Raw genomic sequence first — 82,987 nt, forward strand, 5'->3', positions numbered from 1 at the left:
GCGCTCGGGAGGATTCGAACCTCCGACCGCCTGGTTCGTAGCCAGGTACTCTATCCAGCTGAGCTACGAGCGCGTTGGGGGGCGAACAATAGGGAAAGTGGACATTCGCGTCAAGGACTTAATGAGATTTCGGTTAAATTTTTTAGCGGGCAGGCTATTTCCTGAGCAGTGTGCAGGTCGCCATGCGGTCGATGCCGTCCAATTCCCGGTAGGCACGCCGGGCATGCTCGTCGCCATTGAGGAAGCAGCGCAGGAACAGGCAGATCGCCTGGCCGATGACGTGGCGAGCCCTTTCCGAGGTGACGGGGAAATCGATGAATCCACGGCCACAGGTGGTATCGTCTGGGGCACAGATGGAGAAGTGGTTGGCATCCTTGAGCAGGAGCAGGGTATTACTGCCGTCGCGGTCTGGCAGGGCTTCATCAAAGGTCTGCTTGAGGCGGGCGGTGGTGCTTGGGTTGTCGGAACCATAGCAATGCGCGCTGTGGGCGATACAGCCATCCTGCTCGCCGCCAATCAACAGTACAGGCGCGTCGCTGCCAATTGGCAGCACGGTCTCCGCCGGCCAGCCCAGCATGGTGGAGGCGCCGGAATGGGCACCATAGGAGAATACGGCTTTCAATGCCGGAAACCAGGAGGTGCGGGCATTGAGCAGCGCGGCGGTGCCACCGGCGCTGTGTCCGCCGAACGCCAGTCGCCCGAGATCCAGCTTGCCGGCCAGGGTACCTTGCGCGTTTACCCGTTCCAGCATGGACAGGATTGACGGTACCGCGATGGCCGAGAGGCGGCTGCCGAACTGCTCCGGTGTCAGCGCGTCAGCATCGATACCGGGGGTCGCCGTGATTACTCCCGGGCCTTCGCTGGTGATCAACTGATAGGTAACGGTGGCGATACCGAAAGGCGCGAGCAGTTCCGCCAGCCAGCGATAGCAGGACGGATCCGTATTCATGCCGGGCAGCAGGATCAGAACCGGGCAGGGGGCGAGTGTTTCGTCTACCGGGACTGCCCCGGTATTACGTTCCGCAGGGGTATCGCCAAATTGCCCGGGGTAGTAAATTCTTGCGATGCCCGTGTCGTAAGGCGGGTTGAGCGTGTCCACCTTGAAAGCATCGAAGATACAGCGTGTCATATACATGGAAATTCGCCTGGTACTTCTTTGGATTGAGGATAGGCGCGAGTCTTCACGTGAGGATTGATAATTGTCAATTCAGGCGAGCTTGAGTTGGGGTATCCATCATCCATCGTCGCCTTTAATCCGTATGGGTTAAGGCTGTGACAGAGCGATATAAAAATCTCCCCTTCAGCGAGGAAGCAAGAGTGAAAAAATTACAAGAGTTAGTGCGCTTTCCGCGCCTGATGGTGCTGGCGTTCGGCCTGCAGTCGACCGCAACCCTGGCCTATCCATTGTCCACCGACGAGGCGTTTTGCGCGCGAGTGCAGCAGTTTATCGCCGGTACCGATATGACCGTGGACAATGTGGTGTATGAAGAGGACACCTACTGGACCACCTTCAAGAAATCCAAGCCGCAGGCACAGCCGCTCACCACCCACCAGTATGTAGGCTACCAGTTGGCCAACGGCGAACGCGCGGATTACCCGGTGACTGTAGCGTGCAAAATGAAAACCGCTGAACGCATCCGCACCGCGAATGCGGATTCGGGGGAGATCACGGTTGCCGAGGAAGATCGCGCGTGCCAGACCTGGCAGGCGCTGATGCTGGATGATGTCTACAAGGCGCTGGAGCAGCAGGGTGATTCAGCGTTGATGTCCAGGGAGCGCATTGCGCTGGCCGAAGAAAACAACGTGTATATCGGGCCACTGTGGCTGCGTCCGGAGCTGTACCAGGTCGCCTATACCGAAGACGATACCCTGAAGTTGCGCAGCAAGGCGCTGCATGTGGAGTACCGGCGTTTTATGCCGGTGCCGGACAGCTTTATGGGCACGCACTACTGCACCATGATCGCGCCGGAATATCTGGCCAAACTCCTGCAGGGCGAAGCGGAAGCACCACCGCTGCAGGAATAGCAGTCATAGGAGGCCGGGATATTTTCCCGGCCTCCCGTTCCTTGATCCAGCCTCAGGCCTCAACCACGCGGCGCATCTGCTCTTCACCCATCCGCAGGGTCAGCATCTGCTTGACACCTTCCTCACCGAATACCTTGGTAGCCAGTTTGTTCATCGGATCGCGCTCGTAGCACAGGCGGCGCAGCTGGTGGTCGTCACGGCGCAGTGCGACACGCTCGCTCTCTGCCAGCGGCTGGGCTTCGTCGTACCAGCGCAGCCAGTGGGACAGCATGCTGCGGGCGTAATTCTCGAGAATATCGATGTTCTCGTCGTTCAGGTCACCCATCAGGCTCTGGGTGGACGGGTTGATCAGCGCGCGCATGTAGGGGCCGTGGCTCACGGACCACTGGAAGTTGCTGTGGCCGCGCAGTGCCAGGTACTCCTCGTTGATGGGGGCGTAGTACTTGTCGAGGTACTCGCTGTCCGTCAGCAGGTTGCGGCGCGGCATGAAGTCGAAATAGAAAAACAGTTTCGGAATGGTGCCGAAAACCATGACGAAATGCGGCACGTCGGTTTTCTGGCCGAGGTAGGCGGTGGCATTCATGTCGAGGATGCTGGCCTTGCGGTTGCCCAGCCAGGAGTTCACCAGCCACTCGCAGTCGCCGCCACTCCAGGCCTGGAACGAGCCTTCGAATTCGCCGTTGGGCGAGGTGTAGTACTCGCGGTCGGCACAGGCCGGTTCCAGCTCAAGGCCGGTAAAGCGGCTGGCGATGGTTTGCTTCACGTCGGTGAGGATGCCCCAGCAGCGCTCCCACGCTTTGCTCACGTCCACATTGGGGTTTTCTGACAGAAACTGGTCGATGGTTTTTGTATCGGAATGCATGGTTCGCCTCATTGATCACTTTGGTGGTGATTGCGTTGTTGTTCTCGAATGGTGTGCAGGCCTGTCAGGCCGGGGTGCTTTCCTGCAGGAATGCTGCGTTGGGATCGCCGTGGGCGACGCGGTAACCGGTAGCATAGATTTTCTCCGCCGAGATCCGGCGGTTGGGTGCCTTGATCTGGTTGAGGAACTCCAGCCGGGTCAGCCCCTCGGCGTCACAGATGGCATCGAATACGCGGGCGTTGGTGGCCGGCGTGCGCTCGTTGTCGCACACATTGAAGATGCCGCTGAGGCCGTGTTCGATGGCGTGGGCCACCGCGCTCACCACGTCTTCGAAGTGGATGGCGTAGAGCAGGGCGTCGGCGCCGAACAGTGCCTTGCCACCGAAATAGGAGTGCGCCAGCTTGACCCGCTCCGGGAAACTCAGGTCGCCCGGTGCGCCGTACATGTCGGGGAAGCGCAGTACGCAGCCGCCGGCGCGGGAGAGGATTTCCTGTTCTGCCTGCTGGTAGTACAGCGAGGAGGGTTCCTCGTGGTTGCTGGTTGGGGTTTCCTCGGTGATGGGGGTGCTGCCTTCGCCGCCGTCTCCATACACGGAGAACGACGAGAGGAAAATCAGCTTGTCGCAGCAGGCCGCGGCGCTCGCACAGGTTTCCACCAGGGTCTGCTTGTAATGCTGGTGGCGCTCTTCCGGCGTGCGGGTATTTTTCACGTTGGGGGCAACGGTTACCACGATCATGTCCACACCGGCGGCGGCCGCGGCAACTTTGTCGGATTCGTGGCCCTTGAGCACCACGACCTCGTCGGCAAAGCCTTTCAGGGTTTCGGTTTTTTCCGGGGTGGTGGTGGTGCCAATTACCCGATGCCCTTGCTCGCGCAGCCGGCTGCCGAGGGCCTTGCCCACGTGCCCCATACCCAGTATCAGTATTTTCATTATTTTCTCCCGCCGGGGGTCTGTTGAATATCGCACTGATACTAGGTGAGGCGGGGTGGGCCGCATTGACCATTGTCAATTCCGGCCCGGGGGATGGGGGATCAGATAGCGGGCTCTGTCGCTGGCTCCTGTGCGCTGGTCACGCCCTCGTGGGATTCGAAATACTGTACCTCTGCCAGTTCGTAGCGAGTCTGCATATACCCCTCCACCTCGGCGCGCAGCAGCAGGTAGTCGTCGTCGGCAGTACACCAGACGTTGTAGGGCGGATGCTCTTCCGGCAAATCCGCGGCGGTATCGGTTACCTGGAAGTGTCGCGCGCGGAAGGTGCCGGCCTCCACCGTGATTTCGGTTTCGCCCACATACACCAGAGAGAAGCCCATTTTGAACAGTAGAGGGCCGGTTGCGCCGCGGTGATCCGGTGAAGACAGCATCATGTGCGGGAAGTGCTGTTTGCCCGGCCCTTTGGACAGGTCGTAGAGTCGCATCAGAAGGCTATCGCCGGCGATCGGGTGGCACTGCATCCACTGTACCGGCGCGGCCAGTTCGATGCGCTGGCTGATGCGCCCATCGCGCTGGTTGAAGGTTTCGCACTCGGCGACTTTGTCGGTAAACCGGAACCAGCCGCTGCCCTCAAATTTATCCCCTACGGTCAGGCGCACCGAACAGTCCAGCGGTGCGGAATCGCTGTGGCGCAGTGCCTGTACGATATCCCGGGTGACGCTGGGGGCGTCGTCGATTTCGCAGTGTGCCTGCAGTACATCGGTGCCGTCGGCCTGCTGGCTGATGTTGAAGAACTCGCGGCCCCGTTCGTGGCCGAGACGCTCGGGTTTGCGGCTGGTGTAGCGGATGTGTCCTCGAATGCTGCGGTAGGGCATGGGCTTCTCTTGTTATTGGCTTGTCTTTGTTAATTATTTTTGAGTTGCGGTGATCGCTGTGGTCGTTCAGCGCTCGATCAGTTCAATCCGTTCGCCATCGTGACCGTGCAGGGTGCAGCTGCGGCGCCCGTGGTAGGGGGCGGCTTCGTGGCAATGTGTTTCAGCCTGCTCCGGAATCCGGTCGATATAAAAAGTGACCATGGCGATACCTCCGCCCAGGGTGTGGGTCTCGCCGGGGGCAATGGCGAGATTGTCCAGCTGGTCAATTTCAATCAGGGTGCTGCCGGCCAGTTGCAGCGTTGCCAGTGGGTGCTGTTGCTCCATGGGCAGGTTGCGCAACTGGTTGATGACAGTCACCTTGGTATCAAAGCTGAGACCGCTGAGCTGGGCCAGTGATTCGTAACGGGCCAGGGAGGCTGCGCGGTCTGTGCTCGCGAGCACTGGAATAAACAGATGGTCTACCGCGCAGCTGGCCTGGGGGAGCTGGAAGGGGGGCACTTCCCCGGAAATTTGCGTCAGATAAAGGAGTTCACCGGCGGGGCCCTGTACCTGCACCGCACGGATCTTGTCGCTGAGCTCCAGGTTGGCCACCGGACGCAGTACCCGGAAAGGCGAGTCCGCCAGGGAGGCCGCGAGTCCGTCCACATCATCCACGAGTATTTCCATCGCCATCCAGCCGGCGCAGGCAAGCGGCGTGGCCGGCGTTGCGGTCGGGTCTTCGACAATGCGCAGCCAGGGGCGGCCGAGAATGTTGCCGAGCAGCCAATACCGTGCGCCGGCCAGTTTCGGGCATCCCCACTGTGTGGCCATCGGCTGGGTAAGGGATTCGCTGGCGAGTACCTGGCAGTGCAGGTCGCTGCAATAGTCGTCCACCAGACGCGCGGCGTCGTCGCTTGCCAGGGTGGCGATGCTGCAGGGGCCGAGTGCCGGGCCGGGTTCAGTTGTGCTCATTGGGGAAATCCGCTGTTCTCAAAGTTCTAATGTTATAATAATATATCAAATATTGAGAAAAAAGATCTTATCTGACCCGAGGGTACAGGAGGGCAGGGAATATGGCGATATCGGGAGTGAGTACACTGTTCGACAAGCTGTGGTCGGCGCACACCGTTTGCGATCTCGACAGCGGGGAAACCCTGCTTTACATCGACCGCGTGTTTTTGCACGAGCGCACAGGATCCATTGCCCTGCAGAGTCTGCACAGTGCCGGGTACGGCGTGCGGGACGCGCGCAGGGTGTTCTGCACCATGGATCATATTGTCGACACCTTTCCGGGGCGCGGCGACAAAACACTGATGCCTTCCGGTTCGGAATTTATTGTGGCAACGCGCCATGAAACCCGCGCTGCCGACATTCGCCTGTTTGATGTGGATGATCCGGATCAGGGTATCGTGCATGTGATCTCCCCGGAGCAGGGTTTGGTTCTGCCGGGGCTTACACTCGTGTGTCCGGATAGTCACACCTGCACCCAGGGCGCAATCGGCGCGCTGGCCTGGGGCATCGGCTCCAGCGAAGCCGAACATGCACTGGCGACGGGTACCCTGCGGGTGCGCAAACCGAAAAACATGCGCGTCGTAGTCGATGGGACATTGTCCCCGGGCGTGACCGCCAAGGATCTGGTGTTGCACCTGATCGCACAGTTTGGTGCCAACGGCGGTGCTGGGTACGCGGTGGAGTTTTCCGGTTCCGCCATCCGGCAGCTGGACGTTGAGGCCCGGTTCACCCTGTGCAATATGGCGGTGGAGTTTTCCGCTTTTACCGCGGTGATTGCCCCTGACGAAAAAGTGGAAAGCTATCTGGAGGGGCGGGATTTTGCTCCCAAGGGTGAGCACTGGCAGGAAGCGGTTGAATACTGGCGCAGCCTGCACAGTGACGACGGGGCGGCGTTTGATCGCGAACTGCATGTGGATGCGGCGGCAGTCGGTACTGCCGTGACTTGGGGCACTAGTCCGGAGCAGGTGGCTGGAATTAACGGCCGAATCCCGGATCCGGCAAGTTTTGCAGAGCCCCACCGTCGCGAGGCGGCAGTGCGGGCGCTGGAATATCAGGGGCTGAAGGCCGGGGACTCTATTGCGGATATTGCGGTCGATGCGGCGTTTATCGGCTCGTGTACCAACAGTCGCCTCAGCGACCTGCGTGCTGCGGCGGCCGTGGTGAGGGGGCAGCGCATTGCCCCGGGGGTGCGCGGCGTTGTGGTGCCCGGCTCACGGCGGGTAAAAAAGGCGGCGGAGCGCGAAGGGCTCGACCGGATTTTTGTCGAGGCCGGGTTTGAATGGCGAGACTCCGGCTGTTCCATGTGCTTCTACGCCGGGGGGGAAACCTTCGGTGAATTCCAGCGCGTCATCTCCACCACCAACCGAAATTTCGAGGGGCGTCAGGGGCCGAATACGCGCACGCACCTTGCCAGCCCCACAACGGTAGCCGCCTCGGCGATTACCGGGTCAATCACCTCAGCGGAAATGCTGGCAGCGAGCGAGTCACTGATTGCATGAAACCGTTTATCTGTCATACCGGGATCGCGGCACCGCTGCTGCGCCGCAATATCGATACCGACGCAATCATTCCATCACGGGAAATGAAACGCGTATCCAAACGCGGGCTGGGAGAGGGCCTGTTTGCGGGCTGGCGCTATACCCTGCCGGGCAGTCGCGAGCCCAACCCGGCGTTTGTGCTGAACCGTCCCGAGTACCAGCACACTTCCATTCTGTTGGCCGGTGACAACTTCGGCTGCGGCTCATCCCGTGAACACGCGGTATGGGCCCTGGCAGAGTACGGTATCCGCGCGGTGATTGCCTCGGGCTTCGGTGCGATTTTCCACACCAACTGCATTCGCAATGGCGTATTGCCAGTTTGCCTTGGCGAGGACGCAATCAGCGCGCTGGCAGAGCGGGTACAGCAGGATCCGCAAAACAACACGGTGACGATCGATCTCCAGCAATGCCAGATCCGGTGCGGTGACTTTGCGTGCACCTTTGCCCTGGACGAGGGCGCGCGTGACATGTTGCTGAATGGGCTCGATCCCATTGCACTGACACTGAAGCAGCGAAAATTGATCGACAGTTTCGAACAGGCGCGTCGCACGGAACACGCCTGGGCGTTTGCCCCATTGGAAGATTGTGTGGAAGGAGTACTGCCGTAATGCAACCCGTAACGCTACTGCAGCAGCTGGTTCTCCTGCTGGACCGGGACATCGATGAGCCGACTCTGGCGCGCGCGCAACTGCACCTGCTCGACTGGCTGGGTTGTGCCGTTTACGGCGCGCAGGGTGAGCTGGCCGGAAAACTGAAAAACTATCTCACGCAGTGGGGCACCGCCGGAGAGCTCTGGAATCTCTCGGGCCGCACTAGTTGCTGGCAGGATGCGCTGCAGCTCCACGGTGCACTTGGCAGCGTCTCCGAGATGGACGACCTGCATCGCACTTCCACATTGCACCCGGGGCCGGTGATTATCCCGGCCGCGCTCGCCGTCGCCGAGTTGGTCGAGGCGGAGCCGCGGGCATTGCTCGAAGCCATTGTGGTCGGCTACGAGGCGATGATCCGGATCGGACGGGCGCTGGGGCGGGATCACTATGCGCTGTATCACAGCACCTCCACCTGCGGCAGTTTTGGTGCCGCGGCCGCCGCTGGGCGTTTGCTCGGACTCAATCATGACGAGATGGTCTGGGCGCTGGCCAATGCCGGCAGTCGCACCGGTGGTTTCTGGCAGATGCGGCACGAGGCGGTAGAAACCAAGCACCTGCACAATGCGGGAGCGGCCCACAGCGGCGTACAGGCGGCGCTGCTGGCGTCACAGCAATTGCGCGGTCCGGCCAGCCTGCTTGAAGGCACCCAGGGATTTTTTGCGGCGACGTCTTCCCAGGCGATGCCGCTGGCGGTCATCGATAACGCAGCCGACGGTTGGCTGCTGTACCAGTGCAGCTTCAAGCCCTGGCCGGCCTGTCGCCACACCCACCCGGCGATTGATGCGGTGCGCGCACTGGGGGAAATTTCCAGTGATGCCATCAGCGCGGTGCACATCAGCACCTATGCCGATGCGCTGATCTTCTGCGATCGGCCAGTGCCGGAATCGCCTGCGCAAGCGCGCTTCAGTCTGCAGCACTGTGCCGCGGTGGCGATTCTCTGCGGCGCACCCGAGATCCAGCATTTCGAACAGGATTTCCTGCAGCGTGACGATGTGGCGACACTGCGATCCAAGGTCACCCTGCATGTGGACGAAGAGCACCAGCGTGCGTATCCCGGCCGCTTCAGTGCAACCGTGCGCATCGTGTTGTGCGATGGCAGCGAGCGCGAAGCGGTGCTGCGGGATGCCTGGGGTGACCCCGAGTGGCCGCTTACCGGCGAGGATATTGTCCGCAAGGCGCGCACGCTTTTCGCCGCGGGCGGTGTCGCTGCCGAGCCGGCCGCAGACATACTGGAAGTCGTATTGAATCTGCGCGACCAGCAGGATCTCGGTGGTCTGTTTGCCGCACTGCGTGCTCTGGGAGGCCAGGGTGCATAGCTATGAACAGCGGCTGGTCAAGCACGTAGCTGAGACCCGGTTCGAGCAGCTCGACCGGGCCGCGGTGGACGCCTGCAAGACCTTCATTCTCGATTCGATCGGTGTGGGTATCAGCGGTTCACGCCTGCCCCTTGCTGCGGATCTGCTGGAGACGGCGATTGGCTGGGGCAGGGCGGAAGCGGGGCGGTCGGCGACGGTATGGGGTACCGGTAGACAGTTACCAACCGCACATGCGGCGATGGTCAATGCCTATCAGATTCACTGTCAGGAATTTGACTGCGTCCACGAGCAGGCGGTTGTTCACCCCATGGCGGTGATCCTTTCGGCACTGCTGGCGGAGGCGGAAGCGCTCCAGGCGGATGGTCGCGCTCTGCTGTTGGCGCTGGCGCTGGCGGTGGATGTTGCCACTGTGCTGGGTATGAGTGCCGACAAGCCAATGCGTTTTTTCCGCCCCGGTACCGCGGGCTGTATTGGTGCAGCGGCAGGGCTCGCGCGCCTGCGCGGCTATGCCCCTGAGCGCATCCAGCAGGCCATGTCTATCGCCTACAGCCAGACCGGCGGCACCATGCAGGCGCACACGGAAGGTGTGGCGGTACTGCCGATGCAGGTGGCGTTCAATGCGCGCAATGCGATTACCGCGGTGGACATGGCCGGCTTTGGCCTGGTGGGTCCGGATCAGTTTTTGAGTGGCGATTACGGCTATTTCGCCATCATGGAATCCGCTGGCAATGCGCCTGAGGCATTCGCTCTCCTTGGGGAGGAATGGCAGATCGGTCGCGTCAGCCACAAGCCGTTTCCCACTGGACGCGCGGCGCACGGCACGCTTGATGCGTTGATGCAGTTGCGCGCCGAACATGGATTCACAGCGCAGGAAATCGAATCTGTGCGCATCGAAGCGCCGCCGCTGGTACGGCGGCTGGTGGATCGCCCAGTCGTGCCAGGGATGAGCGTGAACTACGCGCGGCTGTGTATCGGATACGTGGCTGCCACCCTGCTGATTACCGGCGACGTGGGGGTGCATGATTTTGATCGCGGCGCTTTGAGCGATTCGGCGCGCCAGGATCTCGCCACACGCATTCGCATGTATCCGTCTGCCTGTGAGGATCCGAATGCGCTTGCGCCGCAGTCGGTAACCGTTTGCCTGAAGGACGGCACTGAGTATCGGCAGGATATGCGGGCGATCCTCGGGCACCCGGGAAATCCGCTGAGTCGCACGCGGCAGCTGGAAAAATTTTCCCGCTGCCTCGCATCGGCGCGTTACCCCATGGACGAGGAATATGCCGGCGAAATTATCGCGCAGATCGACCAGCTGGAGCAGCTGGCGAGTATTACCCAATTGACCGAGCTGCTGGCGCCCGAGCGGCAGCCCGAGCATGTCATTACCTGAAGAGAGTGTGGATTTTTCATGCCTTACCCAAGCTATTTCGAGAGTTTTGATGTACAGCAGGCGCTGGCGGACTACCCCCTCGGCGATGCCTTCCTGAAGCGTTATACGGGCATGTCCCGCGATGCACTGCGCGACCTGCAAAACCAGCGGTTTCTCAAGTTAATGGCGCGAGGCTGGGAAATTCCGTTCTACCAGCGCCTGTGGGGCGCGGCTGGCATTGAACCAGGTGACATCCGCAGCATCGATGACATCGAAAAACTGCCGGTATTCTCCAAGTCGGACATCATGCAGAGTGTCGAGCAGTTTCCGCCCATCGGTGATTTCAGCGGGCTGGAAGGATTGGCGCCGGAGCAGCGGCCGCCGGTTGTGTTCCACACCACCAGCGGTACCACGGGAAGACCGCAACCGATTATTTTCGGCCCGCGCGGGCGCGAGATTCAGGCCATGCTGGTGGCCCGGGCCTATCGCTTTATGGGGCTGAAACCCGGTGCCACAGTGCAGTCCACCTACGGACACGGCATGATCAACGGTGGCCACTACATTCGCGAGGCCGTTACCCGCTACACCAACGCACTGTTCCTTTCCGCCGGCACCGGGCTGGAAACCCGTTCTGCCCAGCAGGTACAGCTGATGCAGGATTTCGGTGTGAACGTGCTGGTTGGATTTGCGGATTACATCAAGAAGCTGGCCAGTGTGGCGGAAGAGCAGGGACTGAAACCGGGTGAAGACCTGCGTATCGACATGATCATTGGTCACCTGGGGCAGGAGACCCGTGCAGCGCTCAGCGAAGCCTGGGGTGGTGCCGCACTTTACGACTGGTACGGCGTCGCCGATACCGGTTGTATCGCCGCAGAAGGGCCGGATCAGAACGGGCTTTATGTGTGGGAGGATGCGCACTATCTGGAGTTGCTGGATGTGGACAGTGGTCAGGCGGTTGCCCCCGGTGATACCGGCAACATGGTTGTGACCTGTTTGTACAAAGACGATATCTACCCGGTGATCCGTTTCAATACCTGCGATATCACTTCGGAGATTCCCGGGGAAAATCCGTTCAGTTTGCCGTTCAAGCGCATCCGGGGTTTCCTTGGCCGCTCCGATAACATGGTCAAGCTGCGCGGTATCAATGTCTATCCCCACGGTATCGGTGGCATGCTGGCGGAGCTGGAAAGTTTTACCGGAGAATATGTGTGTATTGCCGAGCGGGACGATGCCGGCCGTGAGACGCTCACGGTGATGGTGGAAGTGAGCGAGCCGGTGGCGAAACACCCCGCGATCGCCGAGCAGTGCGGTGCCTTGTTGAAGCGCAAGCTGGGCCTGGAAGTCGGGGTGGAGCCGGTTGCGGCAGGTGCCACTGCCCAGTGGACGGAGATCGACCGCCGGCAGAAACCCCTGCGTTTGATCGATCGGCGATTCAGTTAACACTGTGCGCATTCTGCCCTGGAAAAAGCCCATGTCCCAGAATCTTCACCGCGGTATCAGTGACGAAACTCTTGCCAAGGATGCCACGGCGCTGGCGGCCCGCCTGGAGCGCGGGGAGCTCAGTAGCCAGGCGCTGACGGCGCGCACGCTGGCCGCTATCACACGTAGTCAGGACAGCATCAATGCCTTTGTGCACGTGGATCGCGAGGGCGCGATGCGCGCGGCACTCGAAGCGGATGTGCGCATGCGACAGGGGCAGCGCCTGTCTGCGTTCGATGGGCTGACCTGCGCAGTCAAAGACAATATCGACGTCGCCGGTATGCCGACCGCAAATGGTTTGGGTTATCGCGACAGCGCCCCGGTTGCAGTGGAGGATGCGCCGGTGGTGGCACGCTTGCGTGCGGCCGGGGTGATCGTGCTCGGCAAGCTGAACATGCACGAAATTGCCCTCGGTGCGACCAATGACAATCCCCACTGGGGACGCTGCGAAAACCCCCTGCGGGCTGGATTTACCCCGGGGGGATCCAGTGGTGGCTCGGGCGCAGCGGTGGCCGCGGGCCTGTGCGCATTTGCCCTCGGTACCGATACCATGGGCTCGGTGCGCATCCCCGCCAGTTACTGTGGTGTCGCCGGCCTGAAGCCCGGGCGGGATCAGATCAGCATGGCCGGCGTTACGCGCCTGTGTCGGCAGCTGGATACGGTAGGGCCGCTGGCGCGATCCGCCCGCGACCTGCGGGCACTGTGGCCACTGCTCAGTGAGGTGACGGCCACTGAGCTGCAGCCCCCGCAAGAAGTTGACCTGACGAGCGTGCGCTGGGCTGTGATGCGCGACTGCGCCGAGGCCGGTGTGGAAGGTGAAATCGCCGAGGCTTTCCAGAGCCTGAGCGAATCCCTGCCCGGAACCGAGCCGTTGTCGCGGTCTTTTGCCGCCATTGATTTTTCAGCCATTCGCCGCGCCGGTTTGTTGCTGTGCGAGGCGGAAGCCAACGTCACCTTCGCCGCTGAATTGCAGCAGCAACCGCACCTGTTTTCCGAGCAGTTGCAGGGGCTTTTGCAGTGGGGCGCACAGCGCTCCGCGCCGGATCTGGTGCGTGCGACGGATGTGGTGGAAGCGGCGGGCAGCTGGTTGCGCCGGCAGTTGCAGGGGGCTGACTTCCTGTTGACGCCCACCGCCCCGCAAACCGCTTTTGCCTTTGCAGATCGGGCGCCGGTGAATCAGGCAAACCTCACCAGCGTCGCGAACATGGCAGGCTTCGCGGCGGCGAGTATCCCACTCGGTATTTCCGCGGGAGGATTGCCGTTTGGTGTTCAGGTTATCGGTCGGCCCGGTGCAGAGTCCGCCCTGTTGAACGTCCTGGTGGCGCTGCAGGCGTGGCTGGCGGAACATAGGCTCGCAGTGACGGCATGAAGTTTTTGACGGACTTTTTTCTACGTGCGGCCCAGTGCCGGGGAATTGGAAAATGACTTTGGATACACCATGGCAAGAGGCGACGGATACCGGCGTTGCAAATCCGCGGATTGATTTCAGCGTCGACGGTGCACTCGCACGGATTACTATTGCCAATCCGGCCCAGCGCAATGCCATGACGGTGGCGATGTGGGAACAGTTGTCTGTGTTGCTCGATCGCGTGGCGGCTGACGACGGAATAAGAGCGGTGCTGCTCAGCGGAGTCGGGGAGCGGGCTTTCTGTTCGGGGGCCAATATTGATGAGCTGACCCAGGCAATGGGTGACCCGGCGGAGATGCGCCGACAGAATATCTTGATTCGCGACGTACAGCTCAAACTGCAGCAGCTGGCGCGCCCGACCATCGCGGTGATTCGCGGTGCCTGTTACGGCGGCGGTTGTGGCCTGGCGCTGGCGTGTGACATCCGCCTGGCGGACGCCTCGGCGAAATTCGCCATTACGCCAGCAAAGCTCGGCATTCTTTACAGCCTGGTCGACACGCGGAGACTGGTGCGGGCGGTGGGGGATGCGAATGCGAGGGATATGCTGCTTACCGGGCTGCCGGTGTCTGCCGCACGCGCGCAGCAAATTGGCCTGGTACAACACGTGGCGGAAAGCGATGCACTCGGGGATAAGACCCGTGAGCTGGTGGGAAGCCTGCTGAACAATTCCCAATACTCCCTGCGCTGGACCAAGGCGACCCTGGACTACCTCGCTGATGGGGCGCTTGTGGAGGACGGGGAGGGTGTGGAGGCGCAAAGTGCGCTGACACAGGCGTTCGATGCGGCGTTTGCCGGAGGGGATTTTGAAGAGGGCTGTGCTGCGTTCCTGTCCGGGCGCAAGCCGCAGTTTCGCTGGCCGCAAAACTAGCGGCGAAGAAGGATGCAGTGCACTTGCCGGAAAAGAGACCGGCGCACTGCATACCCGGGCTGGCCCTAGCTGTTGGCCAGTTCCTCGATCAGGTCGTCGAGCTCAGTGGTCGCGCTCACTTTCTCTTTGCGGGCCTGCTGGCGCGCCTCGCGATCTTCATCGAACTGTTCGATTTCCTGCTGTACCACGCGCAGTATCCGCGCAATAAAATCCTGGTGCCATAAGCCCCTTTCACGCGCAGCCGCGGAGTCCGGCGCGTAGCCTTCTATGGCTTCGCGCTCAAGCAGTCCCCGCGCGTCGAGCAGGCGCTCGAGGGTGTCGATGCGCTCGCGGGTCACTGCCAGCTCACCGCTCACCGCCATCAGGATCGACATCAGGCGATCGACATCCGAATCCTTGAAATACGTTGGGCGTTTGCCCCGGGCCTTGTTGCCCGCCATGGTGATTGGATCCAACGTCATGGCATCACTCCCGATAACTGGTTAATCGCATAAATGGTTACTTGCTCGCGATGTAGGCGTGCCAGGCCGGTTTGCGGCCATAGTCTTCACTGTCGCTGTCCGCTTTCGCGGCGCTGGGAAACAGTGTCTCGTCGACGACTGCATACAGGCCGAGGGTGGATATGTTTTCCCGCGTAAATCCGGCGTGCTCTATTGCTTCGAACAGGTCCAGGTCATGCAGGGTGCCCCAGAAGGGCTCATTGTTATTGCGGGTGTCCCAGTCGCGCATGAACTGCTCGTAAGGGGGCATCTCCGGCGTAAACTGGGGTTGTTCGATGTGCACCACCTTGCCGCCCTCTGCCAGCAGGCGGTGGGTTTCCGCCAGAATGCGCGGCAGTGCGCGGCTCGAGGTTTCATGCAGAAACATGCAGGTGATGATCAGGTCAAAGCTGCCGTCTTCTGCATCGATGGCTTCGGCGTTTTCCTGACGGAACGTAATGTTGTCGATACCCAGGGATTTGGCCCGCGCGTGGGCATAGCGCAGCACCGGTGGTGCAACGTCGATGGCGAGGATTTCCGTCTCCGGGAAGGCCTGGGCCAGCGGCACGATGTTGTGGCCGACGGTGCAGCCGATATCCAGAATCCGCTTCGGCCGGTAGCCGGCCTTGGCCTGTTCCCGTAGCCACTCCACCAGTGCCTGGCCGCCACCGTCGCTGTAGCGACCCAGCATCCCGGCGGTGGTGATAAAAATACCGCTGTCGTAGTTGGCACCTGCGGCGATGTCGTCTTCGCAGTATTCGGTGTGGTAGCCGCCGGGCATACAGTGAATGTCCACCGCGCTCACATAGCGCGGTACGTTCACAGCGGGGTTCAACTGCAGGGATTCGCTGCCCTCGTTAAACTGTTTGGCCCTGGCGACCAGATCAGGCAGCTGTCGAAATACCATGGCGCGGCTATTTTGCTGGCGCATTTCCATGGTGTTGCGGCGCAGGCAGCTCCACAACTGGTAGAGGGGCTCGCGCTTCAGGAGTTCGCCGACTTCGCGCCGGTTTGCTGGAGTGGCTCCGTCTTCAACGCGACGGTCGAAGGCCTTGCGGACACCGGGTAGCACCTGCGAAGCGAGGTGCATATTGAGATTGGTGAGAAAGTTGAACCGCGCTACTTCATCGTGGTTTGCATGCGGAAACACACCGTGTCTTCCTACCGCATTCCAGGCGGGCGGCGCCAGCCGATCTGCACTTGCCATGGGAAACTCCGCAATTTGCGAGGATTTTCCCGTAGTCTAGCGGCATGCAAAACAATGCCTATGACAATTGTCAACTAGAACAGATGGTGCGGATGTGGGTACCGGGAACACGGGTTGAACCCGCTGTTCCCGGTGCCGTCAGTGCACGCTGGCCAGCTCCTCAAGTACGCTGCGATCGAGTACACGAATGCGGTGGGCACTCACGATTTCAATCAACTGCATGGATTTGAGGCGTGCGAAGGCCCGGCTCACGGTTTCAATGGTAAGCCCGAGATAGTCGGCGATATCCTGCCGGCTCATGATCAATTCGATATCCGCATTCTGGGTGCCGCACTGGCGCCTTCCGATCTGCGCGAGCAGGAAGCACAGCCGCTCATGCGCTTTCTTCTGTCCAAGGGCGAACAGCTGATCCAGCGTTTGCGCCAGTACATTGCCGCCGATCTGGCGGGCGTTTGTTTTGAGAGCGGTTGATTTATCGACGAGGCTGAGAAAATCCCGGCGTAGGAAACACTGCAACTCGGTCTCGCGCAGTGCGACCACGCTGTATTCATAGTCGTCCGTGTTAGTGAAGCCGATGTAGTCGCCGGAGTAGGCGAAGGCAATAACCTGTCTGCGCCCGGAGCGGGACAGCCGTTCGATCATCAGCGTACCGGACACGATCACGTATACATTCTGTGCAGTGCTGTGCTGCTTGATCAGTTGTTCACCGGCGGAGATGCGCCGGCGCTGGCAGATAGCGGTCAGCTCTGCCAGCTCCTCATTACCAAGGCCGCGAAATAACCGTGAATGGAAAAACGTCTCTGGCGGTTTTAATGCGGGGTTGTTCACCGTCACCCTTCCTCATAATTATTATGCCCGCAGCCTAAACCCAATACGCATTTCTGTCCATGTCGCGCAGGGTCAGCTGGTAGGAACCAGCTGGTCAGCTCCCTTTAGCACCCCGTGTGCGACCAGCGCATCGATCTGCTCGTCGCTTAACCCCAGGGAGCGCGCCACTTCCAGGCTGTGCTCGCCGGCTGCCGGCAGATCCCGGCGGACACCGAGGCGTTGGCCGGCGAACTCGACGGGCAGGGCGGGCAGGCGGGTCTGCTGGCCGTTCTCCAGTGTGACCGACACCAGGCCGCCGGACGCATTCAGGTGCGGGTCGTCAAACAGATCCGCGGGCTTGTTGATCGGGGCAAAGGGGATACCGGCGCGGTCGAGTTTCGCCATCAGCTCTGTTTTCGGCAGGCTGGCAAAGAGGGCACTGATGCGGGGAATCAATTGCTCCCGTGCAGCCACGCGGCCGGCATTAGTGGCCAGGGCGGGATCTGCAGCCAGGTCGTCGAGTGCAAATTCTTTGCAGAAGGCGCGCCACAGCGTATCGCTCACCACACCGACAAACACCCGTTCATCGCCTGCGCTATGGAAAATATCGTAGATCGACCAGGCGCTGCGGCGCACCGACATCGGAGGGGGCTCTTCGCCGGTGACCGCCTGTTGTGCCATATGCTGGCCCACCAGATAGGCGGTGGTCTCGAACAGGGAACTGGTCACCTGCTGACCGCGGCCGGTGCTTTGGCGCTGCTGCAGGGCGGCGAGAATGGCGATGACCCCGAACATGCCGCCGGTAATGTCGACCACCGAGGTGCCGGCGCGCAGCGGACGATCCGGCAGGCCGGTCATATACGCGAGGCCACCCATCATCTGGGTCACTTCATCCAATGCCGTGCGGTGTTCGTATGGACCGCTGAGGAAGCCCTTGAGTGAGCAGTACACCAGGCGCGGATTGCGCGCGCTGAGGTCTGCGTAGCCGAACCCCAGTCGATCCATGGCGCCGTGGCGAAAATTCTCGATGACCACATCGGCCCCGTCTACGAGGCGCAGTGCGATGTCCTTGCCTTCGGGAGACTTGAGATCCAGGGCCAGACTGCGCTTGTTTCTGTTGTACATCGCGAAGTAGCCGGCTCCGGAACCCTGCAGCCGGCGGGTGTTGTCCCCCTGACAGGGTTCGACTTTGGTGACCTCGGCACCAAGATCCGCGAGGATGCCACCCGCAGCCGGGCCCATCACCATATGGGTAAACTCGACTACCTTGATGCCGGCGAGCGGCAAGTCTTCCCGTTGTGCCATGCGAGGCTCTCCAGTGTCATGCATTGTTTATATCGCTATTGCGGGGATATGTTATAATAATATAACAATATATCAAGAGCGGCATGTACAGAGTGCGGTCGCACAGGTTCAATCTATGGTTCGGGGGTGATGAAAGCATGAGCAGAGCAGATATCGAAATCAGTGAAGTCGGGCCGCGCGACGGCCTGCAGAGCATTGCCGCGATCATGGCGACGGAAGACAAGAAGCGCTGGATTGCCGCGCTAGCCGCTTCCGGGCTGCGCGAGATCGAAGTGGGCTCCTTTGTGCCGGCCAGTGTATTGCCGCAATTGGCGGATACCGCGGAAATCGTGCGCTATGCCAGAACAATCCCCGGGCTGACGGTGGCCGTACTGGTGCCCAACCTGCGGGGTGCGCAGGATGCGATCGCGGCCGGTGCCCACAAGCTCACCATACCGCTGTCCGTGAGCGAAACCCACAGCCTGAAAAACCTGCGCAGGACACACGAACAGGTGTTGCAGGAAGTGCGTGGAATTCGCGCGCTCCTGGACCAGCTGCCGCCGGAGCAGCGCCCGAGCTTTGAGGGCAGTCTCTCCACCTGCTTCGGGTGCACGCTGGAGGGCCCGGTTGCGGAGGATTCGGTGCTGCGGTTGGGTGAAGCGCTGCTGGCGTCCGGATGCGATGAAATCGGGTTATCGGATACGACCGGCTACGGAAATCCGGTGCAGGTGCGCAGGCTGATCCGCAAGGTCTGGTCGCATCTGGGCCGGGATTCCCTGCACGGTATCCACCTGCACAACACCCGCGGCCAGGGCCTGGCCAATGTGCTCGCGGCGGTGGAAGCGGGCATTACCACGGTGGATTCTTCCATGGGCGGGATTGGGGGTTGCCCCTTCGCCCCCGGTGCCAGCGGCAATATTGTTACCGAAGACCTGGTTTTCCTGCTGGAGGCCATGGGTTATTCAACCGGTGTCGACATTGACCGCCTGATGCAGGCCCGCGAGGTTCTCGCCGCCGCACTGCCGGATGAGCCGCTGTTCGGTTTTGTTCCGGATGCCGGCGTACCCAAGGGTTTTCAGTATGCCGGGAGTGAATCGCCAGTCCTCGCCTAATCAGAGCGGTTATTTCAAAAGGGGGGCAGATTTCTGTCCCCCTTTTTTTATATGTGTTTTGGGCGGCGTTTTACATGGTTCATGTATCGGCGGCACAAAAAAGCCGGCAGTCAGGCTGCCGGCAACAATGATGTACAACGTTGGGAATGGATTCAGGCGATGCGCGCGTACTGGCCGCGATGGAAAATCAGTGGGGCACGATCCTGGGTGTGCATGGCGTCTACCCGGCCCACCATGATCAGGTGGTCGCCGCCCTCATAGCGGGCGGTGAGGGTGCATTGCAGGCGCGCGCAGTATTCGTGCAGTAGCGGGACACCCCGATCATTCAGGTGGTAATCCAACCCTGAAAACTTGTCCACACCGCGGCGGGCAAACAGGCTCGACAGGTTGTCCTGCTGTTCGCTCAGCACGTGGATGGCGAAGTGCTCGCAGTGGTTGAAGGCGTCAAAGCACCCGGTTTTTTTATCGATACACCAGAGGATCAGCGGTGGCTCCAGCGAGACGGTGTTGAAACTGCTCACGGTCATGCCTACGGCTTCACCGGTGTCGCTGCCGGTGGTGACAATGGTCACGCCGGTGGCGAACTGTCCGAATACCTGTCGCAGCTGCATTGGCTCAAGCGCGTGTTTGCGTTCTGCGATGGTGGGGATGGCCGGGGCCAGAAGTTCTGCTTCACTCGACATGGTTTGCTCCCAGTTTCAGGTCACCCTGTTCCCAGCGCAGGACGCCGAAGGTGGTGTATTTTTCTTTCTGAGACTGCATAAACTGCCAGGCGCAGACGAAGGTGTAATCCTCATCCACCTGGGTTTCCCGCGACCACAGCTTGAACGCCTCGCCGTACACATGGCGCACCGAGTAGAGGTAGCGGCCATAGGACATGCCGTTGCCGTACATATCGGGGCCGTGGTACTGGTGGTGGTTGCCATTGCGGGTGCGCATGGCTTTCCAGCGGGCATTCACTACGCCGCTGACTTCGATCGTCTGCTCTGAATGCAGCAGGTTGAGCGGGTTGTGGTGAATGACCACGTCGTTGTGGCCGACCAGCTCCTGCTTATCGTTGTAGACCTCGAAGCGCCCGGTGAATTTCCCGGCGTGCTTCACCGGCAGGTTGAACGGGCGCTTGCCGTCGAGCTTTTCTTTTTCCAGAAATGCGTTGACGCGTTTCTGTGTAGCCGGGTTGGTTTCGTGGTCGTGTGTCACGACGTAGAGACCGTTAAACACGCCTACCAGGGTGTCGGCCTCGAACAGCTGCGAGGAATACACCTGAATGCCAAGTTCCGGCACCACGTGATTCATTGTGCGCAGGTTGACGTTCCAGCCCGGGGAGAAGTAATTGGAGTCGACCAGAAGCCCATAGGGGCGGCCGCTGCCAAAAAAGTCCGGGCCGGTATAAATGCGATCCTGATCCGAATCGATAACCCCGAAGCGGAAGGCGGAGCCGATTTCAAAGCGGTCGTTGAGGGGCCCGGTTGCGTCGAAACGGGTATTCATCCAGTAAGTCGTGCGCCCGTCTTCGAATTCGCTGGCCCGGCTTACCTTGTTGTAGCCAACGTGGGTGCCGTCGGCCTCGAACAGTGAGGGCAGGCCGTGCCATTCACCTTCAATGGCCTGTTGCCAGTTGCTGGGTTTGTTGTCGTTGCTCATAGTGCTGCTACCGGTTATGCGCGAAGTGTGTGCGCAATGTCTTTATTCGGTGGATCTTGTGCCATCCTAATCGACGGGCGGGGTTCCGCCTTGGCAAAAATCAATTCTGCATCATTGGTGGCGCCTGTTCGCTGAAGTCTGCGACTTGTTGGCAGGCGTCACCGACCAGGGCAAAACCGAGCAGTTGCCCGCTGGCATCGGTAAAGCGGGCGGCCACACCCTGGGTGTCGGCACGCTGAACCTGCCACTCGCCGTTCGCGCCCTGGGGGGGCGGGGATGCGATTACCGGGCACAGGGTGGTTTTGATATGTACCGGCATATTGTCGTAGTGCACTGGTGTGGGTGTGCCGGAGAGCGTGCGTGCCAGAGCGCGTGCACCGGCCAGCAGGGGGGCGACATAGCACAGGTTGTGGCCGTCCACTTCCGCGCAGTCGCCAAGGGCGTAGACGTGCTCGATTTGGGTGGCCAGCAGGCGGTCGGTCACAATCCCGCGATTGCAGGGGATGCCACTGTCCCGGGCCAGTTGGGTGCGCGGACGTACACCGATGGCGCTGATTACGCGATCGACCTGGATGCAGGTGCCGTTTTTCAGTACGGCCTGTACCCCGGCGCCGCTGTAGTCGAGGGAGTCTACGGTAGTGCCGAGGTGGAATTGAACCCCGGCCTCCCCGAGCGCTTTCTCGACCAGCGCGCTGGCGGTCGGTGGCAGCAGGTTGCCGAGAGCGCGTGGCTGCGGTTCGACCACGTGGACCTGGAAGCCGGACTGGATAAGGTCGTTGGCGTATTCGCAGCCGATCAGGCCGCCGCCAATCACCAGCGCAGATTTGGCCCCGCTGGCGGCGGTGTAAAACCGCTGGAAGTCCTGCAGGTCGTTGATGCGGTAGGCGCAGCCTGCCGCGTTGCCGCTCACCGCGACTTCGACCGGATCCGAGCCCAGCGCCAGTACCAGCTTGCCGTAGGGCAGCCGCTGGCTCTGCAGCCCGCTTTCCAGTGTCAGGGTGCGGGTATCGGTATCGATGGCGGATACCCGGGTAAAGGTGAGAATCTGGGCGTTGAGGGTCTCGGCCATTTCCCGGGCGCTTTGGCTGACGAGCTGCTCGGGGGAGCGGCGCTTGTGAAAGGCGGTGCTCAGCTGCGGCTTTGAATAGCTGCTGCCGTCGTCGGCGGAGATGAGTATCAGCGGCGTGCTCTGGTCGAGCTTGCGCAGCTCCCTGGCGAAGTGATAGCCGCCGAGCCCGGTACCAATGACCACGATGGGCGCGCGCTGGTAATCAATTGCGTCACGGCTGGCCTCGGCATTTTCTGTGGCTGGTGCCTGGGCGGGGGCCTCATTTTCACTTGCGGGTTGCCCGGCGGCGCTGATGGTGCGCACCTCGATCATTTCAAAATCGTCTTTGCCCACGCCGCACTCCGGGCATTGCCAATCGTCAGGCACGTCTTCCCAGCGGGTTTCCGGTGGGATGCCGTCTTCCGGCGCGCCTTTGGATTCATCGTATACCCAGCCGCAAACCAGGCATTCCCAGATTCGATACTCCTGCATGTGCTACTTCCCGATCATTTTTGTTGTATTCGGTCTGCCGGAGGATAAATCCTGTGGCAGGTATGCGCAGCATAAGGAGGTGTTTTTTGTCGGTGGATGACAATTGTCAAGCGACGGGAAAAATGCCCGCGCCGGTGTGCACGGGCCGGTGAGGTCGGGGTTCAGGCGAGATGTTTCCAGATGGAAGCACAGAAGGGTTCCTCGTGAACGGGGCCTTCGCTGCCGCGGGGATCCAGCTCGTGGCGGCGGTCACAGGTGGGTGAAAGCCGAACCCCGCGCGCGGTCAGGGTGCGGGTGGCGACGCCTTCGCGGTACAGCACCGTATGGCGCACCCGCTGGCCGGGGGCGGTCAGCATGATGAAATCCGGTTCCATATACACATTGCAGGCCGCATTCAGGGTTAACGCGTTGAAGGTCAGTATGCCAACCCCGCCGGAAACCCCGACATTTTCGTAGGCGCCGGGCCCCAGGGGGTCAAATACCAGGAGGTCGTCACGCAGCTGCCCGGTAAAGGTTTTCGCGGTCGGTTTGCGCCCACGAAAATGCACATTGGTAAGCTGCAGCCGCTGCCCGTCGAAATCCAGGTAGACGAGGTTGTCGAAAGGGCTGGGCCCCGGGGTGCCGCTGCCGGCTGCGGTGTCGTCTTCCAGTGGGCGGCCGTCCAGGTGAAACAGTTCGACCTGGTCGTGCCAGGTGCCCCGCATCAGCATCAGATTGTAGCCAACGGAGCCGATGGGGAAGGTTGGGTAGCTGGTGGCACTAGTGTTGTTTTGGTCGGGAAAGCGCTCTGACATTTTATAAGCATCTTGTATTAAACATAATAATGATATAACAATAACTCAAAATAATCGCGGCGGCCAGAGCTGTTGTCGGTGCGTCGAACCAGCCAAAACAACCAACACAGGAGCAGTGCCATGAAGACCGTGGTGATCACAGGGAGTACCCGTGGAATAGGGCGGGGACTGGCAGAAAACTTTCTGGCGAGCGGGTGCCGGGTCATCATCAGTGCCCGTTCCCAGCAGCAAGTGGATGAAACCGTGCAGGCGTTACAGGCTGCGCATGGAGAGGGCGCCGTGGCGGGGATTGCCTGTGACATCACGTCCGAGCAGGATCTCGCGGGTCTCTGGGCGTTTGCCAGTAAATTGGCGCCGGTGGATATCTGGATCAATAACGCCGGCATGAGCATTGTGCGCAAACCCCTGTGGGAGCAGTCGGCGGATGACCTGCGCCGAATCGTGGATACGAATTTGACCGGCCTGTTACTGGCCTGCAAGGTGGCGCTGGCGGGGATGCGCGAGCAGGGACACGGTCAGATCTGGAATATGGAAGGCTTTGGCAGTACCGGCCAGACCAACACCGGTATGGCGGCCTATGGGGCGACCAAGCGCGGCCTCAATTACCTCACTGCATCCCTGCAGAAAGAAGTGAAGGGCACAGGAGTACAGGTCAACACCCTCAGTCCTGGCATTGTGGTGACGGACCTTCTGGTTGGCGATTACGATTTTTCATCGGCGGAATGGCAGAAGACCCGCAAGATCCTGAATATCCTCGGTGACACCGTCGAGACGGTAACCCCATACCTGGTGCGCGGCATACTGGGTGCGCAGAAGTCTGGTACCCGGGTCGCCTGGCTTACCGGGCGCAAGGCGTTCTGGCGCTTCCTGACTGCGGGCTTTAACAAGCGCGACCTGTTTGCCGGCTACGATTCTCGCCCCGCCTGAGCCTCCTAATTTCTGGCTCTCCCATGCCGTTTCCGGCGGAGTAGGGGAGAGCCAGCAACTCCCTCTCGACTTCGCGCGCGTTTTTCTTTGTGGTGACAAGTGATGGGGTTGGCGAACGACCGTGATCACACCACCGGCGGTGTGCGATGACGTGCGCGCCATAGTTCCGCCTGGCGCTATCTTGCCTATTGTCGTCCGGCGACATTCACCGTATAAATTAAAAGCTTTAATGATATATAGACATAATGTTATGCAAATAATTCTATATGGAAAGTGGTAACCGTTGTGTAGTCCAGCTGGCAATAGAGTTTTTTTGTCCGTGCGTGCTGCCCATTGGGTATTGATTGGGATTTTATGCGCGTGAATGCCAGCGGGCTGAAAGTAGTTTGCGATGTCTCCACCCTCAAATAAAACTAAATTGGGAGAGAGCCATGAGGCTTGCCAGATTTGCACAAATTTTCGGGCTTGTTTCAGCCCTGTTTGCTTTTCATGCGGTTGTATTTGCGGATGCTCAGGCGGAAGTCGATGCGGCGATGACGTCGTCATCGTCGGTTAAGGTGTTCCAGAAGCGCGACTGGACCGGGGTCTCGCTGTTTTTCGGATTTGAACCTGCTCAACCCGTTTCCTCCAAAGGGTTCATCATCTACCCGGGCGGTTTTGTGGATCCGCGCGCTTATGCACCAATCGCCCGTCACTTTGCTGACCTTGGGTATCACGCGGCAGTGGTAACTTCGCCTTTTAACCTCGGGGTGCTCGGTACTCATTACGCGGATTATGTGAAACACCACTGGAGAAATGAGGTAAGCGGATGGGTGATCGGCGGCCACTCTCTGGGCGGTGTCGTCGCTGCTGACTATGTCAATCTCAACCGCGCATCGTGGGATAAGGTGGATGCGCTGTTCCTGCTTGCAGCCTATCCCAATGACCTGGCCTACCTGAACACGCTGGAAATTCCCGTGGTTTCCATCTGGGGGGCAGTCGATGGACTGACCACCGCACAGGATATTGAAGACAGCAAGGCGCGACTTCCTGCCCACACAAAATATGTGCGCATCGAAGGTGGTAACCACACGCAGTTTTATTACACCGACACGCTGCAGGATGGGGATAACCCGGCTCAGATTTCCCGGGCACAACAGCAGGCTATGGTTGAGCAGGAAATCGGATTGCTGTTGCATTGATTTGGTACCTGATACCTGAATGGCGCCGCGCCGGCCGCACTCGTGGTTGGCGCGGCGTTTTTATTTTCAGGATGCTATAAACGGGGTTTGCGGGCGAGGATGATCTAATGCTGAGTGTTGTGTTTTTTCTTCTGTTTTTCTCTCACCTGGCGCTGTTCGTCTGGACTCTCAGGTTGAGGCGCGCGGGCTTGCCGGTGTTGATTCTGCGCTGTCTGTTACTGGCACTGGCATTCGATAACCTGGTTATCGCCTTGGGGCCATTCCTGATGCCGTCGGGCTTATACGTCAGTCTCAGCATGCTGCGCTTCTGGGTGCATGCGATCCTGCTGCCGTTGTTGCTGGTGTTTGTCGCCGGTGTTGTGCAGGGCTTTTCCAACAGGTTGCGCCCCTGGTTATTCGGTATTGCCTGGGCGCTGGCCGGTCTGGCGATTGCCTACGGCTACCTGTTCGACCTGGCACCCCTGAAACTGGTGCCGGCGGACTATTACCCCCGTCTGGTGGCGGCCGATGGGCAGCCGCCATTCGCGACTATTGCCGTCAATCTTTGCGTTGTGCTGGCGGGTGTCTGGGTGTGGCGCTGTGGGCGCTGGCCGTGGCTGTTTCTCGGCGCCCTGCAGATATTCGTGATCAACGGTGCTGCAGCGGGGCGCGAGTGGGGGTTCATTTTCGGCAATATCGCCGAGCTGGTATTCGTGGTGAGTTTGCTGGCGACGCTAATACGGGTGCTGGCACTGCAGGATGGTCGCAGTGATTTGGGCGATGCCGGGCGAGGTTTGGCCGGGAAACTGTAGCCTGCGATTGCGCGGTTCTGAACTTGATGGTGATTGAAGGAAAAAAAGCCCGCGGTTGCGGGCTTTTTGGTTCGGGTGGTTTGCTCTGGTTGAGCTGGGTGGGCGAGGTTACGCGGAGGCGTCACCCGCCATGGCGACAGTGGGCGTCTTGCTCGAGGTGCGTAGTTCCAGTGCGATGGCCCACACCAGTACGAGCAGTGCAACCCCGCTGAAAAATACAAACGGTCCGGATTCGCGCCAGGTGTCAAACAGGTAGCCACCGGCAACGCTGGCTACCAGGATGCCGACGGCGCCGGAAAGCGTGAAGAACCCGATCACCGCGCCGCGATGGGATTCGGGGGCCTGTTGGGCAACCAGTACGCCGCTGGTAATGATGCAACCGATTTCGCCAAGGCCGATCATGACGGCACAGACGATCATGCCGGTGGAGAAGGGATCCGTGACGAAAATAGTGGATCCGTAGCCGATGGCGGACACCGCCAGGGCGATAATCAGGGCGCGCACCCGGGTGATCTTGTCGGCGAGGATGCCAAACAGCGGTGCACCGAGCAGTGCGCAACCCTGGGCGATACCAACAATCATGCCGGCGCTGGCGAGGGCGTCCGCGCGGCTCATTCCCAACTCCGCCGTACCGTAGTTTGTGACCCACAGTGTGAAAAACGTCCCCACAATCATCAGGTTGCCGCGCGCCACGAAAGACGCACCGTAGGCGAGTGCGATGCCGGGATCCTGTGCGGCGCGCAGGCCATTGCGCGTAATGCTGAGCAGGCTTTCGCTGTGTTCGCTCTTGGTGCGTGCACCGGGCTTGAGGCCGATCAGCATCAGTACGCCGGTTATGAAGGAAATGATGGCGACAAGGCTGTAGGTCTGGATGCCGGCTTCCTGGGCGGTTGCGCCTGAATTTTGCAGGATCGAGGGCAACTTGAGCAGCAGAAACACGCAGATCATGGCGCCAACGCCGTTCATCACGCCCTGCAGGCCGGTAGCGCGACCGCGACTCTGGTCTCGCACATAGTCCGCTACCAGTGCAACGATGGTGGTGGTGACTGCCGCCAGTCCGATCGAGTAGCCGAGTCGCACCAGCAGTAGTTCCGACACATCACGCGCGTGTGGGTAGAGCGCGATACCACCGGACATGACCAGAAAGCCAAACCCGGTAATCGGGCGGCGCCCGAAGCGGTCAGACAGTGGGCCAAAGATGGCCACTGCGATGATGATGGCGATTTCTGCCCAGAAGTTCAGCATCCCGCTGACCATGCCATGGCGCTCCGGGGGTATCCCCAGGAATTCCGTAAGCAGGAATGGTTGGCCCTGCGGGATGAAAGAGGCGAACATGATGGTCGCCAGGCAGGCGAAATAGAAGGTCAGTACATTGGTGCCGGATACTTCTTTCTCGAGTTCGAGACCGAGAAACCGGCGTTCCTGTAGTTGGGCCATAGTGACGTCTCTTTATTTTATTGTGAGCGAAGGAGTTGTTTTCGTTTACGTTCTGGTCACATGTTACGTTTTCTCATCTTATTTGGATTCACGCACAAAAGATATAATGTTAATGTTTTATAACAATTGGTAGTAACTGGTCGGTAAATACCCTGTTGCCGGCGTTACGGGCAAGCAGGCATTGGTAGAGGCAGGTCGCAAAATGAACAATAAAACTATTCGCGTCGCAGCGGCGCAGTTCCACGTGGGCACCGACGTAGACAAAAACCTGGGTACGGTGTTGCGTATGCTGGATCGGGCGGCAGAGGTGCACCCCGACCTCGTGGTGCTCCCGGAATTCTGTAACCACCTTTCCTGGTACGACGACCAGGCGCACTGCGCAGCGGTGTCGGTGACTCTGGACGGGCCTTTTTTGCAGGCGGTGGCGGAAAAGGCGCGCAGCTTGCAGATCCATGTTGTGATCAACTGCACCGTGCTGCGGGAGGACGGTACGGTAACCGGATCCAGCCTGCTGTACTCGCCAGAAGGTGAGCTGCTTGCCGACAATACCAAGCAGATCTATATCGGTCACGAAAACGATTTTCTCGAGCCCGCGCACGAGCCCGGGCCGGTGGTGGAAACGCCGCTGGGGCGGATCGGGCTTTACGCCTGCATGGATGGGGTGATCAATGAGCCTCCGCGCACACTTGCGCTGCGCGGCGCCCAGATTCTGTGTAACAGCTACAACTCCTTCGCCAGCGACGAGGGCTCCCTGCATGTGCCGGTCAGGGCGCCAGAAAACCATGTATTTATTGTTGCGGCCAACAAGGTTGGCCCGCTGGTACCGGAGGAAATACTGGTGCCGGTGAGCGAGGCAACCGGTATTCCACAGAAGTTCCTGCACGGGGCAGGTGAGAGCCAGATTGTTGCGCCAGATGGCGAAGTGCTGGTCTGCGCTTCGATGGATCAGGAAGAGGTGGTTTTTGCGGACATCGAGCCCGCACAGGCCGACAACAAGCTTCGCAGCGATGGCACTGATATTTTCGCCAGTCGTCGGCCGGAACTGTACGCGGCTATTGGCCAGGATCCGGCAGCGCAGCTGTACCCGAAGTGGTGCGGAGCGGAGTCTGTTGCAGCTGCAGTGGTCGACCCGAAGGTCGGCGGCCGCGACGGTCTGCGCGAGGCTGTGGCGCTGGTGCGGAAAGCGCTGGCGGGTGGTGCCCAACTGGTGGCCGTACCGCCGTTGTTGAATGCTGAGTCGATAGCTGCGGATCTGCCGGCGGCACTGGATTTTGCCGGCGAAGTGGTGGAGTCGTTGCGCCAGTGCTGCGATGACGGCGGCTATGTATCGACTGCGCTGCCCATGCGCTGTGACGACGGGCAGAGCCGCTACTGTGCAGTGGTGATTGGTGCCGGTGGCGTGGCGCTGAGTCAGGGGCAGGTTCACCGCAGTGCGCGGTTTGCGTGGTCGGCGCCGGCCGCGGGCTTTGTCAGCGTCGAGTTGCCGTTCGGGCGCGTTGCGGCGGTAACGTCTGATGACAGTATCTACCCCGAGAGTTTCCGCCTGCTGGCCATGGCCGGTGTGGACACTGCGGTAGTGCCGCTGGAGCCGCTGGAGGCCTGGGAGTTGCGCACCGGGTTGCTGGAGCGGTCGGCGGAAAATCGCATCAACCTGCTGGCGGCCGCGATCGATTCACCGCTGGGGCAGGGCTTTGCGACATCACTGCAGCGGGACTTTACCGTGCTCACGCCCTGGGAGGAGCGGCCATTTGATGGTCTCCTCAGCCAGCCAGAACTTCACCGCATGGAAAGTGGCCAGCAATATCTTGCGGTTACCCTGTTCCCTGCCGTGGCCGAAAACAAAGAAGTTTCCCGCAATACGGACCTGGTAACCAATCGCCCGTGGAAGCTGTGCGGCGCGATCACTGCAATCTGAACGGCGGTAAACATGGCGCAGCGTCTTATTGAGAATTATCAATGTGACGCTGTGTCGACTTGCCCAAAATCCCTCACTAACAAGCGATAAAAACCGGAGTCATTTATGAGTGCTGCTTCATTGCCAGAAGCGCTGGCCACGAAAACCCGCGACCGGGTCATCGAAACCCTGGGGCTTACTGAAGTACACGGCGATGACAAAGGTCCGTATATGACTTTGCAAAGCCACGCGCCGATGGCGCAGGGCAAGGTGGGTGAAGTGCGTGTCTACGAGGGTGGATCACTGCAGAAAATGGTCACCTGCGCGCTGGTCGTGCCGCAAATCGGCCTCGACTCTCACATGCTGTTCGCATTCACTCCTGGCGAGAGCGCGGTACCCCATTTCACCCTGGATTCTGTTGGTGCAGGCCCGCACTGCGCATTCCACCTCGACCTTGTTCCCCGCCTCGATCTGGGCGCAAACCTTGCCTACATGGATGAGGTGTATACCCCGTTGACGGAGGCCTGCAAGGCCGCGCGCGGGATGGAAGGATTGAGTGCGGCTCAGCTGGATATCCGGCAGCTGGCAGTGATGTCGCCCTGGATGCTGGTGCATCGCGCCACGCTGGAAGCATTTGCGGATATCGATGGCACCGTCGATGCGTATCTGGACCACTGGTTCGCCCTGCTGGAAAAGGGCGTGAGCGACAAGGCGCTGGAAGCTGTAGACAGCGCGATGCTGGCAGAGAGGGATCGTCGCAATCGCGAAATCATTTTCGATCCGGATGTCGACAAGGTTTGGAACCAGATAGGTGGGCTGATCGGTAAGGAGAGTAGCGAGGCGCTGCGGTCCCTGCTGAAAAACAACACCTGAAGATCGTATTCAGAAAGTCGATGCCCGGCGCGAGTGTCGCGGCGTTGTAGTGAGCGGAAAGAATAAGAAAGGTAGGGGATACCAATGAAGCTGACCGGTGAAATATTACTTGAAGATATGTGCGAGGCCGAGCGCGCCCGTGCGGAGGTTGTGGAGTCTGTGTTGCCTGCGGTGCGCGAAGCGGCCCGGGAGGTGGATGCCAGTGCACAGTTCCACATGCCCCATGTGCGCCACTTCAGTGAGGCCGGTCTGCTGGGGCTGATTATCCCCACCGAGTATGGCGGTCTTGGCGGCGGGCTCCGGGATCTGGCGGCAGCCTGCTTTGCCCTGGGTTCTGCCTGTCCTTCTACCGCGTTGGCGTTCTTTTTCCACTGCAGTGCGGCATCCCGCGGGCTGTTGGCGATGGAAGCACTGGAAGCCGGGCTGTTTAGTGAGGAAGAAGCTCCCCAGGTGCGCCAGTTCGCCGAACAGGTGCTTTACGGAATGGGGCGTGACGGTTTCTGGTTTGCGAACTTTGCCAGCGAGTCGGTGAAGTCCGAAAAGGCTGCGGTCACGATCAGTACCGAGGCCCGCAAGGTAGACGGCGGCTATATCCTCAACGGGGTCAAGTCTTTCGGTACCGGCACCGGTGTTGCCGACAAGTACCTGGTGACTGCGAGCCTCGAAGGTTTCGACACCGCAGAAGGGCTGTGTACCTTCTTTGTGGATCGTGACGGTGAGGGTGTGCGCCCGCGTGCCCCCTGGGATGCCATTGGCATGCGGGGTACCAGTTCCGGCGGCATTGTGCTGGAAAACTGTTTTGTCCCGGACGATAAGTCCCTCGCCATTCCCGGTGCCTTTACCCGCTGCATGCAGATGAGTCGGGGTAGCTTCGTGGGCAACCAGATGGCGGCGGTATGTGGTTATGCCGGTGCGGCCCACACGGCGTACCAGAACGTACTCAAGCACCTGACCGAGAAAAAATTCGCCGATACCGGCAAGCCCATTGGCACCGCACCGTATCAGCAGGAGCTGATTGGCAACATGATGGTGGACTTGCAGACATCCCTGCTGTGGCTGCGTCGCCAGCTGCAGCTCGAGTCCAGCGAACCGCCAATTGCCAGCAAGCACGAAGTGGTGAAACAGTGGCGGCTGTGCAAAGGGGTGGTTGCCGAGTCAGGTTTCCGCATTGCCGCCAATGCGCTGAAGGCCAGTGGTACTTCCGGCACCATGGGCGATCCGGCGCGCTTCCTGCGCGAGCTGACCATGGGCATTGTGCAGGCGTTTCCGGCCGAGCGCGGTCGCCTGATGGCTGCGCAGATGGAAGTGGAAGGTGCCGAGCAGAATCTGTTCGGTGTCGGCGACAAGCTTCCGGAGCAAAAAGCCGCGGAAGAAAAAGTAGCAGAGCAACAGGCCTGAGCGGAGTCACGATGCAAATTCAGGACATGCTGATAGGGGGAGAGGCGGTGGCCGCTGTCGGCGGCACTAGCTTCGCGGTGACGGCGCCGGCAACCGGTGAGGTTCTCGCACAGGTGCCTCGTGCCGGCGCCACGGATGTGGATCGCGCGGTAAAAGCTGCAGGGCGCGGGTTTGAGGCCTGGTTCCGCCTGCGCCCGGCCGAGCGCGAAGCGGCGCTATTACGGGCGGCCGAGCTTGTCGCAGCGGAAGGGCAGGCGCGCTTCCTCGATACACTGATCGACGAAAGTGGTTCCACCATTGCCAAGGCCCGTGGGGAAATTGCTTACACCGTTGATCTCCTGCGCACGGCTGCAGGTGAGGCCCGTCGTCTCTATGGCGAAACTTTTCCCAATGATGATCCGCGCCGCATGTCGCTGGTCATTCGCGAACCGCTGGGTGTGGTTGGCGTGGTATCTCCGTATAACGCGCCGCTTTCGTTGCTGACGAAGATGTGCGCTTTCCCGCTGGCGGCCGGTAATAGTCTGGTCATCAAGCCTTCGGAGGAAACCCCTTTAACCGCCATCGCCTTTGGACGCTTGCTCCTTGATGCGGGTGTGCCAGCGGAGGCGATCAGCGTGGTTACCGGATTTGGCAGTGAGTGTGGTGCCGAGCTGGTCAATCATCCCGGAGTGCGCTGCATAGCTTTGACCGGATCGACAAATACCGGCATTGCCGTGGGGCAGGCCGGCCTGAGCAAAATGCGTCGCATGCAGCTCGAGCTGGGAGGCAAAAGCGCGCTGCTGGTGCTGCGCGATGCGGATCCACAGCAGGCGGCGAAAATCGCTGCACAGGGTATCTTCACCCACAGCGGCCAGATCTGCATGGCGAACTCCCGCATTGTGGTTGCGCGGGAGATTTATCAGCCATTCATTGCCGCGCTCAAATCTGAAGCGGAAGCGCTGTATCTCGGCGACCTGCGCGATGAGCGCACAGCCTACGGCCCACTCATCAATGGCCGCGCGGTTGAGAAGGTGTTGGAGCATGTGCACGAGGCCGTTGCCGGTGGCGCAGAGGTATTGACTGGCGGCGAGATTTTGCATGGACTGGTGGTGAAGCCCACAGTGCTGTTGAATCCTCCCCGCACCAGTCGTGCCTGGCGCGAGGAAAGCTTCGGCCCGGTGGCCAGCGTAGTGGCGGCGGACGATCTGGAGCAGGCGATAGAGATTGCCAACGACAGTGATTACGGACTTTCTGCTGCTGTGCTGACCAACAATATTCAGTGGGGGCTGCACGCGGCGCGGCGCATTGCCTCCGGTGCCGTACACATCGGCATGCATGCGTTTCAGAGTAATGCGCTGGCACCGATTGGCGGCGTGGGTCTTTCCGGAATGGGGCGCAGCGGCGGTCATTACAGCACTGAGGAATTCACTGAAGTGAAATGGATCAGTGTCGATGTCGGGAGCTTGCCCCGTTGATGACAAACAGCGCTGACGTCATCCGTCGGGGATACCTCGATCACGCGGCCGGGCAGCTGCATTACCACTACTGTGGTCGCGCAGCATCACCATTACTGCTGCTGTTGCATCAGACCCCCAGTTCGTCGGCTATGTATTTGCGTTTGATGCCGCTGCTGTCGCAGCAGTTTTTTGTTGTCGCCGTCGATACACCGGGTTTTGGCAACAGTGACCGGTTGCCCGGTGCTGTTTCCATCGCTGCTTTTGCGGATGCGATCTATCAATCCGTCAGCGCGCATTTTGATCGTCCCGCCCTGGTGTTCGGTCACCACACCGGCGCGGCAATTGCGGTTCAGCTGGCATTTGACCACCCGGAATTTGTGCGCGCGCTGGCCCTGAGTGGGCCGACGCTGTTGACGGATGCACAGAAACAGGCGCTGCCGTCGGCGGCCGGGACCGTCCCGGTTGATCCCGAAGGTGCCCACTGGCAAGTCATGTGGCAGCGGCTGAGAGCCAAGGATCCGGAAGCGGAACTGGCGCTCAGCCAGCGCGAAACCCTGTTGGCGTTCGCCTGCGGCGAATATTACCAGGCGTCTTATCGCGCAGTAGTGGAGCAGGATGTCGCCACGCAGCTGGCGGCCATTGATTGTCCCGCACTGGTTTTTGCCGGGGGACGGGATCTGTTGCGCTCTGCGGTGGCGCCCACTGTACGCCTGCTGCAGCGGGGGATGGCTGCGGCATTGCCGGAAGAGGCCGGCACCTACGTGTGCGAACGTCAGCCGGCAGCTGTTGCCGACCTGTTGCGGCGTTTTTTTCTCGAAGTTGTGGAAACAGACTGACGGCCGATGCCGTTCGGTTATTCAACAACGTTCGGTTGCCCAACAACAAAAATAGAGGGTAAGCATACCGATGGATCTGCAAAGAAACAGTCTCGGGTTGGGTCGCCGACCAGCGCTATTGCTGGTGGACATGATTGTGGGATTTACCAGCAGTCGCTGTCCGCTGGGTACTGATTGCCCGGATGTGGTGGAAGCCAACCGGCAGTTGCTGGAGCGTTTTCGTGCACTGAGCCTGCCGGTGGTGTTCACCACCGTCGTGTACCACCACGACGGGGAAGCGCGGGTGTTTCGCGACCGCATTCCCCATCTCAATGTTTTGAAGCCTGACTCAGAATGGGTGCATGTGGATCCCAGACTGGCGCCACAGGCCGGGGAGCCGGTCATACCCAAGCAGTGGGCCAGCAGCTTTCACCGTACCGGCCTGGACGCGTGGTTGCGGGAGCAGGGCGCAGATTCGCTGGTGGTCACCGGCCTCACAACCAGTGGTTGTGTGCGCGCGACTGTCGTTGACGGTTTGCAGTACGACTACCCGGTGGTGGTGCCACAGGAGGCAGTAGGGGATCGCAACCCGGAGGCGCATCAGGCCAACCTGTTCGACATGCATGCCAAATATGCGGATGTGATGTCGCTTGCCGATGTTCTGGCGCAATTGCCTCTGCCGCAGACCGTTTAATTCCCCCGGCGCGCGCCGCCGCGGCGCGCACGGTCGAAAACAAAAAGTAAAATTGGCGAGTAGTTATGTTTTTAAATTCTCCCGTGATTATCGCCGGTGCCGGCCCCAGCGGCTGCGTGTTGGCATTGTCGCTGGCCAAACGGGGCATTCCCGTGCGGCTGCTGGAAAAATGCAAGCGTCTTCCCATTGATTTGCGTGCGTCCACATTCCATCCGCCATCCCTTGAGATGATCGCGGATCTGGACGAGGCGGTTATCGGCAAAATGCTGGAGCGCGGATTGCGTGCAGACCGCTATCAATACCGCGATCGCAGTACCGGGGAAGTGGCGACCTTCGATATGGCAATGATCGCTGACCAAACCCGCTTTCCTTTCCGCCTGCAGTTGGAACAGTACGAACTCACCCACTTCATCTGCGAAGCACTTGCCGACTACCCCTGCGCGGAAGTGCACTTCGGTTGTGAGCTGGTGGATTACAAGCAGGATGAGACCGGTGTGACCGCCGTGGTGCGCACCGCATCCGGGGAAGACAACCTGCGGGGTTCCTACCTCGTCGGTGCTGAAGGTGCGCGCAGCGTGGTGCGCAAGCGCTCTGAAATCGGCTTTATGGGCTTCACCTATGACGAAAAATTCCTGGTGGTCAGCACCAGTTTCCCCTTCGAGGATGTCTTTGAGGATTTCTCCTACGTCAATTACGTGTCGGATCCGGACGAGTGGTGTGTGATCCTGCGGACGGACAAACTCTGGCGCGTACTCGTGCCGGTGTTCCCGGCCAGCGAGGAAGAGGAAGCCTATTACCTGTCCGATGACTTTGTGCAGTCGCGGCTCAAGCGCCTGTATGACCGCGGTGAAGACTACGATGTCCACCATCGCAGTATTTATGCGGTCAATCAGCGGGTTGCTGAAACCTATCACCTGGGGCGTGCGCTGCTGGTCGGTGATGCCTGTCATATCAATAATCCCCTGGGTGGGATGGGTATGAACGGTGGCCTGCACGATGCCTTCAATCTCGCGGACAAATTACAGCGCGTCATTCTTGATGGCGCGGACGCCGAAGCCGCGTTCTCGCTTTACGATCGCCAGCGCCGTGAACTGGCCGTGCAGTTTGTCCAGCGCCATACCATCGAGAATAAAAAACTGATGGAGGCGCGTGACCCGGAAGTACAGCGCAAACGCCAGCAAATGCTGATGGAGACTGCGGCGGATCCGGAGCGGGCGAAGGCGTTCCTGCTGGAGCGGTCAATGATCAACTGCGTGCGTGACAGCCTGGCAGTGCAGTAAACAATCCGAACGAGCATGGCAATAACAGCTGCGCGGACGGAACTCCGCGCATGGAGAGAGCCCGAATGAATTTTCCAACCGAGATCGACCTGTCGAAGACCCGCGAGCGCTCACAGCTCACCAACGGACATCGCGATAACTACATCGGCCACCGCGCCAAGATCGGTGTAGTGATACCCTCCACCAACACATCCGTGGAGTACGACTGTCAGCGCCTGTTGCCGCGCGGGGTTACCTGGCACACCACGCGTTTTATGATCGATCACCCGGATCTCAGTGACGACGCAAACTTTATGCGTTTTCTCGAGCGTTTGCGCGAAACCATCGGCGACTCGATCGAGAGCCTGATGACCTGCAAGCCGGATCACGTGATGATGGGCATGTCCGCAGAGACTTTTTGGGGCGGCATCAAGGGCAACGACGGTTTTGTTGACCGGATCCAGCAGCTGGTCGGGGAGGATGTCGGACTCACTACTGGTGCCAATGCCGTGATCTCTGCGCTTGAGGCTTTGGGCGTGCCGGAGGGTTCCGGCAAGACGCTGTCAATCATCACCCCGTACCAGCCGGTGGGTGACAAGAACGTTCGCCTGTTTTTTGAGGATGCCGGCTACCGCATCAAGCACCTTGTGGGACTGCGCTGTGCCAATGCCCACGATGCCATCGCGCTGGTACCGGAGCATCAGGTGCTCGACATTGTGCGCGAAATCGACGGGGACGACGTGGATGCGATTGTGCAGGTGGGCACCAACCTTTCCACGCTCGGTGTCTTCCCGGCGATGGAGAAGATGCTGCAGAAGCCGGTGTTGCCGATCAATGTGGCCACCTGCTGGCACGCGCTGCGCAGCTGCGGCATCCATGATCGTTTTGACAATATGGGCTGGTTGCTGGAAGAGCACTGACCGCGCCACAGATCGCCCGGAGGCGAAGCGACCATGTATATCGCTGTATTTATTGTCCTGCTGGATATGATCGGCTTTGCCATTATGCTGCCGATTCTCGCTTACTACGCCCTGCAGCTCGGGGCCAGCCCCGGGGTGGCGACACTTTGCATGGCGCTGTATGTGATCGGGATGTTCTTTGCAACGCCGGTGTGGGGCCGGCTTAGCGACCGCTTTGGCCGCAAGCCGATCCTTCTGGTGAGCCTGGTTGGTGCGGTGTTGGGTTACATCCTGCTGGGCTTTGCCACGGCTGTGTGGATGGTCGCTTTGTCGCGGCTGTTCAGTGGGCTTATGGCCGGTAACCTGTCGGTTGCCCAGGCCTATGTCGCTGATGTCACCACTGATCAGGACCGCGCAAAAGCCATGGGCATGTTGGGGGCCGCGTTCGGGATCAGCTTCATCGTGGGGCCTGCGCTTGGCGGTTACCTCGCAGGTGACAGTTTTGCTGATGCGAATTTGCAGCTGCCGGCCATGGTCTCGGCTTGCCTGTCCCTGGCCGCTTTGCTCGTGGTGATTTTTTTCCTCAAGGAAAGCCTGCCCGACGCCCGAAATGAGAAGGTGGAGCGAACTTCCTTTGTGCAGTTGCTGGCCTGGGTCGGAGAGCGACGCAGCCTGTGTCTGCTGCTGGCATCGGTGGCGGTATATAACCTGGCCGCGGGTTTTGTCGAATCGGTATTTCCAATCTGGGCCGATGCTACCGATATTGCCCACGGCCCAAGGGATCTGGTGCCGGTGCTGATCGCTGCCGGCATTGCCATGGTGATCGTGCAGGGTGGGCTTATCGGTCCGCTTTCCCGGCGATTTGGCGAGCGCCGCCTGATGCGTGTCGGGGCGGTTCTGTTCGGTATATCCGCGCTCCTGGTTACCGTCGCCGGTGGGTTTGCCAGTGTGCCGGCGGTATCCGCAGCGCTGGTGGGGCAGGGGATAGGTGCGGCGTTCGTACTGACTTCCATGCAATCCCTGACATCCAAGGAATCCGGAGCCCATAACCGGGGCGCGGTGATGGGTCTCTACAATGCACTGGGTACACTCGGCCGCGGTACGGGCACGGCGATTACCGGCAGTGCATTTGCCGGAATCGGTGTACATGCCCCTTACTACATCGGAGCCGGACTGATGAGTCTGTTGCTCCTGCTTGCCCTGGCGCTGCGCGCGCCGCAAACCGCTGAACCAATGGCCGCAGAGGCGGTCGCTGGAAATTCTTGATAATTGTCATGCCGGCCCCCGCGGGTGGCCGGTATAACTCCATGTAAGTATTTCCTGGAGTTCCTATGGACAACTATCAAATCGCCCGCCGCGCACAGATCGGCGTAATCATTCCTTCCACCAACACCGGTGTCGAGTACGACCTGCAGCAGATCAGGCTGGATGGAGTCACCTGGCACCCGTCCCGGTTCTGGATCGAGTTGCGCAACTGGTCCGACGAAGTCTCCCGCAGCGGTGACGATGAAAACACCGTATTTGAGCGCTTTCTGGACATCATGCGCGGTGAGATTCCTACTTCCATCCGCAATGTATTGTCAGCCAAGGTTTCCCACATCATGCTGGGCATGTCTGCGGAAACCTTCTGGGGTGGCCTGGAAGGCAATATTGCGTTCGAGCGGGAGATCCGTGACCAGATCGGTGACCTTGGTCTGACCACCGGTGCCGGTGCCACTAAAGATGCGCTCAACTGTTTCGGAGCCAAACGGATCTCTGTGATCACCCCCTATCCGCAAGTGGGCGATGACAACGTGCGGCGGTTTTTCTCCGATATCGGTTTCGAGGTGGTGAAGGTCAAGGGAATGAACAGACCCTCGGCTACCGCCATCGCGGAAACGCCGATTCAGCAGGTCATTGATGCCGTGCGCGAGGTTGATGGTGACGATGTCGACGCAATCATCCAGTGCGGCACGAACCTCTCGACCCTGGATCTGTTTCCGATGCTGGAACACTGGCTGCAGAAGCCCCTGATACCGATCAACATGGCAACCGTCTGGCACGCGCTGCGCGCTTGCGGTATCGAGGATCGAATTACCGGGAAGGGGCGGCTGCTGGAGGAGTTTTAGTGCGCGCATGTGCCATTATGGTGAGCGTGCATGGGCCGGTGCTCAGCTTTGGGGCCTGTACGTTGATGGCTCTGGCGGGTGCGGTGAAATATATTTGTATAGCCTCAGAAAGTGCTTGAAAAGATATAAAAGTATAACATAATAACATTTGAGCGATCGCTCGTGGGCGATCGCTTTCCATGGCCAATCGGTAGCAGTAACAGATTCGCCAGGTAACTAGCGGTACAAAAATAACGAATAATCTGGAGGGGCTATGTTCAATAGAAACCAACTCTCTCTCGCTGTTGCCGCCTGCGTCGCTGTACAGGGCGCCGTGGCACAGACAGAGCACACTCGTGAGGTAAAAGCCGCGCGCGGAGATGACTTCGCCATTGAGGAAGTGGTTGTAACGGCGCGAAAGCGAGAAGAGTCGTTGCAAACGGTTCCGGTTGCCGTCGACGTACTGACCGGCGCGCAGATGCAGGAAAAGGGCATCTCCGCTCTGGACGATGTTGCACGCTACACCGCCGGCCTTGACTTCGAAACCGGGCTGCTTCCGAACGATACCCGAATCTCCCTGCGCGGACTTTCCAATACCCGCGGCCGCTCCAACGTGGCACTGCTGATCGACGGTGTCGACGTATCTTCCGAGTCTTTGACGACGGGTGGCAGTGGTAACGGTCCGAACCTGGATCTGTTCGACCTGGAACGGGTGGAAGTGGTCAAGGGGCCGCAGAGTGCCGTATACGGCCGTTCCGCGTTCTCCGGTGCGGTGAATTACATCACCAAGCGCCCGGGTGAAACAGCAGAGGCCCGCCTTGCACTGGATACCACCGAGTACGGCTATGGAAAAGTCCAGGCCAGCGGCAGCTTGCCGATCCTGCCCGGTGTGTTGGCGGCTTCGCTTAATGTGGCAAAGAGCGAATTCAACGGTTACTACGATAACCCCAATACCGGTGGTGATCTCGGTGCGATGGAATCCGACGGTATTGCTACTGCGCTTATGTGGACGCCAAGCGAAGAGTTTTCAGCATTCTGGCGTGCAGAGTACAGTGAAGCTGCGTACTCGCCTCGTCCCATCGTCCAGCGCCAGTCGGTTGTACATACGGGCTCTGCTCCGTCTGACTTCCTGCTCCTTGGCTCGGTCGGCCCCTATGCAGAAGTTCGTCCGGTTGCCGGCAGCGGCACCACCGACGCCGACTGTGCCACCACGTCTCCTTATGCATATCTCGCCTTTGGTGGACCTGCTTGCGGAACGGTAATCGTCGGTGAGCTGGCCAAAGCCAGAGAAAGTGAAATCGATCTGTCTCCCGACCCGCGCACCGGTCGCGACTTTGCCGGTACCACGGTACGTGGAGCGCGCTCCACTCTGGAACTGAAGATTGATACCGATACCTTCGAATTCGTTTCGTTGACCGGTGTTAACATCAATGACTCACGCACCCAGTCAGACTTCGACCGAACCAACTACACCCTGCAGTCTCTGGGCCCGGGTACCGGTATTTTCCTGGGGATGCCGGGGGATTACACCCAGTACGGCGTGAACTCCAACAGCGACACCAGCTTCGATGTTGAGCAGTTCAGCCAGGAAGTCCGCCTCTCTGGAAGCGCCGGCAAACTCGACTGGCAAACCAGCGCGCTGTACTGGTCTGAATCCATGGACACCGTGATGAACCAGGAATGGTGGTTGCGCGACGGTGTCGACAAGACATTCTGGGATGCGTACCTGGATCAGTGGATGGGTGGCTTTGGTTTGGTGAATCACCGGACTTCGCCGGAGCCGCTGCCGATTCCGATGAGTCGCGACACCGATCATATTTCGTTCGCTTTCTCGATGAACTACAACATCACGGACGACTTGCGCGTAACTGCGGAAGGGCGCTATCTCGAGGAAGATATCGATTACGCAAGCGTGCCGCTTAGCACACAGTTTAATGGCCTGATGGGTATTCCGGTTCTGGATCCGGTTACTTTCATGCCTGCGGATCCCGGTATTCAGACTTACTCCCGCACCGATACCGCTTTTGTTCCCCGTGTCAGCGTTGACTGGCAGCCAAAAGACAACTTGATGGTGTATGCCTCTTTCTCGGAAGGCTTCAAGCCGGGCGGTATGTCCACTGCCGATGGCGATGGCATCATCACCACCGGCGAGTACAAGCCGGAGGAGCTGTCGGTGTACGAGGCGGGCTTCAAGAGCAACGTGCTGGATAATCGCCTGCAGATCAACGGCGCTGTCTATCTTTACGACTACACCAATCAGCAGATTGCCCACTTTGTGTTTGATCCGATTACTGGAACCCAGAACTCTGTGGTAACCAATGCTGGTAAGAGTGAGCTGCGTGGACTCGAGCTGAGTGCTGTTTACCGTCCAACCGTAAACTGGACCTTCCTTGCCAGTTATGTGCTGAGCGATACAGAGGTGACGGATTACACCATTGCCGATGTAGGCCGGCCCGGTACATTGGACAAGCTCTGGACCAATACCGCGGAAGGTGACTACTCCGGTACCCAGTTCGTGAACTCGGCCAAGCATGCGTCGCTGCTGTCTGCCCGTTTCGATGGCGAGTTTGCCAACGGTACCGGCTACTTCACCGAGCTGATCGGCAACTATGAATCCGAGCGCTATCTGGATCGTGGCAACAACGCCTGGTTGCCAGAGTACTGGCTGGTGGACTTCCAGGGTGGCCTGAGCTTCGATAGCCTCGATGTTGTGTTCTACGTCGATAACCTGCTGGATGACGACAAGGTTAAAGTCGGACTCAACAATGTGGATTACGGACATCTTCCTGCAGCTTCCTTCACGCCCCAGGGTGTAGAGTTGCTGATGCCTGAGCCACGTACCACGGGCTTGCGTCTCAGTTATACTTTCTGAGACTGATGGGAGCACCCGCGGCCGCGTGTCGCGGGTGCCTCTCAGATTCACTACGCTGGATCGAATCAAAGACTTACAACAATAAATTTATCAGCGCCCTGGCCTGCACAGGCCTGAAGGGCAAAATGCAGTAATAACAAGAGGTAACTGCAATGACCGTATCCGCTATCGAAGCTCCCCCGATTGCCAAGTCTCGACTTTACAGTGCGCCCGTGCTGGGAGCGCTCGCCCTGGCATGGATTATTCTTGAGAAAATGGTCGCCCATATTTTTCTGGTGACACTTATCTATGCTGGTATCCCTTCGACCATTGCTTATGGAATTGCATTTGTGGTCGGCCTGCTGGGCATGGTACTGGTGTGGAAGGGACTGGAACAGAATGAGGTGCGGGGCACCTGGATGGGTTTTGTGGGGGGCTCGCTCATCTGGGTATTCTGGTTTGAGATGTACCTGCATTTTATTGGTGGTGAGAACAACTTTGCGCTGGCCATGACTGACTCGGGTTCGGCGTACCTTTTGAAGGATGACCTCGCGGCACTGTTTGCCGGTGATAAATCCATACCGCGCCCGTATTTTATGGGTGAGCACGTCTTTTTGCAGAGCAGCACACTGTTTTGCTTCATGCTGATGATTTACATGGGCCTGAATAAGGATATCCGGTGCCGGCTGATCCTGTGGGTTCGTAAAATCTTTGGGCTGCGCCCCGGCAAGCCTACCTCTGGCTATAAACCCCAGTATGCACGTGTCGCCGCCACAGAATTGTTTTTCGTCAACTGGTTTATGTACACGCTGATGCTGGCGGTTAACGATGAGCGTATTTTGGGCCTGCATCACCCGGTGAATTACGTGGCGTTCGCGCTGGTGGCTCTTTGGTCCATTATCATCATTTCGAAGCAGTTCAAGCAGAAAGAGGCCGGTCTGGCAATTCGCTACGCCATCGCGGTGGGCGGTGTTTTCTGGTATTTGCCGGAGCAGATGGTGCTGTGGGAAATGTTCCGTGAACCCTGGGTTTTCTATAACGAGTTCCCGGTAACAGCCACGGCGATCCTGCTTGGTTATATCGGGTTGATGTATTTCTTCTGGAAAACCCCGGTGAACCCGGAGACTGGTAAGTCGATTTAATAAGGGTGTTCTCCTCTCTTATTGCCTGCGACTGCATTGCGCTGTCGCAGGCTTTTTTGTTTGCGCGCGAGTAATCCTGAGACTGTCGCCGGGCTACCGCTGCTGCCCGAAAAGTATTAATATTATAACAATATAGTTTTTATTTGATGGAAGAGGCTTGGGAGTTGTTCTATGAGCAAGGCGTTGAATGGCATTCGTATACTCGATTTAACCCACATGCTTTCCGGACCCTACGGCGCGATGCTTCTCGCCGACCTGGGGGCGGACATGATCAAGGTGGAGCCTCTGGCGGGGGAGGGCACACGCAAGTTGCTGGCGAATGACCCCGAAAATTCCATCGACGGCTTTGGTGCCTACTATCTGACGCTCAACCGCAACAAGCGCAGCGTTGCGCTCAACCTCAAGAGCGATGGTGGACGCCAGGTATTTTATGACCTGGTCAAGCAGGCAGATGTGGTGATCAGTAATTTCGGCCCGGGTGTTCCCGAGCGTCTCGGTATCGATTACGACACCCTGAGTGCGATCAATCCCCGGGTCATCACCTGCTGCGTGTCCGGATTCGGATCCGATGGCCCCGGCGCGAAGCGCCCGGCGTTTGACCAGGTGGCACAGGCCTACGGTGGCGGCATGTCCATTACCGGCGAGGATCCCGCAAATCCTGTGCGCGCTGGCATCCCGATTGGTGACCTGGGCGGCGGTATGTTCGCGGTCATGGGCATTCTTGCCGCCATTGCGGAGCGCGCGACAAGTGGCCGCGGGCAGCATGTCGATATTTCCATGGTGGACTGCCAGATCTCCATGTTGAATTACATGGCGACCATGCATTTCCTCAGTGGCAAGAACCCTTATCCCATTGGCAATGCGCATTTTGTCCATGTGCCGTACAACAGCTACGCCACATCGGATGGTTTTATCATTATTGCGGTGATTACCGATAATTTCTGGCAGAACCTCAAGCCGGTGGTGAATGTGCCGGAGTTCGATGATCCCAAGTACGACGGCCAGCCCGGGCGCTTTGCCGACAAGGAGCTTATCGACGGAAAGCTTGCGGAGATATTTGCCACTGACACCACCGACGCCTGGCTGGAAAAACTGGAAGCGCAGCGAATTCCCTGTGCGCCGATCAATAATCTCGAGCAGGCGCTAAATGATCCGCAGGTGCTGCACCGCAACATGGTGGTGGAAATCGCGCACCCCAATGGCAAAAAGACCAAGGCGCCGGGAAACCCGATCAAACTTTCCCGCACCCATGAAGACAGCTTCTCTCCGGCGCCACATATTGGCCAGCACACCGATCAGATACTCAGTGAATTGTGCGGCTATACCCAGGCGGATATCGATGCGTTGAAAGACAGCGGCGACGCGGGCTGAGATTGGCAGGGAGCGAATCATGCGCGAAAAAGTATTGATCAATGACGTTGGGCCCCGCGACGGGTTGCAGAACCAGGCGACGATCCTGACTGTTGAACAGCGGATCCAGCTGATCCGCGGTTTGGTGCAGGCAGGCGTTCGCTCGGTAGAGGCGGGGGCATTTGTCTCGCCCAAGGCCGTGCCGGCGATGGCCCATACCGATCAGGTGCTGGCTGGAATTACGGCGGAATCTGCACTCGATCGCCAGGTACTGATACCCAATCTAAAGGGGTATGAACTGGCGCGAAGCGCCGGTGCCGATACCGTGGTACTGGTGATCTGTGCCAGTGAAACCATGAATCAGCGCAATGTGCGCATGTCGGTTGAGGCCTCCCTGGTGCAGGCGCGGGAGATCTGTCAGGTGGCGCGGGCGGACGGTGTACGCGTTGTGGGCTGTATCGCCGTTGCCTGGCAGTGCCCGTTTGAGGGCGCTACCAATCCCGGTAAAGTGCTGGATCTGGCCGGGCAGCTGTTCGAAATTGGCGCGGATGATGTCAATGTGGCCGATACCATCGGTGCGGCCAATCCCCTTGCGGTGGGCCACCTTATGGGTGCGCTCGCGAAAGAGTATGACGCGGCGCGGCTGGCGTGCCACTTTCACGATACCCGGGCACTGGCGCTGGGTAATATCTACGCCGCGCTGGAAGCCGGTATCCGCAAGTTTGACAGCTCCGTTGGCGGTATCGGCGGCTGTCCGTTCGCACCTGGTGCCACCGGTAACGCGGCGAGCGAGGATGTTGTTATGATGCTGGAGCAGATGGGGTTCGACACCGGGATCGACCTGGGCGCATTGATGGAAGTAGGCACCAGTGTGGGTGCAATGCTCGGGGTGGCCACTGGCGGAAGGGCAGATGCCTGGCGCCGGATACAGCTGGAAAAAGGTGCGCCACTCATCTGAACCGGATCGTGAACCGTATTAATAAAATGCACCGGCACCGTGCCAGTGCCTACGGAGAACTGACTGATGATCAATTCACTACTGCGCGGTTGTCACATTTTATTGCTTGCCTGTATGAGTGCCGGTGTTGTGGCCGGTGAGGGTTCAGCGGCGGTGAAACTTACGGTTTCCAACATTCAGAGTGACGTAGGTAAGCTCTATATTGCGGTGTATGACTCCAAAGACACCTTTCTCGGTGATACCAAGGTATACGAGCAGGTGGTTGGATTGGATAATTTGAAAGACGGGCAAGTTGACGTCGAGCTGACCTTGCCCTTCGGTGCCTATGCGATCAGTGTTCACCATGACAGCAATGCCAATGGGAAAATGGATCGCAACTTCATTGGTATTCCCAAAGAACCTGTGGGCCTTTCTAACGGACATGTGCCTAAATTTGGCCCGCCGAAATTTTCCAAGGCCCTCATAGAAATATCACAGCCGCAGCAGCAGGAGCTGATTGCCCTGATTAACTGAGGTGGCTTTATTGCGGCTTTCCTGTCAGTAGCTGCTGTAAAAGTGGGGCAGGGTGGGCGCCTTAGCGCCCGCCCAGCGGATCCTGCGGCGACACTCCGATTACCCGCGCACCGGTAAAGAACTCGATCGACTGCCCGTGCCCTTCTTCCCCCAGGCCTGACAGTCCCCAGGCGCCCCGTGGCGTACCCTCACCAATGCTGAGCAGGCTGTAGCCGTTTATTTTTACCCCACCGGTGCGCATCTTGCGTGCGAACGCAAAGGCCTTTTCTTCATCCCGGCTGTAGACATAACCCGCCAGTCCGAGATCCGTGCCATTGGCAAGCGCGAGCGCTTCACTGTCGTCACGGAAAGTGTGTACCGCGGCCACGGGGCCAAAGATTTCCTCTCGAGTGTCATCTGGTCGACAGCCGTCCACCAGTGTGGGGGCGATAAAATAGCCCTCCAGATCCGGCAGTGGCGTGGAAGACAGTGCGTGCCCGCCATTGCGCTTCAGGCGCTCGATGTCCGACAGCACCTGCTCGTATTGCGCGCGATGAACCAGTGGGCCCATATCACTGTCTTCGTCCAGCGAGTGGCCGAGGCGGATGGTGGACAGCAGGCTAAGCACCTTGTCGAGCAGGCGATCCTTGATGGATTCGTGCACCAGCAGGCGGCCGAGGGCGCGGCACCACTGTCCATTGAGATTGGTGAGGCCGTAAACAATACCGGTCGCGGCCTGGTCGAGATCGGCATCGGCAAATACCACCAGTTGATTGTTGCCGCCCAGCTCGAGTTGCGTCGGGATAAAGTCGTCGGCGCAGGCGCGGGCTATGGCGCGCCCGCCGGCAAGACCGCCGGTAAAGGATACGGCCTTGATCCGGGGATCCTCTACCATCTGTGCGCCAATACTGCGGTCGCCAAGGGTCAGCTGGAATGCGCCCCGGGGTACGCCTGCGCGGTGCGCGGCGCGTGCCATCATGATGGCGGAGTGGGGGGTGAATTCCGAAGGCTTGAGAATACAGGGTGCACCGGCAGCCAGCGCACTGGCCATCTTGTGGGAGCCGATCGCCGTGGGGCCATTCCAGGGTGCGATCAGCAGGGCCGGGCCCCATGGACGCCGGAGGTATTCCACCTGGCCGCAGGGGCCGGGCACCATTTGATCCAGATGGCCTTCGCGCAGATAGGCGGCCGCGCCGCGGAAAACGAACGGCAGCATCCTGGCCATCTTGCGCGTCGTGCGGATGATGGCGCCAGACGTCAGGCTGTCGGCGGTACTGATCGCTTCTGCGTATTGATCCCCGCTGATTTCGTCTGCCAGCCGCTCCAGAATCTCGGCGCGCTCCTGCGCGGGCGTGTCTTCCCAGGTGCCGGTGTGATAGGTGCGGTCAGCGGCCTGCAGGGCCGCCTGAATTTGCTCGCGGTTCGAGTTGCGGCGCTGCTGCAGCGGGGCGCCGGTGTTGGCATCGTGCAGGCTGAGACCGCGGTCGACGGCGGGCGCTGAAAACTCACCATCGATATAGTTTTGCAATTCCGGTAACTGATGTTCACGGCTCATAAAGGCTCACCGTTTTTATTCGTACTGATATTGTTTGCTCGCTGCGAGTAATTCGTCAGCGCCAAGCAATTCATTCACTATGGAAAGGTCGATCATCTGGTCGCGGAGTGCATTCAGGTGACCGCTCTGGCGAAGCTGGGTCAGCATGTTTTGTGCTGCGGGTATGAACAGGTGCAGCAGTGAAGCTGGGAACAGGGCGATGCGATAGTTCAGTGCCGCCAATTCCTGCGCGGACTGAACCGGAGACTGGCCGCCCTCAACCAGATTGTGGATCAGGGGGGTGCGTGATCCGAGGCGCTCGCCAATGATCTCCATTTGCTCAAGGTTTGCAGGTGCCTCGACAAAAATCGCGTCGGCACCGGCTTCCAGGTAGCGCTCCGCTCGCTCCAGGGCATCGTCAAACCCGTTGACTCCCAGTGCGTCGGTACGTGCGAAAATCAGGGTGTCATCGCTGCGCCGGGCATCCAGGGCCGCGTGAATTTTACCCACCATTTCGCCACTGCTGATGACTTGCTTGCCGCGCATATGGCCGCAGCGTTTCGGCATCAACTGATCTTCCATCTGCAAAGCAGAAGCGCCGGCGCGCTCGAATGTAGCGACGGTGCGCTGGACATTGAGCGCATTGCCGAACCCGGTATCTATATCCACGATCAGCGGCAGTGGCGTTCGCTCACGGATGACCGCCACGCTTTCCGCTACCTCGGCGGCACTGACAAGCCCCATGTCCGGTCGCCCGAAGCGGGCAAAGGACAGGCAGGCACCGGACAGGAACGCGGCCTCGAAGCCGGCGAGTTCCACCAGTCTTGCGCTGAGGCCGTCATAGATGCCAGGTACCGAGAGTATCCCGCTGGCTGACAGCCGTTGTTTCAAGGTATCTGGCATGATTGGACTCTCGCGCTTCCTGATTACTCGCTACGCTCTTCGGCACACAGGATGCGCACCAGTCGGTCGGCCATGGGCTTGCCTACCAGGCGTTCGGCAATTGGGTTGGCGGGATCCAGGTGCACGATGTTGCGGCGGATCAGCTGGTCGCGCTGTTTCAGCTGCGCGCGTACCTGCGGATCCTGTACCGGTTTGGCTTCGTGTACCAGCTTCAGCCAGTGATCCACATAGGCGAAAATTTTCGGCTCGACCTTCTCGCGATAGAAGTCCAGCGGCACCACACCCGCCAGCGCTACGGGGGAGAGCGAGGAGCGAATGAATGGCATCGCGGCATTGAACGGCTTGACGCCTGCCTCGAACAGCTCCTCCTGCAGGCTCATGTAAATGTCGTTCAGCGGCGCCAGGTATTTCTGGATATGCTCAGGGTAACTCAGCGGCTCGTAACGCGGCATTGGGTCGATATAGAAAAATGCGTCGGGCAAGGTGCCGAATGCCATACCGAGATGCGGAATCTCGACGCTGTCGTCCACGTAGATGGTCAGGTGGATATTGGTGAATGTGTTTTGGGGAACGCCAATATTGGAATGGATGATCCAGTCTATCGGTGAAGCGTCGCCGGTGAAGGTGCGCATGCGCCCGGCGTGTTCACCGTTGACGTCGTCGAAGGTGTGCAGGTCGGCACAGCGTGTGTCTTCTTTCAGAGACAGGCTGTTTTGAATTCGTTCCCAGATCCTGTCGCGGGTGGTCATCACCGCATCAAAGATTTCGCTGGTATCGATATGTGCGCCGCCAGCGAGGTGTGCGGCAAACTCTTTGGTCAGGTTTTGTGTGTTTTCCATATCAATAACTCGTTATTGGCTGGTTGCAATGTCAGATGCGGGCGACAGTTCTGTGGCCGCAGTTTTATGGGAGAGGTGTTTGCGCAGCCACAGGCTCCAGATGCAAACGGCAAAATTGAGCGCGCCGAAAAGCACAAATGGCGCGCTGGGTGAAACTTTTGCGAACAGTACGCCGCCCCCAGAGGTGCCGATCAAAATGCCAAAGGCACCGGCAACGCCGAAGAAACCGATAGTAGCGCCGCGGTAAGCTTCCGGTGCCTGCTGGCCCACCAGCGCCTGGCTGCTGACAAAGGCACTGATCTCGGCGATGCCCATGACGAAAAGCAGGGCGATGACCCAGTCGGCGGTAGGATCGGTGATCAGGAAGACGGCACTGTAAACGGCTGCCGCAAGTCCTGAGGCCATGGCCACCGCAGTGACTCGCGAGGTGCGGTCAGCTATGCGGCCCATGATCACGGAGCCAAGCAGGGCGCCGGCGACGGTGGCGAGCACGCGGGGCACTGCCAGCTGGAACATGGCCTCGCTGGCAGAAAGGCCCAGCTCCCGCGTTCCGTACTGCACCAGCCAGAGTGAAATGAATGCGCCGGTCACGGCGAGATCGCCCCGGGAAATAAAGGCGGCACCGTAAGACAGGGCGGTCTGCGGGTCACGAGCGGCCTTGATGCCGCCCGCCAGTGTGCTGGCCAGCGACTCCCGTGCGGCCGTGGCCGAGCGCTTGATGCCGGGAGCCAGTCCGGCGAATGCGATCACTGCCGCGGCCAGACCCAGGGCGCCCCCCACTGCAAAAGTCCACTGCTGCGCCGCCAGTTCATCCATGCCCTGACCATTAAACACTCTGGGCAGGCTGGCGAGTATGGGCGGAATAAAGGCGCCCAGAGTGGCCGCCATCGCCTGCATGCCATTGGCGCGTCCGCGGGATTTTTCTGCGGCGTAATCAGCGACTACGGTCACCATCATGCCAATCATCGCGGCGCTGCCGATGGCTACCAGCAGGCGGTAGGCAACCAGCTGGGAGATCGAGCTGGCGTGGGGGTAAAGCATAAAGCCGAACCCGGTCAGGGCAAGGCCGAACACATAGACCGGACGTCGCCCAATACGATCCGAGAGCGCGCCCGCGGTACCCAGCAGCAGGATGAAAACCAGCTCCTGCATGGCGCCGAGATAGCCGGTGAGCATGGCCTGCGTTTCTTGAGCAATACCCATGACGTGCAGCAGGCCTGGCTGCAACACCGACAGTGCTCCGGCGTAACCGGAAGAAATGAACACCGCAAACAGGTAAGTGGTGAAATTACCGCGGGATATGCCCGGTGCCAGTTGGGCGCCGAGCCAAGTCGTTGGGACCGGATTGCCTGCAGTCTGGTTGTCGATAGCCATCTCGCGCTGCCTCGCCGTTGCGGGATTTTTCCCGGTTATTGTTATGTGTTCTGTCAGAGTCCGTGTCGTGCAAACTGGTCTTCCCGTTTGCGCACCAGCCCCTTGAGCATTCTTGCGGCAATCTTGCCACCGGTAAGCCAGCGAATCTTTTCGCCGGTCTTGTTGAACTCGAGCATTTTCCGGGCCAGGTAGACGGCAACAGTGTCCACCTGGTCCACCAGGTTGTTCATGAACCTGCGTGACTGGGCGAACCTGTCCGGGTTCTGTTTGGCCTCGCGGATCACGGCCTCGGTAACGACCATGCCGGGGCGTATTTTTCCAACAAGTATACCGGTGCCCTTAAGCTCGCTGGAAAGGGCATTTGTCAAATAATCGAGCGATCGCTTGCTGCTGCCATAGATACCCATGCCCGGGAAGTATTCACCGTCGCTGCCGCCCCCCAGCATATTGAAGATCTTGCCGTGCCCCTGCTGTTTCATGCCGGCAGCGGCGACCCGGCAGCCATTGATGGTGCCGACGATGTTGGTGCGCACCATGGCTTCTATTTCCGCTTGCGGGATATCCAGGATCGACCAGCCGGTGCGCGCCAGCCCGGCGTTGTTGATCCAGATGTCGACACTGCCGAAGGTGTCCTGGGCAAACTGCCACAGGGCTTCCACCTGGGTGTGTTCGCTGGTATCGCAGGCGAGGCCACAACACTTGCAGGCGGGGGTTTGCAGTCGGTCGAGTGCGTCGCGTACCGTTTCTTCACTGCGGCCACTGATGACCACTTTGTGGCCGGAGTCGAGGAAAGCTTTTGCGAGGCCGAAGCCTATGCCTTTGGTACTTCCGGTAATGACGATGTTGGCCATGTGCGAGCCCCTGGTAGACAGTAATTGAAGATTGAGTGCAAAGGAGTGTAATAAAGATATAACATTAGTACAATTGATCCGATTGTGATTCTTGCCCACAACCATACATAGGAATACCAATGCCCAAGGTTGCCGCACTCCAGTTCGCCACCGGGACAGAGACCAATGAAAATCTGGCCACCTGTATCCGCATGATCGACGCCGCCGCGGCCAGGGGCGCGCGGCTGATGGTGTTGCCGGAGTTTTGCAACCGAATCTCCTGGTATCGCGACCGGGAGCAGGCCTGGGACTGCGCCCTGGACCTGCAGGGAACATTTCTGGCGGCGATCGCCGAGCGCGCCCGCTTGCATCGCTGCTACGTGTTGATCAATGTGTCCTTGCGTCGCCGGGAGCCGGATATCACGGTGACGTCACTGCTCTATGGCCCGACCGGGGCGCTGCTTGGCGAGGCCGACAAGCAGAGTCTTATGGGGCACGAGAACGATTTCTTTACTCCCGCAAGCCGGGCGGCCGGGCTGGTGGATACTGAGCTTGGAAGAATCGGCTTTATCGCCTGTCGCGACGGTATCAGTTTCGAGCCTTCGCGGCGCCTGGCGCTGGCGGGGGCCGACCTGCTGTGCAACTCGCTGAATTCATTCGCTTTCGATGAGGCCAGTCTGCATGTGCGCGCCCGCGCGGCGGAAAACCGGCTGTTTATGATTGCAGCCAACAAGGTGGGCCCCCTGGTGCCGGTGGCCGAGCTGGCTCAGGTCAGTGCCATGACTTCCATTCCCGAGGCGTTGCTCTACGGTGCCGGTGAGAGTCAGGTGGTTGCTCCGGACGGGCGGCCGCTGGTGGCGGGGCAGCGCGGCGCGGAACAGGTGGTGCTGGCTGAACTGCCGGATCGTGATGCCCGTCTGCGATTGAGTATGGGTGCGCTGGCACGCCGCAAGTCGTCGCTGTACGTTGGCCTGACACAAGATGCCGTGGCGCCCTCGGGCGAAGCCGCTGACGCAATCGATATCGCGCTGGTGAACCCCGCAGGAGAAGGGGATGCGGCGATTGAGCGTGCCGAGGCGCTGCTGATGTCGCTGCCGGACAGTGTCGCCCTGGCAGTATTGCCGGCGTGTTTCCCGGCTGTTGATGCTGCGCGGGACTGGGAGCGCACGGCGACTTTGTGCCGTGCCGCGGAAACGAGGCTGCAGGAGGTTTGCCGCATAAAGGGTATACAGGTGTGCACGAGTGTTGTGGAAGAGGGAGTCCATGGCTGGCAGCACCTGGGTATCCTTCTGGATGAAAATGGGCGGCGCATGGCCCAGCCGCAATTGCACCGCTGCTCATTGGGGCTGGCACCTGCAGGTACAGCGTTGCATATCTGTGACTTGCCCTGGGGGCGGGTGGGCGTGCTGGTCGGGGACGACTGTCTTTATCCGGAGCTCGCGCGGATGGCCGCGCTGAGGGGGGTGCACTGCCTGGTGGCGGTGCCGGGAAGCTGGCCGCGAGGGCAGGGGAATATGGAGCAAAACCTGCTGCTGCTGTTGGCGGCTCGAGCGGCGGAAAACCGCGTCTGCCTGGTCGCCGCCACCCGTGACGGGCAGGGTGGGATTGTGGCCGATCTCGAGCGGGAGTTCACCCTGATGGAGCCATGGCAACAGCGCCGCTTCGACGGCAACATCAACAAACCGCTGGTGACGCCCCAGGCGGGGGAGTTGACTGTGGCGGCCCTGCACCCGGGGGCGGCAGTGAACAAAATGATTTCGGCCAATACCCACCTGCTGCGCAACCGCGCACATCAGTCCACCAGCTATTTACTGCCGGCGGAAGCCGGGGTGCCTAAATGAGCCGGGGGGATGCGAATCCCCCGGTGTTGGCTCAGGGGGAGTATGAATATCTGTGCGACGGGCAACTGATGCCAATAACAGAGCGCTGGCACCTGGTGCGGTCAGCCGGCCTGTTTGAGATCTACAGTGAGCGCACTGTGCCCTCGCAGTCGCTCCGGGTTCGGGTGCTTGCACGTATCGAGTCGGGGCGGATTGGACGCTGTGCGCTGAGCTGGGGTGTTGACGGTGAGATGAATTGCCGGGCAAACGCGACCTATCGGGTAGGCGCGGATGGTCGTGGGGCCGTGTACCGATACCGCCGCCCGGGCTTTCCGGCCCGTGGTATTCCCATGGTGCGCCAGCATTTTTTTCCCCTGCTGCGTATTTTTTCCGGACAGCTTCTCGGTGCGCTGGCGTCGGCGGGTGGAAGCGGCGAGGTGCTCGTGCCCTGGATTCACGATCCGGCGCAGGGCGAGCGGCTGTTTGCACCAGAATTCTCGACCCGCACCGTCGGTTATCAGGGCCCGGGGCGCGCGGCGAAGCCGGGCAATGTCAGTGACTGTTTCCTTTACGCGGGCGGTCAGTACGGTCAGGGCGCCGAGTACGATGTTGCTGACGGGTTGTTACAGGAATATCGCTGGTGGCAGGGGGAGAAGCAATGGCGGGTTCGATTGAGAGAGTTCAGCGGGCAGTGGCCGGGCGCGGAGCTTTGGCCCCACGCCCGCTGCGCGGCAGTGGCTGCCGGCAGCGTGGGCGTGTAACCCGGGTCAGAGTTCGTCTGCCTTCAGATCCATCTGGTATTTGAAACGGTCCGGGTGGTAGAGCACATGCATGAAATCCACCAGCTGCTCCTTGCCATTAACTTTTGTATAGGAGCGGCGCGTCAGGCTCAGTAGTGGTGCGCCTACGGCTGTGTCCAGCTCGCGCGCGCTGTCGCTGGCTGCGGCTTCGGCACTCAGGGTTTGCGTGACGTGGGTGATTTCCAGGCCCTGCTTGCGGAATATTTCCAGCCTTGGTGTTTTCTCAAACTGCTTCGCCGAGACTTTGCGCTTGAGGCCTGCAGTCCAGCTCACATAATAGCCAAAGGGGGCGCCGTCACGAGACCGCGTCCGCTCCAGCAGGAGGGCGGTGTCCCCGGTGGACAGGCCGAGCTCCTCGCGAATTTCGGCGGGGGGCTGCAGCATTTCGCAGGTTCGTACTTCCACGTCGGAATGGCGAGCCATGCTTTCGATTTCCTGAAGCATGCCCACAAGTGGTGCCTTTACCGGCTGTTGCTGGTATTCGTAAATGACGTGGGTGCCTTTGCCGCGGCGGCGCTCCACCAGGCTTTCTGCTGCCAGCTCATCCATCGCACGTTTGGCGGTAATTCGGGAAACCCCGAAGGATTCCGCCAGTTGCAGCTCAGTGGGCATCTGGTCGCCGAACTCGAGCGTGCCGTTCAGGATGGCGTTCTTCAGAAGCGAGTAGAGCTGGTAATAGAGCGGTGCGTGTGACTCTTCTGTCAGCGAATCCAGCTGCTGTTTACTGAAAAGAGTATTTACGACATCCATAGCATTGCGTCCTTTGCCAATTACAAATCACATAATGATATAACATTTTATGTCAAATGACAGCCGGCCTCAGGCCGGCTCGGCAATGGGCTGTGTGCACTGCTGCAGGAGCGCGCCGGCAGGTGCTGAGAAGACGCCGTGCTGCGCGGTAATGAACTCGAGTACGCGCTCCAGGTATCGGATGCGGTGCGGTTGTCCCAGCATCCAGGGGTGGATGTTGAGCGCCAGAATTCGACCGCCCTGTGCGCGGGCTTCGCTGAGCAGGTAGCGGCAGGCATCCTCGATCTGCTCGGCGTATGAGGTTTCCGAGTGCAGGTTATTGCGCAGAATAAACTGGTCTTCCAGTTCGGTAGACAGGGGCATGGCCCAGAGGTCGCCGCTGTCTGTGCGAAAGCGATAGGGCATGTCGTCGTTAACCCAGTCGCAAAAATACTGTACGCCTTGCTCTGCGAGCAGCGCGGGGGTGTTTTCGCTGTGTATCTTGCCAGGGCTGAGCCAGCCGCTAATGGCCTGTCCGCTGGCCTCTATCAGGGTGTCGAGGGTTTGGCCAATCAGTGCCTGCTCCTGTTCCCGTGGCTGGCCGCCGTAGTGGGGCGTGTCCATATTCCAGCCATGTGCGATCAGCTCATCACCGCGTTCGCGCAGCATATGCATCAGGTAGGGTGCTCGCTGAGCCAGCTCGCCGTTAATTGCAAAGGTGGGTTTTACCCCATATCGATCCAGTGCCCGCAAAATACGGTAGATGCCAACCCGGTTGCCGTAGTCCCGGAGGGAGAAATGGCGCAGATCCGGGTAGGGCATGGTCATGCCGCCCGGCGGGGCGAATGGCACACCGCGTTGATTGAGCGGAAAAAACTGCAGGCTGACATTGACCCATAGCGCCAGCTTTCCCTGTTGCCAGTGTACCGGTTCACGCTCTGTCAGCATCTGCCAGTCGTAGTGGTTATGGTCCATCCCATAGTGGCGTTCGGGGTACTGGAGATGCTCCGGCCCGAGAGGTTTCTGGTCGCTCATGGTCAGGCAGTCTCCTGTGTTGCCGATGCGATCTTGGCCTGTATGTCTGCGCGCGCAGAATCGTAAAAGTGCGTGAGGTAATAATCGGCAATTTCCCTTCCGGTCGTTACCCAGACGTCCGAATGTCCGGTGATGTATTCGAGCGCCTCTTCAAATGCGCGCAGGCGGTGGGGGCAGCTGACCTGATAATTGTGCGTCGGTATGCACATCACGGTGCCGCTCTCAGCGCCTTCCTGATACAGGCGATCAAAATTCTCCTTCAGCATCTGACCGTAGCGACGCGGTTCCACTTTATTCACCACATAGGCAATGGTGTCATTCATTTCCAGGGAGTAGGGGATGGAAACAAAGCGTTTGCCGCTGCGCAGGTTGATCGGCGTGGGCTGGTCATCGTGGAACAGGTCGCAGGTGTAGAAACCGCCCTCATCCCCGAACAGTTCTGTGCCCACCTCTGCGAACAGGTCGAGTGTCTCTTCGGAGTGCGACAGTGCTGGCGCCAGGTAGCCCGCGCACTTCTGCCCGGTGTGCCGGTATATGGTCTCCATGGAGTCGCGGATCATTGCGCGCTCCTGCTCAGACGACATGCCGTAGGTGTAGCGGGTGTTGTAGATCCCGTGACTGAAGAATTCCCAGTTGCGCTCGCGACACAGCTCGATGATTTCCGGGTGGTGCTCGCACAGTGCGGTGGACAGGGAGATGGAGCCGCGGATGCCGTATTTATCCAGCACCGCCATCTGGCGCATGTGGCCGACGCGGTTGCCATAGTCACGGATGCTGTAACCGGGCACCGCAGGGCTCGGTTGGGGCCATGCCTTGCGGTGGGGGTTGGCAGGTGGGTTCAGCTCATAGAATTCGATATTCGGCGCGACCCAGAAGGCTACCCTGGCGCCGTTTGGCCAGGTCAGGCGGGGTCTCTGGTGGTAGGGCCAGTAATCGTAGAAACCGGGATCGGATCGCATGGTTTACCTCGGCTGGTATTGCACAGTTTGCGATTTTGGGTTGCCCGCACGGGCGGGGATCACCCGCCCTGTACTTGTGTCAGCTGCTGGTGTTTTCCAGCCAGTGAAATACTTCGGCTACATCCACCACGTCGGCGTATTTCAGGGAGAGGTCGGTCAGGTTTGCGTAGTGATAACTCTCGTGTTTATCCGCTACACATTCCTCCGGCACGATGGTTCGGTAGCCGCGCGACAGGCTGTCTACAGCGGTGGTGCGGATGCAGCCTGAAGTGGAGCCGCCGGTGATGATCACCGTATCTACCTGGTGCCACACCAGCAGGGACTGCAGCTGGGTCTCAAAGAAAGCGCTGGGCATTTTCTTGCAGTAGATGACGTCGCGCTGGCGATCAATTTCCAGGCGATCGTCGAATTCGCTTCTGACCGAGTCGAACTTGATGTTTTGCAGTGAGTCCGGGGTGTCGGTGCGGGTTCCCCAGATGCCGGCGTCTTCACCAGACTCCATGTAGGCCACATGGGTCCAGATCACGGGCCAGCCTTTCGCACGGAAGCTCTTGGCCAGTTCATTGATGTAGTGCATCTGGTTGGGGTCGGTTTCATAGGCGGTTTTGAACAGATCAGTGCGGGTATACGCCTTTTGCGGATCCACGTTGACCAGTGCTGCCTTGCGGCCGAACCCGAAGCGCTTGCGCGCCGGGTTGGCTTTGACTTCCAGGTAGATCTCTTTGGCGGTTTTTGTTGTTGTTTCCATCAGGTGCCTCCCCGAAAAGTGGCTGAATTGCTTTTATTGTTATAATCGTATATCAATATATCTAATGCGGCAATTGACTTGAAATGGGTGCGGTCGTGTGCCCGGTTCCGGTTTGACTTAAAGCAATGCGCCGCCCGCCGCTTGCGGTTATTGTTACCTCAATTAATAAGAATGTACCAGTATGAGCGCTTACCTCTTTGTAAAGTTGTTGCACAACCTGTGTTTTGTCTACTGGCTCGGGGGGGATCTCGGCACCTTTTACGCCAGTCGCTACGTGACCCGCCCGGATCTTTCCCCCCAGGCGCGCAGCACCGCGCTGACCATCATGATGGGGTGTGACCAGGGGCCGCGATTCTGTATGCCGTTAATCCTGCCGCTGGGGCTGCAGCTGGCGCATATGACCGGCCAGTGGTCAGTGGAGCCGGTCTGGCTGTGGCTGTCCTGGGGTTTTTGCCTTGGCTGGCTGGGTCTGGTGGCAACGCTGCATTTCGCCCATGGCAAGTCGTTTGTGCCGGCGTTGACGCAGTTCGACTTCTATTTGCGGATTGTGCTGATCGTTGGCCTGCTGGCACTTGCCGGGTATGCCCTGGCCACCAAGTTCATCCTTACGGCGAGCTGGCTGGCGATCAAACTGGGTATTTTTGCCTTGCTCGTGTTGTGCGGGTTACTGATTCGCATGCGCCTGAAACTGTTTGGCGCCGCCTGGGGCCGGCTGATGGCTGGCGACAGCAGCGACGCGGTGAACCAGACGATTTCCAGCTCGATCGCCTCCTGTCGGCCGTTTGTCTATCTGATCTGGGTAGGGTTGCTGGTCAATGCGGCCTATGGCCTGCACCTGATTAACTGATCACCGGAGATTTTTCATGAAGCTTTATAGTCTGCCTCATTCACCTTACGCGGCAAGGGTGCGCATGCAGGTGCGCCTGGACAACCTGGCGGTTGAGGTGCTTCCGCCACCGCTGCCACTGCGCAGCGAGGCGTTTTTGGAGCGTTTTCCGCTGGGGAAGGTTCCGGTGCTGGAACTGGCAGATGGCAGTGCGATCGCAGAAAGCTGGGCAATCATGGAGTATCTGGCGGAAAGCCAGGTGTCCGGTGGAAGTTCGCTGGTGCCCGATGGGGCGCTGGAGCGGGCGCAGATGCGCATGCTTGCGCGGTACGCCGATCTTCACCTCGCGGCCAACGCATTGTTTCCGATGTTTCGCGCCGCCATGGGTGGCGGTGATGTTGATGCAGGCGCGATGGCCGATACTCTGCGCGGCGAGCTGGGCAAGGGGGAGCGCCTGCTGGCCAGCTTTGAGAGCGGGCGCCCGCTCAACCTCGGGGATGTGGCGTTGGTTCCCACCATATTTTATTTGCAGGAACTGGCGCCTTCGATAGGAATGGAGAACCCCTTGAGTGGTTTTCCTGGCCTCAAGGCCTGGTGGCAGTGGGTCAATAGCTTCGACGCCATCCGCGATACCGTGGAGGAGGTTCGGGTTGCGTACCGCGCGGTTGTTGAGAATCTCGCCGCCAAAGCCTGACAGGCTGCCTGGCGACGCTCTGTTTTTGCTTGCGGCCCGCGCGCCTTCTGCCGCGCGGCGTCCGTTTTCCCTTCGCATTTTCTCTCGTTAACGCTTCGATCTGCGCAGTCTGGATTGGCTGTGCCGGAGCTTTTGTCGCACCAAATGTTATATTGACATAACATTATCTCAAGAATAGGATGTTGGTTACATTGAGCAATCGGGCGGAGGGCCTGCCATGACCACCACAATCGTTGTGCTGTTCAACCTGAAACCGGGCGTTAGTCCATCGGATTACGAGCAGTGGGCAAAGACGACGGATCTGCCAACCGTGCGCAAGCTGGGCTCGGTCGACCAGTTTTCTGTGCTCCGTACCACCGGTCTCCTGGGCACCGATGTGCCGGCGCCGTACCAGTACGTGGAGCTGTTGGTGGTGAACGATATGGAGGCACTGGGTGCGGATGTATCGAGTGAGACGATGCAGCGGGTCGCCGCCGAGTTTCAACAGTTTGCGGATAACCCGCAATTCATGTTGACCGAAACCGTATAAATTCATGAATGCCGGGGGAGCGCAGCAGATGGAAACACAAGGCAAATATCCCGAGCTGAAAGGCAAGGTTGCAGTGATTACCGGTGCCGGTCGCCGCGAGGGGCTGGGCGAGGCAATGGCCCGGCGTCTGGCCGCGGAAGGTGTCAGGGTCGTGCTGACTGATATCGGTCACGCGGCTGGTGAACATCTGCCGGAAGGTGCGGTAGGCACCAGTGCGGAGATGGAAGGTATTGCGTCCGAGATCCGCGCAGCGGGCGGCGAGGTGGCAACCTATGCCTGCAACGTGCTGGAGCCTCAGGAAGTGCAGGCTGCGGCGGAATTTGCCCTGGGCCATTTCGGCAGCCTGGATATCTGGATCAACAATGCGGGTATCGGCTACCTGATGCAGCCGGTGGTTGATATGGCGGTAGACAAATGGGATGCGGTGCTGGGGGTCAATCTGCGCGGCGCGTTTCTGGGCATCAAGTATGCCGCCGAAATCATGCTGCGCCAGGGTAAGGGTGGCCGGATCATCAATATTGGCAGCCAGGCATCGAAGTCCGGATTTGCCCATGCGGCGGCCTACACCGCATCGAAACACGGCATGGTCGGGCTTACCCGCTCAGCCGCTCAGGAGCTCGGGCCCGCTGGCATTACCGTAAATACCATCTGCCCCAATCATGTAACCACTGGCCTGGGTGCCTGGCAGAACGCGCACTTTTCGGAAGTGACGGGCAAAGGTTACGAACGCTATATGGAAGACATGCGCGCGCGTATTCCCATGGGCCGGCCTGGCCAGCAGGAAGATATTGCCAAAGCCTGCGCCTTCCTGTGCTCCGATGAAGCTTCCTACATTACCGGTGAGGCAATGAATGTCTCCGGTGGTGAGGAATATCACTGAGATGGTCGCGAGGGATTATCAGGTATGAGCAAGCAAGTAACCTGGCCCGGCGATGCGCGCCTGGCGCTGTCGATTGTGGTGAATGTCGAGGAGGGCTCCGAGAGCACCTTGCTCGATGGGGATCGCGGGCCGGAGCCGGTTGATGAGCTCGGCGTGGCACCGCGCAAGCCGATCCGTGCCCACGCCAACGAAAGTAATTATGAATACGGTATTCGCGAGGGCTGGCCGCGGATTGAGGCGTTACTCGAGCGCTATCAGGTGCCGGCCACCTTCTGTGCCGCGGCTGTTGCCCTGGAGCGGGCGCCACAGATTGCCCGCTTTATTGCCGAAGGTGGTCACGAGGTTTGCAGTCACGGCTACCGCTGGCAGCACCAGTTTGCCATGAGTGAAGACGAGGAGCGCACGTTTATGCGCTCGGCGATCGCTTCGATCACAGAGACCACCGGCCAGCGTCCGCGCGGCTGGCTGAGCCGCTATCTGCACACAGACAACACCAGAAGACTGTTGCAGGAAGAGGGGTTCGATTACCACATGGACGACTACAGTGCCGACGAACCTTTCTGGGCGCCGGTGCAGGGTTCTGATCGCCCCATGCTGGTACTGCCTTATGCAATTGATTCCAACGACATGAAGTTCTGGACGTCACCATCGCTCACACCCCAGGCCTGGCTCGATTACGCGTGCCGCACGCTGGATACCTTGCTGATGGAAGGCGCAAGCCGAACCCGCATGATGTCACTGGGTCTGCACCTGCGCATTATCGGCCGCCCCGGCCGTATCGGCGCACTGGATGAGTTCCTGCGCTATGCGCGTGCGCAAGAGGGTGTCTGGTTCACGACCCGCGCCGCGATCGCCGATGCCTTCTCGGCGCAGGTGCCGGAAAACCAGGTGCGTGAGCCGTTGCGCGGCTGGGAGAATTTCTGATGTTTAACGCACGCAGCCTGCTGTTTGTGCCGGGGCATCGCCCGGAACGGTTTGCCAAGGCGTTTGCCAGTGCCGCGGATGTGATCTGTATCGATCTGGAGGATGCGGTACCGCTGGCTCAAAAGGCGGAAGCGCGCGCGGCCGTATGTACTTTTCTCGCCGGGTGCGACCCGGCACAGCTTGCGCGCCTGATCGTGCGCGTCAGTGCCGTCGGCAGTGATGAGGGCAGGGCGGATCTTGCTGCGTTGTCCCAGGCCAGGTTGCCCGCGCGTCTGATGCTCGCCAAGACCGAAACCGAAAAAGATATACCGCTGGCTGCGGATCTGCTCGGGACAGCGGTGCGCTGGATAGCGCTGATCGAGAGTGCGTCGGGCCTCTTGTCCCTGAATAGCATATGCGCGGATCCGGCGCTGGATGCCGTGATGTTCGGCGGTGGAGATTTCGCTGCGCAGATTGGTGCCGAATTCGCGTGGGAGCCACTGTTGTGGGCGCGCTCGCAAATGGCGGTTACCGCCGCCGCGCACGCATTGCCGGTGATCGATGTTCCGTATCTCGATGTGCAGGATGCGGACGCGCTGGAAGCGGAAACCCGTCGGGTTTGCGCGCTCGGTTTCTCGGCGAAAGCCGCTATCCATCCAGCCCAGGTCGAATCGATCCATCGCGGATTTGCGCCCTCGGCTGATGCCCTGCAACGGGCGCATAGAACAGTGGAAGCATTTGAGCGGGCGCTCGGTGGTGCCGTGGTTGTTGACGGACGTATGGTGGATCAGCCGATTGTCGACAGCGCACGCAAGCTGATCGCGCGCGCAGATGCCAGTGAAAAAATTGTGTAAATCGCAGTAGGAAATTGCATATGGCTGGAGAAGTAAAACAAGTCGGTGAAAATCGTTACCGTGAAACCTTTGGACGCTTTTTCGACGATTTCAAGGTTGGCGATATTTACGAGCATCGCCCCGGGCGCACGATCACCGAGACAGACAACACCTGGTTCACGCTGTTGACCATGAATACGCACCCCGCACATTTCGACAAGGAGTATGCGGCTGGTACTGAGTTTGGCAAACCGTTGGTATGCAGTCCCTTTACCGTGGCGCTGATGGTGGGCATGAGTGTGACGGACATCAGTCAAAAGGCGATTGCCAATCTGGGCTGGGACGATATTCGCCTGACTGCGCCGCTGTTTGTCGGTGACACTCTGTACGCAGAATCCGAAGTGCTGGAAAAGCGCGAGTCCAAGTCCCGCCCCACACAGGGGATCGTTACGGTGCGCACTCGCGGCATCAAGCAGGACGGTACCGAAGTGTGCTCGTTTGTCCGCAAGGTGCTGGTGTGGAAGCGCGGTGCCGAAATGGAAGACAAAGTGAATTACTGATTGGGCGAGCAATAACAGGAGATGGCGATGAACTGGAGCGCAGAAGACGAGGCCGCGATTCTCGATACCATTGACCGGTTTGTGGCCAATGACGTCGCACCGATCGCACGGGACAAAGATCTCGCTGACGAGTATCCCCATGAACTGGTGGAAACCATGAAGGAGCTTGGGCTCTTTGGGGCTACCATCGGTGACACTTATGGCGGACTTTCGCTGTCCGCCAGCACCTATGCGCGCATTGTGCAGAAAATTTCCGCCGTATGGATGGCGCCGGGTGGTATTTTCAATTCCCACCTGATCATGGCTGCAGCTATCGAGCGTTTCGGCACCGAGGCTCAGAAGCAGGAATTTTTGCCGCTCATGGCCGAAGGCCGGCTGCGAGGTGGTATCGCGCTTACCGAGCCCAATGCGGGTTCTGATCTGCAGGCGATTCGTTGTGTTGCCCGCAGGGACGGTGACGAATATGTAGTGAATGGCAGCAAAATGTGGATCACCAATGCCCTGAATGGCAACTGCCTGGCGCTGCTGGTGAAAACCGATCCGGATGCGGAGCCGCGGCATCGCGGTATGTCCATGTTTGCCATCCGCACCAAGGATGATGCGGGCAACCTGTTGCCCGGCATTACCATCAACAAGATCAAGAAGACCTGCTACCGCGCTATTGATACCGCAGAAGTCGTGTTCGAGGACTTCCGTGTATCCATCGATAACCTGATCGGTGGCGAGGAGGGGCGCGGTTTCCATATCGCGGTTGGGGGGCTCGAGCTGGGTCGTATCAATGTGGCGGCGCGCGGTGCCGGCATCGCTGCCGGTGCCCTAAAGCTCGCGCTGCGCTACGCCCAGGAGCGGGAAACCTTTGGCAAGGCGATCATCCAGCACCAGGCAATCCAGCTCAAGCTGGGTGAAATGGCGGCGAAGGTGGAGGCCGCTAAACTGCTGGTCGACCAGGCTGCACGCATGTACGACAGCGGCCAGCGCTGTGATCTGGAAGCCGGGATGGCGAAGTACTTTGCCAGTGAGGCGGGTGTGTTCTGCTCCCAGGAAGCAATGCGTATTTTCGGTGGATATGGTTTTTCCACGGAATATGAGATTGAGCGCTACTACCGCGACGCCATGCTCATGTGCGTCGGGGAAGGAACCAATGAAATGCAGCGCATCATCATTGCCAAGCAGCTGGCTGCGCGCGAGGCTATCTGATGAATACCGCCAAACCGCTTGCCGGCATTCGCGTTATCGCCATTGAGCAGTACGGGGCGGGCCCTTTTGGCTCCATGCAGCTGGCGGACATGGGCGCCGAGGTCATCAAGATCGAAAACCCCGTCACCGGTGGCGATATTGCCCGGCAGTCCGGGCCTTATTTCCTCGGCGAGCACGACAGTGATTTCTTTCAGACGTTCAACCGAAGCAAGAAAAGCCTGACTCTGGATCTCAAAAGTTCAGAAGGGCGCAAAGTATTCGAGCGCCTGGTACAGAGCGCGGATATCGTGATGAACAACCTGCGCGGCGACCAGCCGGCGAAGCTCGGGCTGGATTACGACAGCCTGGGAGCGATAAAGCCGGAAATCATCTGTGGTCATTTGTCGGCCTACGGCCGTGATAATGACCGTGCAAGCTGGCCCGGCTACGATTATCTGATGCAGGCAGAAGCGGGTTTCATGGATCTGACCGGTGAGCCGGGAACACCGCCCGCGCGCTTTGGCCTGTCGATGGTGGATTTCATGAGCGGCGTAACGCTCGCCATGGGCGTGCTCGGTGCTCTGGTAGGCGTGCTGCGCGGCGGGCAGGGCCGCGATGTGGATGTCAACCTGTTCGATGTTGCCGTCACCCAGCTGACTTACCCCGCCACCTGGTACCTGAATCGGGGCCACGAAACCGAACGGGTTGCCCGTTCCGGGCACCCTTCGACGGTACCCTGCCAGATTTATCGCAGTGCCGATGGCTGGGTATTTGTGATGGCGATGACGGAAAAATTCTGGCAAATCCTCGCGGAGGGACTGGGCAGAAAGGATCTGCTGGCAGATCCCCGCTTTGTCAGTGTGGCCGATCGCCGGGCCAATCGCGAGCAACTGACGGAAATCCTCGATGCGGAGTTCTCGCGCCATACGAACGCCTACTGGATGGAATGTTTCGCCGGAGAATTGCCGCTCGCACCGGTCAACAGTTTTACCCAGGCCATGAGTAATCCCTGGCTGGCGCAGACCGGGATGCTGCAGCCATTGCCGCATGTTGACAATAGTCAATTCAGGGTGCTGGCAAGCCCGTTAAAATTTGATGGAAACAGACCCGCTGGAATTGGCTGCTCCGCATTGGGTGCCGATACCGGGGATCTGCTTGCGGGGCTCGGGTACTCGGCAGCTGACATCGAATCCATGGCTGCGGAGCGCGTTACCTGAGCTGGGCTTAATCAGGTTTTGACCGGGGACAATCCGACCCATGAAGTTACAAGGTATCCGAGTCGTCGATCTTTCACTTTTTCTTCCCGGGCCTCACCTGACCATGATGATGGCGGATCACGGCGCCGAGGTGATCAAGGTCGAGCCTCCCGCAGGTGAACCAACCCGCAACATCGGACTGCGTAAAAACGGCGAGGCTGTCTGGTTTCGCAATACCCACCGGGGCAAAAAGAGCCTTTGCCTTAACCTGAAGGATCAGGGCCAGCGGGAACAGCTTTTATCCCTCATCGATACCGCAGATGTATTTGTTGAAGGTTTCCGGCCTGGCGCCATGGCGCGACTGGGACTGGACTATGCCACTCTCAGCGCGCGCAACCCCCGACTTGTCTACTGCTCGATATCCGCTTTCGGGCAAAGCGGCGAAAAATGCCTGAAGCCCGCTCACGATCTCAGCATTCAGGCCGATTCCGGAACTGTTTTTCTCAATGAGGGCAGTAATGGCGAACCCTGTTCCCCGGCTATGCCGGTTGCGGATATGGCGGGGTCATTAATGGCGTTATCGGGCATACTGATGGCGTTGCTGCGTCGCGCCGAGACAGGGAAGGGCGACTACCTCGATATTTCCATGCAGGACAGTCTTGTGGCCTGGCTGCCTAATGCGTTGGGCCCGGTCTTTGCGGAGGAGCGCTCGCCCACCGTCAAGGATGAGCGCTCCTGGGGCGGAAACGCCATGTATCGGGTGTATCGGACGGCTGACGGGCGCTATCTGACGCTCGGCGGCAGCGAGGTGAAATTTGCCGAAAACCTGTTCGCCAAGCTGGGACGTCCTGAGTTGGCCGAGGTTTGCAAGCGCCAGCCGGGTGAGCAGGGTGAGGCGATCACCTATTTACAGCAAGAATTCGCCAGTCGCACCCTGGCTGAGTGGCAGGCGTGGTTTGAAGGTCTGGATGTCTGCTGGTCGCCGGTGCGACTTTTACATGAGGCATTGGCGGAAGCGCACTTGAAATCGCGGCAGATGGTTTTCGAAGACGCGGACGGGAACCGGCATCTCGGTGTTCCGATCAAGTTTCTGGATGAACCGGCACAGGTGGATACCCGGCTGCCCAAATTGGGTGAGCACAATGCAAGACTGCTGGGGATCGGGCAGGAAGCCTGAAGACAAAAATAGACCTTAAAAATATACACATTAATAGAATAACCAGTGATCTTGCTTTACCGCGACTGCGTAAAAAAGGGATCAATAATAAACTGAGGTGGTAATCATGCTGACGAACCTTTGGTATGTGGCTGAATGGTCCAAAACGGTAAAAGACAAGCCTGTTCGCGTAAAAATGCTCGGGCAAAACTTTGTACTTTTTCGCGACAAATCTGGCAAGGTAAACTGTCTGAGTGACGTCTGTATCCATCGTGGCGGATCGCTTTCCAAAGGTTGGACGACCAAGCGCGATTGCGTGGCCTGCCCGTATCACGGTTGGGAATTTGACGCCGAGGGTAAGGTCCAGTTTATTCCGTCGCGCGGTGAAGACGCCCCAATCCCCGAGCGCGCGCGCATTGACGCCTATCCCACCGAAGAGCGCTACGGCATGATCTGGGTATTTCTCGGCGACCTGCCCGAGGAAGAGCGCTACCCGATTCCGGACTTTCCCGAATACGAAGACAAGGCGAACTGGCGTGCCGTGGAAGTGGAATACAACTGGACCGGTTCGGTGGATCGCGTGGTGGAAAACGGTATTGATATTGCTCATACCGCGTTTGTACATCCCGGCTTCGGCTACCAGGAAATGGCGAGCGAGAACAAAATCCTCACTGTGGATCGCGGGGAATACTGGGGTTCATCCGACAACGTGTTGTACCCGCCTCAGTTGGAAGGCAACCTGGGCCTGATGAAGCTGTTCCGTGCAGACAAGGCGGCTACCTATGTAACCCCTGCGTTCTACCTGCCGGGACATTGCGTGCGCCTGCATATCAAGGTCAATTCCTGGATGGAAATGGTCATCTTCGATGCCAATACTCCGATCGATGAAAATACCACCCGTTCGTTTGCTGTTCAGGTGCGAAATTTCTTCAAGTGGTCGATCTTCGACAAGGGCGCGAAGAAGCGCACTAAAAAGGTGTTTGGTGAGGATGGCGATATCGTCGCGGAGCTTTCACCGAACTACCTGCCGGAGTCTCTTGAAAACGAAGTATCCGTTGAACAGGATAAATTTATGGGCGCGTGGCGAATGATTCGCCGCAAGCATATCGAGGAAAAAGGCTGGAAAATCGATACGAAAGCCATGAAGCCGTTTGAAGGTGAAAAGGTGTTCACTATCCCGTCACCCGCACGCCGTACCAATCCGCACTTCAAGTGGGCGCTGGATACGGTACCTCTCGTGGCTCCGACCCGTCGCAGCGTGGCTACCCAGGTTGAAGAGCCTGCGGCAGCAGATCCGGCCTGAAAGCGAAACAAGTAAAGTGCGGTCAATGTTTTTGACCGCACTTTTAAAAAAGGTTTTTCTCCTTGAGCCGCGCGAAAGCGCGGCTTTTTTATTTGGGGCTATTTGGGGCTATGCGTGCTCCAGGTGCGGAGCGCGCTAGCCTTTCGGTGTCAGGTATTGTCGAGCATCTAGCGTGTCGCGGCTTTGCGTTTGAACCGTGCGGTAGCCGCAAGGCTGGGGATCGGGAAAAGCAATACCAGCATCGCCACACTGAAAGGAATCAATCGCTCGGCCCAGTCGCCACTGGTGTTGGGTAGTAGCGAAAGTAAAACTGCCAGAGTAAAGCCGGTGGCAATGGAGCGGGCGACCGCTGCGGGAGCAAGCTCCGCACCGGCGAGGCGTGCAAGTATGGTCGGGGCGAAGGCGGATCCGATGGCGACCCATGCGAAGAGTACGCGCTCAAAGATGGTAGCTGGCAGGTAGAGCGCAATCAGCACGGCCAACGCCGACACAGATACCATGGAAAGTCTCGACAGCAGCAGTTCGCGCCCGGGCATCAGCCGCTGCAGTCTCAGGTCGTGCGAAATGGTTGAAGCAACGACGAGCAGCATGCTGTCGGCCGTGGACATGATGGCGGAAAGCACGGCGGCGAGCAGGATCGCTGCGGCAACCGGGGGTAGCAGGCCCGTCGAAAGCTCAAAAAACAGTGTCTCCGGATCCTGTAGTTCGGGCAGCGCGATTTTGCCCAGCAGGCCCAGGGCAAACATACTCAAAAATACGATTGAAAACCAACCGATGGACAGTACCTGGGCCTGTTTAAGAGCCCGTTCGTCCTTCAGCGCCATAAAGCGATTGAGCAGGTGTGGTTGCCCGAGCGTGCCGATGCCGATGGCGAGGTTTCCAAGGGCGAAGCCGAGGGCGGCCAGCCCCGTATTCTGGCCACTCACCGATAGTGCCTGAGGGCTCAATAGCCCGGATGCCTGTATCTCCTCCCAACCGCCAATGCTGAGAAAAGTCACCACAGGCAGCAGTACCGCTGCCACGAGCATCAGGCCTCCCTGCAGCGTGTCGGTAATACTGGCTGCCCAGAATCCACCGAGAAACGTGTAGATGGTGATGATTGCGGCACCCAGTATCAGGCTTTCCGCTAGTGGTGTGGCAAAGACACTGGAGAAGGTGGTGGCGGCTCCCTGAAACTGCGCCGCAATATAAAACACAAATGAGAGAAGGATTACACCCGAAGCGAGCAGTTTTATCTTGCGGTTCGATTCCTGCGAGACGGTTGCCGGATCGTCGGCGAGAAAGGCAGTGAGCGTGATTTGATCCCTCGCTCGGGTATGTCGCATCAGGCGTGGTGCAATCCACAGCCACGCCGTGGCGCAGCCGGTTATGGCTCCCGCCACAATCCATATCGCCGATACCCCCAGCAGATACGCCGCACCACTCATGCCGAGCAGAGTCCACGCGGAGGCACTGCTCGCGCCATAACTAATAGCTGCGACCACCGGGCCCAGGTTGCGGCCGCCGAGGAAATAGTCGGTTGTATTTTGGGTGCGTCGTTGGGACCAGAAACCAATCAGCAGTAATAGCACTTTGTAAATAATCAGCGTGTAGACAGCGACCGAGATGTCCATGGTTAGCCTATGCAAGTGTTGTATTTATTAGTGTGTCTAAGATGACTATCTCAGGTTCTTTGGGGGACTACATGGGGTAATGGCGGGGGATATGGGGTGAATTTGCGATTTATCAAAAAACACCTATATCAAAATATTTTGATGTAGAGTGATCTGGGTAGACTGGGTGTATGGCGTCGTGAGAGGAGTCTCGGGCGTCCTGGTAAAAGCAAATAAAAAAGGTAGAACCGACTATGTCTGAATACACCGTTTTTACTTCGGAGTCTGTTTCCGAAGGTCACCCGGACAAAATGGCCGACCAGATTTCCGATGCAGTGCTGGATGCCATTATTGCGCGTGACCCCGATGCCCGAGTCGCGGTTGAATCTGTTGTAAAAACCGGACTGGCGATGTTGGTTGGCGAGGTCACCACCAGCTGCTATGTGGATCTGGAAGATGTGGTGCGGGATGTGATTACCGGCATCGGGTACGACAGCTCCGAAGTGGGTTATGACGGCTCCACTTGTGCAGTGCTCAATGCGATTGGCAAGCAGTCGGTGGATATCAACCAGGGGGTTGATCGCGTGAAACCGGAAGACCAGGGCGCCGGCGACCAGGGCCTGATGTTCGGCTATGCCACCAACGAAACGCCAACCCTGATGCCGGCGCCGGTGTATTACGCGCACCGGCTGGTGGAACGTCAGGCATACCTGCGAAAGAAAAATATCCTGCCCTGGCTGCGCCCCGATGCCAAAAGCCAGGTGACGTTCCGTTATGGTGAAGATGGCAAGCCAGAGGCCATTGACGCCGTGGTGTTGTCCACCCAGCACTCCCCGGATATTTCCCTGGAAGACCTTAAGGCCGCTGTGATGGAAAACATCATCCTGGAGGTTCTTCCCGGTGAACTGCTGCATGAGCAGACCCAGTATCACATCAATCCCACCGGCAACTTCGTGATCGGTGGTCCGGTAGGTGATGCGGGCGTGACCGGCCGCAAGATCATTGTGGACACCTACGGCGGTATGGCCCGTCACGGCGGCGGTGCTTTCTCCGGTAAAGACCCTTCAAAGGTGGATCGCTCGGCGGCCTACGCCGGCCGTTATGTCGCCAAGAATGTGGTGGCGGCAGGCCTGGCCGATCGCTGTGAGGTTCAGGTTTCCTACGCCATCGGCGTCGCGGAGCCCACATCTGTATCGGTAAATACCTTCGGAACCGGCAAGGTCAGCGACACGCGCCTGATTCAGGCGATTCGCGAGGTATTCGACCTTCGCCCCTATGCCATCACCCGCGTGCTCGACCTGAAGCATCCGATGTACCAGTTGACCGCTTCGTACGGGCATTTTGGTCGCGAGCCGTTCGAGTACACCTACACCTGGAAAGAGGGTGGTGAGGAAAAGAGCACTACCTTCACCGCGTTTACCTGGGAAAAGACCGACAAGGTCGACGCACTGCAGCAGGCACTATCCAGCTGATGGTCTAGCCCCGGCGCTGTGAGCGCCGGGTAAATTCCCTCCCTACAAGATTATGCAGCGGGCCCGATGATGCTTCTTCAGGCATTGGCGGGTACCGCTCAGCCGGAAACTGATATGAATAATTTTGACGATTACAAAGTTGCAGACATCGCGCTCGCAGAATGGGGCCGCAAGGAAATAGCCATTGCCGAAGGGGAGATGCCGGCACTGATGGCGCTGCGGCGAAAGTACCATGACTCCCAACCGCTTGCGGGTGCAAAGATCATGGGGTGTATCCACATGACCATCCAGACCGCGGTGCTGATCGAGACACTGGTGGCTCTGGGGGCCGAAGTGCGCTGGTCTTCCTGCAATATTTTTTCCACCCAGGATCACGCGGCGGCCGCCATTGCCGCGGCGGGTATCCCGGTGTTCGCATGGAAGGGCGAGACTGAGGACGAGTTCTGGTGGTGTATCGAGCAGACCGTGCTGGCGGAAAAGGGCGGGAAGGCGCTGTGGGACGCCAATATGATCCTGGATGACGGCGGCGACTTGACCCAGCTTTGTCATGAGAAATACCCAGAGCTGCTCGATCGCATCCACGGTATCAGCGAGGAGACGACAACCGGTGTGCATCGCCTGCTGGAGATGCTGGAAAAAGGCGAGCTCAAGGTTCCCGCAATCAATGTGAATGACGCGGTAACCAAGTCCAAAAACGATAACAAATATGGTTGTCGCCACTCCCTGAACGACGCCATCAAACGCGGCACCGATCATTTGCTCTCAGGGAAAAAGGCCCTGGTCATTGGTTACGGTGATGTGGGCAAAGGGTCGGCAGCATCGCTGCGTCAGGAGGGCATGATCGTCAAGGTTACCGAGATCGACCCGATCTGTGCCATGCAGGCCTGCATGGATGGCTATGAAGTGGTCTCTCCTTACAGGGGGGGGATCAATACCGGCGAACTGGCGGATATCGATACCGCGCTACTCGGTGCAACCGATCTGCTTGTTACCACAACCGGCAATATCAATGTCTGCGATGCCGCCATGCTGCAGAGCCTGAAGAGCGGGGCTGTCGTGTGCAACATCGGCCATTTCGACAACGAAATCGACACCGCTTTCATGCGTGAGCATTACGAGTGGGATGAGGTCAAGCCACAGGTGCACAAGGTGTACCGCAACCGTGAAGGCAACGACCACCTGATCCTGCTGTCGGAAGGCCGCCTGGTCAACCTGGGCAATGCCACTGGTCACCCTTCGCGGATCATGGATGGCTCTTTCGCCAATCAGGTGCTGGCGCAGATTTACCTTTGGGAACGCAAGTTTGCCGACCTGCCGCCGGCGGACAAGCCCGGCCAGCTTTACGTCAAGGTGTTGCCCAAGAAACTGGATGAGGAAGTGGCGAAAGATATGGTGGAAGGGTTTGGTGGGGTGATAACCCGGTTGACCCCGGTTCAGGCTGACTACATCCACGTGAGTGTGGATGGCCCCTACAAGCCCGAAAGTTACAAGTACTAAACAGCGTTGCCGCGGTACTCGCGAAAGCCCCGGTCAGGCGGAGTGCAACGGGGCTTTTGCGTTCATGTCTACGGCAATGTTTCCAGCTCGGTGAGGGCTCGTTTCTGGTGCGGGGAGCGCAGTTGGCGCTCTTGTTCGCCCGCTCACGGGGCTGGAAGCAAAATGCAAAGGAATTTAGAGCATCAGCGCCGGGTGAAAATTGACATTTCTCAATTTCCCGCTGTTATACCTGTAAAAGTTATATTGATAGTACTTTTTTCCATTGGTACTGTTCGAAGGTGTTACGAGAAGCCAAGTAAGGGTTACGTCAGCAAAGGGACTTTGGATCATTCCAGTCCATGCTTTTTGCCCCTTGATGTTGTTGCAGACCACTCAGGCGTAAATAAAAAATCATAAATGTGCCCTGGAGGGATAAATGTCCAAGTTCAAGCGACAGCCGCTGTATGTTGCGGTCGTGGCGGGAAGCCTCGCATCAACGGTGATGGCGGCCCCTGATGAGAGCGTTGCCAACGCAGTCGGTGCCGAGCGGGCAAAGCCGGTTCTGGAAGAGGTGACGGTGACAGCCCGTAACCGTTCCGAAAGCCTGCAGGAGATCCCGGTTGCGATTAACGCGTTTTCTGCAACCGAAATCGAGCGGGCCGACATGCAGGACCTGCGTGACGTGGTGCGCAGCTCGCCAGGCCTGGTCTACGATTCTTCCGGCACCATTGCCACAGGTGCCATCAGTATTCGCGGCATGAGCCAGCCGGGCCTGATCGGTGACGACACCAACGTGGCGATGTTCGTCGATGGTGTGTACGTTTCCGGGCGCGCCTCCACCTTTATGCCGATGATGGGCCTGGAGCGTATCGAGGTGGTGCGGGGCCCGCAGTCCGCGATTTACGGCCGTAACGCCTTCTCCGGTGCGATGAACTACATTACCCGCAAGCCGGGTGAAGACATTGAGGGGATGATCGAGGCCACCGGCGGTGCTGAGGGGCAGCAGGGGGTGAGAGCCCGCGTCGCTGCGCCATTGGGTGACATGTTTGCCATGAGCCTGGATGTGGTCGACACGGAGTCCGGTTCCACGTTCAAGCAGGGCGATACCTACCTGGGTGCCATCGACAATGAATCCCAGCGCCTGCGCATGCTGTTTACTCCGACCGACAGCCTCGAATTCGACTTCTCAGCCACATTCGTTGATATGCAGGAGCATCACAATGCGGGCTATGAAGTTGAGAAAAATGCGGAGATACCGTTCGGCAGTATTGCCGACCCCACCCATCCGCCATTCCTGTTTCCGGTAAGTCCCTTTGGTCCACCCGGCGAGTACAACACCTTCACCAATGAGCTCACGCCGGCCGGTATTGCGGCACTGACCGGTAGCCCTACTGCCTATTACGGTGAGGCCAAGGCGGGAGATCCCGATGGGTTTGCCGGCAATGCGTTCGGTGTAACCAATGAATCCGACCTGTACAGTATGCGTGTCAATTGGGATGTGGGGAATGTAACCCTCACCTCCATTACTGCCGCATCTGAAACAGAGACACGCTCACTGCAGGGCTATAACAATGCCTATTTCGGTGCCACCATGGTGTTTGCACCGGTGCTTCCAATTCAGAACGGCTTTTCTCCGGTCACAGCGACCGAAGATATGCCCAACTACATAACGACCCTTAACCTGGGCGGTACGACAGCGTATCTATTGGGCGTGAATGCGTATAACTACGGTGGTCAGCCTAACGACGACCGCGAGGCGATTAGCCAGGAATTCCGTATCCAGTCCAATGACTCTGGCCCCCTGCAGTGGAGCGCCGGTTTGTTGTACTCGGAAGTCGACCTGGATCAGTGGCTGAGTTCCAGCGCGCTGCCTGCCAGTGGCAGTCCGTTCGGGGATGAGATCAACAGCACTACGATTGCTTACTCGATTCTCGCAGTAGATGAGAACGGCGATGCGCAGAAAATTACCCAGACCAACCACAGTACCGAGATGAGTTCGGCATTTGTTGCTCTGGCCTATGATTTTACTGACAAATTGAATGTGGGCGTCGAGGCGCGCTATACCAAGGAAGAAAAGGTTGCGGACAACGTGCTGCACTTTACCGGTGCCCAGGGCCAGCAGGAAGGTAGCTGGGACTGGATATCGCCTCGCCTGATTGCCACCTACATTTACGATGAATACACCACTTTCTACCTGAATATAGCGGAAGGTTCCAAGTCTGGTGGCATCAATGGCGGTACACCACTGGAGTCGGAGATCACTTACGATCCGGAAAAAAACGTGACCTACGAGATCGGTGCCAAGCGCACTGTGCTGGATGGTCGCGGTTACATGAACATCGCCGCCTACCAGGTGAACTGGGATGACCAGCAGATTCGTTCATTCTCACAGTTCAGCAACGGTGCCACCATTCCTGCGGCCATTGTGACCAATCTGGGTGAGGTGGAGATCCGCGGTGTGGAGATCGAGACCGCTTTCCAGATCAGTGATAACTGGAGTTTCCACTCCGCCTATACCTTTAACGACGCCGAAGTAGTGAAAGGTATTCAGACGTTCAGCTATGGCTTTGTCGATTACGAGGCTATGGGACTGAATTCAACCAGTTATGAATACTGTGTCGATGTATTCAATCCTATGGTTGAAGGTGGTAAGAGCTGTCTGGTTCCGGCTAACGCGCCGCAAGTATCTGACGGTGACCTTGCCGGCAAGGAAATGGTTAATAACTACCGCAATACCTTCAATGCGGGTTTCCGCTACCGTCGCGATTTGGGTAATGGTGCCGAGTTCTATACCGACCTGAGTTCCGTGTGGAAGGATAAACGCTATATCAATACCGTAAATACCCTGTGGATCGAGGATCACTGGGATGTAAACCTGATTGCCGGTATCGACGGTGACAACTGGTACGGCAAGTTGAGCGTTAAGAACCTGCTGGACGACGATACGCCCTCTACTGCCTATCGTCCGTATATCTGGACCCAGGATCAGGCACCGGCGATTGTCAACCGCATGGGCCGCATGAGCAGCCTGAGTGTGGGATATCGCTTCTAACAACTTTCATTGTGTGTAGCCTCTGGATGTAACTTCGCCCGCTTCGGCGGGCATTTTTATGCCTGCTACCTTCCCGGGATTTCCCCGTCTAACGGTTTTTTCCTTTCGTCCGTTGCCATGACAGATGGCAAACACTGGCGATATGTCTGCGTGAGCCACTTTTACACATCGATGGTCAGGAGGTGAATTTAGCTTGCGGCGATAAGCAGTGGTGGATGAGCAGGCTCAATCCTGCAGATTGGTCACTGGGCAGGATAGGTGCAGAACGGGGGCAGCGTGAGGTCGAGGAGGCACCGAGCGTGAGACGGCGCGGGAGAGATGGGGAGGGCGAGAGCAGGGAATAACTGGGAGTATGGGGGGGAGATGAAGTAGCCTGTCTGTGGAATCCGGAGTATGCGGGGTAGTTCTGGTGTATTCAGTCATACCCCGCAACCCGGGATTACGCGGGCATCGCCGTCTCTAAAACTTCCTGATGCTGTTCTGCCGCCAGCCGGGGTCCGAATTGGGATACCACTTTGCCCGCGGCACGGTTGGCCAGTGTTGCCGCCTGCACGTAATCGTGCCCGTGGGTTATGGCAAACAGGAAAGCACCGGCGAACATGTCACCGGCGCCGTTGGTGTCAATCGCGGTTACCGGCTTTGAGGGCACGGTTACCGCTTTGGTGCCATCGTAGACCAGGGCGCCTTCGGCGCCGAGAGTCATGGCGAAGTCGCGGGTGTATTGCTTGAGGCGTTCCGCGGCCTGTTCGATGGAATCTGCCCCGGTGAAGCCGAGGGCTTCGTCGCGGTTGCAGAACAGCAAGTCGACGCCCTCGCCAATCATCTCCAGAAGCCCATCGCGGAAGTACTGGACCATCCCGGGATCGGACAGGCTGATGGCGATGCGGGTGCAGTTGGCACGTGCAATGCGGGCGGCCTCGATCGCCGCTGCGCGTCCGGTTTCCGACGTCACCAGGTAACCCTCAAGATAGAGGTAATCGGCACTGGCGATAGCCTCCGGGTGCAGCTCCATGGTGGACAGTGTCTCGCTGATGCCGAGATAGGTGACCATGGTGCGCTCGGCATCTGGTGTGATCATTACCAGGCATTTGCCGGTGTCCCCGGCCTCGCGAGACAGGCTGCGGTGATAGTGGACGCCGGCACTTTCGAGATCTCTGAGGTAAAAATCCCCGTTGTCGTCGGCCGCCACCTTGCAGCTGTAAAACGTGTTCGCGCCGAAGTAACTGGCGGCAATGATCGTGTTGGCTGCGGAACCGCCACTGGCGCGCTTGGCGGCTACCAGATGACCTTCCAGCTGTGCCAGCAACTGCTGTTGCCGCTCGCTGTCGGCCAGAGTCATAAGACCTTTATCCACTTTAAGGGCCTCAAGATCCTGATCCGACACTTCAATTTCGGTATCCACCAGCGCGGCGCCCAGGCCGTATACGTGGTAATTATTCATTGCGTTTTCTCTTCGATAGCCTGCGGTAGGCCGCGGTATGCAGGGTGGTGCACCGTGACCAGCTTCAGATAGCAATGGCCTGCGAAGCGTTGCGGGACATCGAGGGGCGTTTCCAGTACCGGCAGCTCCCAGCGATCACCAGCGGCACTCAGTGGGCAGCACAGCCACGAGGGGCCATCGTGCTGGGTCAGGGGCGCCAGCGCTGGCAGTTCCACATCACCGAGAAGGTATTGCTGCAGCGCGGCCAGAGGTATGGATTGCTCACTACCCGGCGCGCCGAATGCCGTTGCGAGCCCCGCACCCGATTTCAGTTTCAGCCACAGTTCGCCATTTGGCTCGCCATCGTCACCAAGGCACTCCAGCGCATGCACATCCAGCGTGTCGTCGGTGAGAGAGGGTTTGCACAGAATAAATGCCATGTAGCTGTCCGGGGCATGCTCTGGCATTGGCAGCTGCTGCTGGAAGCAATGATTCAGCGTATCCAGCACGCCCGCTTCCAGCTTGTCTCGGTATACGTGCACCCGAATTTGACTCGGGCTCAGTGGCACTGCGGGATTCAGGCGCAGCTGCAACCAGCGGATTTTGGTTTGGAATGCATTCTCAGTATCCACAAAATTCTCCCCAGCTTAACCGAACTGATTTCTCAGGGATTGCGCCGCAAGGCACATTGAGTTGATTTTGCGGAAGGCAAAATCCCGTTCCAGGAACCACATGCCGCAATCCGGTGCAAGGCTGATACGCTCTTTGGGCACCACTTCCATCGCGTCAATCACCAGTTTGCGAATGGCCTCAATCTCCTCGACCTGGCCCTGCGGATCCAGATTCAGAACACCAATGGCAACCAGCTTGTTGCCAACGGACTGCAGGAAGTCTGGCGTATGTCCTGGCTGGGCGTACTCGGTGTGAATGGCGTCGATATCTGATTCGGCGATCAGTGATACCGCCTTGGGGTAGATCGGGCTCGGTTCTTTCAGCGCGATATTTTTGGAGTAGCCATAGCAGACGTGCACGGAAGTCAGGCAGTCGACACCCCTGATCATACGGTTGATCGCCTCCACCGCAAAATCCTGGCACTGGCTGTAGCGGAAGTGCACTTCCGGCTCATCGATCTGGATGAGGTCGACACCCGCGGCCGCCAGGGCTTTCAGTTCCTGATTGAGCGCATCGGCGATCGCGAAGCAGAGAGACGCCTGATCCGGGTAAATACCGGTATCTACAAGACGATAGGACAGGGTCACCGGACCGATCACAGTGATTTTACTGCGTTTGGCGGCATAGCGTTTCAGGAACGGAATGTCGCTGACCACCATCGGGCCGGGCCAGCGGATTTTGTCCCGCACAGCGGGGAACAGGACTTTATGCGCCTGTTTGGCCTGGTCTTCCTTTTGAAGGTCGGCCCCCACATTGGTGGCCTTCTGCTTCATTTTCAGGTATTCGGTAATGTCGTTATGGAAATTAGTGAATTCCGCCGGGTTTTCCTGATCGATCCCCAGCAGATTGTAGAAATGACCGCTGAAGGTCTGGCGCCGCACCTCGCCGTCCGTTGCGAACGTCATGCCCGCCATATTCTGGTCGTAGATCGCCAGACGCGCGGCGTCGTCGATCGCCGCAGGCAGCAGTTCTTTTTCGACATTCCACCAGGTGCCTTCCTTCTGGTAGACCTTGTCGTGGTTGGCGAGCCACTGGGGTTTTACGTAGCTGCCCACCAGTTGAGTAGGAAACAGATCTGTCTTCCACATATTTGATTACCTTGCTTTAGCCTGGCCGTTATGCGGCCGTTATTCTGTTTTGTGAGCATTGCGCATTGGCTTTCGAGCAACCGGGCAGGGCGCGAATAGCGTTCGCCCCCCCTGGCACGACCAATCAGCTGGCGGCGCTGACGAAGCGATCGTGTTCCTCTATTTTGGGTAAGTCGTCCGTGGTTACACCCAGCCACTTGTCGCCTTCCTCGGGCAGCATTACCGGGATGCCTTCGACGATGGGATACTGGCGGCCACAGTCGTTGCAGCCCAGCCAGTCGTTTTTTACCTCCGCGAGCACGCCCTTGTCTTCGCGTGTGCAGTGGGGGCAGCGGAGGATGTCGATGTAATCTTGCGTTTTCATGGTGTCTCTCCCGTTATGGGTATTGCATGGAATTTGGTTAGGCTTGAGCGGGAATACCTGTACCCGGCTCTTCTTCTTTTTCTGCGGCGGCCTGCAGGCCCTCGATCGTGACGGTGCGCACAACCAGGAAACTGAAGACGACCATCAGGGCCTGCAGGATGAATATGAGTGCAAAGGCAATATTGGCGGTGAGGACTTCGCTCTCGACCAGCAGGGAATAGAGGCAACCGCTGACGGTAAACGAGAGAAACAGGCCGATGACCTGTGCCAGGCTCCACAGTCCCAGATAACGGCTTTCCTGGCCTTCTACGGTCATGTCAGCCATGAAACTGATGGAGGGAAATACCAGCAAGCCCAGTGCGAAGGCGCTGTAACAGTAAAAGACATTGAACAGCGTAAGGTTTTGTAGCCAGGCCGCCCAGGCGAGGAGGGCAAAGCCGATAATCGACAGGGAGGCGCCAATGGCCATCAGTCGTTTGCCAAAATCCAGCGGCAGGGTCTTTTCGTTTTCGACCGAAAGGCCCGCTGCTTTTTTAGCCTGCAGGCGCTTTTTGGCAGTGACGCCGACAAATATGCCACACGCTGCCATGCCGAGCGTCTGGATGCCGTTATAAAAGCGCTGGTATATCGTTGACTCGCCCGCTGGAAGGCCGAACAGGTCATCTGCCCATAGTTCCTGCAGCATATCCTGCAGGAATACTGACAGCAGGGAGAAAATGATAAACACAAAAAATAGCAGTGCCTGGCGGTTATAGGCCAGCACGGCCATGGATTCTTTCATCGGCTCCAGCAGTTTCACGGGTTTCGGCGGGTTGGTTTTGATCTCCTGAAGTTGGGCCCTGGTCAGTCGGGTCTCAAGTTTGATCAGCCCGAGGATCGTAATGCTGATCATAACGACCGGAGTCAGGTTGTAGAGGTTCTGCATGGCCTCCAGGCTGTATACCGGCATCAGGGCGCCGAATACCCATGCCCAGCCAGCCATGGCCAGTGCCTGTACTGTCCAGGTAAGGGTAACCACTCGGGAGCGGCTCTCTTTGGTGGTGACGTCGTTCAACAGATCGAGAAAAACATTCGCCTGCATCGCGATACAGATCCCGAAAGCACAAAAGAGCAGCAGGCAGTAAACATAGGCAAGACTGCTGCCCGCCTGCATGTCGACGAGAACGCCGGGCATCAGGGGGAATGCAAAGCTGCCGAGGAGGGTGCCGAGCAGCATATAGGGTGTGCGGCGATAGCCGAAAATCGGCCAGCGCTCACACATACGGCCGATGATCGGCTGGATTGGGCCGAACAGTGTGTAGACGCCGATCAGCAACGAGATGATTGCCGCCGGCAAACCCATTTCAATTATTGCAATGCGGTTGAAACTCGTCACCACCATGCAAAAGCTCCAGGCGATGGCAATTTTCTGCAGGGTAAACTGCAGTTTCGCCTGACCTTCACTCACTTTCATTTCAATTCACCTTTTGAATAAATTGACATTGGCCTAGCCGAGATCCGCGGCCATGGCATTGCTGAGACCATCTTTGCTGATGCGTTTGTGGAAGTTTTCGGCGTTTATCTGCCAGAGGAAGTAGAGGCTGTACAGACTGACGAAACCTTCTACCGTAAAGATGATGGCGAACCCATCGGACGCAGCGAACAATCCACTTTCAATCAGTGAGGTCACCAGTTGCCCGCCTGCGATGGATGCGAGACCACTGGCAAAGGCAATCGCGAATCCCCAGAGCCCGATGTAGGCGCCGCGCTCATTGTCGGTGGTGAACTCCATCATGGTGGTCAGGGTGCCGACCAGTGCGAACCCGTTGAAAAAGCCCATGCCAACCAGTGAATAATTGACGATGGTCGCTTCGGCCAAATAGGCACCAGAGGCGAGCGCGAACATTGATATTCCTATGCCGCTAATGCCAAACGTGATCGCACTGATCTTGGAAATGCCTCCGCGGAAAACGAGTGCGCCCATCAGGAACATACCTACGATGGCTCCGCTGCCCCATATTTGCTGGAAGCGACCTGTTTCCCCTACGGTCATCCCGAGCACATCCGCGCCGAATACCTCGAGGATGTTGTCCTGAAGGCTATAGCCGAACATGAACAGGAAAATAAAGAAGAAGAAATTTCTTACCGTACGGTTCCTGATTACGTCGATAGTGAAATCCTTGAGGCTGGAATGCTCCTGCGCGTTCAGCTTTCCTCCGTTCGGCATGGCATCGCCGGGCTTACGGCGTTTCTCGACGCCGATCAAACCCAGTAGTGTAGTGACGCCAACCACCGGTATGGACAGCAGATAGAGCGAGCGCATCGTCTGCTCATCGTACGTTGGCATGTAGCCGCGGATAAATTGCAGTGACGCGATCATGCCAATGATCAGCATGGTCCAGATCAGTGCCGTTACCAGCCCCCGGCTGCGCTCGGGGATTACCTCTGCAACCAGGGCCAGATGGTTGGCTCCTGCCATCGCGAACCCGATACCAAACAGTACGAGCACCAGGAAGGCAGCGATGTAAGTAATGTATGGAATTGTCAGGCCGAACAGCTCATCGGGGGTTTGTGACATTGGCACCACGATGTAAGGCAGTACCGCCACTGCCGCTGCTGAGAGCAGCATCCCGATTAGAACGTATGGCGTACGGTGCATGCCGAACAGTGGGACACGGTCTGCCAGCCGGCCAAGGACGACCCCAAAGGGGGAAAGAAAGTGGTAAAGCCCCAGGAGGCTGGTAATGACAACTGCCGTGATCCCAAGTTCATAAATGGAAATACGGTTGAAATTACTGGTCAGAATTGCAAAAAGCCAGCCAGCAGCTGCACGCGGTAGTGTTAATTGAAAGGCCCTTAAGACCAGTAGGAACCTGTCCATAAAATGCCCTTAGGTTAGTCATTGTTATTAGAATATTTGTCGCAAGGCGACAGGGGGCCAAACCTCTACCCCCGGTATGGACTACTTTCCGATGCCCGTAATCGGATAAAGGTGGAACTCCCACTTCACATCTTCAACCGCGTGGATATCGTCAAAGTGAGACTCGGCCCACGGGCGAACCTTTGCCATGAGGGCGTCGATCTGTTCCCGCGTCAGGCTCCAGGTTTCGTTGTGTATCCCGTTATCCATACGCTCGAGGATGTCGGCTACGGAAACTTTCTCGATCCAGCTGCAGGCAACAATCGGGCGGGTCATCTGCCCGCCGAGTCTCTGGATTTCCTGGAACAGCGCCGGCCCGGCTGCGTCGGTAGGGTGCATCTCAGGGGCAATGTCCAGGGTAAACATGCGGGACTGGCTGCGGAGCTGGCCTGCACCGGATTCCTCGTCGAGCACATCGCGACCGATAATGAAGGTGCCTTCTGGTTTCAGGACGCGTGCGGCTTCCTTAAGCGCATCGCGCCAGAATTCGATCTGGTGCAGCACATTGGTGGTAATGACTGCGTCGAAAGTGTTGGTGGCAAACGGGGTCTGCAGTACGGTGCCGACGGCCTGACGTGCGGGGATGCCGCGATCTTCGGCAAGCTTCTTGGACGCCTTGAGCATATGGTGCTCAATGTCCATCGCGATCATATTGGTATGTGCAGCAATTGGAACCGAAATTCGTCCAGCGCCGCCGCCAAAATCCATTATCTTGGCGCCTTTACCGATTAGCTCGGCGACGGATTCACCAAGTGCCACCGCAGCATCCAAGGGTATATTGTTGATGTCGTTGTAGATCGCTGCGATTTCCACATAAGACATCTCGTTATAGGCTTTGCTCATGGCTGTTCCCGCTCCTACTTTATTTTATTTTCAAGAACCTTAACGCAGATCCAACGCTATTAATATTGAAATTCTTTGATATAGATTGCCGTTTTTGACAAATATCAAGCTCCCCATTGCAGGGAAATTTGCGCAGGTGAGGTATGGGGTGCTGGCTGAATTTCGAGCGTTGGCATTTGAGTTTCGCGGAGCAGAGAGTGAGCGTGACGTTGGTAGCTGTGGTGGTGCGAAATGTGAGGGGCCACCAGATTTTGCTTTGTGGCAACCCCTGATTTTGAGTGGCGTTGAGGCTGGAGTTGGGGGGGTATGCTGAAATTTTGTTCTATTTTTATCGGGCATCTGTGCGAAGTTGTTCGGGTTTAACTCGCTGGCGCGAGTTAAACGAACCTGGGAGGTTCGTCCACCGCCTGAATTTGCGATACATAAATGCCTGATCCCTTCGGCACTCGGTCATCGTTGAGGTGGTGGGGGAGGATGGACTCAAAAAACACTTGGGTGTTTTTTGCCCCTTTGGGCTCGCGGTGCTCGGTCTTAACTCGCTGTCGCGAGTTAATCGAACCTGGGAGGTTCGCCATCCCTTCGGCACTCGGTCATCGCTGAGGTGGTGGGGGGAGGATGGACTCAAAAAACACTTGGGTGTTTTTTGCCCCTTCGGGCTCGCGGTGCTCGGTCTTAACTCGCTGTCGCGAGTTAATCGAATTTGGGAGGTTCGTCCACCGCCTGAATTTGCGATACATAAATGCCTGATCCCTTCGGCACTCGGTCATCGCTGAGGTGGTGGGGGGAGGATGGACTCAAAAAACACTTGGGTGTTTTTTGCCCC

74 protein-coding genes and 1 tRNA gene are annotated in these 82,987 nt (G+C 58.8%); 43 read left to right on the plus strand and 32 right to left on the minus strand.

Annotated elements, in window-relative coordinates; translation table 11 throughout:
• Positions 1–73: transfer RNA gene (locus ACNKU7_RS17365), tRNA-Arg, on the minus strand.
• Between the two features lie 81 nt (positions 74–154).
• Positions 155–1,135, minus strand: coding sequence for an alpha/beta hydrolase (locus ACNKU7_RS17370; RefSeq protein ID WP_418298254.1), 981 nt, complete (start codon positions 1,133–1,135; stop codon positions 155–157).
• A gap of 182 nt (positions 1,136–1,317) precedes the next feature.
• Here ACNKU7_RS17370 and ACNKU7_RS17375 point away from each other — a divergent pair, with 182 nt between their 5' ends.
• On the plus strand, positions 1,318–2,025 hold the full coding sequence (locus ACNKU7_RS17375) for a hypothetical protein (protein ID WP_418298255.1): 708 nt from the start codon (positions 1,318–1,320) through the stop codon (positions 2,023–2,025).
• 52 nt (positions 2,026–2,077) lie between these two features.
• Here the strand turns inward: ACNKU7_RS17375 and ACNKU7_RS17380 are convergent, their stop codons facing one another.
• The 4 genes from ACNKU7_RS17380 to ACNKU7_RS17395 all read right to left on the minus strand — a co-directional run bounded on the left by ACNKU7_RS17380 (position 2,078) and on the right by ACNKU7_RS17395 (position 5,644).
• Positions 2,078–2,887 (minus strand): hypothetical protein, encoded by an 810-nt coding sequence (locus ACNKU7_RS17380; protein ID WP_418298256.1) that lies wholly within the window; start codon positions 2,885–2,887, stop codon positions 2,078–2,080.
• Positions 2,888–2,951: 64 nt separating this feature from the next.
• Positions 2,952–3,818, minus strand: coding sequence for an NAD-dependent epimerase/dehydratase family protein (locus ACNKU7_RS17385; protein WP_418298257.1), 867 nt, complete (start codon positions 3,816–3,818; stop codon positions 2,952–2,954).
• A 101-nt stretch (positions 3,819–3,919) separates the two neighbouring features.
• The gene (locus ACNKU7_RS17390) at positions 3,920–4,693 is read right to left on the minus strand and encodes a DUF3108 domain-containing protein (RefSeq protein WP_418298258.1); all 774 of its coding nucleotides are present in this window, start codon (positions 4,691–4,693) and stop codon (positions 3,920–3,922) included.
• A gap of 66 nt (positions 4,694–4,759) precedes the next feature.
• Positions 4,760–5,644 carry a hypothetical protein gene (locus tag ACNKU7_RS17395; protein ID WP_418298259.1) on the minus strand — a complete coding sequence of 295 codons (885 nt, stop codon included), beginning with the start codon at positions 5,642–5,644 and terminating at the stop codon, positions 4,760–4,762.
• A 101-nt stretch (positions 5,645–5,745) separates the two neighbouring features.
• Between ACNKU7_RS17395 and leuC the strand changes: the two genes are divergently transcribed.
• Genes leuC through ACNKU7_RS17430 form a run of 7 tightly spaced genes read left to right on the plus strand, consistent with a single transcriptional unit; the run spans position 5,746 to position 14,308 of the window.
• Positions 5,746–7,182, plus strand: a complete 1,437-nt coding sequence (gene leuC / locus ACNKU7_RS17400; RefSeq protein ID WP_418298260.1) for a 3-isopropylmalate dehydratase large subunit — start codon at positions 5,746–5,748, stop codon at positions 7,180–7,182.
• Positions 7,179–7,829 (plus strand): 3-isopropylmalate dehydratase small subunit, encoded by a 651-nt coding sequence (leuD, locus tag ACNKU7_RS17405; protein WP_418298261.1) that lies wholly within the window; start codon positions 7,179–7,181, stop codon positions 7,827–7,829. The genes leuC and leuD overlap by 4 nt, the downstream gene beginning before the upstream one ends.
• Complete coding sequence (locus ACNKU7_RS17410; RefSeq protein WP_418298262.1) at positions 7,829–9,187, plus strand: MmgE/PrpD family protein; 1,359 nt, start codon at positions 7,829–7,831, stop codon at positions 9,185–9,187. Before leuD ends, ACNKU7_RS17410 begins: the two co-directional genes overlap by 1 nt.
• Positions 9,180–10,574, plus strand: a complete 1,395-nt coding sequence (locus tag ACNKU7_RS17415; protein WP_418298263.1) for an MmgE/PrpD family protein — start codon at positions 9,180–9,182, stop codon at positions 10,572–10,574. Before ACNKU7_RS17410 ends, ACNKU7_RS17415 begins: the two co-directional genes overlap by 8 nt.
• An 18-nt stretch (positions 10,575–10,592) precedes the next feature.
• Positions 10,593–11,993: a phenylacetate--CoA ligase family protein gene (locus ACNKU7_RS17420; RefSeq protein ID WP_418298264.1), complete on the plus strand. Its 1,401-nt coding sequence runs from the start codon at positions 10,593–10,595 to the stop codon at positions 11,991–11,993.
• A 31-nt stretch (positions 11,994–12,024) separates the two neighbouring features.
• Positions 12,025–13,401, plus strand: a complete 1,377-nt coding sequence (locus ACNKU7_RS17425; RefSeq protein WP_418298265.1) for an amidase — start codon at positions 12,025–12,027, stop codon at positions 13,399–13,401.
• A gap of 52 nt (positions 13,402–13,453) precedes the next feature.
• Positions 13,454–14,308 (plus strand): enoyl-CoA hydratase/isomerase family protein, encoded by an 855-nt coding sequence (locus ACNKU7_RS17430; protein WP_418298266.1) that lies wholly within the window; start codon positions 13,454–13,456, stop codon positions 14,306–14,308.
• A 65-nt stretch (positions 14,309–14,373) separates the two neighbouring features.
• Here the strand turns inward: ACNKU7_RS17430 and ACNKU7_RS17435 are convergent, their stop codons facing one another.
• From ACNKU7_RS17435 to ACNKU7_RS17450, 4 genes are all read right to left on the minus strand, one after another.
• Positions 14,374–14,769 carry a hypothetical protein gene (locus ACNKU7_RS17435; RefSeq protein ID WP_418298267.1) on the minus strand — a complete coding sequence of 132 codons (396 nt, stop codon included), beginning with the start codon at positions 14,767–14,769 and terminating at the stop codon, positions 14,374–14,376.
• 37 nt (positions 14,770–14,806) lie between these two features.
• A complete protein-coding gene (locus ACNKU7_RS17440) occupies positions 14,807–15,994 on the minus strand; it encodes a class I SAM-dependent methyltransferase (protein ID WP_418298268.1) in 1,188 nt (395 codons plus the stop codon).
• Positions 15,995–16,132: 138 nt separating this feature from the next.
• Positions 16,133–16,822 carry a Crp/Fnr family transcriptional regulator gene (locus ACNKU7_RS17445; RefSeq protein ID WP_418298269.1) on the minus strand — a complete coding sequence of 230 codons (690 nt, stop codon included), beginning with the start codon at positions 16,820–16,822 and terminating at the stop codon, positions 16,133–16,135.
• A gap of 72 nt (positions 16,823–16,894) precedes the next feature.
• Entirely contained in the window at positions 16,895–18,106 is a 1,212-nt protein-coding gene (locus ACNKU7_RS17450) for a CaiB/BaiF CoA transferase family protein (RefSeq protein ID WP_418298270.1), read from the minus strand.
• Between the two features lie 137 nt (positions 18,107–18,243).
• Between ACNKU7_RS17450 and ACNKU7_RS17455 the strand changes: the two genes are divergently transcribed.
• On the plus strand, positions 18,244–19,197 hold the full coding sequence (locus ACNKU7_RS17455; protein ID WP_418298271.1) for a hydroxymethylglutaryl-CoA lyase: 954 nt from the start codon (positions 18,244–18,246) through the stop codon (positions 19,195–19,197).
• A 152-nt stretch (positions 19,198–19,349) separates the two neighbouring features.
• Here the strand turns inward: ACNKU7_RS17455 and ACNKU7_RS17460 are convergent, their stop codons facing one another.
• The 4 genes from ACNKU7_RS17460 to ACNKU7_RS17475 form a co-directional block, all read right to left on the minus strand.
• The gene (locus ACNKU7_RS17460) at positions 19,350–19,880 is read right to left on the minus strand and encodes a flavin reductase family protein (protein WP_418298272.1); all 531 of its coding nucleotides are present in this window, start codon (positions 19,878–19,880) and stop codon (positions 19,350–19,352) included.
• Positions 19,870–20,841, minus strand: a complete 972-nt coding sequence (locus ACNKU7_RS17465; RefSeq protein ID WP_418298273.1) for a hypothetical protein — start codon at positions 20,839–20,841, stop codon at positions 19,870–19,872. The genes ACNKU7_RS17460 and ACNKU7_RS17465 overlap by 11 nt, the downstream gene beginning before the upstream one ends.
• A gap of 100 nt (positions 20,842–20,941) precedes the next feature.
• A complete protein-coding gene (locus ACNKU7_RS17470; protein WP_418298274.1) occupies positions 20,942–22,381 on the minus strand; it encodes an FAD-dependent oxidoreductase in 1,440 nt (479 codons plus the stop codon).
• A 161-nt stretch (positions 22,382–22,542) separates the two neighbouring features.
• The gene (locus ACNKU7_RS17475) at positions 22,543–23,175 is read right to left on the minus strand and encodes a hypothetical protein (RefSeq protein ID WP_418298275.1); all 633 of its coding nucleotides are present in this window, start codon (positions 23,173–23,175) and stop codon (positions 22,543–22,545) included.
• A gap of 120 nt (positions 23,176–23,295) precedes the next feature.
• Between ACNKU7_RS17475 and ACNKU7_RS17480 the strand changes: the two genes are divergently transcribed.
• From ACNKU7_RS17480 to ACNKU7_RS17490, 3 genes are all read left to right on the plus strand, one after another.
• The gene (locus tag ACNKU7_RS17480; protein WP_418298276.1) at positions 23,296–24,102 is read left to right on the plus strand and encodes an SDR family NAD(P)-dependent oxidoreductase; all 807 of its coding nucleotides are present in this window, start codon (positions 23,296–23,298) and stop codon (positions 24,100–24,102) included.
• Between the two features lie 431 nt (positions 24,103–24,533).
• Positions 24,534–25,283: an alpha/beta hydrolase gene (locus ACNKU7_RS17485; RefSeq protein ID WP_418298277.1), complete on the plus strand. Its 750-nt coding sequence runs from the start codon at positions 24,534–24,536 to the stop codon at positions 25,281–25,283.
• Between the two features lie 107 nt (positions 25,284–25,390).
• Positions 25,391–26,074, plus strand: a complete 684-nt coding sequence (locus tag ACNKU7_RS17490) for a hypothetical protein (RefSeq protein WP_418298278.1) — start codon at positions 25,391–25,393, stop codon at positions 26,072–26,074.
• Between the two features lie 108 nt (positions 26,075–26,182).
• Here ACNKU7_RS17490 and ACNKU7_RS17495 read toward each other — a convergent pair whose 3' ends face one another.
• Positions 26,183–27,511: an MFS transporter gene (locus tag ACNKU7_RS17495; protein ID WP_418298279.1), complete on the minus strand. Its 1,329-nt coding sequence runs from the start codon at positions 27,509–27,511 to the stop codon at positions 26,183–26,185.
• 202 nt (positions 27,512–27,713) lie between these two features.
• Between ACNKU7_RS17495 and ACNKU7_RS17500 the strand changes: the two genes are divergently transcribed.
• The 15 genes from ACNKU7_RS17500 (at position 27,714) to ACNKU7_RS17570 (ending at position 45,680) form a co-directional block, all read left to right on the plus strand.
• Positions 27,714–29,426: a nitrilase-related carbon-nitrogen hydrolase gene (locus ACNKU7_RS17500; RefSeq protein ID WP_418298280.1), complete on the plus strand. Its 1,713-nt coding sequence runs from the start codon at positions 27,714–27,716 to the stop codon at positions 29,424–29,426.
• A 105-nt stretch (positions 29,427–29,531) separates the two neighbouring features.
• Positions 29,532–30,278 (plus strand): hypothetical protein, encoded by a 747-nt coding sequence (locus ACNKU7_RS17505; RefSeq protein WP_418298281.1) that lies wholly within the window; start codon positions 29,532–29,534, stop codon positions 30,276–30,278.
• A gap of 84 nt (positions 30,279–30,362) precedes the next feature.
• On the plus strand, positions 30,363–31,676 hold the full coding sequence (locus ACNKU7_RS17510) for an acyl-CoA dehydrogenase family protein (RefSeq protein ID WP_418298282.1): 1,314 nt from the start codon (positions 30,363–30,365) through the stop codon (positions 31,674–31,676).
• Between the two features lie 11 nt (positions 31,677–31,687).
• A complete protein-coding gene (locus tag ACNKU7_RS17515) occupies positions 31,688–33,130 on the plus strand; it encodes an aldehyde dehydrogenase family protein (RefSeq protein ID WP_418298283.1) in 1,443 nt (480 codons plus the stop codon).
• The gene (locus ACNKU7_RS17520; RefSeq protein ID WP_418298284.1) at positions 33,130–33,948 is read left to right on the plus strand and encodes an alpha/beta fold hydrolase; all 819 of its coding nucleotides are present in this window, start codon (positions 33,130–33,132) and stop codon (positions 33,946–33,948) included. Before ACNKU7_RS17515 ends, ACNKU7_RS17520 begins: the two co-directional genes overlap by 1 nt.
• 70 nt (positions 33,949–34,018) lie before the next feature.
• Positions 34,019–34,621 (plus strand): isochorismatase family protein, encoded by a 603-nt coding sequence (locus ACNKU7_RS17525; RefSeq protein ID WP_418298285.1) that lies wholly within the window; start codon positions 34,019–34,021, stop codon positions 34,619–34,621.
• A gap of 65 nt (positions 34,622–34,686) precedes the next feature.
• A complete protein-coding gene (locus ACNKU7_RS17530; RefSeq protein WP_418298286.1) occupies positions 34,687–35,901 on the plus strand; it encodes an FAD-dependent oxidoreductase in 1,215 nt (404 codons plus the stop codon).
• A gap of 65 nt (positions 35,902–35,966) precedes the next feature.
• Positions 35,967–36,800, plus strand: a complete 834-nt coding sequence (locus ACNKU7_RS17535) for a maleate cis-trans isomerase family protein (RefSeq protein ID WP_418298287.1) — start codon at positions 35,967–35,969, stop codon at positions 36,798–36,800.
• 33 nt (positions 36,801–36,833) lie between these two features.
• Positions 36,834–38,045, plus strand: a complete 1,212-nt coding sequence (locus ACNKU7_RS17540; RefSeq protein WP_418298288.1) for an MFS transporter — start codon at positions 36,834–36,836, stop codon at positions 38,043–38,045.
• Positions 38,046–38,110: 65 nt separating this feature from the next.
• Positions 38,111–38,887: a maleate cis-trans isomerase family protein gene (locus ACNKU7_RS17545; protein ID WP_418298289.1), complete on the plus strand. Its 777-nt coding sequence runs from the start codon at positions 38,111–38,113 to the stop codon at positions 38,885–38,887.
• Positions 38,888–39,140: 253 nt separating this feature from the next.
• A complete protein-coding gene (locus ACNKU7_RS17550; protein ID WP_418298290.1) occupies positions 39,141–41,738 on the plus strand; it encodes a TonB-dependent receptor in 2,598 nt (865 codons plus the stop codon).
• A gap of 152 nt (positions 41,739–41,890) precedes the next feature.
• Entirely contained in the window at positions 41,891–42,859 is a 969-nt protein-coding gene (locus tag ACNKU7_RS17555; RefSeq protein ID WP_418298291.1) for a hypothetical protein, read from the plus strand.
• Positions 42,860–43,030: 171 nt separating this feature from the next.
• Positions 43,031–44,230 carry a CaiB/BaiF CoA transferase family protein gene (locus tag ACNKU7_RS17560; protein ID WP_418298292.1) on the plus strand — a complete coding sequence of 400 codons (1,200 nt, stop codon included), beginning with the start codon at positions 43,031–43,033 and terminating at the stop codon, positions 44,228–44,230.
• Between the two features lie 19 nt (positions 44,231–44,249).
• Positions 44,250–45,167, plus strand: a complete 918-nt coding sequence (locus ACNKU7_RS17565) for a hydroxymethylglutaryl-CoA lyase (protein ID WP_418298293.1) — start codon at positions 44,250–44,252, stop codon at positions 45,165–45,167.
• A gap of 66 nt (positions 45,168–45,233) precedes the next feature.
• The gene (locus ACNKU7_RS17570; RefSeq protein WP_418298294.1) at positions 45,234–45,680 is read left to right on the plus strand and encodes a DUF2141 domain-containing protein; all 447 of its coding nucleotides are present in this window, start codon (positions 45,234–45,236) and stop codon (positions 45,678–45,680) included.
• Positions 45,681–45,741: 61 nt separating this feature from the next.
• Here the strand turns inward: ACNKU7_RS17570 and ACNKU7_RS17575 are convergent, their stop codons facing one another.
• Genes ACNKU7_RS17575 through ACNKU7_RS17595 form a run of 5 tightly spaced genes read right to left on the minus strand, consistent with a single transcriptional unit; the run spans position 45,742 to position 51,160 of the window.
• The gene (locus tag ACNKU7_RS17575) at positions 45,742–47,214 is read right to left on the minus strand and encodes an aldehyde dehydrogenase family protein (RefSeq protein WP_418298295.1); all 1,473 of its coding nucleotides are present in this window, start codon (positions 47,212–47,214) and stop codon (positions 45,742–45,744) included.
• Between the two features lie 15 nt (positions 47,215–47,229).
• Positions 47,230–48,096: an isocitrate lyase/PEP mutase family protein gene (locus tag ACNKU7_RS17580; protein WP_418298296.1), complete on the minus strand. Its 867-nt coding sequence runs from the start codon at positions 48,094–48,096 to the stop codon at positions 47,230–47,232.
• A 23-nt stretch (positions 48,097–48,119) separates the two neighbouring features.
• Positions 48,120–48,935: a hypothetical protein gene (locus ACNKU7_RS17585; protein ID WP_418298297.1), complete on the minus strand. Its 816-nt coding sequence runs from the start codon at positions 48,933–48,935 to the stop codon at positions 48,120–48,122.
• 12 nt (positions 48,936–48,947) lie between these two features.
• Positions 48,948–50,309: an MFS transporter gene (locus ACNKU7_RS17590; protein ID WP_418298298.1), complete on the minus strand. Its 1,362-nt coding sequence runs from the start codon at positions 50,307–50,309 to the stop codon at positions 48,948–48,950.
• Between the two features lie 53 nt (positions 50,310–50,362).
• Positions 50,363–51,160, minus strand: coding sequence for an SDR family NAD(P)-dependent oxidoreductase (locus tag ACNKU7_RS17595; protein ID WP_418298299.1), 798 nt, complete (start codon positions 51,158–51,160; stop codon positions 50,363–50,365).
• Between the two features lie 119 nt (positions 51,161–51,279).
• On the opposite strand from ACNKU7_RS17595, the gene ACNKU7_RS17600 reads away from it, so the two are divergent.
• Positions 51,280–52,980 carry a nitrilase-related carbon-nitrogen hydrolase gene (locus ACNKU7_RS17600; RefSeq protein WP_418298300.1) on the plus strand — a complete coding sequence of 567 codons (1,701 nt, stop codon included), beginning with the start codon at positions 51,280–51,282 and terminating at the stop codon, positions 52,978–52,980.
• Positions 52,977–53,720: a hypothetical protein gene (locus ACNKU7_RS17605; RefSeq protein WP_418298301.1), complete on the plus strand. Its 744-nt coding sequence runs from the start codon at positions 52,977–52,979 to the stop codon at positions 53,718–53,720. Before ACNKU7_RS17600 ends, ACNKU7_RS17605 begins: the two co-directional genes overlap by 4 nt.
• A 6-nt stretch (positions 53,721–53,726) precedes the next feature.
• Here the strand turns inward: ACNKU7_RS17605 and ACNKU7_RS17610 are convergent, their stop codons facing one another.
• The 4 genes from ACNKU7_RS17610 to ACNKU7_RS17625 form a co-directional block, all read right to left on the minus strand.
• Positions 53,727–54,509, minus strand: coding sequence for a GntR family transcriptional regulator (locus ACNKU7_RS17610; protein WP_418298302.1), 783 nt, complete (start codon positions 54,507–54,509; stop codon positions 53,727–53,729).
• 69 nt (positions 54,510–54,578) lie between these two features.
• Positions 54,579–55,523 (minus strand): polysaccharide deacetylase family protein, encoded by a 945-nt coding sequence (locus ACNKU7_RS17615; protein WP_418298303.1) that lies wholly within the window; start codon positions 55,521–55,523, stop codon positions 54,579–54,581.
• Positions 55,524–55,525: 2 nt separating this feature from the next.
• Positions 55,526–56,482, minus strand: a complete 957-nt coding sequence (locus ACNKU7_RS17620; RefSeq protein ID WP_418298304.1) for a polysaccharide deacetylase family protein — start codon at positions 56,480–56,482, stop codon at positions 55,526–55,528.
• 79 nt (positions 56,483–56,561) lie between these two features.
• Entirely contained in the window at positions 56,562–57,230 is a 669-nt protein-coding gene (locus ACNKU7_RS17625) for an isochorismatase family protein (RefSeq protein ID WP_418298305.1), read from the minus strand.
• A 181-nt stretch (positions 57,231–57,411) separates the two neighbouring features.
• On the opposite strand from ACNKU7_RS17625, the gene ACNKU7_RS17630 reads away from it, so the two are divergent.
• The 11 genes from ACNKU7_RS17630 (at position 57,412) to ACNKU7_RS17680 (ending at position 67,286) form a co-directional block, all read left to right on the plus strand.
• Positions 57,412–58,077: a hypothetical protein gene (locus ACNKU7_RS17630; protein WP_418298306.1), complete on the plus strand. Its 666-nt coding sequence runs from the start codon at positions 57,412–57,414 to the stop codon at positions 58,075–58,077.
• Between the two features lie 16 nt (positions 58,078–58,093).
• Entirely contained in the window at positions 58,094–58,750 is a 657-nt protein-coding gene (locus tag ACNKU7_RS17635; RefSeq protein WP_418298307.1) for a glutathione S-transferase family protein, read from the plus strand.
• 217 nt (positions 58,751–58,967) lie between these two features.
• Positions 58,968–59,279 carry an REDY-like protein HapK gene (locus ACNKU7_RS17640; RefSeq protein WP_418298308.1) on the plus strand — a complete coding sequence of 104 codons (312 nt, stop codon included), beginning with the start codon at positions 58,968–58,970 and terminating at the stop codon, positions 59,277–59,279.
• A 28-nt stretch (positions 59,280–59,307) separates the two neighbouring features.
• Positions 59,308–60,159: an SDR family NAD(P)-dependent oxidoreductase gene (locus tag ACNKU7_RS17645; RefSeq protein WP_418298309.1), complete on the plus strand. Its 852-nt coding sequence runs from the start codon at positions 59,308–59,310 to the stop codon at positions 60,157–60,159.
• A gap of 24 nt (positions 60,160–60,183) precedes the next feature.
• Positions 60,184–61,083 (plus strand): polysaccharide deacetylase family protein, encoded by a 900-nt coding sequence (locus ACNKU7_RS17650; RefSeq protein ID WP_418298310.1) that lies wholly within the window; start codon positions 60,184–60,186, stop codon positions 61,081–61,083.
• Entirely contained in the window at positions 61,083–61,916 is an 834-nt protein-coding gene (locus tag ACNKU7_RS17655; protein ID WP_418298311.1) for an HpcH/HpaI aldolase/citrate lyase family protein, read from the plus strand. The genes ACNKU7_RS17650 and ACNKU7_RS17655 overlap by 1 nt, the downstream gene beginning before the upstream one ends.
• A 20-nt stretch (positions 61,917–61,936) precedes the next feature.
• Positions 61,937–62,455, plus strand: coding sequence for a MaoC family dehydratase (locus ACNKU7_RS17660; protein ID WP_226660892.1), 519 nt, complete (start codon positions 61,937–61,939; stop codon positions 62,453–62,455).
• Between the two features lie 27 nt (positions 62,456–62,482).
• Positions 62,483–63,652, plus strand: coding sequence for an acyl-CoA dehydrogenase family protein (locus ACNKU7_RS17665; RefSeq protein WP_418298312.1), 1,170 nt, complete (start codon positions 62,483–62,485; stop codon positions 63,650–63,652).
• On the plus strand, positions 63,652–64,848 hold the full coding sequence (locus tag ACNKU7_RS17670; RefSeq protein ID WP_418298313.1) for a CaiB/BaiF CoA transferase family protein: 1,197 nt from the start codon (positions 63,652–63,654) through the stop codon (positions 64,846–64,848). The genes ACNKU7_RS17665 and ACNKU7_RS17670 overlap by 1 nt, the downstream gene beginning before the upstream one ends.
• 40 nt (positions 64,849–64,888) lie before the next feature.
• On the plus strand, positions 64,889–66,004 hold the full coding sequence (locus ACNKU7_RS17675) for a CaiB/BaiF CoA transferase family protein (RefSeq protein WP_418298314.1): 1,116 nt from the start codon (positions 64,889–64,891) through the stop codon (positions 66,002–66,004).
• Between the two features lie 106 nt (positions 66,005–66,110).
• Positions 66,111–67,286, plus strand: coding sequence for an aromatic ring-hydroxylating dioxygenase subunit alpha (locus tag ACNKU7_RS17680; protein WP_418298315.1), 1,176 nt, complete (start codon positions 66,111–66,113; stop codon positions 67,284–67,286).
• 167 nt (positions 67,287–67,453) lie between these two features.
• On the opposite strand, the gene ACNKU7_RS17685 is transcribed toward ACNKU7_RS17680, so the two are convergent.
• Entirely contained in the window at positions 67,454–68,899 is a 1,446-nt protein-coding gene (locus ACNKU7_RS17685; protein WP_418298316.1) for a sodium/proline symporter, read from the minus strand.
• 233 nt (positions 68,900–69,132) lie between these two features.
• Between ACNKU7_RS17685 and metK the strand changes: the two genes are divergently transcribed.
• The 3 genes from metK to ACNKU7_RS17700 all read left to right on the plus strand — a co-directional run bounded on the left by metK (position 69,133) and on the right by ACNKU7_RS17700 (position 74,878).
• On the plus strand, positions 69,133–70,350 hold the full coding sequence (gene metK / locus ACNKU7_RS17690; RefSeq protein ID WP_418298317.1) for a methionine adenosyltransferase: 1,218 nt from the start codon (positions 69,133–69,135) through the stop codon (positions 70,348–70,350).
• A 114-nt stretch (positions 70,351–70,464) separates the two neighbouring features.
• A complete protein-coding gene (ahcY, locus tag ACNKU7_RS17695) occupies positions 70,465–71,847 on the plus strand; it encodes an adenosylhomocysteinase (RefSeq protein ID WP_418298318.1) in 1,383 nt (460 codons plus the stop codon).
• 415 nt (positions 71,848–72,262) lie between these two features.
• A complete protein-coding gene (locus ACNKU7_RS17700) occupies positions 72,263–74,878 on the plus strand; it encodes a TonB-dependent receptor (protein ID WP_418298319.1) in 2,616 nt (871 codons plus the stop codon).
• 439 nt (positions 74,879–75,317) lie between these two features.
• Here the strand turns inward: ACNKU7_RS17700 and ACNKU7_RS17705 are convergent, their stop codons facing one another.
• The 7 genes from ACNKU7_RS17705 to ACNKU7_RS17735 all read right to left on the minus strand — a co-directional run bounded on the left by ACNKU7_RS17705 (position 75,318) and on the right by ACNKU7_RS17735 (position 82,164).
• Positions 75,318–76,319 (minus strand): adenosine kinase, encoded by a 1,002-nt coding sequence (locus tag ACNKU7_RS17705; protein ID WP_418298320.1) that lies wholly within the window; start codon positions 76,317–76,319, stop codon positions 75,318–75,320.
• Positions 76,316–76,930, minus strand: a complete 615-nt coding sequence (locus tag ACNKU7_RS17710; RefSeq protein ID WP_418298321.1) for a hypothetical protein — start codon at positions 76,928–76,930, stop codon at positions 76,316–76,318. The genes ACNKU7_RS17705 and ACNKU7_RS17710 overlap by 4 nt, the downstream gene beginning before the upstream one ends.
• Before the next feature lie 15 nt (positions 76,931–76,945).
• Positions 76,946–78,058 (minus strand): hypothetical protein, encoded by a 1,113-nt coding sequence (locus ACNKU7_RS17715; protein ID WP_418298322.1) that lies wholly within the window; start codon positions 78,056–78,058, stop codon positions 76,946–76,948.
• Between the two features lie 124 nt (positions 78,059–78,182).
• Positions 78,183–78,422 (minus strand): Trm112 family protein, encoded by a 240-nt coding sequence (locus ACNKU7_RS17720; protein WP_418298323.1) that lies wholly within the window; start codon positions 78,420–78,422, stop codon positions 78,183–78,185.
• A 37-nt stretch (positions 78,423–78,459) separates the two neighbouring features.
• A complete protein-coding gene (locus ACNKU7_RS17725) occupies positions 78,460–79,875 on the minus strand; it encodes a BCD family MFS transporter (protein ID WP_418298324.1) in 1,416 nt (471 codons plus the stop codon).
• A gap of 33 nt (positions 79,876–79,908) precedes the next feature.
• The gene (locus tag ACNKU7_RS17730) at positions 79,909–81,282 is read right to left on the minus strand and encodes a BCD family MFS transporter (RefSeq protein WP_418298325.1); all 1,374 of its coding nucleotides are present in this window, start codon (positions 81,280–81,282) and stop codon (positions 79,909–79,911) included.
• A gap of 81 nt (positions 81,283–81,363) precedes the next feature.
• Positions 81,364–82,164 carry a class I SAM-dependent methyltransferase gene (locus tag ACNKU7_RS17735; RefSeq protein ID WP_418298326.1) on the minus strand — a complete coding sequence of 267 codons (801 nt, stop codon included), beginning with the start codon at positions 82,162–82,164 and terminating at the stop codon, positions 81,364–81,366.
• Positions 82,165–82,987: the final 823 nt, after the last annotated feature.

The sequence above is a fragment of the Microbulbifer weihaiensis genome (assembly GCF_048323715.1).
Taxonomy (GTDB): domain Bacteria; phylum Pseudomonadota; class Gammaproteobacteria; order Pseudomonadales; family Cellvibrionaceae; genus Microbulbifer.

Bases quoted from the DNA above. Each gene is read 5' to 3' on its own strand.
- ACNKU7_RS17370 (WP_418298254.1), bottom strand. From the start codon at position 1,135: ATGTATATGACACGCTGTATCTTCGATGCTTTCAAGGTGGACACGCTC.
- ACNKU7_RS17380 (WP_418298256.1), bottom strand. From the start codon at position 2,887: ATGCATTCCGATACAAAAACCATCGACCAGTTTCTGTCAGAAAACCCC.
- ACNKU7_RS17385 (WP_418298257.1), bottom strand. From the start codon at position 3,818: ATGAAAATACTGATACTGGGTATGGGGCACGTGGGCAAGGCCCTCGGC.
- ACNKU7_RS17390 (WP_418298258.1), bottom strand. From the start codon at position 4,693: ATGCCCTACCGCAGCATTCGAGGACACATCCGCTACACCAGCCGCAAA.
- ACNKU7_RS17395 (WP_418298259.1), bottom strand. From the start codon at position 5,644: ATGAGCACAACTGAACCCGGCCCGGCACTCGGCCCCTGCAGCATCGCC.
- leuC (WP_418298260.1), top strand. From the start codon at position 5,746: ATGGCGATATCGGGAGTGAGTACACTGTTCGACAAGCTGTGGTCGGCG.
- leuD (WP_418298261.1), top strand. From the start codon at position 7,179: ATGAAACCGTTTATCTGTCATACCGGGATCGCGGCACCGCTGCTGCGC.
- ACNKU7_RS17410 (WP_418298262.1), top strand. From the start codon at position 7,829: ATGCAACCCGTAACGCTACTGCAGCAGCTGGTTCTCCTGCTGGACCGG.
- ACNKU7_RS17420 (WP_418298264.1), top strand. From the start codon at position 10,593: ATGCCTTACCCAAGCTATTTCGAGAGTTTTGATGTACAGCAGGCGCTG.
- ACNKU7_RS17425 (WP_418298265.1), top strand. From the start codon at position 12,025: ATGTCCCAGAATCTTCACCGCGGTATCAGTGACGAAACTCTTGCCAAG.
- ACNKU7_RS17430 (WP_418298266.1), top strand. From the start codon at position 13,454: ATGACTTTGGATACACCATGGCAAGAGGCGACGGATACCGGCGTTGCA.
- ACNKU7_RS17435 (WP_418298267.1), bottom strand. From the start codon at position 14,769: ATGACGTTGGATCCAATCACCATGGCGGGCAACAAGGCCCGGGGCAAA.
- ACNKU7_RS17440 (WP_418298268.1), bottom strand. From the start codon at position 15,994: ATGGCAAGTGCAGATCGGCTGGCGCCGCCCGCCTGGAATGCGGTAGGA.
- ACNKU7_RS17450 (WP_418298270.1), bottom strand. From the start codon at position 18,106: ATGGCACAACGGGAAGACTTGCCGCTCGCCGGCATCAAGGTAGTCGAG.
- ACNKU7_RS17455 (WP_418298271.1), top strand. From the start codon at position 18,244: ATGAGCAGAGCAGATATCGAAATCAGTGAAGTCGGGCCGCGCGACGGC.
- ACNKU7_RS17460 (WP_418298272.1), bottom strand. From the start codon at position 19,880: ATGTCGAGTGAAGCAGAACTTCTGGCCCCGGCCATCCCCACCATCGCA.
- ACNKU7_RS17465 (WP_418298273.1), bottom strand. From the start codon at position 20,841: ATGAGCAACGACAACAAACCCAGCAACTGGCAACAGGCCATTGAAGGT.
- ACNKU7_RS17470 (WP_418298274.1), bottom strand. From the start codon at position 22,381: ATGCAGGAGTATCGAATCTGGGAATGCCTGGTTTGCGGCTGGGTATAC.
- ACNKU7_RS17475 (WP_418298275.1), bottom strand. From the start codon at position 23,175: ATGTCAGAGCGCTTTCCCGACCAAAACAACACTAGTGCCACCAGCTAC.
- ACNKU7_RS17480 (WP_418298276.1), top strand. From the start codon at position 23,296: ATGAAGACCGTGGTGATCACAGGGAGTACCCGTGGAATAGGGCGGGGA.
- ACNKU7_RS17485 (WP_418298277.1), top strand. From the start codon at position 24,534: ATGAGGCTTGCCAGATTTGCACAAATTTTCGGGCTTGTTTCAGCCCTG.
- ACNKU7_RS17490 (WP_418298278.1), top strand. From the start codon at position 25,391: ATGCTGAGTGTTGTGTTTTTTCTTCTGTTTTTCTCTCACCTGGCGCTG.
- ACNKU7_RS17495 (WP_418298279.1), bottom strand. From the start codon at position 27,511: ATGGCCCAACTACAGGAACGCCGGTTTCTCGGTCTCGAACTCGAGAAA.
- ACNKU7_RS17500 (WP_418298280.1), top strand. From the start codon at position 27,714: ATGAACAATAAAACTATTCGCGTCGCAGCGGCGCAGTTCCACGTGGGC.
- ACNKU7_RS17505 (WP_418298281.1), top strand. From the start codon at position 29,532: ATGAGTGCTGCTTCATTGCCAGAAGCGCTGGCCACGAAAACCCGCGAC.
- ACNKU7_RS17510 (WP_418298282.1), top strand. From the start codon at position 30,363: ATGAAGCTGACCGGTGAAATATTACTTGAAGATATGTGCGAGGCCGAG.
- ACNKU7_RS17515 (WP_418298283.1), top strand. From the start codon at position 31,688: ATGCAAATTCAGGACATGCTGATAGGGGGAGAGGCGGTGGCCGCTGTC.
- ACNKU7_RS17520 (WP_418298284.1), top strand. From the start codon at position 33,130: ATGACAAACAGCGCTGACGTCATCCGTCGGGGATACCTCGATCACGCG.
- ACNKU7_RS17525 (WP_418298285.1), top strand. From the start codon at position 34,019: ATGGATCTGCAAAGAAACAGTCTCGGGTTGGGTCGCCGACCAGCGCTA.
- ACNKU7_RS17530 (WP_418298286.1), top strand. From the start codon at position 34,687: ATGTTTTTAAATTCTCCCGTGATTATCGCCGGTGCCGGCCCCAGCGGC.
- ACNKU7_RS17535 (WP_418298287.1), top strand. From the start codon at position 35,967: ATGAATTTTCCAACCGAGATCGACCTGTCGAAGACCCGCGAGCGCTCA.
- ACNKU7_RS17540 (WP_418298288.1), top strand. From the start codon at position 36,834: ATGTATATCGCTGTATTTATTGTCCTGCTGGATATGATCGGCTTTGCC.
- ACNKU7_RS17545 (WP_418298289.1), top strand. From the start codon at position 38,111: ATGGACAACTATCAAATCGCCCGCCGCGCACAGATCGGCGTAATCATT.
- ACNKU7_RS17550 (WP_418298290.1), top strand. From the start codon at position 39,141: ATGTTCAATAGAAACCAACTCTCTCTCGCTGTTGCCGCCTGCGTCGCT.
- ACNKU7_RS17555 (WP_418298291.1), top strand. From the start codon at position 41,891: ATGACCGTATCCGCTATCGAAGCTCCCCCGATTGCCAAGTCTCGACTT.
- ACNKU7_RS17560 (WP_418298292.1), top strand. From the start codon at position 43,031: ATGAGCAAGGCGTTGAATGGCATTCGTATACTCGATTTAACCCACATG.
- ACNKU7_RS17565 (WP_418298293.1), top strand. From the start codon at position 44,250: ATGCGCGAAAAAGTATTGATCAATGACGTTGGGCCCCGCGACGGGTTG.
- ACNKU7_RS17570 (WP_418298294.1), top strand. From the start codon at position 45,234: ATGATCAATTCACTACTGCGCGGTTGTCACATTTTATTGCTTGCCTGT.
- ACNKU7_RS17575 (WP_418298295.1), bottom strand. From the start codon at position 47,214: ATGAGCCGTGAACATCAGTTACCGGAATTGCAAAACTATATCGATGGT.
- ACNKU7_RS17580 (WP_418298296.1), bottom strand. From the start codon at position 48,096: ATGCCAGATACCTTGAAACAACGGCTGTCAGCCAGCGGGATACTCTCG.
- ACNKU7_RS17585 (WP_418298297.1), bottom strand. From the start codon at position 48,935: ATGGAAAACACACAAAACCTGACCAAAGAGTTTGCCGCACACCTCGCT.
- ACNKU7_RS17590 (WP_418298298.1), bottom strand. From the start codon at position 50,309: ATGGCTATCGACAACCAGACTGCAGGCAATCCGGTCCCAACGACTTGG.
- ACNKU7_RS17595 (WP_418298299.1), bottom strand. From the start codon at position 51,160: ATGGCCAACATCGTCATTACCGGAAGTACCAAAGGCATAGGCTTCGGC.
- ACNKU7_RS17600 (WP_418298300.1), top strand. From the start codon at position 51,280: ATGCCCAAGGTTGCCGCACTCCAGTTCGCCACCGGGACAGAGACCAAT.
- ACNKU7_RS17605 (WP_418298301.1), top strand. From the start codon at position 52,977: ATGAGCCGGGGGGATGCGAATCCCCCGGTGTTGGCTCAGGGGGAGTAT.
- ACNKU7_RS17610 (WP_418298302.1), bottom strand. From the start codon at position 54,509: ATGGATGTCGTAAATACTCTTTTCAGTAAACAGCAGCTGGATTCGCTG.
- ACNKU7_RS17615 (WP_418298303.1), bottom strand. From the start codon at position 55,523: ATGAGCGACCAGAAACCTCTCGGGCCGGAGCATCTCCAGTACCCCGAA.
- ACNKU7_RS17620 (WP_418298304.1), bottom strand. From the start codon at position 56,482: ATGCGATCCGATCCCGGTTTCTACGATTACTGGCCCTACCACCAGAGA.
- ACNKU7_RS17625 (WP_418298305.1), bottom strand. From the start codon at position 57,230: ATGGAAACAACAACAAAAACCGCCAAAGAGATCTACCTGGAAGTCAAA.
- ACNKU7_RS17630 (WP_418298306.1), top strand. From the start codon at position 57,412: ATGAGCGCTTACCTCTTTGTAAAGTTGTTGCACAACCTGTGTTTTGTC.
- ACNKU7_RS17635 (WP_418298307.1), top strand. From the start codon at position 58,094: ATGAAGCTTTATAGTCTGCCTCATTCACCTTACGCGGCAAGGGTGCGC.
- ACNKU7_RS17640 (WP_418298308.1), top strand. From the start codon at position 58,968: ATGACCACCACAATCGTTGTGCTGTTCAACCTGAAACCGGGCGTTAGT.
- ACNKU7_RS17645 (WP_418298309.1), top strand. From the start codon at position 59,308: ATGGAAACACAAGGCAAATATCCCGAGCTGAAAGGCAAGGTTGCAGTG.
- ACNKU7_RS17650 (WP_418298310.1), top strand. From the start codon at position 60,184: ATGAGCAAGCAAGTAACCTGGCCCGGCGATGCGCGCCTGGCGCTGTCG.
- ACNKU7_RS17655 (WP_418298311.1), top strand. From the start codon at position 61,083: ATGTTTAACGCACGCAGCCTGCTGTTTGTGCCGGGGCATCGCCCGGAA.
- ACNKU7_RS17660 (WP_226660892.1), top strand. From the start codon at position 61,937: ATGGCTGGAGAAGTAAAACAAGTCGGTGAAAATCGTTACCGTGAAACC.
- ACNKU7_RS17665 (WP_418298312.1), top strand. From the start codon at position 62,483: ATGAACTGGAGCGCAGAAGACGAGGCCGCGATTCTCGATACCATTGAC.
- ACNKU7_RS17670 (WP_418298313.1), top strand. From the start codon at position 63,652: ATGAATACCGCCAAACCGCTTGCCGGCATTCGCGTTATCGCCATTGAG.
- ACNKU7_RS17675 (WP_418298314.1), top strand. From the start codon at position 64,889: ATGAAGTTACAAGGTATCCGAGTCGTCGATCTTTCACTTTTTCTTCCC.
- ACNKU7_RS17680 (WP_418298315.1), top strand. From the start codon at position 66,111: ATGCTGACGAACCTTTGGTATGTGGCTGAATGGTCCAAAACGGTAAAA.
- ACNKU7_RS17685 (WP_418298316.1), bottom strand. From the start codon at position 68,899: ATGGACATCTCGGTCGCTGTCTACACGCTGATTATTTACAAAGTGCTA.
- metK (WP_418298317.1), top strand. From the start codon at position 69,133: ATGTCTGAATACACCGTTTTTACTTCGGAGTCTGTTTCCGAAGGTCAC.
- ahcY (WP_418298318.1), top strand. From the start codon at position 70,465: ATGAATAATTTTGACGATTACAAAGTTGCAGACATCGCGCTCGCAGAA.
- ACNKU7_RS17700 (WP_418298319.1), top strand. From the start codon at position 72,263: ATGTCCAAGTTCAAGCGACAGCCGCTGTATGTTGCGGTCGTGGCGGGA.
- ACNKU7_RS17705 (WP_418298320.1), bottom strand. From the start codon at position 76,319: ATGAATAATTACCACGTATACGGCCTGGGCGCCGCGCTGGTGGATACC.
- ACNKU7_RS17715 (WP_418298322.1), bottom strand. From the start codon at position 78,058: ATGTGGAAGACAGATCTGTTTCCTACTCAACTGGTGGGCAGCTACGTA.
- ACNKU7_RS17720 (WP_418298323.1), bottom strand. From the start codon at position 78,422: ATGAAAACGCAAGATTACATCGACATCCTCCGCTGCCCCCACTGCACA.
- ACNKU7_RS17725 (WP_418298324.1), bottom strand. From the start codon at position 79,875: ATGAAAGTGAGTGAAGGTCAGGCGAAACTGCAGTTTACCCTGCAGAAA.
- ACNKU7_RS17730 (WP_418298325.1), bottom strand. From the start codon at position 81,282: ATGGACAGGTTCCTACTGGTCTTAAGGGCCTTTCAATTAACACTACCG.
- ACNKU7_RS17735 (WP_418298326.1), bottom strand. From the start codon at position 82,164: ATGAGCAAAGCCTATAACGAGATGTCTTATGTGGAAATCGCAGCGATC.